94 protein-coding genes and 1 pseudogene are annotated in these 109,501 nt (G+C 45.0%); 31 read left to right on the top strand and 64 right to left on the bottom strand.

Features of this window, described 5'->3' with window-relative positions; all coding sequences use genetic code 11:
• From ACFS7Z_RS20660 to ACFS7Z_RS20495, 34 genes and pseudogenes are all read right to left on the bottom strand, one after another.
• The coding region (locus ACFS7Z_RS20660; RefSeq protein WP_377488845.1) for an Ig-like domain-containing protein at positions 1 to 3,336 on the bottom strand (3,336 nt) is incomplete at its 3' end.
• Between the two features lie 670 nt (positions 3,337 to 4,006).
• Positions 4,007 to 4,720 carry a porin family protein gene (locus ACFS7Z_RS20655; protein ID WP_377488842.1) on the bottom strand — a complete coding sequence of 238 codons (714 nt, stop codon included), beginning with the start codon at positions 4,718 to 4,720 and terminating at the stop codon, positions 4,007 to 4,009.
• A gap of 49 nt (positions 4,721 to 4,769) precedes the next feature.
• Complete coding sequence (locus ACFS7Z_RS20650) at positions 4,770 to 6,095, bottom strand: WcaI family glycosyltransferase (RefSeq protein ID WP_377488839.1); 1,326 nt, start codon at positions 6,093 to 6,095, stop codon at positions 4,770 to 4,772.
• A 472-nt stretch (positions 6,096 to 6,567) separates the two neighbouring features.
• Positions 6,568 to 6,891, bottom strand: a complete 324-nt coding sequence (locus ACFS7Z_RS20645) for an IS1 family transposase (RefSeq protein WP_377488836.1) — start codon at positions 6,889 to 6,891, stop codon at positions 6,568 to 6,570.
• Between the two features lie 26 nt (positions 6,892 to 6,917).
• Positions 6,918 to 7,052 carry an IS1 family transposase gene (locus ACFS7Z_RS20640; RefSeq protein ID WP_377488833.1) on the bottom strand — a complete coding sequence of 45 codons (135 nt, stop codon included), beginning with the start codon at positions 7,050 to 7,052 and terminating at the stop codon, positions 6,918 to 6,920.
• 75 nt (positions 7,053 to 7,127) lie between these two features.
• Positions 7,128 to 7,328, bottom strand: coding sequence for an IS1/IS1595 family N-terminal zinc-binding domain-containing protein (locus ACFS7Z_RS20635; RefSeq protein ID WP_377488830.1), 201 nt, complete (start codon positions 7,326 to 7,328; stop codon positions 7,128 to 7,130).
• A 220-nt stretch (positions 7,329 to 7,548) separates the two neighbouring features.
• Entirely contained in the window at positions 7,549 to 8,445 is an 897-nt protein-coding gene (locus tag ACFS7Z_RS20630) for a glycosyltransferase family 2 protein (protein ID WP_377488826.1), read from the bottom strand.
• Between the two features lie 163 nt (positions 8,446 to 8,608).
• A pseudogene (locus ACFS7Z_RS20625) lies at positions 8,609 to 8,935 on the bottom strand (glycosyltransferase 61 family protein); the annotation flags it as partial.
• Positions 8,936 to 9,015: 80 nt separating this feature from the next.
• Entirely contained in the window at positions 9,016 to 9,279 is a 264-nt protein-coding gene (locus ACFS7Z_RS20620; protein ID WP_377488823.1) for a hypothetical protein, read from the bottom strand.
• Positions 9,280 to 9,583: 304 nt separating this feature from the next.
• Positions 9,584 to 10,177, bottom strand: a complete 594-nt coding sequence (locus ACFS7Z_RS20615; RefSeq protein WP_377488820.1) for a WcaF family extracellular polysaccharide biosynthesis acetyltransferase — start codon at positions 10,175 to 10,177, stop codon at positions 9,584 to 9,586.
• A 34-nt stretch (positions 10,178 to 10,211) separates the two neighbouring features.
• Positions 10,212 to 11,519, bottom strand: a complete 1,308-nt coding sequence (locus ACFS7Z_RS20610) for a glycosyltransferase (RefSeq protein ID WP_377488818.1) — start codon at positions 11,517 to 11,519, stop codon at positions 10,212 to 10,214.
• 450 nt (positions 11,520 to 11,969) lie between these two features.
• A complete protein-coding gene (locus tag ACFS7Z_RS20605; RefSeq protein ID WP_377488816.1) occupies positions 11,970 to 12,857 on the bottom strand; it encodes a class I SAM-dependent methyltransferase in 888 nt (295 codons plus the stop codon).
• Between the two features lie 537 nt (positions 12,858 to 13,394).
• Positions 13,395 to 14,057, bottom strand: coding sequence for an acyltransferase (locus tag ACFS7Z_RS20600; RefSeq protein ID WP_377488814.1), 663 nt, complete (start codon positions 14,055 to 14,057; stop codon positions 13,395 to 13,397).
• Positions 14,047 to 15,213 carry a glycosyltransferase family 4 protein gene (locus ACFS7Z_RS20595; RefSeq protein ID WP_377488812.1) on the bottom strand — a complete coding sequence of 389 codons (1,167 nt, stop codon included), beginning with the start codon at positions 15,211 to 15,213 and terminating at the stop codon, positions 14,047 to 14,049. Before ACFS7Z_RS20595 ends, ACFS7Z_RS20600 begins: the two co-directional genes overlap by 11 nt.
• A gap of 133 nt (positions 15,214 to 15,346) precedes the next feature.
• Positions 15,347 to 16,231: a glycosyltransferase family 8 protein gene (locus ACFS7Z_RS20590; RefSeq protein WP_377488809.1), complete on the bottom strand. Its 885-nt coding sequence runs from the start codon at positions 16,229 to 16,231 to the stop codon at positions 15,347 to 15,349.
• A gap of 25 nt (positions 16,232 to 16,256) precedes the next feature.
• Positions 16,257 to 17,621, bottom strand: a complete 1,365-nt coding sequence (locus ACFS7Z_RS20585) for a hypothetical protein (RefSeq protein WP_377488806.1) — start codon at positions 17,619 to 17,621, stop codon at positions 16,257 to 16,259.
• Positions 17,622 to 17,702: 81 nt separating this feature from the next.
• Complete coding sequence (locus ACFS7Z_RS20580; protein ID WP_377488803.1) at positions 17,703 to 18,947, bottom strand: glycosyltransferase; 1,245 nt, start codon at positions 18,945 to 18,947, stop codon at positions 17,703 to 17,705.
• 27 nt (positions 18,948 to 18,974) lie between these two features.
• On the bottom strand, positions 18,975 to 19,475 hold the full coding sequence (locus ACFS7Z_RS27445) for an acyltransferase (protein WP_449301467.1): 501 nt from the start codon (positions 19,473 to 19,475) through the stop codon (positions 18,975 to 18,977).
• 94 nt (positions 19,476 to 19,569) lie between these two features.
• Positions 19,570 to 20,706, bottom strand: a complete 1,137-nt coding sequence (locus ACFS7Z_RS20570; RefSeq protein WP_377488800.1) for a hypothetical protein — start codon at positions 20,704 to 20,706, stop codon at positions 19,570 to 19,572.
• A 93-nt stretch (positions 20,707 to 20,799) separates the two neighbouring features.
• Positions 20,800 to 21,816, bottom strand: a complete 1,017-nt coding sequence (locus ACFS7Z_RS20565; RefSeq protein ID WP_377488797.1) for a glycosyltransferase family 2 protein — start codon at positions 21,814 to 21,816, stop codon at positions 20,800 to 20,802.
• A 189-nt stretch (positions 21,817 to 22,005) separates the two neighbouring features.
• The gene (locus ACFS7Z_RS20560) at positions 22,006 to 23,325 is read right to left on the bottom strand and encodes a polysaccharide biosynthesis protein (RefSeq protein ID WP_377488794.1); all 1,320 of its coding nucleotides are present in this window, start codon (positions 23,323 to 23,325) and stop codon (positions 22,006 to 22,008) included.
• Between the two features lie 59 nt (positions 23,326 to 23,384).
• Entirely contained in the window at positions 23,385 to 25,730 is a 2,346-nt protein-coding gene (locus ACFS7Z_RS20555) for a GumC family protein (protein WP_377488791.1), read from the bottom strand.
• 12 nt (positions 25,731 to 25,742) lie between these two features.
• Positions 25,743 to 26,519, bottom strand: coding sequence for a polysaccharide biosynthesis/export family protein (locus tag ACFS7Z_RS20550; RefSeq protein ID WP_377488788.1), 777 nt, complete (start codon positions 26,517 to 26,519; stop codon positions 25,743 to 25,745).
• 520 nt (positions 26,520 to 27,039) lie between these two features.
• Positions 27,040 to 28,206: a DegT/DnrJ/EryC1/StrS family aminotransferase gene (locus tag ACFS7Z_RS20545; protein ID WP_377488785.1), complete on the bottom strand. Its 1,167-nt coding sequence runs from the start codon at positions 28,204 to 28,206 to the stop codon at positions 27,040 to 27,042.
• Positions 28,185 to 29,219, bottom strand: a complete 1,035-nt coding sequence (locus tag ACFS7Z_RS20540; RefSeq protein ID WP_377488782.1) for a GDP-mannose 4,6-dehydratase — start codon at positions 29,217 to 29,219, stop codon at positions 28,185 to 28,187. Before ACFS7Z_RS20540 ends, ACFS7Z_RS20545 begins: the two co-directional genes overlap by 22 nt.
• Entirely contained in the window at positions 29,212 to 29,574 is a 363-nt protein-coding gene (locus ACFS7Z_RS20535; RefSeq protein WP_377488779.1) for a hypothetical protein, read from the bottom strand. Before ACFS7Z_RS20535 ends, ACFS7Z_RS20540 begins: the two co-directional genes overlap by 8 nt.
• 67 nt (positions 29,575 to 29,641) lie before the next feature.
• Entirely contained in the window at positions 29,642 to 30,280 is a 639-nt protein-coding gene (locus ACFS7Z_RS20530; protein ID WP_377488776.1) for a class I SAM-dependent methyltransferase, read from the bottom strand.
• Positions 30,281 to 30,367: 87 nt separating this feature from the next.
• Positions 30,368 to 31,342, bottom strand: a complete 975-nt coding sequence (locus ACFS7Z_RS20525; RefSeq protein ID WP_377488773.1) for a glycosyltransferase — start codon at positions 31,340 to 31,342, stop codon at positions 30,368 to 30,370.
• A gap of 11 nt (positions 31,343 to 31,353) precedes the next feature.
• Positions 31,354 to 31,998: an acetyltransferase gene (locus ACFS7Z_RS20520; protein WP_377488770.1), complete on the bottom strand. Its 645-nt coding sequence runs from the start codon at positions 31,996 to 31,998 to the stop codon at positions 31,354 to 31,356.
• Positions 31,991 to 33,115: a DegT/DnrJ/EryC1/StrS family aminotransferase gene (locus ACFS7Z_RS20515; protein WP_377488767.1), complete on the bottom strand. Its 1,125-nt coding sequence runs from the start codon at positions 33,113 to 33,115 to the stop codon at positions 31,991 to 31,993. The genes ACFS7Z_RS20520 and ACFS7Z_RS20515 overlap by 8 nt, the downstream gene beginning before the upstream one ends.
• Before the next feature lies 1 nt (position 33,116).
• Positions 33,117 to 33,620, bottom strand: coding sequence for an acyltransferase (locus tag ACFS7Z_RS20510; RefSeq protein ID WP_377488764.1), 504 nt, complete (start codon positions 33,618 to 33,620; stop codon positions 33,117 to 33,119).
• 3 nt (positions 33,621 to 33,623) lie between these two features.
• Positions 33,624 to 34,676 (bottom strand): Gfo/Idh/MocA family protein, encoded by a 1,053-nt coding sequence (locus ACFS7Z_RS20505; protein ID WP_377488761.1) that lies wholly within the window; start codon positions 34,674 to 34,676, stop codon positions 33,624 to 33,626.
• 70 nt (positions 34,677 to 34,746) lie between these two features.
• On the bottom strand, positions 34,747 to 36,423 hold the full coding sequence (locus ACFS7Z_RS20500) for a hypothetical protein (RefSeq protein WP_377488758.1): 1,677 nt from the start codon (positions 36,421 to 36,423) through the stop codon (positions 34,747 to 34,749).
• Between the two features lie 19 nt (positions 36,424 to 36,442).
• Positions 36,443 to 38,080 (bottom strand): hypothetical protein, encoded by a 1,638-nt coding sequence (locus ACFS7Z_RS20495; protein WP_377488755.1) that lies wholly within the window; start codon positions 38,078 to 38,080, stop codon positions 36,443 to 36,445.
• Between the two features lie 605 nt (positions 38,081 to 38,685).
• Between ACFS7Z_RS20495 and ACFS7Z_RS20490 the strand changes: the two genes are divergently transcribed.
• Complete coding sequence (locus tag ACFS7Z_RS20490) at positions 38,686 to 40,077, top strand: undecaprenyl-phosphate glucose phosphotransferase (RefSeq protein WP_377488752.1); 1,392 nt, start codon at positions 38,686 to 38,688, stop codon at positions 40,075 to 40,077.
• A gap of 629 nt (positions 40,078 to 40,706) precedes the next feature.
• Positions 40,707 to 40,916: a hypothetical protein gene (locus tag ACFS7Z_RS20485; protein WP_377488749.1), complete on the top strand. Its 210-nt coding sequence runs from the start codon at positions 40,707 to 40,709 to the stop codon at positions 40,914 to 40,916.
• A gap of 320 nt (positions 40,917 to 41,236) precedes the next feature.
• Here ACFS7Z_RS20485 and ACFS7Z_RS20480 read toward each other — a convergent pair whose 3' ends face one another.
• The 4 genes from ACFS7Z_RS20480 to ACFS7Z_RS20465 all read right to left on the bottom strand — a co-directional run bounded on the left by ACFS7Z_RS20480 (position 41,237) and on the right by ACFS7Z_RS20465 (position 44,069).
• Positions 41,237 to 41,479 (bottom strand): hypothetical protein, encoded by a 243-nt coding sequence (locus ACFS7Z_RS20480; RefSeq protein WP_377488746.1) that lies wholly within the window; start codon positions 41,477 to 41,479, stop codon positions 41,237 to 41,239.
• Between the two features lie 184 nt (positions 41,480 to 41,663).
• Entirely contained in the window at positions 41,664 to 42,077 is a 414-nt protein-coding gene (locus tag ACFS7Z_RS20475) for a VOC family protein (protein ID WP_377488742.1), read from the bottom strand.
• Position 42,078: 1 nt separating this feature from the next.
• Entirely contained in the window at positions 42,079 to 43,008 is a 930-nt protein-coding gene (locus ACFS7Z_RS20470) for a 2-hydroxyacid dehydrogenase (RefSeq protein ID WP_377488739.1), read from the bottom strand.
• A 164-nt stretch (positions 43,009 to 43,172) separates the two neighbouring features.
• On the bottom strand, positions 43,173 to 44,069 hold the full coding sequence (locus tag ACFS7Z_RS20465) for a glycerophosphodiester phosphodiesterase (protein ID WP_377488736.1): 897 nt from the start codon (positions 44,067 to 44,069) through the stop codon (positions 43,173 to 43,175).
• 274 nt (positions 44,070 to 44,343) lie between these two features.
• Here ACFS7Z_RS20465 and ACFS7Z_RS20460 point away from each other — a divergent pair, with 274 nt between their 5' ends.
• The 18 genes from ACFS7Z_RS20460 (at position 44,344) to ACFS7Z_RS20375 (ending at position 63,524) form a co-directional block, all read left to right on the top strand.
• Positions 44,344 to 44,610 carry a hypothetical protein gene (locus tag ACFS7Z_RS20460; RefSeq protein WP_377488733.1) on the top strand — a complete coding sequence of 89 codons (267 nt, stop codon included), beginning with the start codon at positions 44,344 to 44,346 and terminating at the stop codon, positions 44,608 to 44,610.
• Positions 44,611 to 45,403: 793 nt separating this feature from the next.
• Positions 45,404 to 45,835: a CBS domain-containing protein gene (locus ACFS7Z_RS20455; RefSeq protein ID WP_377488730.1), complete on the top strand. Its 432-nt coding sequence runs from the start codon at positions 45,404 to 45,406 to the stop codon at positions 45,833 to 45,835.
• 74 nt (positions 45,836 to 45,909) lie between these two features.
• The gene (locus tag ACFS7Z_RS20450) at positions 45,910 to 46,341 is read left to right on the top strand and encodes an NADH-quinone oxidoreductase subunit A (RefSeq protein ID WP_377488727.1); all 432 of its coding nucleotides are present in this window, start codon (positions 45,910 to 45,912) and stop codon (positions 46,339 to 46,341) included.
• Positions 46,342 to 46,592: 251 nt separating this feature from the next.
• Positions 46,593 to 47,231 (top strand): NADH-quinone oxidoreductase subunit B, encoded by a 639-nt coding sequence (locus ACFS7Z_RS20445; protein ID WP_377488724.1) that lies wholly within the window; start codon positions 46,593 to 46,595, stop codon positions 47,229 to 47,231.
• Positions 47,232 to 47,283: 52 nt separating this feature from the next.
• Positions 47,284 to 47,571 carry a DUF4242 domain-containing protein gene (locus tag ACFS7Z_RS20440; RefSeq protein ID WP_377488721.1) on the top strand — a complete coding sequence of 96 codons (288 nt, stop codon included), beginning with the start codon at positions 47,284 to 47,286 and terminating at the stop codon, positions 47,569 to 47,571.
• A gap of 146 nt (positions 47,572 to 47,717) precedes the next feature.
• Positions 47,718 to 49,466: an NADH-quinone oxidoreductase subunit C/D gene (gene nuoC / locus ACFS7Z_RS20435; protein ID WP_377488718.1), complete on the top strand. Its 1,749-nt coding sequence runs from the start codon at positions 47,718 to 47,720 to the stop codon at positions 49,464 to 49,466.
• A gap of 140 nt (positions 49,467 to 49,606) precedes the next feature.
• Entirely contained in the window at positions 49,607 to 50,380 is a 774-nt protein-coding gene (locus ACFS7Z_RS20430; RefSeq protein WP_377488715.1) for a hypothetical protein, read from the top strand.
• Between the two features lie 100 nt (positions 50,381 to 50,480).
• Positions 50,481 to 50,945 (top strand): NADH-quinone oxidoreductase subunit NuoE, encoded by a 465-nt coding sequence (gene nuoE / locus ACFS7Z_RS20425; protein ID WP_377488712.1) that lies wholly within the window; start codon positions 50,481 to 50,483, stop codon positions 50,943 to 50,945.
• Between the two features lie 15 nt (positions 50,946 to 50,960).
• Positions 50,961 to 52,256, top strand: coding sequence for an NADH-quinone oxidoreductase subunit NuoF (gene nuoF / locus ACFS7Z_RS20420; RefSeq protein ID WP_377488709.1), 1,296 nt, complete (start codon positions 50,961 to 50,963; stop codon positions 52,254 to 52,256).
• Positions 52,238 to 54,967 (top strand): NADH-quinone oxidoreductase subunit NuoG, encoded by a 2,730-nt coding sequence (nuoG, locus tag ACFS7Z_RS20415; protein WP_377488706.1) that lies wholly within the window; start codon positions 52,238 to 52,240, stop codon positions 54,965 to 54,967. The genes nuoF and nuoG overlap by 19 nt, the downstream gene beginning before the upstream one ends.
• Positions 54,937 to 55,899: an NADH-quinone oxidoreductase subunit NuoH gene (gene nuoH, locus ACFS7Z_RS20410; RefSeq protein ID WP_377488703.1), complete on the top strand. Its 963-nt coding sequence runs from the start codon at positions 54,937 to 54,939 to the stop codon at positions 55,897 to 55,899. The genes nuoG and nuoH overlap by 31 nt, the downstream gene beginning before the upstream one ends.
• A 409-nt stretch (positions 55,900 to 56,308) precedes the next feature.
• Positions 56,309 to 56,824: an NADH-quinone oxidoreductase subunit NuoI gene (gene nuoI, locus ACFS7Z_RS20405; protein ID WP_377488700.1), complete on the top strand. Its 516-nt coding sequence runs from the start codon at positions 56,309 to 56,311 to the stop codon at positions 56,822 to 56,824.
• A gap of 4 nt (positions 56,825 to 56,828) precedes the next feature.
• Positions 56,829 to 57,365 (top strand): NADH-quinone oxidoreductase subunit J, encoded by a 537-nt coding sequence (nuoJ, locus tag ACFS7Z_RS20400; protein WP_377488697.1) that lies wholly within the window; start codon positions 56,829 to 56,831, stop codon positions 57,363 to 57,365.
• Complete coding sequence (nuoK, locus tag ACFS7Z_RS20395) at positions 57,362 to 57,670, top strand: NADH-quinone oxidoreductase subunit NuoK (RefSeq protein WP_377488694.1); 309 nt, start codon at positions 57,362 to 57,364, stop codon at positions 57,668 to 57,670. The genes nuoJ and nuoK overlap by 4 nt, the downstream gene beginning before the upstream one ends.
• A gap of 5 nt (positions 57,671 to 57,675) precedes the next feature.
• Entirely contained in the window at positions 57,676 to 59,562 is a 1,887-nt protein-coding gene (gene nuoL / locus ACFS7Z_RS20390) for an NADH-quinone oxidoreductase subunit L (RefSeq protein WP_377488691.1), read from the top strand.
• Positions 59,559 to 61,136 (top strand): NADH-quinone oxidoreductase subunit M, encoded by a 1,578-nt coding sequence (gene nuoM / locus ACFS7Z_RS20385; RefSeq protein ID WP_377488688.1) that lies wholly within the window; start codon positions 59,559 to 59,561, stop codon positions 61,134 to 61,136. The genes nuoL and nuoM overlap by 4 nt, the downstream gene beginning before the upstream one ends.
• Before the next feature lie 193 nt (positions 61,137 to 61,329).
• Positions 61,330 to 62,790: an NADH-quinone oxidoreductase subunit N gene (locus tag ACFS7Z_RS20380; protein WP_377488685.1), complete on the top strand. Its 1,461-nt coding sequence runs from the start codon at positions 61,330 to 61,332 to the stop codon at positions 62,788 to 62,790.
• A gap of 107 nt (positions 62,791 to 62,897) precedes the next feature.
• The gene (locus ACFS7Z_RS20375; RefSeq protein ID WP_377488682.1) at positions 62,898 to 63,524 is read left to right on the top strand and encodes a hypothetical protein; all 627 of its coding nucleotides are present in this window, start codon (positions 62,898 to 62,900) and stop codon (positions 63,522 to 63,524) included.
• 74 nt (positions 63,525 to 63,598) lie between these two features.
• Here ACFS7Z_RS20375 and ACFS7Z_RS20370 read toward each other — a convergent pair whose 3' ends face one another.
• The 3 genes from ACFS7Z_RS20370 to ACFS7Z_RS20360 form a co-directional block, all read right to left on the bottom strand.
• Positions 63,599 to 64,840: a cysteine desulfurase-like protein gene (locus ACFS7Z_RS20370; RefSeq protein ID WP_377488679.1), complete on the bottom strand. Its 1,242-nt coding sequence runs from the start codon at positions 64,838 to 64,840 to the stop codon at positions 63,599 to 63,601.
• 172 nt (positions 64,841 to 65,012) lie between these two features.
• Positions 65,013 to 68,285, bottom strand: coding sequence for a S41 family peptidase (locus ACFS7Z_RS20365; RefSeq protein ID WP_377488676.1), 3,273 nt, complete (start codon positions 68,283 to 68,285; stop codon positions 65,013 to 65,015).
• Between the two features lie 288 nt (positions 68,286 to 68,573).
• Complete coding sequence (locus ACFS7Z_RS20360; protein WP_377488673.1) at positions 68,574 to 69,920, bottom strand: M20/M25/M40 family metallo-hydrolase; 1,347 nt, start codon at positions 69,918 to 69,920, stop codon at positions 68,574 to 68,576.
• A gap of 332 nt (positions 69,921 to 70,252) precedes the next feature.
• Here ACFS7Z_RS20360 and ACFS7Z_RS20355 point away from each other — a divergent pair, with 332 nt between their 5' ends.
• Together ACFS7Z_RS20355 and ACFS7Z_RS20350 are read left to right on the top strand one after the other, a co-directional pair.
• Complete coding sequence (locus tag ACFS7Z_RS20355) at positions 70,253 to 71,371, top strand: M20/M25/M40 family metallo-hydrolase (RefSeq protein WP_377488670.1); 1,119 nt, start codon at positions 70,253 to 70,255, stop codon at positions 71,369 to 71,371.
• 48 nt (positions 71,372 to 71,419) lie between these two features.
• Complete coding sequence (locus ACFS7Z_RS20350; RefSeq protein ID WP_377488667.1) at positions 71,420 to 71,554, top strand: hypothetical protein; 135 nt, start codon at positions 71,420 to 71,422, stop codon at positions 71,552 to 71,554.
• Positions 71,555 to 71,647: 93 nt separating this feature from the next.
• Here the strand turns inward: ACFS7Z_RS20350 and ACFS7Z_RS20345 are convergent, their stop codons facing one another.
• The 3 genes from ACFS7Z_RS20345 to ACFS7Z_RS20335 all read right to left on the bottom strand — a co-directional run bounded on the left by ACFS7Z_RS20345 (position 71,648) and on the right by ACFS7Z_RS20335 (position 73,513).
• Positions 71,648 to 72,130 carry an OsmC family protein gene (locus tag ACFS7Z_RS20345; protein WP_377488664.1) on the bottom strand — a complete coding sequence of 161 codons (483 nt, stop codon included), beginning with the start codon at positions 72,128 to 72,130 and terminating at the stop codon, positions 71,648 to 71,650.
• Between the two features lie 71 nt (positions 72,131 to 72,201).
• Complete coding sequence (locus ACFS7Z_RS20340; RefSeq protein ID WP_377488660.1) at positions 72,202 to 73,251, bottom strand: acyloxyacyl hydrolase; 1,050 nt, start codon at positions 73,249 to 73,251, stop codon at positions 72,202 to 72,204.
• Positions 73,223 to 73,513: a hypothetical protein gene (locus ACFS7Z_RS20335; protein ID WP_377488657.1), complete on the bottom strand. Its 291-nt coding sequence runs from the start codon at positions 73,511 to 73,513 to the stop codon at positions 73,223 to 73,225. The genes ACFS7Z_RS20340 and ACFS7Z_RS20335 overlap by 29 nt, the downstream gene beginning before the upstream one ends.
• A gap of 169 nt (positions 73,514 to 73,682) precedes the next feature.
• Here ACFS7Z_RS20335 and ACFS7Z_RS20330 point away from each other — a divergent pair, with 169 nt between their 5' ends.
• A complete protein-coding gene (locus ACFS7Z_RS20330) occupies positions 73,683 to 74,708 on the top strand; it encodes an LLM class flavin-dependent oxidoreductase (protein WP_377488654.1) in 1,026 nt (341 codons plus the stop codon).
• A 138-nt stretch (positions 74,709 to 74,846) separates the two neighbouring features.
• Positions 74,847 to 75,845 (top strand): universal stress protein, encoded by a 999-nt coding sequence (locus ACFS7Z_RS20325; protein ID WP_377488651.1) that lies wholly within the window; start codon positions 74,847 to 74,849, stop codon positions 75,843 to 75,845.
• A 253-nt stretch (positions 75,846 to 76,098) separates the two neighbouring features.
• Here the strand turns inward: ACFS7Z_RS20325 and ACFS7Z_RS20320 are convergent, their stop codons facing one another.
• The 4 genes from ACFS7Z_RS20320 to ACFS7Z_RS20305 form a co-directional block, all read right to left on the bottom strand.
• Positions 76,099 to 78,318 carry a xanthine dehydrogenase family protein molybdopterin-binding subunit gene (locus tag ACFS7Z_RS20320; RefSeq protein WP_377488648.1) on the bottom strand — a complete coding sequence of 740 codons (2,220 nt, stop codon included), beginning with the start codon at positions 78,316 to 78,318 and terminating at the stop codon, positions 76,099 to 76,101.
• On the bottom strand, positions 78,315 to 79,310 hold the full coding sequence (locus ACFS7Z_RS20315; protein ID WP_377488645.1) for an FAD binding domain-containing protein: 996 nt from the start codon (positions 79,308 to 79,310) through the stop codon (positions 78,315 to 78,317). The genes ACFS7Z_RS20320 and ACFS7Z_RS20315 overlap by 4 nt, the downstream gene beginning before the upstream one ends.
• Complete coding sequence (locus tag ACFS7Z_RS20310) at positions 79,307 to 79,834, bottom strand: (2Fe-2S)-binding protein (RefSeq protein WP_377488642.1); 528 nt, start codon at positions 79,832 to 79,834, stop codon at positions 79,307 to 79,309. Before ACFS7Z_RS20310 ends, ACFS7Z_RS20315 begins: the two co-directional genes overlap by 4 nt.
• A gap of 591 nt (positions 79,835 to 80,425) precedes the next feature.
• Positions 80,426 to 80,689: a hypothetical protein gene (locus ACFS7Z_RS20305; RefSeq protein ID WP_377488639.1), complete on the bottom strand. Its 264-nt coding sequence runs from the start codon at positions 80,687 to 80,689 to the stop codon at positions 80,426 to 80,428.
• A 251-nt stretch (positions 80,690 to 80,940) separates the two neighbouring features.
• Here ACFS7Z_RS20305 and ACFS7Z_RS20300 point away from each other — a divergent pair, with 251 nt between their 5' ends.
• A complete protein-coding gene (locus tag ACFS7Z_RS20300; RefSeq protein ID WP_377488636.1) occupies positions 80,941 to 81,558 on the top strand; it encodes an HAD family hydrolase in 618 nt (205 codons plus the stop codon).
• 126 nt (positions 81,559 to 81,684) lie between these two features.
• On the opposite strand, the gene ACFS7Z_RS20295 is transcribed toward ACFS7Z_RS20300, so the two are convergent.
• The 7 genes from ACFS7Z_RS20295 to pxpB form a co-directional block, all read right to left on the bottom strand.
• Positions 81,685 to 82,518, bottom strand: coding sequence for a histidine phosphatase family protein (locus tag ACFS7Z_RS20295; protein ID WP_377488633.1), 834 nt, complete (start codon positions 82,516 to 82,518; stop codon positions 81,685 to 81,687).
• Between the two features lie 246 nt (positions 82,519 to 82,764).
• Positions 82,765 to 83,901: a glycoside hydrolase family 26 protein gene (locus ACFS7Z_RS20290; RefSeq protein ID WP_377488630.1), complete on the bottom strand. Its 1,137-nt coding sequence runs from the start codon at positions 83,899 to 83,901 to the stop codon at positions 82,765 to 82,767.
• A gap of 487 nt (positions 83,902 to 84,388) precedes the next feature.
• Positions 84,389 to 85,507 carry a glycoside hydrolase family 43 protein gene (locus ACFS7Z_RS20285; protein ID WP_377488627.1) on the bottom strand — a complete coding sequence of 373 codons (1,119 nt, stop codon included), beginning with the start codon at positions 85,505 to 85,507 and terminating at the stop codon, positions 84,389 to 84,391.
• Between the two features lie 172 nt (positions 85,508 to 85,679).
• Entirely contained in the window at positions 85,680 to 86,867 is a 1,188-nt protein-coding gene (locus tag ACFS7Z_RS20280; RefSeq protein ID WP_377488624.1) for an NRAMP family divalent metal transporter, read from the bottom strand.
• Complete coding sequence (locus ACFS7Z_RS20275; RefSeq protein WP_377488621.1) at positions 86,864 to 87,643, bottom strand: LamB/YcsF family protein; 780 nt, start codon at positions 87,641 to 87,643, stop codon at positions 86,864 to 86,866. Before ACFS7Z_RS20275 ends, ACFS7Z_RS20280 begins: the two co-directional genes overlap by 4 nt.
• Positions 87,640 to 88,641, bottom strand: a complete 1,002-nt coding sequence (locus ACFS7Z_RS20270; RefSeq protein ID WP_377488618.1) for a 5-oxoprolinase subunit C family protein — start codon at positions 88,639 to 88,641, stop codon at positions 87,640 to 87,642. The genes ACFS7Z_RS20275 and ACFS7Z_RS20270 overlap by 4 nt, the downstream gene beginning before the upstream one ends.
• Positions 88,631 to 89,380 carry a 5-oxoprolinase subunit PxpB gene (gene pxpB, locus ACFS7Z_RS20265; protein ID WP_377488615.1) on the bottom strand — a complete coding sequence of 250 codons (750 nt, stop codon included), beginning with the start codon at positions 89,378 to 89,380 and terminating at the stop codon, positions 88,631 to 88,633. Before pxpB ends, ACFS7Z_RS20270 begins: the two co-directional genes overlap by 11 nt.
• A 182-nt stretch (positions 89,381 to 89,562) precedes the next feature.
• On the opposite strand from pxpB, the gene ACFS7Z_RS20260 reads away from it, so the two are divergent.
• Positions 89,563 to 92,226 carry a M1 family metallopeptidase gene (locus ACFS7Z_RS20260; RefSeq protein ID WP_377488612.1) on the top strand — a complete coding sequence of 888 codons (2,664 nt, stop codon included), beginning with the start codon at positions 89,563 to 89,565 and terminating at the stop codon, positions 92,224 to 92,226.
• Positions 92,227 to 92,491: 265 nt separating this feature from the next.
• Here the strand turns inward: ACFS7Z_RS20260 and ACFS7Z_RS20255 are convergent, their stop codons facing one another.
• The gene (locus tag ACFS7Z_RS20255) at positions 92,492 to 93,013 is read right to left on the bottom strand and encodes a DinB family protein (RefSeq protein WP_377488609.1); all 522 of its coding nucleotides are present in this window, start codon (positions 93,011 to 93,013) and stop codon (positions 92,492 to 92,494) included.
• Positions 93,014 to 93,194: 181 nt separating this feature from the next.
• On the opposite strand from ACFS7Z_RS20255, the gene ACFS7Z_RS20250 reads away from it, so the two are divergent.
• Together ACFS7Z_RS20250 and ACFS7Z_RS20245 are read left to right on the top strand one after the other, a co-directional pair.
• Positions 93,195 to 93,647, top strand: coding sequence for a dual specificity protein phosphatase family protein (locus ACFS7Z_RS20250; protein WP_377488606.1), 453 nt, complete (start codon positions 93,195 to 93,197; stop codon positions 93,645 to 93,647).
• A 236-nt stretch (positions 93,648 to 93,883) separates the two neighbouring features.
• Positions 93,884 to 94,630: a metallophosphoesterase gene (locus ACFS7Z_RS20245; RefSeq protein WP_377488603.1), complete on the top strand. Its 747-nt coding sequence runs from the start codon at positions 93,884 to 93,886 to the stop codon at positions 94,628 to 94,630.
• A gap of 20 nt (positions 94,631 to 94,650) precedes the next feature.
• Here the strand turns inward: ACFS7Z_RS20245 and ACFS7Z_RS20240 are convergent, their stop codons facing one another.
• The 4 genes from ACFS7Z_RS20240 to ACFS7Z_RS20225 form a co-directional block, all read right to left on the bottom strand.
• The gene (locus ACFS7Z_RS20240) at positions 94,651 to 95,496 is read right to left on the bottom strand and encodes an aminotransferase class IV (RefSeq protein ID WP_377488600.1); all 846 of its coding nucleotides are present in this window, start codon (positions 95,494 to 95,496) and stop codon (positions 94,651 to 94,653) included.
• Positions 95,480 to 96,616, bottom strand: a complete 1,137-nt coding sequence (locus ACFS7Z_RS20235) for a DmpA family aminopeptidase (RefSeq protein WP_377488598.1) — start codon at positions 96,614 to 96,616, stop codon at positions 95,480 to 95,482. The genes ACFS7Z_RS20240 and ACFS7Z_RS20235 overlap by 17 nt, the downstream gene beginning before the upstream one ends.
• A gap of 259 nt (positions 96,617 to 96,875) precedes the next feature.
• Positions 96,876 to 97,766, bottom strand: a complete 891-nt coding sequence (locus ACFS7Z_RS20230; protein ID WP_377488595.1) for a carbohydrate kinase family protein — start codon at positions 97,764 to 97,766, stop codon at positions 96,876 to 96,878.
• 226 nt (positions 97,767 to 97,992) lie between these two features.
• On the bottom strand, positions 97,993 to 99,321 hold the full coding sequence (locus ACFS7Z_RS20225) for a sugar porter family MFS transporter (RefSeq protein WP_377488592.1): 1,329 nt from the start codon (positions 99,319 to 99,321) through the stop codon (positions 97,993 to 97,995).
• 556 nt (positions 99,322 to 99,877) lie between these two features.
• On the opposite strand from ACFS7Z_RS20225, the gene ACFS7Z_RS20220 reads away from it, so the two are divergent.
• Complete coding sequence (locus ACFS7Z_RS20220) at positions 99,878 to 102,379, top strand: penicillin-binding protein 1A (protein ID WP_377488589.1); 2,502 nt, start codon at positions 99,878 to 99,880, stop codon at positions 102,377 to 102,379.
• 257 nt (positions 102,380 to 102,636) lie between these two features.
• Positions 102,637 to 103,533 (top strand): NAD(P)-dependent oxidoreductase, encoded by an 897-nt coding sequence (locus ACFS7Z_RS20215; RefSeq protein WP_377488848.1) that lies wholly within the window; start codon positions 102,637 to 102,639, stop codon positions 103,531 to 103,533.
• A 174-nt stretch (positions 103,534 to 103,707) separates the two neighbouring features.
• Here ACFS7Z_RS20215 and ACFS7Z_RS20210 read toward each other — a convergent pair whose 3' ends face one another.
• On the bottom strand, positions 103,708 to 104,646 hold the full coding sequence (locus ACFS7Z_RS20210) for an NADP-dependent oxidoreductase (protein WP_377488586.1): 939 nt from the start codon (positions 104,644 to 104,646) through the stop codon (positions 103,708 to 103,710).
• A gap of 236 nt (positions 104,647 to 104,882) precedes the next feature.
• Positions 104,883 to 106,061: a hypothetical protein gene (locus ACFS7Z_RS20205; RefSeq protein ID WP_377488583.1), complete on the bottom strand. Its 1,179-nt coding sequence runs from the start codon at positions 106,059 to 106,061 to the stop codon at positions 104,883 to 104,885.
• A gap of 582 nt (positions 106,062 to 106,643) precedes the next feature.
• Here ACFS7Z_RS20205 and ACFS7Z_RS20200 point away from each other — a divergent pair.
• Positions 106,644 to 108,482, top strand: coding sequence for a PAS domain-containing sensor histidine kinase (locus ACFS7Z_RS20200; protein WP_377488580.1), 1,839 nt, complete (start codon positions 106,644 to 106,646; stop codon positions 108,480 to 108,482).
• A 189-nt stretch (positions 108,483 to 108,671) separates the two neighbouring features.
• Here the strand turns inward: ACFS7Z_RS20200 and ACFS7Z_RS20195 are convergent, their stop codons facing one another.
• Both ACFS7Z_RS20195 and ACFS7Z_RS20190 read right to left on the bottom strand, forming a co-directional pair.
• Entirely contained in the window at positions 108,672 to 108,974 is a 303-nt protein-coding gene (locus tag ACFS7Z_RS20195; protein ID WP_377488577.1) for a hypothetical protein, read from the bottom strand.
• Positions 108,975 to 109,105: 131 nt separating this feature from the next.
• A partial coding sequence (locus ACFS7Z_RS20190; protein ID WP_377488574.1) for a transposase occupies positions 109,106 to 109,501 on the bottom strand: 396 nt, incomplete at its 5' end.

The following is a 109,501-nucleotide window of genomic DNA, read 5'->3' as shown; positions in this document are numbered from 1 at the left end:
AGCCGAGGTGGTGACGGCGTTGCCGTTGTCAGTGGCCCTGGCCGTCAGCGAGTAGGTGCCTGCCGCCACGCCGCTCCAGCTGTAGCTGTAGGGGCTCGTCAGGTCCTCCCCCAGCTTGGTGGTGCCGCTGAAGAACTCCACCTTGCTCACTGTGCCGTCCGTATCAGAGGCAGTGGCGGCGATGTCGATGGTGGCCGGCGCCGTGTAGGTGGCGTTGTTGGCCGGGGAGGTGATGGCCACGGAGGGCGCCTGATTGGCGGCTGCGGAAACAGTGACAGTCACGGCAGCCGAGGTGGTGACGGCATTGCCGTTGTCAGTGGCCCTGGCCGTCAGCGAGTAGGTGCCTGCCGCCACGCCGCTCCAGCTGTAGCTGTAGGGGCTCGTCAGGTCCTCCCCCAGCTTGGTGGTGCCGCTGAAGAACTCCACCTTGCTCACTGTGCCGTCCGTATCAGAGGCAGTGGCGGCGATGCTGATAGTGGCCGGCGCCGTGTAGGTGGCGTTGTTGGCCGGGGAGGTAATGGCCACCGACGGAGATTGGTTTGAAGTAGTGCTGGTGTTGAACACCACGTCCACCCAGTAGTTGCTTGCCTGGTAGGAACTGGTCGGGAAGGCAGGGGTGCCGGTGTAGCGGTAGACCCCGTTGCTGCCGTCCTCCCCGTTGGCCAGGCCCTTCAGCGGCCCGTTGGTGATGGCGGTCGCCAGGCCTGAGTTGGTGGCGGAGTAATAGCCGGCGCTGCTGTGGTAGGAGACGACGTAGGTGGTGTTGGCCGAGATGGCGACAGGAGAAGAAAAGAGCACCTGCTGCCAGCCGGAGGCCGTCTCGTTGGTGAAGGTGGCCTGCGCCAGCAGGGTGCCCGTGCTGCTGTGGAGCTGCCCGATGTGGGTGCCTGAATTACCGCTCTGCTTGTAGAAGCGCACGCCTGTGATATAACCGCTTTCAGTAGAGCGAAACTTCATCCCCAATTGTATACCCTGATTATCATAATACAAGTTCCCTCCAGGTGCGTCGCCAGGCTTAAAAACCGTGCAAGGGCAAACTGCAGTAACCTTCACAGTTCGAGCTGCAGAGGTTGCTACTGCTCCCTGATTATCCGTAGCTCTGGCTGTAAGCGAGTATGTGCCTGCAGCCACATTACTCCAACCGTAACTCCAGCCATCTCCACCGTTAGAATCTACCCCAAGCAAAATATTGCCTTGGTAGAACTCAACTTTAGCAATGGTACCGTCTCCGTCTGATGCGGAAGCGGTGATGGTAATAGAAGCAGGTGCTTCATATACTGCGTTGTCGGCAGGCGCAGTAATACTCACCACCGGTTCCTGGTTTGGTTCTGCATTGACATCATAGGTAGCTACATAACTACCTGTTGAGCACGGGAAGAAAGCGTATTCTATGCCTTTTATGATTTCAGTTGTGAAGTTGACTGTCGCTCCGTTTAATTTTATACTTAACAGACGCCCGGTTGTCCCAGTTATAGGCAGCATTCCCTGCAGGCTTCGTGCACCACTTGCCACACTCACTGAAAAATTTAATGCACTACCATCCCAAATCATATTACTGAAATAGGAACCATTGCGGCCATCTAACCAGGTAAGAAGTTGCTTTGAAGAAATAACAGGCACATTGCGTGACTTTGCAGAGGAGATGATGGCATCAGACCCGCTGGAAAAATCAGCATCCGTATGCATGTTAGCACAGAACACACCATAATACCCTTCGGCACCTAACGCTTTATTAAGCAACTGATCTATTGTGTAAGGAAAGGTTTGATCAGACTCATCCGTCATTTGAGTAGTTAATTGATAGCAATCAATCAAAACTCCGTTAAGATCAGTGAAGCGCATCGGAATCCCTGATCCAGTGAACATACCGGGTCTGTCCTGAACCCATGGACTTGGCCAGTAATAGTAATTCGCATCCAGCCTGATTCCTTTGGGAGCCTCTAATTGTGGCTGGGTGTTCCAGTCACTCCAGGCAATACAATGCGTGCGGTTAGTCGTAGGGGCTGCAACACTTGGGTAGCGGGAACTGAAAGCAGCTAATTGATCGGTAAGATCTCTTTCTAGGGAAGTTGCGGTATAGTTTGCGCAATTTGTAGAAAGATGAAGCGCAACCTCAAAACCCTTTTGCTCAAAATCTTTTGCTTCGGCATCTGTGATAGGTGTGTTTGGATAAATATAAGAGGTGCCTCGTATTGCCCTCCAATCAGCCACCGCTTCAGCACTATTGTCTGAACTAAGCTGCATGTATTGATTAAACCTTGCTTTTGTTCCACCATTACCATGATCATCGCCCGTCATAACCACAGCGGCTTTAAGACCTCTGGGTAAATACCAAAAACGCGGCACCGGTTTACGCGACTGCATGGTAATGATATTTGCCAGAAGGCGTTGCTGCTCATCGGCCTGAGGAATCATCACTTTGTTCAGGTCTACCCAATCCGGGTAAAACTGATCATTGGAGCGTATAGGGCCGGGCTGGCCATCTCTTTCCTGACCTGACCAGGCTGGGTTACCCTGCCGTGTATAGACTATCGATCGGGCTAAATCATAAGTGAAAGCAACGGCTGTTCCGCCTTTATCTCCTACGGCCCGCATGGTAACGGCTGGGTAAGTTGTAGCTGTATTAGCCGCTGAATAAAGAGTGGCCAGCCTGGTCGCACCGTTCAATGTATAATAATCAGCCGTGCCCTGGTACTGGATTGTTTGGTTAACTATTCCCTTTCCTGGTCCTGATGTTGTGTTAACAAGTATGTATTTGTTGGCCAGTGTGCCACCGGCAGAAACCAGGCCTAGCAGTTGAGCCAGTTTCACATCCGGTTTTAAAGCAATTAATGTACCTCCTGCATTGGTCCAGCTGCTGAGCATGGTTACGTGCGCATCAGTTAAAGGAATGTTCCCTACAATTACCACATCATAGCTGCTCAGCATCTCAGCGGAAACAGCAGAAATATCGGATGTAGCGTATTGATTTAAGCCCTCCGCCAGTAATATCTCAGCTGGATACAAGCTAAAAGGATTAGAAGCCGCATGAATTACTAATATTGGCCCGCCAAAGCCTGCTAAAGTGGCTTTATAGGAAAAGGCGGCAACTGTTGCTTCTGACTGCTCTTTCTTCTCAGCCGTTGTTAATTTATTATCTTTTATTTCTAACAGCGCTCCAGGAATATTTTTGTTAATTGCAGCCCTGCTCCCTGTATAAGGTTCATCAAGTACGATGTTAGAAAGACCTGCTGCATTGGCAATTTTCAGTTCTGTGATAATCCCTAAAATTTTTGCAGGTGTATGGTGAAAAGTTAAAAACTGTGCGGAAGCAACGAAGATGGTTGAGAAAACCATTATAGGTAAAAATAGTTGCTTCCATAATATAGTAAGTATAGTTTTTGAATTCATGATCATAGGGTTAAGGATCAGTAGACTTAATAAAATTGTTATGATTAAACATCACTTTTTAGAATCACCAATTTTCTGAAGGAGCTTATAACCTGGGCAGCCGGATTGCTAATGCGTCACTATAAATCCTTTCCTATAAAATTGCCTCCCGCTTTATTAAGATTATCTACAACTAACAGTATGTGGAGTTATGGTATAAATTCTAAAACAACTTCTCTTTAAATTAATCTGAATCTTAAGGTAAGAACAGTTAACCTATGGCAATAATAATATTGGTTATTAGAATGATGTACAGAGTAGCTTATCAGTATTATACGAATATAAATTTTTGTTATATAAGTGCTATTATCTTTTATGATGAATGACTGTTGAAAGCTGGCAAAGGACCTACTAAAGCATGCAAAATAAAAAATCCACTTGCTGAATGTAGTGGAGAATATGATGTAGTAAAGCATATAAAACACCTCCGCTACTCTTTATAAATTAATAATATATGTTTTAAAATTATTAATATAGAATGTTGAAAGCTTAGTAAGAACTAAAACTTATTAGCAGGTACTTTCAAACAATAACGTTTGTTAATGCAGGTCAAAGCAGCATCATAAACCTGCTTGAGCTATTTGAATGGCATAATGATAAAAGAAAGCTGTACTATTTCCAGCTTAAATTCTTTAGTTGATTCGCGAATTCTTATCCCTATATGATTTATTCCGTTGATATATCTCGCTTCGAGACAAAAAGTTTCTGACACTTTGTAGGCAACACCTGCTACCGCACCAAAACCTCGTACTTCTGTTTCATGAACAATGTTTATAGACTTATCAGCATCGTTTTTTGTTACCTGTAAAAGCAAATCAAACTGGCAACCTGCCTGCAAAGCGAATTTATCTAATACTTTATACTTCAGCAGCACTGGGAGTGACAAATAGCTAAACCTGTAACTGACGCCATCGTTAACGAGTTCACCTCCCAAAGAGGAAAATAAATACTCTTGCTGAAGATGCAGGTTCTTATAGATCGGCACTTCTAATAACAAGCCACCTGCATATCCGTACTTCCAGACTGTCTCAATTGGCACAGCTGGCTTTGGGAATCCCTTGTTGAAGTTGGTGTTAGACAAACCTATAACAGATTTGAACCCAAACCTGGCTTTGCGGTTATTGGCTGATGCAGGCGGGGCATCTTTGGTAAGTATAACATGTTGGCCTGTTATAGCTAAAGAATCAAGCACAACATGTACACCCAGTGTTATGATATCGATATTTTTACCCTCCGTTACAGGGAGATATAAACTAGTAAGTAGCAGAACAATTAGTGCATGGCGGCGCATATTAAAAATTTTTAGTGAAGTTCAGGTAGACTTTCTTTATTACATCCGATTAGCCACCACTTGTTGCCATGTGAGGCTTGTGCCGTTTAGTCTGCTCTCCTTTTGTGTTTGTACAGTTCTTAAGCACCTGTTTATTATAAGTCCCCATAATCTTATCAATAGATAAATGCTCTTCCGCATAAGCACGCGCATTTTCCCTTATCGAATCGTGGTTCTCTGAAATAGCTTTCCAGATACCTGAGTTAAGAGCCTGCTGGTTTTCAGGTTCTATTAACAGTCCTATATTATGCTGACTCACACTAGTGTGTAAACCTGTTCCTTTATGTGCAGTTATCAAAGCCAGCCCTCCTACTCCCAGCACAGTGGTAAGTTTAGAAGGCATCACAAGATCCCCTGCATTTGATTTTTGTATAATCAAATGAACATCGGCAAGGTTCAGGAATAGGTTAAAGCTTTCAGATGGCTGCAGGGGGAAAAAAAAGACGTTCTTCAATGCCATTTTTGCTGACAGCAGGCTTAACTTTTCTTTATATGGGCCTGAACCACATATGATAAATTTCAATTCAATATGCTTTTCAAACGACTTGGCTGCATGCAAGATCGCTTCTAGGCCCTGCTTTTCTCCTATAGCACCCGAGTACAAAATAATTTTATCTAATGGTTTAAACCCGTAACTTTCTTTTAAAGTACTCTTATTTTTTATCGGGAAATAAAGCCTACAGTCTGTCCAGTTGGCGCACAGGAAAATATCCTTTTTTGCCTTCATTTTTATATTACGGACCATACCCTCAGAAATGCTACTGATGGCGTCTGACTTATCTAAAATATACTTTTCTAGTCTAAATAATAATTTAAGGACTGACTGAGATGTAATCATTTTCAAATCTCTGGCGGCTTCAATCTGCATGTCCTGAATGTGGTAAAGCAACACAGCCTTACGGCACATTTTATAAAACACGCCTAACAAGCCAAACTGAAAGCATGGCACAACAGTGATCACATAATCAAATTTCTTGTTAAAAAGTAACTGGCATATTTTGAAGAAAGCTGAAATAAGAAAAGACAAGTCTAATGCTATACGTTTAAGTCCTGTAGGGACTGCAGGCACATAAATCGGACATCTATTTACTTTTACTTTAGTGCCTCCCACTCTTTGGTACTCTGTGCAGTACCAGAACTTTTTTGTAATATACTTGCCATCAACCTTCCATTGTGGATAATACGGGTAAGCCGTGACTACCTCACATTCATAACCGTGCTGTGCTAACCAAGCAATCATCTCCCCGCTGTACTTCCCGATACCAGTAGGCTCTGGATAATAGTTATACCCAATCAGAAGTATTCTTTTTTCCATAAATACCCATTGTTCTTTCAAAACGTTAATGTAATAGCAAACAGGCTTGCTGGCTAAAAATAGTTGATTTCTACAGATGTTGTTTTATAAATTTCTTACAAATAAATATAAATTAAATTTAGCAAATAAAATGACACTTTTATACTAACTACTATTTTAATATATAAATAGTATAAATTTTTAGTGAAAGAGCCATATAAAGGGACAAACGAAATGGATAGTATAGTGAAGACAATTGGGTAATACACAATAGTAATCAACTGAGCCAACTGGTGCATATCGTTAGGGAAACTGAAGTTCCTGAGAAACTAGGGGAATGAACTTTGATAGGCCTAGAGGAAAGTAGCAATTTACCAACTCTCCAGCTGCTTTGATCAATTCGATAAGAAAAATTTATTGCCTAAAGGAGATCTGTAACTCATTTGTAAGGGTTTATTTATGTTTATAAGTTACAAGCAAAGAACACTGAAAGATGTAAAAGGCGTTATAATTTTTAAAACAACAGAGAAGGGTGGAGAGCGTTACTGTACTTAAAGTAAGGATGGTGTTTTTGCCAATTTATCAATGTTATAGTTGTACAAGAAGTATTGTATGTCAATAGGTTATTATTCCAGGACCTGGAGAAATAAGGGGTATTTCTCACCAGTCTTGCACGGCGTTGGCGCAGAGGGTTGTTGAGCCGCTCCATCTTTGTCGTCTCATTTTTGCCCTCTGCCTGGTGCTGCCCTTTTGCAAAGACGGCCCCATAAGCCTCTAGTCCATCAGTAAAAACCAGCGCTTTCTCCCGTAGTTTGAGTGGGATGCTCAGCCACAACACTTTAGCTCCTTGTGTGTTTCACTCACCTAGATTAGACCCACCACCAGCCCTGCCTCTCGCTCCACGGCTAGCCACAGCCATATAGGACAGTCTTTGGCTCCTATAAAGCTCCATTTTTCGTCTGTCTCCACACACAGCAGTTCTATCTCTGTCCCTGCCAACTTACCTTGCGGCAGTTGCTCATCATCCTGCTACCAAAGCGCCTTCACACGCGGAACCAGCCAGCCCATATTCACTTATAGGTTACGGGCCATGGCATGCAAGGAAACACGCTCCAACAGCAACGACTTTAACAATTCATTACCACCATAAAGCTTCTCAGGCGCTCGCTCTACTGCCTGCCTGCAGCAGTAACGGCATTTATAGTTCTGCTTTCCGTAGTAGCTTTTACCGTTTTTAACTATCTTGAGGCTATGGCAGTGAGAACAGGTGGTCATATAAAATAAAGGTTTGGCGATCTCTATTTTATAACTCCTGCTTCTCATTGCTTATTTCTCAAAAAGCACATCCTTACTTCTAGTACACTACCTGTAGAGCAGATTAACAGCCTTCGGATGAAATGGCAACATCTTTCCAAAGCAGTATTGAAATAATAAAAATATTAGGTCTAGCTATTTATGGTATTTGTCAATTCATCAATAACTTCATTCAAATTGGCTATTCACATTTTTTGTATACACCTAATAATTTATCATCACAATGCCTGCCTTGTTTCCACCTTTCAATGTTCAATGAAGGTTCTTCTTCATACATAGATTTCCTAATCTCCCTCATCTTAACCTGAGTCATAAATTCAACTATAGCTATATTAATACAATAGATAAGGCCAGGTACTCCTTCTAAAAAACCAAAGTTATAAAAGTAAGCATGACAGAACCGCAAAACTGGCCAACCTGGAATCCTACTCAACCAAGCCTTAAGTGCTGGATTGCGAACACTACCGTGACCGGCGAAAATGATTTTAAAAGGTGGTTTATGTAAGCGTACTTTAGCTTCTAAGGTAGAGTATCTATTATGGCGATCATACCATTCGCTCCACCCTTTTGACATACTATAATGGAGATATGGTACTTTGATATATTCAATTCGCCCCTCAACTTTATCCTCTTTCTGACCATGGCCAACGTCTTTGAATCTTGCCATTCCAACTCGCATCAGGCGGAATTGCCACTTAGGAAAAGTATCGCAGTGCTTTAGCCATTTTCCTTCATACATCATCTTCCAGCAACAGTAAAAACCTGCGACTTGATCATCGGCTTTATCAATTGCACTCAAAATTGCTTCACGAAAATTTGCTGTTGCAACCTCATCTGCATCTAGAAATAAAACCCAATTATGCTTTATTTCTAGATTATCTAAAGCAAAGTTTCTTTGCTGCCCAAAGCTTGTAAATGTATTGAACGATATTTTAGCTCCAAACTTCTGAGCTAGCTCTATTGTCCTATCCATGCTTCCAGAATCAAGTACATGAACATCATCAGACCACAATACTGAGTTCAAGCACCTCAATATATCATTCTCTTCGTTTTTTGTTAAAACAATTACAGAAACCATAATTTACGCTGAAATAAGGTAAACAATACTTTATACAACATACTATACATCAAACTACTCATTACTTAAATATCCCCACTTATGGCATCAGAAAAAATAAAGCACGGTGCTTTCACAAAATTTCAATTTTATATTCTACATTATTTAAAACTTTCCTTGTTATTTATGATGTTCGATTCAGTCCAAGAATGGAGTTTCGTTTTATAAGAATTAATCTACCTTTCATAAGGACAAGATTCTGTAAATTTGCAGGGTGACGCTCCTCAACCTTTTTCACTGGAGGTAAACATATAGGTTCAAGTTGCAAATCACAGGTCTTAGCGATCTCTAAGTAATATTCAGGAGGTTTATGACTACTCCTAAGTTCAACAATAAGCATGCTTTCTTCACAAAACAATATGTTTGCAAGTGCTGCACCATGTAATGCAACAACAATTTTGGCACCTGCTAAGGCTTTTATCTGTTCTACTAACGAAATTTGTTCGGGATAAAGAAATTGAAAAGCCTAACTCTTGTAGCATTACAATAAGACTCTCTTCTCCTATCAGACTCCTCGTGCGTTGCTTTTTCTTACCAGGTATACTCATTATGCTTTAATACAAACTTAGATACTCCCTTGAAATCCTGGTGATCTATTTTGCTACAGATGATTCCTACTTCTTCATCAACTACAGGATGTTCTTGTACTTCCATGTCTAACTGGCTCAACTGTTCCTCATCAATCCATTCGTATTCACCAACTCCTACTTGAAATAACGCTATCTTCCGTAGCGGGGAACCATCCTTCAGTTGTTTCCCTAAAATATAAACTTTATAGCTTAACCAATATCCCACTTTATTATCATCCTGCTCTAGTGCTTTTTTGGAAGCTCATTTTTGGACGCATCTGTTAAGTACTCATCAGCATTCAAGAAGAGAATCCATTTTGTTTTGGGGTTTGAGTTCTCAGGAACCAGTTTCGTTTTTTGGAAATTTTCCATTCCAAATAAATTCTACAACCGCAGCTCCAAATTCTCTTACCAGTTCTCTCGTATGGTCTGTACTACCTGAATCTATCACAACAACATAGTGCTATAGTTAAATCAGGTACCAAAGACACTTGAAGTTAAAAATTAAGGTCTGCGAGAACATTCATCTCCTAACAAACAGTGCTGCTTTCATCCAGAGGAACAGCACTACTTCTTCCACTTCCTGACAATATTCTTTCTTTTATGGGCTTACATGGATGACCTGCACATACCATCCATGCCGGCATGTCCTGCGTTACAACTGCACGCGCACCAATAACACACCCTTCCCCAATTGTGATACCCGGATGTATAAAAGTCTCTGCTGCAATCCAAGCGTTATCACCTATAGTAATAGGCATTGTTACAAGAGGGAAACCGGACTTTGTATAATCATGTGTGCCAGCGCATAGATGTGCTCCTTGCGAGACAACAGCCTGCATGCCAATAGTGATTGCTCCCATTGAGTAAAGTATCGCACCATTTGCAACACCACACTCATCTTTTAACACCAGGTTCCAAGGCGCCCAAATATTTACTTTAGGGTATACGTGAACGCCATGGCCAACCTTTGCTCCGAACAAGCGAAGCAGAAACGCCCTCCACTCATGTAAAGGTTTTGGGCTAAACCGAAACAGTAGCACGTAAACCAAACCCCATATAACCCTTCCTACTCTATTACGCAGAGAAAATGAAGCACCTGTATGAGTATTTTGATTGTACATAATGCCATTTTGTATAATATAATCTCTTCAAGAACTAAGCAGCAATAGCTTTAACCAAGCGCCTGGCAAACTGATTAATGGAGAAAAAGCTTTCGTAAGCTCTCCTTGCCCCTTGACCTAATATGATTTTCTCATCTGATGATAAATCTAACCATGTCTTTAGTAGCTTATATACTTCCTCCGGTGTATCATCTACTACTAAAGCACCGCCTGATTTCATTATTTCCCTCCAGATGTTTACTTGCTTCGTTATAAGTACAGGCTTCTTACAGGCTAATGCTTCAACCACAGCAATACCAAAATTCTCCTGATGGCTGGGCAGCACAAAAGCTTCACATCCATAGAAGGCACCCCATTTTGCATCTCCCGAAAGCATACCGGTAAAAATAACAGCACTTTGTAATACTTTACTTGATGCTACTAGTTCACGTACCTCCTGCCCAAAAGCCGTTTCTTCTCCCGGACCTGCTATTACCAGTTTAGGGAAAGAAGTAATAGCTTGCTGATTCGGTGTAATTGAATTTCCTCCGGCATCTAAAAATACAGGCTGAACCTCCGGAAGTGCACCCACCACATTTTTATATGCCTTTAGCAACAGGTCAAGTCCTTTTTTACGATGGATTCTGCTAAGAAAAAGAAAGTAAGGCTGACCTTCTAGGGTTGGGCACTCCTCCTGGAAAGCCCTCTTCATTTGAAGGGTATATGGTGGGGGCGCTGTAATTCCTAAGCCAACGCTGATTTCTTGCTTGGGCTTATAGGGCTTGAACGTCTCACGCGCAAGGTGCAATTCTTCCTGGCAGGTAAAAAGTAAACCATCTGCCTCATTAACCACCTTCGATTCTATCAATGCCCAGTAAAAAACATTGCGCAAAGCTTTTAGCTTTCTTTCTGGCGCCCGCTGAAAGTAAGGGTCCAGCATACCGTGCGGCATAATATATACCTTCGGAACCCTACCCCCTCCTGCAATCTTTTTATTTTTTAACTGCTGCACCGCCCTGGAAACAGCATAGCTATGGTAGAGCCAAAGTCCATGTATAATGATACAGTCATACCGGAATACATTAATTGAGAACCAGGATAGAAGTGTTTTGCTGTAGCACCAGGAAGTCTTGCCTGGACCAAAGCAGTATAGCTTGAACAAATCTTTTCCTATAAAAGGTGCTTTAGGGGAATCGAGGCAAACAATTTCGTTAGTAACGCCTAGACTTTCTAACTCTGGCACTATATTCCTTATCACCTGACAAGGACCACCAGTCAAAGGATCCAAGCTTCCGATTACATGTAACAACTTCATTTGATAGTATTCACGTTCCTGTTCAGCAGCATTATTGGAGTGCCACACTTCCTTCTAATCAATTTACTATCCAGATTTAAATGAAAAACCTCGCTAAGGCATTATATAATTATTCCTATATAAACAAAGAATCTTCTCTTGTTCTATCGCAACATATCATTTCTGAGACAGATACTGCTGATTACTTAAACTTGATACAATATACACTTCAAAATAGCATAAACAAATTTAGTACATATTATTATTATTTAATTTATAGAAAATAACTATAAATGCTTTATAAGTAGAGGAAAACAGGTGCTAGTCAATAAAATTTAAGACTGTTTACTCCATAAAAATATATTACTTAGTTTTAACTAATATAAAAGTGCCTGCTTCTATTCTACACCTTATCAGTAAGGTTTAAAATATAGGCAGGCACCAACCTTATGTCAAGACTCAGTTAACAAGCTCTTTCCACAAGACTTTTACCATAGTGGCAGCATTTTACCTTTTACTTCAGGCAGCTTGCTTGTTTTTCCTTTTCTTTGCTACACACATCAGTGTAAGAGCACTATGGTCTGCATTAGGGTTTCTTCCTGAAAGGATGTTACCTAGTCTGTACTTAAATTCTGCCTTGCCTTTTTTACCCTGCAACACCTCAGCGCCTAGATGATGATTATGAGGATAAACGTTTACCTCAAACCCAAGAGGAGCCAACGTTTTCATGAAGAAATCTTTTGTTACACCGTGTCCAGGCTTATGGTGAATTTCACATGCTAAGCCCCAAGACTGTTGGCTGTCTGTTTTATGAAAGCCGTGGCCTGTTAATTTATAAACATATAGTCTGGCATTCCAGAGTAACTTTGCAAAGCCTTTGTAATTCCAGGCGCTAAGCTGTGGATCGTGATCAGTTATAATTGTTCCACCTGGTTTTACCAGTCGGGCTGCTTCTTTCAATAGTGCCTCCATATCTTCGCAGTGATGAAGGGCAGCATTCAGCACTACAACATCAGCAAATTCTGAAATAAAAGGAAGTTTTGTTGCATCAGCCAAAAGAGGAACATAGCCTTGCTTTCCTGCTAACAATAAGGAGCCAGGAGCTACATCTACACCTATAATAAGCTTTGGCTTTCCCTGAAGAGTAGCATATACGTTTCCGGGACCACAACCTATGTCTACAACAACCTTATCATTCCAGTCTCCCACAGCAGCAGACCACCTGCATCTGAAAGCATCACTTCTGTGGCAGTAAGTTAGGTATTCTTCTGCCCATTCGGGATGATTAAAGTAATAAATGTTTGCCCTCAATCCTTCAGATTGATCTTCGATAGGACACTCCAAGTAATTATCAGTTTCTACTACTGGTGCATCTGGCAGCAGATAAGATGAAATTTTAGCTTTCATATAAAAATAAACTGGTTGGTGTCGAAGAACTAGAGTGAAGAAGGTATGAGTATAGCAGGTGCGTTAAATTAAATGTATAAATTATTTACATAAAACATAAAATAATAATAATATTTATTGTAAAAATTAATATTTTAAATGTAAAATGGGTATATAGATGGGTAAAGCATTATGTTTTCTTATTGGGATTACTTAACTTATTTAGCAGAATAAACCATAAAACTCATTAATGCTTAAACTACACGATATAATTAGTGATGTATGAAATCTGTGAAGTTTTGTGAGTTCGCTCTATTTAAGCTTTACTTGTAAAAAAATGTATAAGAGGAAGAGGTTCTTTTCAAGCTGTTTCGCACGAACAAGGTCAAAACATTACATTAGCCAACATGATCATCCTCATTGTTATATCGCCAGTGCGCATGCAGTTTCATAATGAGCATTTAATAAAATCCAACAGTGCAATCCTTAAAATTAAATAAAGTCATAAAGGTATTATTCTACACCCCCATTGATGCAAAATGTCTGGTTTCATTTTTTCTAGTAAACAAAACCGCTTTTCCTTGTAAAATACTTAGATTCTCTATTAATCTCTTTTACTGCTTTTGCCGGAACTCCACCGTAAAGCGTCCATTCATCTAAGAACTTTTTATTTAATAAAGACTTTGCCCCAAGAACAGAGCGTGGAGGTAAAACAGCCCCACCTAAAACAACAACATTGGTACCAACAAAGGTATATTCACCAATTACGATGGGTAAGCTATCTTGAATATTTTCAGAAACATTTATAGAATGAGTAAGGAATTGAGAATTATATCCTGCAACGGTTGCGAATTGGCCTATACTGATTTCGTTAGTGCAATCTAAATGATGATTTTTAGTGATGGATGCCGAATGGCCTAATTTCAGGGCAGCACAACGGTCATTCTGGTGCTGAAAATGTGGCGATTTTCCAGATGTTGGAAAGCCCGTAATCCAATTTCCGCGACCAATTGTTGCAGTTTTATCCATCTCAATCAAATCTAAATGAATAGCAACAGTGAAATGATCAATTTTTGCTCCAGCTGCCATTATAAGCTTTTTGGGGAAAACCCAAGCGAAACCTATATGAGCACTCGGATGTATTTTGTAATTATACCATCGCTCTAAAACGCGTCTCCTTAAGTTCCAAGGAAGGAAAAAAGTTAAAATTTTAAGCAACATGTAAATCAGACTTGTAACTACCTAATCCATATAACTCAAGGTAAGATTCTATCATTTGCTTCGTTTGAAAACGTAGTGCATTTTCCAAACCCAGTTTAATGAGTTTAGACCGGATATCCTCATTCTGCAAAGTATTGAATGCCTGTGCAAAATCCTGAGGTCTGCTTGGGTCTACATGCAATGCAGCACCTCCGCTTACCTCAGGCATTGGTTCAATATTACTGGCAATTACAGGTGCTCCACATGCTTGTGCCTCTATCAAAGGCCATCCAAAACCTTCTGAAAATGAGGGGAATATAAATGCTTCACAACCATTATACAGAGCTACCAAAGTGGAATGGCTGGGGCTCACAACAAAATAAACGCGTTCCTGTAATGAAAGTGAGTAAACATGTGAAACTAAGTCCTTATCAGGAGCTTCCCCAGCAAAACAGATATTACCATTCCAACCACTGCCAAGGCAATCAACCATATCAAGAAGGAGCTTTCGGTTTTTCCGAGGCAATCCTGATCCCACATGTAGAACAAATGGTTCTTTCGGATTAATACCAGCTTTATGAAGTAAGGAGTTTCTCTCCTGTTCCTCCATAATTCTGAATTCGGCATTGAATGCATTGTGAATGACCCGCCAAGTATTTAGGTGGGTCTTATCAACTTGAGCTAGATTTTGCAACTGATGGAGTGTCTGTTCAGAAACAGCGGCAAGCCTATTAGCTTTCAACAAATATTTCAAGATCCATTTTTGAAGGATTTTACCAAATAATGACGCTTTACAATGAGTGTCCTTGTCTCCCAAAGCACCCCTGATTGCCAGTACGTCGTGACATGTGATTCCCGTATTAAAATTAGGAAGAAACTGAAGATAAGGGGCATTAGAGTGATCACAAATATGGAAAAGAACTGCTTTATTATCTAAGCCTAAGCGTCTAACCCGCCACCATAAAATTATTGGATACAACAACCATTTATCAATGTATCCTATCCATTTACCAACACCAGATGTTGTAGATTTAGCCATTGCACCAAAACATTCCACAGGTCGCCAGAATTCTAATTCTAGCCCTGTCTTACGAAGACCCATAACAAGCATATCAGCAAAACGGTCCATGCTTTCTTGCCGGTCAAGTTGATAATTTCCGATTAAGATAATTTTCATTTTCTTTTATAAAGCCCTACCTCATAAAGTACACAGTTGCCAGTCTTTACTGCTTGTTCATTTTTAGCTGAGAATAAAGATTTATATTTCTTGAATATATTGTCGCGTATATTAATTTTTTAATGATTCCCAGCTAAATATTAAATTTATTCAGTATGCACCGCGTGTACGAGCGGCGCAAATTCCATAATCTCTTTAAATTACTGATTTTGACCGGAGTAAAATAATTAAGCCACTCCTGATCAGTATACTTCATCCATGTTTGATACCCGTTGTGAATGAGGCGCCCCAAAGGATCCCATGGTTTAGGAGATCCAACAAAATGGAAGATCATATTATCAGAGACATTTGGTTTAGGCCTGTGAGAAGGCCATTCGCAATTAAACGATCTCGGAAGCTTTGCAAAGTGGCCGGCACAATAAATATTTAAAAGCGACTGGTCGTGAGAGGGGAGATTCATTGCAAATTTCTTTGCAATGTTAAAGCATTCTTCCTTTACACTTCTTAAGCGCCAATCTTTTAAATTAATCAATAGTACACCCGAATTGAAGTACTCCAAATCTGGAGACAAACCCACCTTACCGGTGTAGAATCTGTTACCTAATGTGTATTTGAAAAAGCCACTGCTGACGGCCGCCAAAGGCTGCCCCTGAAAATCAAATACAACCAGTTCTTTTAATACGTCTAACTCAACTACAAGATCAGAATCCAGATACAATACTTGATCTTCGTCAATGAAATCTGCCAACAATAACCGTCCATAGGCAGTCCAATCACCATGAAGAGAGTTTAAAGAACCAAAAACAGTACTAGGACTAAAATCAATAAACCTATAACTACCCTTATAATCTTCCTTTAGAAGAAGTTTCTTAATTTGCATTTTATCTTCATTTGACAGCCCTTCACATAAAAACCAGAGTACTAGCTTTTCTGGCTGAGAACAGTTACGGAGAAGAGAAAGAACAGTAGTTCCTAATCCTATCATACCAAAATGATTAATACAGAATGCTATGTTCATACAAAAATTTTTATAACAATCATGATTAGGATGAAGATGCATCTGGTTCAGGCACTCGAAGAGAAGCAATAATGAGTCCGGCAATGAGTACAGAAAAGCCTAATGATGTTGGCTGCGCCCATTGTGCCTGGGGGATAGTTAAAAGCCCTAAGCTTAGCAACATCCAAGGTAAAATATTACCTTGATTTAAATTAGAGTAACTTGCATGTGTTAGTTTGGCACTCAAGCATAAGCGTAAAGCTATCACAGAAAGCCCTAACAAAGGGCCTAGTTCTCCAACTGTTCTTGCCCATTCTTCTTCAGCAATGAGAAACTCTTTTTTTCCGGCCAATAACATACTTCCAACATTGGTTCCCATTCCTAAACCGTATCCAAAGAAAGGTATGTCGGAGGAATTAGTTAGGGCTCCAATCAATCCTCCTAAATAGCGATCTAATAATACACCATCCAATCCTCCCTCCTGTGTATTTGCAGAATCAAAGCGCGCAAAAAAAGCCTCTGTTGCTGTTTGGAAAAAACTTGTCTGGCTTAAAATAGCTAATGCAATAAAGCCAGCTAAACAAGAAAGAACCATTCGTCCGAAAAATTGAGTATCCTTTGAAGCAGCTACAATTGAAAATACCAATGAAATAATAACTTGAAAGAAAAGAGTACGACTAATAGATAAAGGAATGGCGGCTAAGAGTGCCACTGTAGCAACAATAAGTACTAACCGGTTAATGTTTTTCAATTGAAACCAAAAATAAAATACGAAGCAGGCAACCAACCCATAAAAAAGCGTAGTGCCATTGGTAAAAGAGAAAGTAGCCGGAGGACGGAAATACCCCATTGCTCCTCCAAAACCGGCTCCGGACATATCTCCTCCAACGCCCCTGTTCACCCATGCTGACTGTGGACTGTAGAACTGCAATGCAATCAGTATTGTCATTGGAACAGCTAACCAAAGGGTGATCTTCCCTAACTTAAGCACATCATCGCGGTTAAAAATACGGCCAATCACGAAAATAAAGGGAAAGTGGATAATAAAAATGCGTAATCCATATAGCGCAACATAAAGATTACCATGCCCAAAAAAGACAGCAGTAAATACTCCGAAGAGCCCTACTGTGATCATGCCTGACATAAATATATTACTAGGAAGCAATCCCCTTTGCCACACAGATAATACCAACCATAGTGCTAGTGGATCCCGAACTATTAACAAAGGTGTTGCTAACCCAGGAAAAAACCATTTTCGTAATGCCCCCTCGAATAGCAGCAGAAAGAAGTATAACCAAACTCCTTTTTTCAGCAAAAGCAATTCACTATCAGAAGACGCCTCTCCTATTCTATATACTTGCTTTCCCATACCTGTATAATGTACAGGCTTCAAAGCCTCTTTTTCCTTCAAAGTAGGTGTCATGATAGTATTCGCATTGAGAACAAGCCTAAACTGCTACTTTTAAAACTGCTCTTATTTTTACTGTTCTAATTAAGCAACATGATTTAATACTGCCGCTGTTAATTCTCTTTTATATCCTTCCCAAGTTCTGTTACTTGCTGTTCTCAATGCCTCTTGTCCGGCTTCAGCGATCATCTCCGGGCGCTGAAGTACCTCTTCTACTACAGCCTGTAGCGAAACAGTTGATCCGGCCTCTACTATCCACCCATTGTGTCCATGACTGATTAGTTCAGGACCAGCAGATCTATCTGAGGCAATGACCGGAGTACCTTGAGACATGGCCTCAGCGATTACAAGCCCAAACCCATCGAACAATGAGGGGAATACTAAAATGTCATTTTCTCGCATGAGTTTCAGTATTCCTTCATGATGTAAGGAAGGAATCCATCTGCACGTAGTTAATGCTTTATCTAAAGCACCACAGTTATTATTAGGTTTATGCCCAACTACAGTAAGTTCAACATGGCTTCCTAAAGCTTTTGCTACAGCGAAAAGATCAGCGATTCCTTTCTGCTGCGTTAGCTTCCCTACAAATAGGAGTCGTAAAGGACGTGAACCAGACAACGCTTCATATACTTTTGGACCAGCAGTTGGAGGAAAACCATATGGAACAACTTCTACTGGTGCAGTTCTAAATGGGCATTCCTCAAGCGTTTTTGCCGTAAAACGGCTAGCAACAAAGATGCGATCAGCCAAGATCAACTCTTCGTCTTTTCGTTTTAGCTTTGCGTCAGAGTCTTTGAATCCTGACATTGTTGGTATCCACTCTGGCCAGCGTTCATACTCCTTCTCCAATAGACGCCTTGCAGCCCTCCAGTGACCTGTTGGCAAGTCATACAGGCACTGCAATCCAAATTTCTTTGCTGCACGAAAAGTTGCGACAGCGCCATCTTCATACGCATAGACCACACTCGCTCCCCGATAACACGAACTTTGCAGGCTGCTTGCTACGCGCCGGTCCAGATCCTGATAGATTGCATCTATACAGAATCGCCCTCTCTCATGCTCAGTAAGGTTTGTTAAACCCACTCTTGATGCAGCAAGTCTGCTTATCTCATACCAGGGCCACGTATGAGTAACTGGTCTTAGAGCCGGATCAAAACGGCGTCTACGTATCTCAGAAAAAGGGCTTATTCCTCCCAGACGATCCAGTAAACTGCCGGGGAAAGATGCGATTGCAGTATGAAATGCATCTAATAGTTTTGCATCCATGAACCCAGATGCTGCGGAGCGGACATTAGCATTGCCTGTAGGATGAGAGAAAATTAACTTCATTAGATTCCGCAATAAATATTTTGACGTTTATCCTAAAAGCCAAGCCCTGTTTGCTGCCAAAAACTCACAGGGGTTATAATTCAACTCGCTGCAGCGCATTTTCGAAATCGGCTTTGCTGGATTACCAACAACAACGGTTCTAGGTGCAACAGACTTACTAACTACTGCTCGGGCACCAACAACTGCACCATACCCTATACAAACTCCTGGAAGTATCATAGCACCTGTTCCAATCCAGGCATAATCTTCTATTATGACCGTTTTCTTCACAAGATTCCAATTTGGATCATGTAGGTCATGAGAAGCGGTTAGAATTTCTACACCATCATTGATGCAAACCCTTTCACCAATTTCAATCTGATCATGAAGGGCCATATATACCTGCCCAAGGAAAGATAAGGGACCTACCTTGAGCAATTCTTTACGCCCTTCTACGGCAACTTCCCCTATTTCTGCGGTTTCGTGTATAGTAGCACCTGCTTTCACTAATTGCATCCGGCGACTATTTCGCCCTAAAAGTTCAGGCATTGAAAAAAAACGTTTGCCCCAGGCTCGGAAAAAATTAACCGATCTTATAGGGAACCTTGCCCGTCGTTCCCATAGATAATGTAAACTTGCCATATCAAAAGGTACCTAAAATGGAGTCAACAAACTGGCGAGAGACGTTCGCAACGGTATTGGAAGAATCTATAATCTGTCTCTTTTGTAGACATGCCTTCAAATTACCCGGAATGTACTCCATTACACCACTAGGCGGCTCAACAAGAAGGTGTACTGGTGGCTTCCAAAATTTGGATACGCATAAAACAGGTAAATTATGACTAAGCATTGCCGCCACTGCTCCACTTTTTTCTGCCAAAGCTGCAGGAGTCGTTACGATCCCCAGAGATGCTCTACTCATAATCAAAGAAATTTGCTCCGAACTTTGCTCCCCTAATATGTTTATAACCAAGCCTGCATCTTTCCATACATGAGCCCAATATTCCTGCTCAGTTCCACAGCGACCCACAATAGTCAAGGATGATAGCACCATACCCTCCCTGACAAGTTCTGAAACCTCATTTGCAAAAAACTCTACTGGAGCGCCTGGATGAATTGTTCCAAAGAGAACCCAAGTATTCGGTTTTTCTTTTTTTAACATACCTATCAATTGTTCAGGAAGTGCGTCTGTAGGTGGTATATTGGTAAATAAAGGAAGAAGGCTTGCGTCTATTCTACAATTCATTAATTGTTTCTGGTACAGTTGGGAGTGCGTATGGATAATGCTTGGTTTCAAATGAGTTACCAAAGAACATATGATAACTCGTTGAAGCTTTCCCCATAATATTTCCTTTGTTGATGCCCTGACATTCATACCAACCCACAACTCGTGAAACATCACATGCCAACGCTTTCCTTTACCTAGCCAAACCAATTTTCTACTCAATCCGAATGGCAAACCTTTTGAATGATATGAGAAAGGAACATACTGAAGGCTCAGCCATTCCGGATCGAAATCATCAATCCATGTTTTAGCTTTTTTGAAGCGCTCCTTCATGGTTAAAAATGAAGGCAAACGAAGTAAAGGTATTTCTAATAAGCCACATAATTGAACACTATTCAGCTCTTCTTTGATAAAAAAATCATTCAATGCTATGATACCAACTCTGCTACCTCGTCTTATTAATTCTCCTGCAAGCAGGCGAGTATAATCACCCACGCCATCGCAACCTGGTTGTAAAGAACCTGTTATAAAGACAATTTTTAGAACATGTTGCATTGATGTATCCTATTACTTTAGTTCAAGTAACTATTCTGTATCATCTCTTGAGGTTTATTCTATAGCAATCTTGAAAGTATTATAAACCAGAAATTACCTTTTAATAATCTTTATAATCCTCTTTATATCTTTTATTGATCTATTTATAAAATTAAAGTATAGTCTGATAATAAACCTATATATTATATTAGGTGGAACGATTGGGGTATTGGGTAAATCTTTGCTACCATTTTTTATTAAACTAACACGCATTTTTTCCCAATCATGTTCCCATATATCATCTTGATAAAATCGCCTCACCCCATAAGTTTTAAACATCTCAAGAGCTTCCACATCGTACCAATACAAGTCACTACCGCTGATCGTGTGCATATTTACTCCTCTCCTTTCCCAACCCGCAAACCATTTACTATCGGATATCTCATGCCTATCTCCTTCAGTTTTGAAATCATTCTTCGAATTATAGTCTCTTCTTCTTACACGCAGAGATTTACTACAGTTTATATTTTCTATCATACTGTACAACCTCATTTTAGAGAATTGAGCATCGAGTCTAGCTAAAGCATAATGCAGAAACTTAATTTCCTTTAGATAGAATTTTGCAGCATACGAAGGAGTTGGTATTCGGGTGCTATGAATAGGAGAGGGTTTATGTTCTGCTCCATCATCTACATAACCCAAAGGCCAGCCATTGCCATCATAGCGTATAACAGTATTAGTAGATTTATAAAAAGTAGGTTTTTCAAAGTACAAAACAGTACCCAAGGGAGCTTCGATCATCTTTTGCCAATCATCTGTCAGCATAGCATTAGCAGCTAGAATTTCATCAGCATCTATTGCTAAAAGGATATTTCCTAACCCATAAAGTCTTCTAGCAGTGCTAATTAATAGAAGTTGTCTTTCATTCTCATTGTAAACCCTCTTCTCGTTTTTTATAACTTTAACCTTGGAATACTTTTTATATATCTCTAGTGAGCCATCTGTTGATAACTGATCGGCAATAATGATATGATCAGCAAAAAAACTACAAACCTGCAGGAAACGCTCTAAAATCCATGCCTCATTTTTAACAGGTGTTAGTACTATAATTTTTTTATGACCTAGATCCATCACAATAAATTTATACGTTTAGAGATAAAGCTGTTTATTGCCGCTCTAAGTTGCATCTAATCTTAGAATTAGCTCCGTTGTTTTAGCACGATAAATACTATCTGCTTAAATATTAAATGTCATAAATGTGATTATTTTTCAGTATAAATAGAGCTATTGGGCTTTACCCTAAACTTCATTAATATAATTTCAAAACTTAATAAATCTCTGCAAATCATGTTTATCTATACCAATCAATTTGCAAACAGCATAAACCTCATTCATAATCAATTGCAGCACAGCTATAAAAATGTTCAGAAGTAAAATACCTTGCAAGCTTGAAACATCAAATAGGTATGCACTAAATATGATGCCTATAACACTAACAGGTACTAAAACGAATGGGGAAAGCACCCAGCCTCTACTTGAGCAAGTATGATATGTAACACCTGCTATAAAATTTGCGCAGGCACCTATCATAAATAAGAGCAGTTCTATCGACAGATTAGAATAATTTTCCCCTAATAACCACACTAACTCAGAGGAGAACAGCAACACAAACAAAACGAGGCTAATACTAAGAAGCAACAACACAAATTGGATTTGCAAAAATCGCTTTAGCAATATTTTAGATTCTGTGTTAAGCCTTGCAAATCTGGGCAAAATAAGGGTGTAAAACAGAACATAAAATATATTTATGACCATTGATAACCTACCTAGAGCCCCAATTTGAGCAACAGCTACAGTTGAACCAAAGATTGAAAGGAGCCAAATACTAATTTGACCAAAAAAGCAGTAATAAACAGAGTTGGGTAAAATACGTTTTACAATACTTAATATTTCATTCTTGATCACTGGATCAACTCTTAGGCTGAGGCTTGTATACTTAAAAGATAGTCTTTGCAGTTTTGAGTTAGCCCAAATTTGGGGTAAACCTGCAGCAAGTATGGCAACGCAGGCCCAAGGAAATACGAATAGACTTATACTTAACAGGCTAAGGCGACCAAAAGAAGTAACAATATGTATCTTTTGTAATGGTAATATTTCTTGCTTCAGTTTAGGAACAACCTCATATAAACTACTGTACAATATCGTTATTATAGCAGGTATAAGGGATGCTACTATCAATAAGGATGTGAAATAACTAGCCCCATTATGTTTTAGCAGGAATAATAAAACAGGGGTGGCTATAAGTAAGCTGCCAAAAGCAAGTTTTTTTCTTAAATCAAAGCCTACAGCTAAAACGCGCCCAAGTTCTTCGCGGTTATTATGTACTTTACCACCATAGGCCATTACCCCTGTTGACACTCCACCATCTGCTAAAACGGTTATTGTTCCTAGCATCGTATTAGCTATTGTGTATAGAGCATATTCATGTGTAGGAAGTAGGCGTATAACCAAGATTCCACATATAAAACTCACTGCCTGCACCACTACCTGCGCAGCACCAGTTAATGTTATTAACCTCCCCCATTTAACTGCTTTGGTGATACTTGGATTAGCATCTATCTGTTGCTTAAGCGTTTTCATATAACTTTGTGCTACAAGCTGCCTTTTTGGCATTGGTAAAAATTCCCATGGAATGTTTTTTAAACCTTCTCATTTGTCATATTCTTGTAATTACCATAGCTGTAACCGTAGCCATAACCGTAGTTGCTTCCATTGCCTTTCTTTGCATCGTTAAGCACAATCATCGGGTGACTTAATTCTTTATTCACATAGATATTCTCAATGATTGAAAGTTGTTTTTTGAAAGTATAATTAAATCGTACTAGGTATATAGTCGAGTCTACCAAAGAACTTAAGCAAAAAGCATCTGCGACTTGGCCAACAGGTGGCGTATCAATTATGATATGATCAAAGCTTTCTTTCAGTTCATTGATAAGATAAGCTAGCTTAGGAGACATCATTAATTCAGCAGGATCAGGAGGAATAGGGCCAGAGCGAATTACAAAAAGGTCTGAATTTACCTTCGATGGTTTTACTATATCATTTATAGTCACACCGTTTTCCGATACTAAATAATCTGCTATTCCTGGCCCATGTATTAGTCCTAGTTCCTTAGAAAGTTGAGGATTACGCAGATCTAATTCCATCAACACTACCTTTTTACCAGTTAAAGCCAAAGTAGCTCCTAAATTGAGACTAAAAAAAGTTTTGCCCTCACCACTCATACTTGATGTGATCAAGATAACTTTATTTTGCTTGTCAACAGCTGCAAACCGAAGTTTTGCACGGATAAGTCTGAACATCTCGACAAGTGGTGAACGATTACCCTTTGTTACCACAAGTGTTTCAGAAGAACTATTATGCATTAGCTCACCTAGAATGGGAGTAGCTGTTAATTGCTCAACATCACGCTGGTCTTGAACTTTAGTATTAAACAAATCCTTAAGGAAAATAGCAGTAAAAGGGACTACTAAGCCTAATAGAAATGACATAAAATAAATTGAATTCTTATTAGGACTAACTGGGTAATCGGTTGCTATAGCCGGATCAATCACTCGAGAGTTTGAAATATTTGCAGCCAAGGAAAGAGCAGATTCCTCACGCTTTTGAAGAAGGTAAAGATACAGATTTTGCTTTATAGACTGCTGTCTGTTAATTTCAAGCAATTCCCTCTCCATAGAAGGCACTTTACTAATCTTTGTTTGATATTGTCCTGAACTTGCCTTAAGATTATTGCTTGTAATGATCAAGCTGTTTTTTACATTATTAAGGTTATCCTTTATGTTAATCCTAAGATCTTCCAGTTGTTCATCAATGTTTTGAACTAAAGGATTATTTGGAAAAGCATTTTTCAGAATTCGTTCACGCTCTAGCTGCAATTCATTAAATTTTGCTATAAGTCCTGAAAGAGTAGGATCCTGGATGGCAAGGGTACTAGGTATCATTTTGTGCCGGTTTTCTTTGATACTTATATACTTTTCAATAGACTCAAGTATATCAGTTTGAATAGCCCAATCCGCTAATTTACTGTTGTATCCGCTTGCTTGCTCCAAGTATTGTGAAGCCTGTGTGCTCACATCCGTCAACTCGTTCTCGCGTTTATATCTCTCTACATCTTTTTCTACTTCAGTTAGTTCTGTTGTAATATATTTAAGACGTTCGTCTAAGAAATCTATAGTACTGGCTGCCTGAAGATTCTTATCTTCAATAGCTTCCTTATTGTATGTTTCTATTAACTTATTAATTATATGCTTTCCTTTATCAGGCAAGGGATCTACTAAACTTATTCTTAATACACTTGCATCTTCCCGCTTTGGAGTAATCTGCAGTTGTCGATTGTAATATTGTGCTACACTCTTTATATTCTGAAAGACAACAGTAATTTTCTGGCCTATGGGAAGTTCGGAAGACGAAACACCAGTTGCTGCAACAACAGTAAAACTTCCATAGGGTCTGATAATCTGTTGACCAAGTTTGCAAGGAACTTTAGTATCATTTTCTTCCACAAGATCATATCCGCTTCCAGACTTAAGAACAATAGCAACTGACATTCCAAAAGCAGTAGAATCAAAATTGCTTATGATGACTTTAATTGGTACATCTTTCCCATATACTTCAACATCATTTACATTACCCTCTACCAGATATCTTGTAGATAAATTCAACTCTCTTACTACCCGTTGCATTAAACGTAAAGAGTACATTACTTCAATTTCATTGTTGATGTTTTTGGTGGATTTCATCAAACCGAATTCTCCTACCCCTCCTACATCAGAATCATTATTATTGCTTTTCAATAATATTGTACTACTTATACTATATTGTGGTACTGTATAATACAAGCAGTATAAATAGGCTAATCCTAAGCCAAGTATACCTCCAGTTAAAAACAAATACCAATACCTTAAATATTTTCTCAATATTTCGTTTATATCCTTAGCATCAGGTTGTTCTTTTTTTAGTGGAAACAATTCTTTATTACTCATATCCTCCTAAAGTTAAAATACCTGAGACACTAAAATAGCTACTAATGACACCAAAGCAAGTCCTATGGATATACCATATTGTACATTGCTTCTTCCCTCACTTACCTGAACAGCCTTAACTTTATCTGGTTCTACATATATGATATCATTCTGCTTTAAGTAGAAGTAAGGAGAATTAAGCACCTCCTTGCTATTAAGATTAACCCTAGTGGTAATTCTTTTCCCTTCCTGCTCCCTTATTATCAAAACATTTTCTCTCTTTCCATAAGGAGTCATGTCACCTGCTAGTCCAAGTGCTTCTAATACGTTTATCTTTTCACTAGGAACATTGAAGGTCGAGGGCCTGGATACTTCTCCGATAACGGTTACTTTGAAATTTGTAAAATTAATAGTAACGATTGGATTACGAGCATATTTACTAAAAACAGTAGTTAGGGTATCTATTGCCTCTTCTTTTGTCAATCCAGCAAGACGCACTTTACCTAAAACTGGAAAAGTAACATAACCTTTCTTGTCAACTAGATAGGCTTCATTCTTTGTAGATGTTAGACCTCCATTTGAACTACTGGTTTGTATAACTCCTCTATTGAATAATATGTTTGACTCAGCACTTAAACTATTGATAGAGATATCAAGCAAATCATTAGTTTGAATTCTTGCTTCAATATCATTAGTTATATCTTCTATATTTGTTGTTTGTTCCTGTAGATCACTCAAATAAGTTAAATTTCTCTGTGAACATGAGAATGAAAGTAAAAGAATTATAATATAGAAGAGTTTAACTATCATAAGTATTCATTCTAAGTTTTACAAAAGATGCAGGAATGTTTTAAGATTTCTGAATAAGTTGTGCAGGTGCCTGAAACAGATGCCACCATTTAACAATTATATTATTTAATATAACTTTATAAATAAAGCTAAAAGCTATAACAAAAGCAAATCCATTAATACATTTTTGTATGAAAAATGTATTAATGGATTTGCTTATAAATTATTTAAAGCGTATGGAAGTTACACTACAATGAATATTATTGATAGCGCTATTATATCATGTGTTACAGAGCTTCATTAAAGTCCAGAAGTGACGCTTTATACCCATATCTAGTTGTTTATGCGCATTGTGTTTTACCTGTCTACTGGTGTTCCCTTCTTTGTAAGTGCTAGGGGCGGGTTAAAGCTATTGATTAATGAATAACAGAATCAATAGCAACATTTAATTGATAATGGTTCTTTCAAAAAACTTCAGGCGTATAATTTTTAATCAATCAGAAATGGCTTGTATATGTTTTAGTCTTGAAAGTAAGTTGTTCTAGTAAGTTAAAACTCTAGGAGCCATAAGAATATTAAAAAATGAATCAATCACATGGGTAACTTCATCCTCCTTCATGGGCACGTACAGTGGCAGTATAATAGAGTTGTCTTGCAAATCTTCTGAGACGGGCAAATTGATGTTTCCTTGAATATTTTTATAAGCTGTTTCCCTATGAGAAGTCATTACCCCTCTCCTACTGGCAATTCCTTTATCGAGCAATTCTTGCATAAGTGAGTTCCTGTCCAGAGGGCAGTCCCTTTTTAGATATATACTGTAGGACTGATAGTTACTGTAATACCCCTCTTTCTCTGAAGGTAAACGAATGAAATCTAAATCTTTGAATGCTTCGTTATAAGTTGCGGCAACTTTTCGCCGCTCCGATACTATCCAATCCAGCTTCTCCAGTTGTTTTATACCTACAGCAGCCTGTATGTCTGTCATACGGTAGTTATAGCCAACCTCTACATGATCCTCAAAAATGACTTTATTGGCTTCATGGCGCACCCGGTCATTCACAGACATGCCGTGCTGCCTTAAAAGCTTCAATCTTCTATAGTAATCTTCTCTGTTCGTGGTAATCATACCACCATCACCTGTTGAAATTACTTTCCTGGGATGGAAAGAAAAACACACTAGCTCTGAATTAGAACCAATCTTTTTCCCCTTATAAGCAGAGCCGGCAGCACATGCTGCATCTTCAATCAGCTTTAAATTGTACCTCTCGCTCAATTCTTTAAAAGCATCGATATCAGCAGGCATCCCTATCTGATGCACAATCAGAATGGCTTTGGTTTTATCCGTTATCTTCTTTTCAGCGTCAACAGGACTCAGGTTATAGGATTCTGGCTGTACCTCGGCAAAAACAGGCGTTGCACCAACGTACTTAATTGCATTTGCCGTAGCAATGTAGCTCATTGACGGACATATAACCTCATCCCCTGCTCCGACACCGGCAACTATCATGGAAAGGTGCAGAGCAGTAGTACAGTTAGAAACTGCTACAGCATACTTTACCCCTGTGTAGGCGGCAAACTTTTCCTCAAACTCCTGCACTTTTGGTCCCTGGGTGGTCCATCCAGTAAGGATGGTATCATAAGCAGCTTGTGCTTCTTCTTCTGTCAGGTAAGGTTTTGCGATAGGTATCATACGTTCTCTTTTATCCAATTAACTTCTTGAACTTCATTCAGCAGGTTACTTTCTTCTATTTTTTGTGAATAGTAGTTGATTGTTTCCTCCAATCCTTTATCAAAGCTATAGGAAGGTTTGAAACCAGTAAATTTTGTAAAATTATCAGCCTTTACCCACAGGCGGGGAACATCAGCGGGTCTATCAGGTTTGAAGGCTATTGTCAAATTGTTTTTACCCATTTTATGAAGCACTTTTTCCATTAGTTCCTTCATACTTATCTCTGTACCTGTACCAATATTAAACGTTTTTGCTACTATTTCTTCCTGTTCTGGTGTTCTAGCCATCTCCAAAAGTTTTACTAAAGCTGCCGCTGTATCTTTTACAAAAAAGAAATCTCTGGTTACACTGCCATCACCGAAAACAACAGGCTGCTTTTCATACAATATCCTCACTATACTTCTCGGTATGACTTCGCCCGCATCTCCCTCATAATGTGCACGTGGTCCATAATTATTGAAGATCCTAAGAACTGTAACTGGAAGCTGATAACACTCATGAAAGGCTTTGGTGTAGTGCTCACCTGCAAGTTTACTAGCACCATATACAGTAAGGGGATTGGTTGGAGAACTTTCAGTTATAGGAAAGTCCGTAGTACGTCCGTAAACCTCAGAGGTTGAAATATAGAAGAAATGCTGTACATTAGAACGTTTAGCGGCCTCCAAAATGTTTAGTGTTCCCTCGGCATTTACCTTATGGTTTTCAAAGGGACTGTGTAAGGAATGACGAACACCTAAGCACGCTAGGTGGAAGACATAGTCAACTTCCTGCATTGCCTCCTGACACACCTGCTTGTTTAAAATATCTCCTTCAATGAAGGTGAAGTGGTCTTGAGTAATAGCCTCTGCAAGATTGTCACGTGATCCATTGCTCAGGTTATCCAGAACTTTTACAGCATACCCTGCAGAAAGGAGATTATCAGTTAAATGAGAACCGATAAAACCTGCACCACCGGTAACAATTACTTTACATTTAGGGATTTTCTTATGCATGAGCTTGATTATTTAAACTAAGTATAACTATTCCACCAATAATCATAACAAAGCCTACAAATGAAACAAGAGAAAGCTTATCATGAAAAAGGTAATAGCCAACGCAGATGGTCAGTATAAAATTAAAACCTGTAGCAATAGGAATTATAAGAGAAAGACTATTCGTTGACAGCGCTTTAAATAAAACCAACCATGAAAGGACAATTAAAAGGGAAGCTATAACAAAATAAAAGTTAAAAGCAAATGAAATCCACTCATCAAGTGTGTCCAATTTTCTTTCATTAAGTTGCCATTTAATTAATGAAACACCTGAAACACTTAAGGTAGCATATATTATAGTATATAGAATCATCATAAGCATATATCAATGGAGTTTGTCTATCAGGGTTTTACAAGCAATTCTTTTAATAAAAATACTTTTATCAAAAGTTAGTACATCTTAAGATGCAGATAGTTTGGGGGATTCTAATCATATTGTGCTTTACTATAACTTCTACTTTTTTAAAAGCACTTCTACCAATCTCGCAATATTGCTCTGGATAACGTACGTGCTGCCCTCTATCCTTCGAACTCAAATATCTTGCTAATAGTGATTGCCCCTGACAATAAGTGTTGTCATAAGTATACATAACCCCACCTGGTCTCAAACAACTAGCGCCTACTTTAAACAAATTTTTACCTTCCTCATCATTTAAATGATGTAACAACCCCGTTGCTAGCACAATATCATATAATGAATTCTTAGTATTCGTCATTTCGTTAACCCTTTCGTTAATAAATGTTCCCCTACTACCGAATCGCTTTTTTGCATAGTCTATATAAGAAGCACTTAAATCGTAACCTACATAGGTTATATCCTTTGGTAAAAAATTCAAAATATATCCTTCTCCACAACCTATATCTAATATGCGGCAATTAGCATCAGGTTTAATAATGTCTTTAATATAGTTTTTGAAAGCTAAATCTATCCCTATCAGTCGTTGGAAGGTTTGATATACTATCGGATGAGACAGAACAGAACGGAAGCCGCTCTCTATTTGATCTTTTTCAACTTCAGCCATTTTCATAATTTTGATAATTTAACGAAATACTTTCACTACTTATAATCATAAGCAGGACAAAAGGGATATTTCAATTCTTCTTAAAAATTATTTTATATCCGTTAGTAATCTAGTATCAAGTATGGGCTGTAAAACTTCTTCCACTACTTCATCTATTACGAAAACCGGTCTTTTTCTACTAGCATCAAGAGTGCGCCAAAGGTATTCTGCAATGATGCCTAAAGATACGTTGGTAATACCAAATCCTACCATCAGGACAGATAGCAGTGCTGGCCACCCACTCTCTAAATCATCGAACATAACTTTGCGGAAGACAATATACCCTGTCCATATAATGCCAAGCAGGAAGAAAATAATACCGATAAAAGAAACTAAACGAATAGGGGCAAAGGAGAAAGCAACGAAAGAATCAATGAGCAGTTTTACTTTTTTAGACAGTGTCCATTTTGACTTCCCTCCAGTCCTAGCTAACTTGCTGTAAGTGATGCTTGACTGCTTAAAGCCAAGACTAAGAATTTGAATAAAAATAGATGAGTTGTTCTCAATATTATAATCCAGACATGCCTTTACTTTCTTGCTGAACATAACGACATCAAATCCCCTCCTAGGAAAATTGGGGACAGCATATTTGCGCATCAAGGCAGCATAGGCAGATGAAAATAACTTCTCGGTCTTAGCCGCGGCCGTTGAGTTTCTAAATGCCCAGGTGATATCTACCCCTTTTCTCTCCATCTCATCATACAGTTGGCTTACCAGTGTAAGTGGGTCCTGAAGATCAGCATACATAAAAGTGATATAGTCTCCCTTCGCCCTTAAAATACCTGCTCTTAATGCAGCATGTGAGCCAAAATTTCTGGAGAATCCAATTATCTTGTACGAGTAGGAATGATGAGGGGCCTTTTTAAGTTTAGCCATGGTGTCATCCGAGGATCCATCATTCACAAAGATTATTTCCGCTGAAAACCTCGTCTCATCTCGAAAGTATGAGTTTAACTCGTGCACCAGATGGTCAATGTTTTCTGACTCGTTGAAAACTGGAATGATTACAGATACCTTCGTCATATGTAAAAACTCTAAAGCACTACCTTATTTACTTGCGCATTTAAATTTCTGGCTGGGTTTCCGACCATTTTTGCATCATCTGGTACATTCGTAAGAATATTACTTCCCAAGCCTATCAGTGATGCGTCACCTATACTTATGCCGTTTATAATATTTGTGCCGCTTCCGATGTAGCAGTTGCTACCTATAATGGTGCCGCCTGCCACCGCCACGTTGCTCCCGATTAATGTATAGTCGCCCACCACACTTTCATGATGAATAACTGAATTTGGTAAAATACAGACATGATTACCAATTCGGGCATTACTGGTGAGTACCACCCCAGCCATTATGAGGCAATTGGTTCCGATTTTCACATTTCTACCAATTGAAGCATTAGGGTGAGTGGCTGTAATAAACCTGCTGCTAGCAATACCAAGTGAGCTAATTATTTCCTTCCTTTTCCGAAATGAAGTTGGGCTTCCGGGAACTGCCAGCACGTAAAACTCCTTGAAAGTGTGCAAGATTTCACGGGTATAAATCTCATAGTCTTCGGACTTCTTCAACGGGTTGTCATCCACAAAACCAACAAGATCATACGAGTCAAAGCTAATGCAATCAAGAGCCTCCAGGCCGTTCCCATTGAAAGGGAAAATAATCAGCTTCTTTTTAGCCATGTTCATAAGAGTTAAGCACGCTGATCACATAACTTACTTCCTCATCCGACAACTCAGCATACATGGGTAACGACAGACAGTGGCTGGCCAGGTACTCTGCGTTAGGGCAATCCCCTTCTCTATATTGTAAGTGGGCATAAGCTCTCTGCAGGTGGCACGGCACAGGGTAATGCAACCCTGGGTAAATATTGTTATGGTTCAAATACTTCAACAGTCCATCGCGGTCCTCTGTTGTCACCACAAAAAGGTGATATACAGATTCTGCCCATTCCGGTTGATGCTGCATCTGTAAATGCTTATTCTTGACCTCAGACTGATAGCGCTCTGCAATTTCTCTTCTGCGGCTGTTCCAGCCTGGCAGGTACTTCAACTTCACGTTCAAAGAGGCGGCTTCAAGTCCTCCCATCCGCATGTTATAACCAACCTCATCATGGTAGTAGCGAACCCTAGAGCCATGGTTTCTCAGGCTAAGCAGGTGCTTGTAATAAGCTTCATTACCCGTTGTAATTCCTCCAGCTTCCCCACAGGCTCCCAGGTTTTTACCCGGGTAAAAACTGAAACACGCCATCTCTCCAAAACCTCCAACCGGGGTTTCTTTGAATTTGGCACCTTGCGCCTGGGCTGCATCCTCGAGCAGGTACAGGTTAAATTTCCTGCAAATTGACTTTAAGGCCACCACATCAAAAGGCTGACCGTATAAGTGCACACCTATGATAGCTTTTGTCCGGGAAGTAATTTTCTCTTCAATTTTGGCTGCATCTATTTGCCAGGTGTCGGGGGTGCAGTCTACAAAAACGGGTATAGCACCTGTGTAAGTCACTCCCCAGGCCGTGGCTATAAATGTATTGGCCGGAACAATCACCTCATCCCCAGTTCCTATACCTAAAGCAAGCAAGGCCAGATGTAAAGCAGATGTTCCGTTGTTTACGCCTACTGCATATCCTGTGCCGCAGAAAGACGAAAAGTTTCTTTCAAACTCCTCCACGAAAGGACCACCAGAAAAAGCAGTCTCTTCATATACTCTCTCGAAAGCTTCAAAAACCTCCTTTTTAATTTGCTGATGCTGACCTTTCAGGTCAAGGCAGGGTATTTTTTCCCGCAGCGCTATCACTTCCATATCACACAACTATTTGGTCAGCGTATTTGATTAATCTGGCTGGATTACCAGCCACTACAGCGTTCTCAGGTACATCTTTAGTAACAACAGACCCAGCTCCAATAATGGCTCTTTTTCCAATGCGCACACCGCAAAGGATGGTGGCACTGGAACCTATAGAAGCACCTTCCTCCACATAGGTTTCAATGCAACTCCAGTCTGTTTCTGCCTGCAAAGAGCCGTCTTCATTAGTTGCCCTGGGGAATTTATCGTTTATGAAGGTGACATTGTGTCCCACAAATACGTTATCAGCGATGTGAACACCCTCACAGATAAAAGTATGGCTGGATATTTTGCAGTTTTTACCGATAGAGGCACCTTTCTGTATCTCCACAAATGTGCCGATCTTTGTGCCGTCGTCTATACTACACCCATAGGCATTTACGAAGTTGTAAATCTTCACCTCCTTGCCGAGCCTTACATTATGAAGACTTTGCTTACTATTATCTATTGTAACTGTTTCCATATATCAGATTAAAACTTCATGTCCATGATGAATAACTGGCACTGTAATATCCTGCAGCACAACTTCTCTACCACAGTGCTTGATTGATTTATTTGATGCCTCCAGAATCCGGACAACATCTAAACCGAGATGGCAGGAAGACTTAGGCTGCTTCTTTTCCTGTACAGACGAAATGAAGTCATTAGCCATACCTAAAAGCGCCTCAGTTGTGGCAAGTTTCGGAACGTGTATATCTCCTGTTCTATAATCAACTAATACCCGTTTTTTCTCCTCATCATTTGAATAACTGTAGCCTGTGTCATATACCTTGATTTTTTCTGTCGGCTCCAGGTCGTTGTATAGAATCATTTTTTGGTCCCCCCCAATCAACATCATCCTTACCTTCACAGGGCTTGTCCAGGAGCAATTAAAGTGAGCAATAAAGCCTGAAGCATAGTTTACTGTCAGGTAAGCGATATTCTCAATGTTGTTATTGGTGTGGGTAATGCCAGTTGCGTTTATACTATATGGGCGTTCATCCACTATATAATTAAGAATAGATATGTCATGAGGCGCAAGATCCCAAAGCACATTGATATCGGATTGAAAGAGGCCAAGGTTGATTCTGGTCGAATCCAGGTATTTGATGTTTCCCAGCTCCTGACCATCCACCAGTTGTCTCATTTTCTCAACGGCACCGGTATATAAGAACGTATGATCCACCATAAGCAGCACGCCCTTTTGCTCAGCCAGGTTTATAAGTAGCTCAGCTTCCTCCACAGATGAAGCCATAGGCTTTTCGATAAGTACGTGTTTCCCCTCCGCAAGTGCCTTCCTAGCCAGTGTGAAATGAGTGGAAACAGGTGTTGCAATTACCACAGCGTCAATCCCTGGGTCGTAAATGATCTCCCTTGCATCTTTTACTCCCCTGATAGAAGGAAATACTTTTTCCAGTTGCTGCAATCGTTCAGGTCGTGCATCTGCCACAGCTTTAACACAGCAATCATTTGCGGCGTAAAAATTCCTTACCAGATTGGGACCCCAGTACCCATAGCCAATTATTCCAACGTTTACCATAGCTTCTGTAGTTATAGGGATGAATAATTAAAGTTATATATTTATCGATATATATATTATCTTCTAACTTCTATAATTTCCTTCGTTCGTACAATTCGTATGTTCCTACACTCTCCCTTCCTAAAAGATATGTACCCAATATTCCTAAGGTTCTGTTTTTGAATAATGGGCTTTCTTTTTCAGTAAGAGTTTCTGCTTTATTGGTTTCTAAGGTATTGCAATAGTACAAACCTGAAGCTTCTAGAGTCTCCTTAAGTTCTCCATTTACTGATCCTTCAGAAAAAATTGCATAGTCCATAACAGATAAAAGTTCAAGTAGCTGTTTTTGAGGCTCGTATTCGTTACCACTTATAAAATTACCATCGCTGTCATGATCGAAATGCACGTAGGGTGTGTACATTTGCCAACCAAGTGAACGGCCAGCAAAATAGAATTCATATGTAAACCCCAGAAGAACTTTATAATTTCCTGCCCCAATGTGAGAATTTGATACCCTATATATTCTAATTTGATCACTTTCGTCAGGTTTATTGAGTCCTATGGCTGTTCTTACAAATAGAGAAAGGCTAACAGACCATGTAACAAGAATGATCAACACAGTGGTATTGTATTTTTTTATTAAGTTTTTTGAATTTTGTTTTTTTGATTGTATAAAAGAACAACTAATTAGAACAAGAAAATATGGCAACAGGTATAAAAGTCTTTGCTCGTAGATCTGAGAGGCAAATATTATTCCTGCTGCTAAAAGAGTGGCAATGAAAATTCGCTTATCGAAACGAAGGAAAAGCCCTACAAGAGCAAATATTAAAAATAAGGGACTAAAGGTTTTAATAAACGCTTTCAACATTTTCAACCATTGTTTGTATTCTAACAAAGCAAAAAAGCGTTCGAAAAAAGACATTGAAGAATTGACATTATTTGACAACATTGTTGTCATGTCACCGAATATTAGAAAAAAATGCTGTGCAATAGGTATTAGTAGTAACATACTTGTTATTAATCCACCTAAAGCAAAATACCCTCCCCTCAACCATATTACTTGCCTCTTAGTAATAAATTTGTCTTCAGTATTATCAAATTTAAAAAGCTCAATCACAATAAGAGGGTATAGAAATACACCAGAGGGCCATATTAGAGCAGAAATTGCCGCCAGTCCACCAGCAATAACTAAGCGGAATTTAGCCTGATTATTATTTTTAACTATATCAGTTCCATGCAGAATCCAACAGCAGCACAAGCAACAACCTAATACCCAGCTATCTACTCTACCTATACGCTGAGATAACAAAAATAACGGATCTAATAAAAATGCAAGGCTTAAGCCAAAGGCAGCGTACTTTGGTACTCTTCGAACGATAAGCCAACCTAACGCCATAGTAGAGGCAAATAGCCCTCCTAAAAGAGATGCTACTTTTGGCCCTAAGCTTGAATAACCACTCATCATGAAACTTGCCTCCGAGATAAGTGGCCCTAAGTACGACCACAATAATATAGGCTTCTCCTCTGCAACACGCCATGATATAGACCATGTGCTATTTGGATTGAGAGTTAGCCTTCCATAATCAATGATTTGAGCTTCATCCTTGTAGAAAAGAAGTAAACTATCAAGCGTCAGTAGTTGAACAACTAAAGCTAAAGTCAAAGCGAATCCCCACATCAACCAAACCATCTTCATAGAGGTATCAGCAGCGGGTGTAGAGGTCACCGCATTTATTGGAAATTGATGTGTTGTTAATTTGGTTTTCACAGCATGTACAAAGAATAGTTTATTCTAGTTTGCCAGCAGTAATAAAACTATAGTGCTTCTCCCGAACGTAGAGTTTATAAGGTCCATACGGTTTCTGGAAAATGGAATAAAGGTTACGCACTCTAATGTCATTCGTAGTGATGCCATCAAATGGCTCTGCGGGTTTGTTGTAAAGGTGGAAATTCCCTTTGTCTAACCAACCTTCCTCTATCAACGCCCTATTAGTTTCCTTCGTAAGTTGAGGCTGCAACATTATTACATAATCTACATGTGAAAGCACTTTTTTTAACATTTCAGGAGTCAGAGGATTACCGTAAGCTAAGTATGCCCTGTACATTTTCCAACCAAGAGATCTACCAGAATGATAGAACTCATAGGGAACATACACCTTATGATCACCAGGACCTACAAGTGATAAGGCAGCTTGGGAAACCAACTTTCTGTCCCGGTCTGCTTGAGAATCAAGTGCTAAATAAGTGCGTAACCCGAGGGAAAGCCCAATCGACCATAATAGAAGTAGCGTTAAGCTACTCATTCTAAGAATCCGAGATGTTTCACTGTCATGCTGATGTTGAAACAGGTTACTAATGCAAACAATAAAATAAGGAATCAGATATTGAACACGATTGATGTAAACTAGTGTAGAAACCATAAGAGCGAGAACTACTAGGCTAGAGAAAACATAACCAGATTGCCTACACCTGAAAACCACCATGAAAGCAAGTAGTACCACAAAGGGGCTAAATTTGAGCGCACGGACTATTCCTATACTGTTCTGTAGTATAGATGTCGGGTCCTCTGACGATCCTGAATGAGTATTTGCTTTTATACTTTGTAAGGCATTGCTAAATTGAGCGAAGAGTAATTGAGCAATAGGTAATAGAAGTAAAAGAGCTGTTATAATTGCTCCTGCTGTGAAGAGGAGCACGGGTCTGATTACCTCTTGTAATTTTCCTCCATCACTCCTGATTTTGTTTACCAGGTTAAAAAGTTCCACAGTAATGAGAGGAAATAAAAACACTGCGGAAGGCCATATAAATAAGGCTGTACATGCCAAAGATCCAGCTATAAGCAATCGAACAGTGTAGATGCGCGGATCTAACTCTCCTAATTGGTTACAGGTATCAACAAATATCCAGCAACAACTTAGGCATAACGCCATTGTCCAGCCGTCTAACCTACCAATAGTAAAGGCCTGCACTATTAATGGATCCAGTAAAAAGACCATGCCAAGCAGAAAGGCCGCTATTCGGTACGTTCCTTTTGCCAGCAGCCATCCAACTAAAGCCGTAGAGGCTACAAGTGCTCCAAAAAGTGATGACACTCTTGGCCCGTATTGTCCGCCATACTCATAAGTAAGCTCTTGCAAAACGGCACCCAAATAAGAAAACAAAATTACAGGCTGCTGTTGATCGACTAGCCAATTGATAGACCAATCTGTATCCGGGTTCAAAATAACCCTGCCAAGCTCCAGTGTTACAAACTCATCAGAATGCAGATAAGATCCTGTATCCATAGTGACGATGAAAGCAACAGAGACAACTAATAGCCCAAGCAGCCACATGCCCCAATACCACAACGATGAAACAGTAGCCTTTGACAAGGGTGCAAACATTACTCCAGGAGAGGACAAAAACATTCTGCTTACTGTCTTCATGTAACTAAGCGCTGGGTAAAAGAAGGTGTTGAAGTTAAATAGATACCTTAAAACACAATTAAATATTTCAATAAATCAAGTTTTATACTAGCTAATTTTTAAATGTCAATTTATTATTAGTATAAGTATAAAATTGTAAGGTAAATGCTTTTTCTAGTAATGTAGCTTCGGTAACCGGAGAAGAAGCTATGTCAATCTGAATAAACAATATAGACAACACAAGATCTAGTTCAATATCTGAATAAAGACTATATATTTTCCAAAAATTTATATAAATTATCTTAATATCTACTTCTTAAGATAAATATTAAAGTGCTTATGTTAAATAATTTGTACGAAAGCTCAATATTATAATATCGCTTCATAACACTTTTTCTTTCACCACTGTTTTTGATACGTTTGCTAATTTATAAAAAATAATCTAATCTTACTATTACAAAAGAAGTACATTATATGAGTTTGGCTGTCACTGATATCGAATTATTCTAAAACATCATTTTTTTATTCGAATTAGTCCAGATCAAAACCATATAGCAAACCCTAAACTGCAATGAAGGGAACTTCCTTAAGTTCTGTAGCTATTCCAGATACATATCCTAACAACTATGGCACATAAATATTCAACCTTGTTCAGGTGGGTGAATGTCGTAGTGGATTATATCCTCTTGAACGGAACCCTGTATGCCTCCTTCCTCATGGCAGATCATAATCTGGCTTGGATGGAAGTTTATGACTATAGACTGACAATTTTGCTCCTCAACTTCTGCTGGTTTTTCAGTTCAAGTGTCTTGAACATTTACAGCCATATATTAAAAAGAGACGCAGTTCCTACTATGGCTTTGAATATCACTGCTCTGTGTGTATTTATCTTTCTGGCTATTATCATAAAATTAATATTACCTAATATCTACCTGCCCCCTACCCCGTTTATCTATTACTTTGCGCTCTTTCCTGCGCTTGTACTTACCTGGAGATTCATGTTTCTATTACTCAGGAAGCACAAACGCAAATTCTGGCTGGGGTCCAATAGTATTGCCATAGTAGGGGCAGGATCTGTAGGCATAGATCTGTATAAATACATTATTTCTAACCCTGACCTTGACTATCATGTAGCAGGCCTTTTTGATGATAATCGTTCAAAGGTACCGCCCTACATGACTTACCTTGGTAGTGTAGAGGAATGCATCGAGTATGCGGCTGCTAACAGGGTAAGCGAAGTATACTGCGCGTTACCCTACAGTGAAAGTGATGCAATTGAGACGTTACTGCAGGAGGCTGATAAACACATGGTGCGCTTCAGATTAGTACCTGATGTAAAGGGCGCCATTCACCATAATTTTCTGGTGGAGATGTTTGGCTATGTACCGGTGCTGAAACCACGTCAAGAACCCCTAGAAAATAAAGCAAATGAAGTAATAAAAAGAATTTTTGATATTCTTTTTTCCTCTATGGTTATCATATTGATTTTGAGTTGGATGATACCTGTTTTAGCCCTGCTCATAAAACTTGATTCCAACGGTCCCGTCTTTTTTAAGCAATTGCGGTCCGGCAAGAACAACAAACCTTTCTACTGCCTCAAGTTCAGAAGCATGACTGTGAACAATGACTCTGATCTTGTACAGGCAAGTAAAACCGACCCTAGAGTAACCAGAATAGGAAGGCTTTTAAGAAAGACTAGTTTAGATGAATTCCCACAGTTCATAAACGTTTTTCTGGGCGATATGTCTGTCGTTGGTCCTCGGCCTCATATGTTAAAACACACACAAGATTATTCCCAGTTGATAAATAGTTACATGGTTAGGCATTTTTTAACTCCCGGAATTACAGGATGGGCACAGGTGAATGGGTTCAGAGGCGAAACAAAAGAAACCTCTTCTATGCTAAACCGGGTGCAGGCAGATCTTTGGTACCTGGAGAACTGGTCTATACTACTTGACCTAAAAATTATCTTCCTAACGATTTGGCAAGGGTTAAGGAATAACAATGATGTCTATTAAATACTGAAAAAACCAAAAACTGCTATGCATGCAATAGCCCGTCTCAGAATAAAAATTTCAAGTGACAGATTTATCCCACAGGCTCAACCGGAAAAGCAACAGAAAGCCAGTTTTGCGGTTTTTTCGAATGATAAATTAAATATATTAATGAAGACATTTTTTCTACTTCTCCAAGGGTAGAACAGGTCCAAGATTGTTCTTAAAATATCTACTCCCATAGTAGCTTATAATTCTAAAATTTAATTGAGCCTTTCCTTCTACTCCATTTATTTCTCATCAAGTACTTCAGGCAGCACTAGATTTACTTAGTGATACAATAAAAAAGCCTCTAAAATGAAATTATACCTGTTTGAGAGTTGATGGTAGAGCATACTTTCTGATCATATATATTTTTTAAAACTAGACAAATGACTACTCCCTCCTTTTCTTTTGGAGAAGCAGCTAACTAAAATAAATAATATTGCAGAAAATATAATTCAAGTAAGGGATTGAGGGTCAAAGGACATTTATAAATTGGAATATATATCTTTATTGCGCCGCAACTCGTAAATCATAAAAAATGTATAAGTAATTGCTTGAGGTTTTAATCGCAAAGCAATTAAATGAATGTAAGACTTAAACAAAAAAACATGAAAAAGCTATTTTTTGTAAGTGCCGTTGTTCTTGGATCTATTGGACTTTACTCCTGCGATGGTGGTGGAGCTACCTCTGAGGAGGGTACTGTAGTAGACAGAGATACTACAGTGTCTGAACTTGAAGTGGAAAGAACCACTATGGACATCGATACTTCCATGAACACAGAGACTGAAACAATTGAGTTAGAAAACGAAGAGCAATAAGAATAACCAAAATTTACAAACCAGGTTTACGCAAGTGAACCACAAAAATAAAGGTGGTAGGACAAACAAAGCTCAAGCAGCTTTACATGTCCTACCATTTTTTTAGTTAATAAGAAACCGAACCTGTCTCATTGGGTATTTAGGTGCTGGTTGAATATTTGTCTGAAGATTCTTCAGCGTGCACTCCTATACTTCTAAATGTGACCATACAAAAGAATAGCCTCCTGTTTGAAAACAGGAGGCTATTCTTTTGTATACTTTGGTTACTGATTGAAGCCTCAAGCAAGGGAATCAGTCAGTCAGGAACTAATTTCAGCCGACTATCTAACCCAGTTTCTGCGCTCGCTGAAATGATTGCAGCCAAATGTGGCACCGGTAATCATCTCAAACTGCTTTGGCTTCAAATCATGCGCAGGTCCTTCATGTACCAAAGGCAGTACATAAGCAGGGTCCATGGCATGCTGGCCGGTAAGTTCGTCGCATACTCCAAAGTCTTTGCTTTGAAGGTTTACTTTGTTTTGGTCTTGCTCCCAGTGGGTACAATGATTGCAGGTTGCTTCCATATATCAAAAATTTTAATTCTACATTAAGTTGTTTGGTAGTTATACTCCATACTAGCACTACCTTGTTTCAAAAACAAGTTGCTTTACAGTAATTTAGAATAATGCAAAATAAGTGAAAAGTAAATTCCTGATTAAGAGTCCCTTCTCAAAAGCATAAATTTAGGTTATGGAGGTAATTATAGTTTTAGGAAGCAAAAATCTCTTCGCTGTTTCTGAAGGCTTTGAACTCAATCGGGTTGCCGCTGAGATCCAGGATAAACATCGTCAACTGCTCTCCCTTTTGGCCTTCATACCGCGTTTGAGGCTTCACTATAAAATCTATCTCATGCTTTACAAGGCGTTCCTGTACTTCCTGAAACTGCCCATATTCCAGAATGCAGCCAAAATGAGGAATCGGCACGCTAACGCCATCCACCTTGCCGCAATAGTCCGGCTCGGGTAAGTTGGTGCTGATATGGGCTGAAAGCTGGTTTCCAAAAAAGTCAAAGTCAATCCAGGTTTCTGTGCTCCTGCCTTCCAGACAGCCCAGTATGTCTACATAAAACCTCCGTGTAGAAGCAATGTCTTTTACTTTGAAAGCATAATGAAATGCGCTCATGTCAATATCCTTTGGTTAGTGAAACAGCACCAATCAGGGGTTCGTTATTCCTGAGCCGGTCGTAGTTTTCCAGAATCTGGGAAACGGCAGTAGCCGGGTTGGTGATACTGGCAATATGAGGTGTTATGTTGATGTATGGATGCTCCCAGAAAGGATGATTTTGCGGCAGTGGCTCCTCCCTAAATACATCCAGGCTAGCACCCGACAGATGCCCCACATCAATAAAATCAATTAAATCACGCTCTACAAGATGCTCTCCCCTTGCCACATTGATGATAAAAGCTCCTTCGGGAAGTTTACGGAAAGTCTGTTTGTTCAGGATATTGATGGTCTCTTTTGTTAAGGGGAGCAGGCAGATCAGAATATTTGCTGTTCCCAGAAAGGCATCCAACTCTTCCTGTCCCACATATACATCAATGTGTTCAATTTCCTTTGTTGTCCTTGCCCAGCCACTTACTTTAAAGCCTAATATATTTAATTGTGTGGCAACATAACTACCCAAAACCCCTATACCCATTACGCCAATTGTTATGTCCGATGAGTTCAGATAAGGTTTTGGTTTCCAAAGGTGCTTGTGTTCTTGTCTTTTGTAAAAAGACAATCCACGCACATGGTTCATCACCAGCGCTACCGTAAACTCAGCCATGTCTCTGGCCAGATTCTGGTCAGTAACTCTTGTAATGATGGCTGCCTCGGGCAAATCAGGGTCTTTCAGAATATGATCTACGCCGGCACCCATAGAGGCTATACATTTAAGGTTAGGGTACTTCCTGAAAGCTCCAAGTGGGTGATTCCACGCCAACGCGAATTCAATTTCTTCTCTGTTCGTATCATCCGGATAAATTCTGAGATCCAGCGTTGGCCTTTTGGCTTTTAATGCGTTAACCCAGGGAATCAAGTCTTTTCCCCGAGTTATAATTGCAATCGACATATAAAATGGTAGTCTAAACTATTTCCAGGTTAAAATAAGATGAACGAAAATAAGTATAAGACAGATTTAAAACCGAGCTTCAGCGAAATAAAAGTCATTTTAAGACTAACGAAAAAAAGAGCATTAACGAAAAAAACTCACATTATGTAAGATGCTCCACTTATCTACCTGACAGCCTCATCAAATAAATCGGGGTAATCTGTTATGATACCGTCTACGCCCATTTTAACCAGTTCATCAATACGGGCTTTATCATTTACAGTCCAGGGTATGATTTTAAGTCCTTTTGCGTGGCATGCTGCTACTGTTTCTTTATCTACGAGCATGTGGTATGGGCTATATACGTCAGGAAGAAAACTCAGGCGTTGGAGGTTTTCCTTTAACCCTTTTGTGTTACTCACCAAGTACGCGGTGGGCATGGCTGGGTACTGCTTGTGAATTTCTTCCAGAATCCTGGGGTCAAAAGACTGTGTTATCACCCGGTTCTCTATTCCCTTCTCTCTTACCACCTGCATAACCAGTTTAACAAACTCCTGCGGCACCGGTTGAAACACCTCATCCAAATCCGGAGAAGACTTAAACTCAATATTATAGCGGGGGGCGGGTAGGCTTCTACCTGCCACATAGCTTTCTACAGAGTCAATCAGTTCAGACAGCAGAGGCTTGTAAGTTGCTACCTTTTTCTGCCCCGGAAAATCAGGGTGTGCCTTACTGCCAACATCAAACTTCCTGATATCGCTATAGTTCAGTTCATACAGGTTGTGGTTCTTTTCTTCTGATGCGGGTATGGTTTTGCCTTCAGGCGTAAGGGAAATAACTGCTGAAAAATAAGGCTCATGCGAAACCACCGGAAGTCTATCCTTGCTGATGACCACATCCAGTTCCAGGGTGGTTACGCCTAAATCAATAGCCTTTTTCATAGCCGGTATAGTATTCTCCGGCATCAGCCCCCTTGCGCCACGGTGCCCCTGCACGTCCAGTTTCTGCTTCTGCTGCTGCTGGGCATGACTAATAAAGGAGCAAAGCATAAAAGCCATAATAAAGAAATACCTGTTTAGCATTTTAGTTAAGGTTGATTGTAACAATTCGGCTATCAAAGTATTAGAGTAACAGTAACAACATTGCCTTGATATATCATACTATATCAAAATTTAGCGTATGGGCACAAATTGTTTCACTATTAAAACTGAACCTCCCCAGACATAACTTAACATCCTGTTTTACAATTTACTACATATTTATTTTCCACTACAGGAAATAATATTCAATTTAATATATCTTTTCCAGCTCTCTTTCGTAATCTCTTCAACGAAATTCATATAATTATATACGCTAATGTGTTATTATTATACTGTTAAGGAATACGCTACCATAAAAAAGCTTGACTTATCTGTTCACGATGAGGCAGCGGCAATAGCAAGCGCTACCATGCTCAGCAATAAGCGGGGTATTCCAATCAATAAGGTTTACTGTGGCAAAAGCGAAGGCAACATTAGCTGCTATGCTTCCCGTATTCTGCGGGAGGCTGTCAGACCCGCCGGCAAGAAAGTAAACGCGCCGTTTGACGCAGCCTTAGCAGGCGCTTTTGTTTCGGAGATATAAATAATATAGGTTCCTGCCACCCCTAACGTCGCTCATTTATTAGTAGCGGCACGCTCCACTATGCTCCCTACTTACTGCCAGACCGCATGACGATGCAGGCTCAGAAATAGCCCTCCTGTACCTCTGCAACATGAGAGCAGAGGTGACTCCTTTTTTCCTGCCGAACACGAAACATGTTACCTGCCCGAATACAATACTATTTTCTTTAAACACGCCCTGAATGTAGTTAAACCTCTTCCAAGTAGAAGCAAGACACCATTAATAAGTTAATTTAACAAAAGAAGGCACAATGAAGGATCAGAAACAGAATTTTTCTTTCAAATGATCACAGTCTACATTCTCCACAGCCTGGTTCCTTTCCTGTAGCCGCAACTGCTTCATCTTCTATGCATCCCACAGATAGTATGATTTTTACACCTTCCATTGCAGTTGCGGAGTCAATAAGTGTCGTTTTACTAAAACTAACTCATCTTTCATCGATGGTTAACAAAAATTTGTTCTTAGTTAAGAAAAAAGATAGACACATATGTTATTTTTTAAATATCAGATTAGATAAAGTCAACTCATAGCATCTATTCTTGTCTTCATGAATAACTATCTGTAAATCAGCAACCTAATTACAATTCCATACAACCCATTGATTCTTTATATTTTATCAAATTTTATAATTGCATGACTTTCAATTACTTCACCATAAATTATTTTTTCTTTTATGACCATTATTTTTTAAATAATCGTATATTGGTTTAAATTATTCAGATAGTCCATTTACTTAAATCAGAAGGAGGAAACTATGGGGACAGTCAGACACATTCTACAGCAAAAAGGTCATGATACGCTATCTGTAAGTCCTTCCTTTACTGTGTTCAGTGCCCTGGAACTGATGGTCGAAAAAAATGTGGGTGCCTTGTTAGTAATGGATAAGGGAAACTTTGTCGGCATATTCACAGAAAGAGACTATGCCCGTAAAGTTATACTTAAGGGTAAGGCTTCCAAAGAAACCCTTGTGAAAGAAATCATGAGCGAACATCCTCTTACTGTAACGCCCAACGATACAGTGGAAGACTGCATGAAACTCATGACAGAGAAGTTCATTCGCTATTTACCAGTCGTGGAAGAAAACAAACTTGTCGGCCTTATCTCTATAGGTGACATAGTAAAATATATAATCGAGGAGCAAAAGTATATCATAGACAACCTCGAACACTATATAGCCGGCTCATAACAAACGGCTGGTAACAGTTTTATTTATTGGTGTAAAGTGCATGTACTAATTTCCTGCAAGGAGGCGGGTAAGATGTGTATACCTCAACCGAAAACGCCACAGTATTGTGGCCTATGCTGGTCTATGGCGCTATTGTACTGAGCCTGGTAGGGGCTATCCTTGGCCTCTCCTACGTGCTTGGGCAACATCATAATGAACGAGCTACCGGTGAGCCCTATGAAGGAGGAATACTGAGTGCGGGTTCTGCCCGTATGCGCTTCTCTTCGCAGTTCTACCTCGTGGCCATGCTTTTTGTCATCTTCGACGTCGAAACAATATTCATATTATCCTGGGCCATTGCCTTCAGAGAACTAGGCTGGTACGGCTACATGGGTGTGTTGGTATTCATCGGTTTGCTGGCGATTGTGCTGGTGTATGAGTGGCGGAACGGGGCACTGGACTTCGGGCCTGATGGCAAAAAAATTCTTGCCGCCTATAAAAAGATGACGCATAAGCCTTCTTCTTAACACAGAATATACGGCAAAATATAGGATATAAGGCCATCACAAAATACGCTGTTCACCAGGGAAAGCCTTAGAATCTATTTGTAAGAAATATAAAGAGTAAGCTTTGAATACCTGTTCCGATGTTGATAGGTACATGGCTTCGGCTATGCACTCATAACTACGTCTTACAAGGTTAATAGCTTCTTTTTTCGAAGATAAAGCAGTATTTATTCGCTCTGGAAACAGTCAGAGCAACACCTAAAAAACGCAATATGAAATGGTGGCTTAGCAAACCCGAAGCACCTGCCTCTACAGTTAAGGGCACAGGTTCGTTTGAGGACAACATCCAGCAAAGCATTATGCTGACGACAGTGCAGGACCTGGTTGCCTGGGGCCGGAAGAACTCTATGTGGCCTTTCCACTTCGGGCTTTCCTGCTGCTTTGTAGAGATGGCCACCAGTATGACGCCTAAGTACGATGTAGCCCGCTTTGGAGCGGAAGTAATTCGCGGCACGCCCCGGGAGGCAGATGTCATGATTATAGCAGGTACCGTTTTCATCAAAATGGCACCCATTATCAAAAGACTTCACGAGCAGATGATGGAGCCAAAATGGGTAATTTCGATGGGTTCCTGTGCAAACTCGGGTGGCATGTACGACATCTATAGTGTGGTGCAGGGAGTGGATAAATTCCTGCCTGTGGATGTGTACGTACCCGGTTGCCCTCCCCGACCCGATGCCTTTATGGAGGGCCTGATGCTGCTCGCTGAATCGGTGGGGAAAGAAAAAAGACCGCTTAGCTGGACCATAGGCGAACAGGGCGTCATCAAACCTGACAAGGTAGACGTGAAAATTAGAAGAGAGGAAGCACGGGCTAACATGACTGAGTTCAGATCGCCGGATGAAGTATAAGAACTGTCATTCGTCTTGAAAAAGGGATTGTTAAATCATAAAATAAAATCAGATGCCAAAGTATGTTATTGAACGGGAAGTTCCAGGAGTTGGCAACATGTCAGCCGAACAGTTAAAAGGTATTTCACAGACATCCTGTGGCGTACTTACTAACCTGGGGCCACAAATACAGTGGGTACACAGCTATGTGACAGGCGATAAAATTTACTGCGTTTACAATGCTCCAAATGAAGAAATGGTACGGGAGCATGCCAGACAAGGAGGATTCCCTGCAAATTCAGTGAGTGAGGTAAAGGCAATTATAGACCCTGTGACAGCAGAAGAACCGGTGTTGAAATAAATTACTAAACCTCGCAGCGTGCGCAGCTCCTGCGAGTGTTTGCATCAGCATCTGCAAACAAAGAAGAAAGTCTATTTATCATAAATAATCAAATAGAAACAAGAGTAGCATGAGTTAGCGTATTTCGGACATTTTTACTTCCTACTATGGAAATGGAAAGCGGCATATTACAGCAATTGCATGAAAGGTTTGGAGCTTCTACTTTCAAACCACAAACAACGAAGGATGATATTCTCACCCTCTGGATGCCTCTTGATAAAATCAAAGAGGTGCTGGTTTTTCTGAAGACAGACATCCCGAAGCCGTACCGCCTGCTCTTTGACCTCACTGCCATAGATGAGCGCACCCGCAGGAAGGAAAACGGCCATACGCCCTACGCCTTCACCATGGTGTACCACCTTCTCTCCTTCGACCGCAACAGCTTTATCCGCTTAAAAGTAGGCTTAAAAGATGATTTCCCGCTGGTGCCAAGTATCAGCAGTCTTTGGGCCAACGCCAATTGGTATGAGCGGGAAGTGTATGATATGTTCGGCATCCGCTTTGAAGGGCACCCGCACCTGTACCGCATCCTGATGCCCCGCACCTGGGTGGGTCACCCTTTGCGTAAAGAACATCCTGCCCGCGCTACGGAAATGGGCCCTTTCCAACTCTACGATGACAAAATAGACTTGGAGCAGGCAGCCCTGCAGTTTAAGCCCGAAGAGTGGGGCCTGGAGCGGCAAAGCGACGACAGCGACTTTATGTTCCTCAACATCGGTCCGCAGCACCCGGGCACACATGGTGTGCTGCGCATTGTGCTGCAGTTGGATGGCGAAGATATTGTAGATGCCATCCCTGATATCGGATTCCACCACCGTGGTGCCGAGAAAATGGGCGAGCGCCAGACCTGGCACACGTACCTCCCCTACACCGACCGTGTAGACTACCTGGGCGGTGTGATGAACAACATGGCTTACCTGCAGTCGGTGGAAAAGCTGGCCGGCATTGAGGTACCGGAACGGGTAAAGTTCATCCGCATCATGATGTGCGAACTCTTCCGCATTGCCAGTCACCTGGTGTGGTACGGCACTTTTGCGCAGGACGTGGGGCAGCTTTCGCCTGTGTTTTATATGTTCTCCGACCGGGAAAAAATATTCGATATAGTAGAGGCAGTTTGTGGCGGCCGTATGCACCCTAACTGGTTCCGCATTGGCGGTGTGGCGCAGGACCTGCCCAACGGATGGGAAACGCTGGTGCAGAATTTCCTTAGCTACTTCCCCAAACGGCTGAAGGAATACGACAGCATGGTGCTCAAAAACAGCATCTTCAAGGCTCGCACCAAAGGCATTGGAATTTTTACTGTTGATGAGGCCATTGAATGGGGCGTAACTGGTCCGAATCTTCGCGCCTGCGGCTTCGACTGGGATTTCCGTAAAAAGCAGCCTTACTCCGGCTACGAGATGTTCGACTTTGAGGTGCCTACCGCCGCCAACGGCGACTGTTACGACCGTGCCCTGGTGCGTGTAGCCGAAATGCGTCAAAGCCTGCGCATCATAGAGCAGTGCATGAAGAACATGCCAGCAGGCCCTTACAAAGCCGATCATCCGCTGACGACTCCTCCTATTAAGAAGCACACGATGCATGACATCGAAACCCTCATCACACATTTTTTAGGAGTGAGTTGGGGACCAGTGATACCTCCTGGTGAAGCCATGAGCTGCATCGAAGCCACAAAGGGAGCGAACGGATACTATCTAACCAGCGACGGGAATACTTCACCCTACCGGGTGCGCATCCGGACTCCCTCTTTCCCGCACATGCAGATGCTCCCTTACATCACCAAAGGCTATACTGTTGCAGACCTGCTGTCAATACTTGGAGCCATGGATTATGTGCTGGCGGACATTGACAGGTAGAGAGTTAGAGAGTTAGAGAGTTAGAGAGTTAGAGAGTTAGAGAGTTAGAGAGTTAAGGTATACTGCTCCTGGTGTTTTCATCTCATGAAATTTCCAGGAGCGGCAAAAAAACCTTTTGGTTGTAGCGCTATCAAACCTATATGCCTATTAAAGTTGCCATACTACTGCTTCTTTTCAGCTTCCTCTCCCAAGAGGCCAGGCCACAGGAGAATATGGGTAAAGAGGTGCAGCAAGAGAGTGGCGAGTTTAATTTATCAATGACGCTGGGCATAGGACTGTTTGGGCCAAAAGAGGATATAGAGGACCAGATGAAAGCATCAGGATTTGGGGACACACGAGGACCTGGTTGGTTTTCTGATGAGGCCACACAGTATCCCAAGGCATACAATATACTGATAGCAAATATCGGGGCAACCTATTACTTTAAGAGAACAAGAGGGGTATCACTTGTGGTAGGACTAACCGACAATGTTCAGGTAGATGGATATGATGAAATAGGTATTGGAAACAGGCTACACCTGAAGAGCGAAATTTGGGTAGCCTCTTTAAATTATGTTTTCCGTTCCAGTGACAAAAAGCATCAGCTAAATATTGGCCCCGCACTTTTTTTACATCGGGTCAGGGATAATGCGGAACGCCCAACATCACAAAAGAATAACAATGTCAAACCTGGATTGTATGCAGGTTATACCCTTCATGTTATACACAAAGAAGATTGGTATCTGGCTCTCAACCTAAATGGCAGGTGGGCTACAGAATCCGCAATTGGTCCTTTCATCATTGTGCATGAGACGGGTATTTTGTTGCCAGAGCCTGAAGTGCAGCGATCAGAGTTCCAGCCTACTAAGGTTCAGCTTACAGGCTTAAGTTTAGGGCTTGCACTCGGTTTTAGAATGGGGAATGGTAGAAGCTAAAAAGTGATGAATGAAACGAATGATAGTAAAACAAGAGCTGCAAACTAAATCCAAGAAATGAATAGTCTTATGTCTAACGTCTTGATACTTGAGTCTTGATATGCTTACTACAGAGGAAATACAGAAAATCGAACATGAAATAAGCCTGGTGCCGACACGGAAAAACGCTTGCATCGAAGCGCTCAAAATCGTGCAGCACAACCGGGGCTGGATTTCGGATGAGAGCCTGAAGGATGTGGCGGAAGTAGTGGACATGTCGCCGGCAGAGCTCGACAGTGTGGCGACTTTCTATAACCTCATTTTCAGAAGGCCTGTCGGCAGGCACGTGATTTTGCTCTGCGACAGCATCAGCTGCTATGTCATGGGTTACGAAGGCATCCGTGACCACCTCTATCAAACTCTTAACATTAAATATGGCCAGACAACAGAAGACGGCCGCTTTACTTTGCTACCAAACTGCTGCCTTGGCACCTGCGACTGTGCCCCTGCCCTTATGATTGACAACGATTTGTACCGGAATTTAACGGTTGACCAACTGGACGAGATCTTAAAAAACTATACCTAAACCGAATGTGGGCCTATGGAGTTGCCCCTTACCCAACACATTGTACCTGGCCGAAAACCGCTCAACTTAAAAGACTATGAGAAGGTAGGCGGATACCAGTCTGTCCGGAAGATACTGAAGGCGATGACACCCGTGGAAGTACAGACGCAGGTGAAAGACTCGAACCTGAAGGGACGCGGTGGCGCCGGATTCAACACGGGCCTGAAGTGGAGCTTTGTGCCTATGGGACCGGAGGCGGCCACACCCAAATTCCTGGTGGCAAACGCCGACGAAATGGAGCCCGGTACTTTCAAAGACCGCCTCCTGCTGGAGGGCAATCCGCATCAGCTCATCGAAGGTATGATTGTGGCAGCTTATGCCATACAAGCAACCATCTCCTACGTCTTTCTCCGTTGGGCCTATAAACTGGCCGCACAGGAAATCACCCAAGCCATACACGAGGCATACGAGGCTGGTTATCTAGGAGAAAACATCCTCGGCTCCGGCTTTAACCTCGAGATGCACCTGCACACCGGCGTGGGGCGCTATATGTGCGGCGAGGAAACGGCCTTGCTCAACGCGCTGGAGGGCAAGCGAGCTAACCCCAGGGCAAAACCTCCCTTCCCACAAGTCAGCGGACTATACGGTAAGCCTACCATCGTCAATAATGTGGAAACTCTTTGCTGCCTGCCCCATATCATCAATAACGGAGTCGAGTGGTTCAAAAGTCTCAGCAAGAGTTCAGATACAGGCACAAAACTATACGGTGTGAGCGGTCGCGTAAAAACCCCTGGCTGCTGGGAACTCCCCATTGGCACCACCATTCGCGAAATACTGGAAGATTACGCCGGGGGTATGCAGGATGGTTACCTCTTTAAAGGTCTTTTACCGGGAGGAGCTTCCACTGACTTCCTGGTGGAAGAGCATCTCGACCTGCCCATGGACTACGGTTCTATTCAGGCCGCCGGCAGCCGCATGGGAACCGGCACTATGATTATCCTCGATGACCAGACCTGCCCGGTGGGCTTTGTGCACAACCTACAGCACTTCTTCGCACAGGAGTCCTGCGGCTTCTGCACCCCCTGCCGTGAAGGGCTGCCCTGGGTAGAGAAGATATTACTGGCCATCGACAGAGGCGAAGGCAAACCAGAACACTTGCTTACGCTTGATTTTCATACCAAATACCTTGGCCCCGGCAACACCTTCTGTGCACTGGCACCCGGCGCCATGGAACCCCTGCAGAGCGCTCTGAAATATTTCAGAGAGGATTTTGAGCGACACATTCACGAACACCACTGTCCCTGGAGCAAAGTATGGCAACCATCTATATAGATAACAAACCCTATGACGTAGCAGCAGGCAAAAACCTGCTGGAGGCCTGCCTCACCTTAGGTCTCGATGTACCTTACTTTTGCTACCATCCCGCTATGGGGTCGATAGGTGCCTGCCGACAGTGCGCCGTGAAAGTGTACCGCGACGAAAACGACACCAAAGGCAAGCTCTTCATGTCGTGCATGGAGCAGGTGCGTGATGGCATGCGGGTGTCTGTTGCCGATATGGAAGCGAAAGAGTTTCGTGCCCACGTTATTGGCTGGCTCATGACAAACCACCCCCACGACTGTGCTGTGTGCGACGAAGGCGGTGCCTGCCACCTACAGGACATGACCGTAATGACAGGCCATAACTACCGGCAGTATTCCTTCGAGAAACGCACCTACCGCAACCAGTACCTCGGTCCTTTTCTGAACCACGAAATGAACCGCTGCATACAGTGCTACCGCTGCGTACGCTACTACAAAGACTATGCAGGCGGAAAGGACCTTGATGTTTTTGCGGCGCACAATCACCTGTACTTTGGCCGCCACGAAGATGGCGTGCTGGAAAGCGAATTCAGTGGCAACCTGGCAGAAGTATGCCCAACAGGTGTATTCACAGATAAAACCCTCAAGCAGCATTATACCCGTAAATGGGACCTTACTTCTGCCCCATCCATTTGCCACCATTGCAGCCTCGGCTGTAACATTACGGCAGGAGAGCGTTATGGCACGCTGCGAAACATTACTAACCGCTATAACGGAGAAGTGAACGGCTACTTCCTCTGCGACCGTGGGCGCTTCGGCTATGAACACGTAAACAGCATCAGCCGCATTCGTAAGCCACTCGTGCGCAGCAAGCTGCCGGAAGCTAGTGACAAATACACAGCACTGCAAGCAGCTGCCTCTGCTTTGAAAGCAGGCCGGGCGATAGGTATTGGCTCTCCTCGGGCCTCTCTGGAGTCTAACTATGTCCTCAGAACACTGGTTGGCGAGGACAACTTCCATCATGGTGTATCTGACATGGACCACGACCTCGTGGACCTATCGCTCCGCATCTTACAGGAAGGAGCAGCACGCACACCATCTCTGAAGGAGGTAGAAAAAGCAGACGCGGTGTTCATACTCGGGGAAGACCTGACAAATACTGCCCCAATGCTGGCCCTGGCCGTGCGACAGGCTGTAAGGCAGGAGCCCCTCCTGGAGCAGGTATCTAAAGCTAACATTCCGGTATGGCAGGATGCTGCCGTGCGCGAATTGGTGCAGGCAGATAAGGGTCCGCTCTTTATTGCTGCTTCTAACGAGACAAAGCTGGACGAACTGGCAACCCAAACGTATTTTGCTTCTCCGGAGGCAATTGCCCGTCTGGGTTATGCCGTGGCTAACCACATATGCCTAGATTGTCCGTCAGTAGAAGGTTTGAAAGAAGCAGAACAGCAACTGGCCGGGCAGATAGCAGAGGCGCTGATGGCGGCAAAAAACCCTTTGATAATTTCAGGGACACACTGCGGAAACGAACGTGTACTAAGAGCTGCTTCCAACATTGCAAATGCGTTATGTGCGAGAGAAAAAGCAGCCGGCATTGTGCTTACCGTTCCAGAATGCAATAGCATGGGCCTGGCCATGTTAGGAGGCCATAGACTGGAGTCTGCGTTGGATGCTGTACTGAATGGTTATGCTGACACGGCTATTATCCTGGAAAATAACCTGTACCGACGTGCGGGTGAAACTACAGTGAATGACTTCTTCAAGGCGTGCAAGCAGGTAATTGTGCTGGACCACCTACATAATGCCACGACCGAAACGGCAGGTATCCTTTTACCCGCGGGACCATTTTCAGAATCGGATGGTACGCTTATCAATAATGAAGGGCGTGCACAGCGCTTCTACCAGGTTCATCCTTCAGCAGAGGATGTTCAGGAAAGCTGGCGTTGGCTTTCCGAGTTAGGCACCATCATGGCTAATGAGGAAATCAGCAACTGGCATGGCTACGACGATATAGTACGTGCAATTGTGATAGAGCTGCCCGCATTCCGTGGTATAGAGGCCGTAGCCCCAACTTCAGAATTCCGTATTGCAGGCCAGAAAATCGCCCGTGCTTCGCATCGCATCAGCGGCCGTACTTCCATGCTAGCTGATAGCAATGTGAGCGAGCCGAAGCCAGCCGAAGACCCTGACTCTCCGCTCTCCTATACTATGGAGGGATACCGGGGCCAACCACCTTCGTCCCTGATTCCATTCTTCTGGTCGCCGGGCTGGAATTCGAACCAGGCTACCAACAAATACCAGCAGGAAGTAGGCGGTCACCTGAAAGGAGGCGATCCGGGAGTGCGGCTGATAAAACCAGCCAACACGGGGGTATTCTCGATGGCTGTTCCACAGGACTTTTTACCACTGGAGGACCACCTGTTTATACTACCCCTGTATCATACGTTTGGCTCTGAAGAACTCAGCATGTACTCCCCTCCTATTATGGAGCGGGCGCCTGAGCCTTATGTCGCGCTGAATGCCGCTGATGCCATCCGCCTGAAGCTGGAAGACGGACAGCCGCTACACTTCACGATAGCAGGACAGACCTACAACTTGCCCGTGAAAACAAGTACGCACATACCGAGTGGTACCGCTGGATTACCCGTAGGCTTACCTTCAGTACCCTTTGCAGAATTACCTGCATGGGCCATCTTAAACCGTAATTTAAAATGGAAGAAGCAACCCCAAACTACTTTCTGATTATAGGCGGCGTGTTGTTCGTGATGCTCAATGTAGCAGCCGGACTCATTTGGGTGGAGCGCCGTATGCTGGCCCTCTGGCAGGACCGTTACGGCCCGAACCGTGCAGGTCCGCTCGGGCTCTTTATCGTGCTGGCCGACTCGCTTAAGCTGTTCTTTAAAGAAGACTGGATTCCTCCATTTGCAGACAAGCCCGTGTATGTGATTGCCCCTGCTGTGGTGGTGGTAACAGTACTGCTCAGCTTTGTCGTGGTGCCCTTTGCACCCGGCATTGTGGTGGCTGACCTCAATATCGGGCTACTGTTTTTCCTGGCCATGTCTTCCATGGGTGCCTATAGTATTATTCTGGGCGGCTGGGCCTCCAACAATAAATACGCACTTCTGGGAGCCATGCGTGGTGCAGCTCAGATGATCTCTTATGAGGTTTTCATGGGACTGGCCCTAATGGGTGTCGTGCTGCTGAGTGGCTCCTTTCGGCTATCTGATATCGTCCTGGCACAGGCGGGCATGTGGTATATCATCCCACAGTTTCTAGGCTTCATCATCTTTTTTATAGCAGGCATAGCCGAAACGCACCGCCTGCCATTCGATATACCGGAGGCAGAAAGTGAAATTGTAGCAGGCTTCCACTCTGAGTATTCAGGCATGAAGTTCGGCATGTTCTTCATCGGGGAGTATATGGGCATCACGCTCATCTCCTGCATGCTCGTCACTTTATACTTTGGCGGTTGGCTGGGCCCGGACTTTTTGCCGCCCATCGTGTGGTTCATCCTGAAAACAGCTTTCTTCCTCATGATCTTCGTGCTGCTGCGTGCCTCGCTGCCCCGCCCCCGCTATGACCAGTTGATGGAATTCGGATGGAAGATTTTACTGCCGCTGACGCTGGTCAATTTACTGGTGACAGCTGCTGTGGTGCTGTGGCAGGAAGGGTAAGACATTACTGCTCCTGATTATTAGGAGTATCAACTGTGGAAATTAAGAAACGCAAACAGTATCATCGAGAGCTATAGATGGAAGCGAGAAAAACCCAACCACCCCTACCCCTCCTTGTCCAAGGAGGGGAGTTGGAACTGCAATTTGAAGATTTCATCAATATAGTTGACGAGTAACAAGACCAAGAGCTAAACCCTTAAGAGCGCGAGCTATAAAAAAGGACAGGCGAAGCCGGAAAAGCAGCCCCCCCGCCTTGGACAAGGAGGGGTCAGGGGTGGTTTGAACCGGAACTGATAAAAGCTTCATTTTGAACGGAGAGGAAGATAATATTCACTCAGATTTCTCCCGATGGTCTAAATGACAATATGTAATTGAGAAAGTAGATAATATATAAAGGAAAGGAGCAGACATGTTTAGTATTTTGCGCAGTATGTGGCTTACATTTCTGCATGCGTTTCACAAGCGTGACACCGTACTGTACCCGGAGGAAAAGCCCTATCTCCCACCAAGGTGGAAAGGCCGGATTGTCTTAACACGTGATCCGGACGGAGGAGAACGTTGTGTGGCCTGTAACCTCTGCGCCGCCGCCTGCCCGGTAGATTGCATCTCCCTGCAGGCCACCGAAGACCAGACCGGCCGACGCTACCCAGACTTTTTCCGCATCAATTTCTCCCGCTGCATTTTCTGCGGCTTCTGCGAGGAGGCCTGCCCTACCTATGCCATCCAGCTGATACCAGACTTTGAAATGGGTGAATATAACCGCCAGAACCTGGTGTATGAGAAAAAGGATTTGCTCATCAACAGCGAAGGCAAGTATCCCGGCTACAACTATTACAAGGTGGCAGGTATGGCCATCGGAGGAAAAGACAAAGGCGAGGCGGAGAACGAAACGCCTCCTGTAGATATCAAAAGTTTAATGCCCTGACGCCATGGAACTGACTTTTTACATAGCCGCAGCTGTCGCCGTACTGGCTACCCTGATGGTAATTACACGCTATAACATGATCCACGCGCTGCTCTACCTCGTGGTTTCCTTCCTGGCAATTGCCATTGTGTTTTTCACGCTGGGAGCGCCTTTTATGGCAGCCCTGGAGGTCATTGTATATGCAGGCGCCATTGTGGTGCTTATCATCTTCGTCATCATGATGCTCAACCTCACTTACGAAGATGTGCAGAAGGAAAAGGAATGGCTGAAGCCCTCTGTTTGGGTAGGACCTGCTATTCTATCGCTGGTGCTGCTGGCCGAGCTTACTTACATTATGGTGGCCGCTGATGCACCACCTGCCGCGGCTGTAGTTGCCGTGGATGCCCGGCTTGTAGGAATGGCATTGTTTGGACCCTATGTACTGGCGGTGCAGCTATGCGGGATTCTGCTGATGGCCGGAATCGTAGGCGCTTATCATTTGGGCAGACAGAAGAAAAAAGTGGTTCACAGATTTTTACAGGAAAGGAGCGCCGCCGCATGAACGCTGTATCTATGGAAGCCGGCCTGTTGCTGGCAGGTATACTTTTCTTACTGGGGATGATCAGCGTCATGATACGGCGCAACATCATCTTTATGCTCATCTCGGTTGAGATTATGCTCAATGCTGCCGGACTGGCATTTATCGTGGCAGGCTCCCGCTGGGTGCAGCCCGACGGGCAGATAATGTTCATCTTCATCCTTACCATGGCCGCAGCCGAGGTATCCGTGGGCCTGGCCCTGATCCTGCAGATTTACCACCAGCTAAAGACCCTGAACAGCGACGCAGCAAACTTTATGAGAGGATAAACGCTATGGAAGATTTACTTTGGTTAATACCCGCTTTACCCTTTGCCGGTGCCCTGCTGCTGGTGCTGTTCGGCAATAGAATTTCACGTGGTCTGGTAACAGCTATCGGGGCAGGCAGTGTCGGTGTATCAGCAGCTATCACGCTGCTGCTGGGCTTCCAGTTTCTCTCTACCCAACGGGCCTTTTACCACCAGGAGGTATGGAACTGGTTTAGTGTAGCAGGGTTTAATCCTTCCATCGCCTTCCACCTCGATGCGCTCTCCATGGTATTCATCTTCGTGATCACCTTTGTTGGTTTCCTCATCCACATCTACTCTACCGAGTACATGGCGGAGGATGCTGACTACTCCCGCTTTTTTGCCTGCATGAATCTTTTTGTGGGCTCTATGCTGGTGCTCGTGATGGCGGACAACCTGCTGCTCTTATACCTGGGCTGGGAAGGGGTAGGTTTGTGTAGTTACCTGCTCATCGGCTTCTGGTATAAAGAACCCGCTAACGGCTACGCTGCCCGAAAAGCTTTCATCATCACGCGGGTCGGCGATACGGCCATGGCCATTGGGTTGTTCATGCTCTTCCAAGCTTTCGGCACCTTGCACATCCAGACCATTTCCACGGGGGCTGTTCAACTATGGGATACAGGTGCACAGATGGCGGTAATAATCGCTTTTCTGCTGTTAGGTGGGGCTGTGGGTAAATCAGGCCAGTTGCCGCTGCAAACGTGGCTGCCAGATGCCATGGCGGGTCCAACTCCTGTGAGCGCCCTGATACACGCCGCGACCATGGTAACGGCCGGTGTCTACCTGATTGCGCGCATGCACGTCATCTTTGAACTGGCGCCTGTCGCCATGATAGCAGTGGCTGCTATTGGTGCAGTTACGCTGCTGATTGCTGGTTTTGCCGCCCTTACGCAGTATGACCTGAAACGGGTGCTCGCCTACTCCACCATCAGCCAGATTGGGTATATGTTTTTGGCGCTGGGTGTAGGTGCCTGGTCGGCGGGGGTTTTTCACTTTATGATTCACGCTTTCTTCAAAGCATTGCTCTTCCTGTGTGCAGGGGCTATTATACTTGCGCTGCACCACGAGCAAGACATGCGCAAAATGGGTGGCCTGCGCGAAAGAATGCCTGTCGTGTTCTGGACCTTCCTGATTGGAGCTGCTTCGCTGGCCGCTTTCCCTTTGGTTTCGGCAGGCTTTTATTCCAAGGACCAGATTCTGTGGCTGCAACTGGCGGGTGAGAACGGCAGCATCTGGCTTTATGCGGCAGGTTTGCTGGGAGCCTTCATCACGTCTATTTATACCTTCCGGATGGTCTTCATCACCTTCTATGGCGAAGCCAAAACGCATGTGGGGCACCAGCCTACTATGGCAATAAAGGTACCGCTGATCATACTGGCAGTACTCTCGTTGGTTGGGGGCTTTATTGAGCTGCCGCACAACTTCGGGCACGTGGTGCTGTTCTCCGATTTTCTTTCGCCCATACTTCCTGCGGTAAGCGTAGTGCCTGGCTTTGACCAGTATGAATGGATGCTGCAGTTGCTGGCGGCTGTTGTATCCCTGAGCGGCATCTACATTGCCTACCTCCTCTACCTGAGCAAACCGGAACTCCTCGCTTCTATCCACCGCTCCAACACCGCGATGGCTGTACATCGCTTCTGGCACTCCGGCTGGGGCTTTGATAAACTGTATGACACGTTGCTGGTGCGGCCTTATGTATTTCTGGCCAACGTGAACAAACGTGATGTGATAGATGGCTTCTACACCGGTCTTGCCCGCGTAGCCGAAGGATTCCATATGATGCTATCGGATTCACAGAGCGGGGTGCTGCGCAACTATGTAGCCGGGATTGTAGTCGGCGCTATTATGATTCTTACCATAAGCATATTCCTATGATCTTAGTCTGGCTTATCGTGATATTAATGGCTGGTGGACTGCTGGCATGGATTGCACAACGGTGGCACCGTGCCTCTCCCCGCTGGATAGCACTGGGCTCTGTATTGGTTTCTTTCGGCATCACCCTCTACCTGTGGCTGGCTACGCCTGCCGCCACCTTAGGTGCTTCGCCGTGGCTCCTGCAGTATGAGCTGCCCTGGATTCCGCAATGGGGAGTTTCCTTCAGCCTGGCGCTCGACGGGCTGAGCCTGCTCATGCTTCTGCTCACCTTTTTCCTTGGCCTGGTCGCCATCCTGATTTCGTGGAGAGAGATTAAAAACAAGGTCGGCTTCTTTCATTTTAACCTGCTGTGGGTGCTGGCGGGCATCACCGGCGTTTTCCTCACCATGGACCTGTTCCTGTTCTACTTCTTCTGGGAGGTAATGTTGATACCGATGTATTTCCTGATTGGTATCTGGGGACACGAGAACCGCAACTATGCAGCGTACAAATTCTTCATCTTCACCCAGGCCAGTGGGCTGCTCATGCTGCTGGCTATACTAGGTATATACTTCATACATGGCAGCCAGACCGGCACCTATACCTTTAACTACTTTGCACTGCTGAACACAACGCTTGCCCCTGAGGCAGCACTCCTGCTGATGTTTGGCTTCCTAGCTGCCTTCCTCGTGAAGCTGCCCGTGGTGCCGTTCCACTCCTGGCTCCCTGATGCGCACTCCGAAGCCCCCACTGCAGGCAGTGTGATTCTGGCCGGTCTGCTATTGAAAACAGGCGCTTACGGCTTGCTGCGCTTTGTGCTGCCCTTATTTCCTACAGCCGCGGTGGAATTCGCTCCCTGGGCCATGCTGCTGGGTGTTATCGGCATCATTTACGGTGCCATACTGGCCTTCTCGCAAACAGACCTGAAGCGGCTGGTGGCCTATACCAGCGTCAGCCATATGGGTTTTGTTATCCTTGGCGTTTTTGCCTTCAATGAATTGGCGCTACAGGGGGTGGTCATGCAGATGATTACCCACGGCCTCAGCACCGGAGCACTTTTTATTCTGGCAGGCTTCCTGTACGAGCGTCTGCACACCCGCGACATACGGTTGATGGGTGGCTTCTGGTCTAAAGCACCGAAGATGGGGGTAGTAGCACTGGTTTTTGTAATGGCCTCCTTAGGCCTACCAGGGCTGGGCAACTTTATCGCGGAGTTTCTAACATTGGTTGGGTCGTGGCAGGCAAACAACCTGCTCACTATTTTTGCGACCATTGGTTTAGTAATGGCCACTGCTTACTCGCTCCGGATCATGCAGAAAGTGTTTTATGAACCGGCCACGGTGGAGCAGCATGAACTGCCTGACCTTACTTCCCGTGAGATGCTGATTGCGGCCCCTATGATTGCAGGTATCCTCTGGCTCGGCCTATACCCCCAGCCTGTGCTTGACCTGGCGCAGCCATCTGTGCAGGAGCAACTGCAGGCCTACACGGAGCCCATGACAGACCCTAAAGTCGCGGTAGCAGATGTGCCATTAATTATAGAGATAGCAGACAGTTTAAATTCGAAAGTTGCTGTAAAGGCTTTTGAAAAATAATGCAGTAAAGTTCCCCTTTGAAGGGAGTAAGGGGGATGACAAGCAGGCTGAGGCTTGACGGCTTCTGCTATAATTTAGATGAAGTAATAGATTTTACAAAACTTTGCTTTCTGCAGGTGTAATCATCCCCCTACCCCCTTCAAAGGGGGACGTTCAAAAGTGTAATTGAAAAATAAACCCAAAGCCATTCCATATGAGCGTAAATGACTTTATTCACCTGATGCCACTGCTCATCCTGACAGTTGGTTCCCTGGTAAGTATGCTGGTGATTTCGGCGTGGCGCAACCATAAAATTGTTTACGTGATCACAGCCGTGTCTTTTGTGGCAGCCTTTCTCTCTCTTTTTGAGCAAAGCATGGCAGGGCCTTACATCATAGAGCCGCTCTTTATAATGGATGGTTTCTCGATGTTCTATATTGGTCTGATGCTCCTCACGGCACTGCTCATCAGCATGCTCTCGTACGCTTATTTCGAGCAGCGCGAAGAGCGGAAAGAGGAATACTATATCCTCCTGATTCTCTCTACATTGGGTGCCTGCGTTATGGTTATCAGCACACACTTTGCCTCTTTTTTCCTGGGCTTGGAAATACTCAGCGTTGCCTTGTATTCCCTTATTGCGTACCTCCGCACCCGGGAGCGCTCTGATGAGGCAGGTATCAAATACCTTATCCTGGCCGCCTTCTCCTCTGCCTTTCTGCTGTTCGGTATGGCATTGGTGTATGCCGCCACCGGCACTATGACTTTTGCCGGAATAGCTACGGCCATTGCTGCTTTTGAAAAGCTGCCGCTGCTGCTTATTACGGGTTTTGGTATGATGATCATTGGTATTGGCTTTAAGCTGAGTGTGGTGCCGTTCCATATGTGGACGCCTGATGTGTATGAAGGGGCTCCGGCGCCTGTTACGGCTTTTATCGCCACAGTTTCCAAAGGAGGCGTGCTGGGCCTGCTGATTCGGTTCTTCATGGAAGTGGACGGTTACCGCTACCCTACCCTCATCCTTATTTTCACCATCATTGCCATTGCCTCTATGTTTGCCGGCAACCTGCTGGCCCTGATGCAACAGAACGTAAAGCGCATCCTCGCCTACTCCTCTATCTCCCACCTGGGCTACTTGCTCGTTGCTTTTCTGGCCGGAAACCAAATGGGAGTGGAGGCCGTCACCTTTTACCTAGTCGCCTACTTCATCACGACTGTAGGTGCATTTGGCGTCATCGCGATGCTGTCGGATAAGGAGCGAGATGCCGAACGCATGGAAGACTATAAAGGACTGCTCTGGCGGCGTCCTTGGACGGCGGCTATTTTCACGGCCATGCTGCTCTCGCTGGCAGGCATACCGCTCACCGCTGGCTTTGTAGGCAAGTTTTACATCATCGCAACAGGCGTAAACACGCAACTCTGGCTTCCGGTGGTAATTTTGGTTCTCAACAGCGTGATTGGCCTGTATTACTACATCAAAATCATAGCAGTGATGTTTCAACAGCCGGAGGCAGAAATGGAGCCAAGAAGGCAGTTACGTCCTTCCATTTACATGGCCAGTGTGGGCACCTTAACTGTGCTAGCGTTGCTGTTGGTGGGTATTGGTATTTACCCGACGGCGCTTATCAACCTCATCACCACGCTGCTGAATACCTTTTCTACCTTAACACTTCGTTGAGATAAGACCACCTAGGGACTGCTAATACTTCAGATAAAAATATACCGAGCGTGATAAATATCCTGAGCTTCATCTCGTACAGTATGTTTATCACGAACTGAAAACACATGAAGTTAACAGAATCAGAGGGGGAATTCGAAGATCTATGCCAACAATATACCACCTGGATACATGCCTATGTCTCGGATCGTTTCGAAACTCCATTGTACCACATCTGGCTTACCGACTCAACCGATGAAAATGACAGAACGGATAAGTTTATACTTTCGAAGGACAATAAAATAATAACATCAACTTCGCCTATAGGGCTGCTGCATGCTGTAAAAGACCTTGAGATACCTTTCCCTGATGACACCAAAACGAAAGAGTGGTTGATCAGGACTTTTCTGTCGGATCCTGCTCCTTCTGTAGTCTATGATATGAAGTTTTTAGAAGCGGCTATTCTGAAGAAGGAAATGACTCATGATTTCATAAAAGAAGCCATAAATTTCATTAATCTTTTTGGTGACCTCGGCCATCAGTTAGAGGATGAAGATCTACTGGATTTAACCTGGGACAATGCAGCAAGGGATCTGTGGGACTTCTATTACGACAACATATTCTGGCCTCGCTGGGGGCATGAAGATACGTTTGATGAAAGTAAAGTTCCGAAGTTTGAGCCGGATTACGAGGAACTAAAGGAGAATTTTGATGTGCTGATAAAGGAGTTTGAGAGTAGATTTGACATCAGATAGATGCCAGAAGTAATCTCCCCAAATTCATAGCCACCTATAGGAGAAATGAGTTTGGGGAGAAAATAAGGTGACACCTACTTTTTATGTGCAGATATATACTGCTGTAACCCTTCTTTAAAAAGCCCGATTTCTTCAGCAGTATTGTAAGGCGCCAACCCAATACGAATCCAGCCACCCCTGTGGTACACCCCCAGTTTCTCTGCCATTGTGGAAGCGTAAAAGTCTCCGTCAGCGATACACATGTTATAGTTCTGGGCAAACCAGGCTGTCGCTTCCCTTGAGTTGACACCGGCAATGGTAAAGGCGAAAGTCGGGGTTTTCCTTGTGCCAGCAGGTGCACGGAAGAGCTGAATTTCAGGTATCTCTTTTAGGAAACTCTCTATCGACTCACTCAGTTCATCTTCATAAGCGGCAATCTGCTGCATACCTGAAAGCAGCTGCTCTCTTCTTGTGCCGCCTACGCCCAAGCTCTGAATAAATTCGATCGCTCCAATTAAACCGGCTATGGCTTCATGGTTTTGAGTCCCGGTTTCCAGTTTGTATGGAATTTCATGCGGGGCCGGCTTCAGTTTGTATACTGGCAGCCGCTCGAAAAGCGAAGCCGATATAACTGCCATGCCAATATGAGGACCGAAGAATTTATAGGCTGAACAAAGTAAAATATCTACTCCTGATTTCTTGAAGTCAATGGGCAGATGCGGAACGGCATGTACGGCATCCACTACAAACAATGCTCCTACAGCCTTCGCTTTGGACTGTATATTCTCTATATCCGTGACAGTGCCCGTCACGTTCGATGACATACCAACTGCTACAAGTTTTGTTTTGGGTGTTATCACCTCATCCAGCATATCCAGGTCAAGGGAAAACGTTTCAGGGTTCAGTTGGATAAACTTCACTACGGCACCTTTGTCTTTTGCAAGCGTCACCCACGGGTCCACGTTGGCTCTGTGGTCTAGCTCCGTCACCACAATCTCATCTCCCTCCTCTATAGAAGCTGCGAGGCTTCTGGCGATGGCAAAAGCGAGCGACGTCATATTCTGCCCGAAGGCTACTTCTGAGGGTTCGCAGTTTAAAAAGTCAGCTACGGCGCTTCTTGCCTCTGCAATGGTGTCGTCTGTTCTGATGCTTGTCGGGAAGGTGCCGTGCAGGTTCGCCATGCCTTTCGAGATATACACAAACATAGCATCAGCGGCGGTACCGGCCATTTGTGTCCCTCCGGGGCCGTCAAAGAAAATGAGTGGCTTTCTGTTTACGTCTTCTCTTAATGCCGGAAACGCTGCGCGTACCTGTTGTATCGGAAATGGTTTGTTCATGTATCTAAGCTTTTTTTCAGGTGAGAGAATCTTGACTTGTACGACATCTTAAATAAAGAACAGCTGATTATGTATAAAGATAATTCAGCTGTTCCTTCACATATACTCCTGACTATTTGGCAGGAAGTCATTAACTTGTAAATAGTGTTTCCTGCTAAAGTTACAATTTTCTTTACTTCTTCTTCGGCAACTCCTGCAGCAGCACTTCCACCGCTTTCTCCAGCTGCTGGTCACGTCCCTGTGCTACAAGGGCCGGGTCATTGGCTACAAGATAGTCTGGCTCCAGCTGCGTGTTTTCCAGGAACTTTCCTGCATTGGTACGGTAACCTACCTGCGGAATACCGAATACGACTGTCGGGTCAATGAGTGTTTCCCACCACACAAAAGTACCGGTTCCGGCCACTGGCATACCCACGGTTTTACCAATACCAAGTTCTGTGTAGAGCATCGGAAAAATATGTGCGTCCGAATAATTACTCTCATTCATCACTACTACTGAAGGTCGGTTCCACTTATTGCGGGGTTCGTCGCTCAGGTACTGTCCGCGCGGGATGAATTCAGCATATTGCTTACTGTTCAGAAAGCTAACCAGGTCATCATGCAGATTGCCTCCGCCGTTAGAGCGGGTGTCTACTACCAGGGCTTCTTTCGTAATGCTTTTGCCCAGCACCTCCTCATACACCACACGATAACTTGCATCGTTCATGCCCCGGATGTGAACATAGCCGATGCGCCCGCCGGAAAGGCGGGATACTTCTCTGCGACGGCTCTCGACCCAACGCTGATACAGCAGTTCGTTCAGTTCACTGTCAGATACAGGCTTCACCGTTTCCTCCCAACGTTTCTTGTTCTTCTCATCGTAGAGCGACACCAGCATAAACTTACCGGCTTTACGGTTCAGGAGCTGATCATAGTTGGTATTGTCTTCAATTGCCTGTCCGTCGATTTTTTCAACAACCACACCTGGCTTCACTTTCGAACTCGCACGGTCAAATGGGCTCATGTTAATGACTTCCTTCACCTTTAAACCTGGGCCAGTATAGGCATCGTCATAGAACAAGCCAAGGGAGGCAGTTTCATCTGAATTTGACTGGTTGTGCCTGTAGCGGCCACCGGTGTGGGATGCGTTCAACTCGCCCAGCAGTTCGCTTAGCAGTTCGGCGAAATCATAGTTATTGGCGATGTATGGCAGAAACTGTCGGTAATTATCAGTATAGAATTTCCAGTCTACGCCGTGTAGGTCTTCTACATAGAATTTCTTTTCCAGTTGGCGCACTACGTGGTCAAACATATACTCCCGCTCTGCGGCTGCCTGCAGATTCATCTCGCCATTCACTTTTACAGTTTCCTGCTTGCCACTCTCAGCATCTACCTTCATGATTTTACCCGCTGCCAATATGAACAGCGATTTTCCATCTTCAGACATTTCCATGGCACCACCGCGCGCACCTAATTTTGCCAGCAGTTTTGTTTCATTGTCACGCAGGTTTGTCACCCACAAATCATACCCCTTCTCAAAACTGCTCAGGTAATACAGCTTATCGCCCTTCTTTGATACCAATGCATCCGACAAATCAGAAGAATGCACGGTAAGCCGGAGTTTGCGGTAAGGCAGGTTTTCGAGTTCAAACATTACCTCTGCAGGGGCAGCCTCTTTTGATGTTTTTGATTTCCTCCTGCTGGCTTTCTTCTCCACTTTTTCCTTTTCCGCTTTGGCTTTTGCTTCGGCTTCACGTTTCTCAAGGTCTTCCAGTAAAGTAAAATCTTCTTTGCTTAGTTTGAAGCGGTCAAAGGCATCCTGCGTGGTGAAGAGCGCATACACATCATTTTGGCCGGAGTTGTTGCCATTGCCTTTCAGGCCATCACGGTTAGTAAAGTAAGTGATCATTTTACCTTCCATCATCCACTTTGGCTGCGAGTCGCTGTAGCCACTCTGGGAAAGGTTCATCAACTCACCCTTGCCGCTGGCAGGCACCAGTCCCACCTCCCTTATCCACTGCTTTGGCTGGTTAAACTGCACCAGAAACCATTTGCTATCTGGAGACCACTCATAGTATTGGTCACCATCTGAATAAGAATAATTTTTATCACTCGTCAGGATTGTGCGCACCTGCTTTGAAGCCTTGTTAACTACCTTCAGCACCACACGCTCCTCCAGATATGCCACTTCTTTGCCATCAGGAGAATAGGCAGGCTGAAATTCATCTGCTTCTGTTGCAAGAACGGGTTCTTCACTCAGCAGTGTGGAGGCGTAAAAATAAGGCTCTTCGTTGCGCTGAATGCTTGTTTCGTAAATATTCCAGCTGCCATTGCGTTCTCCGGCATACAGAATCTTGCGACCATTCGGGCTAAAGCTTACGGAGCGCTCCTGCTCCGGCGTATTTGTGATGCGCTTTGTGATTCCGCCTTCTACAGACGAAACAAACACCTCACCGCGGTTCACAAACACTACTTCCTTACCGTTCGGTGACACATCCATTTCGGTGATATTATCCGAAACAGTCATGATTTTATTATGGTTAGAACGGATGTCTGAGTAAAGCTCTATGGCTACTTTTTGAGGCTGTGCACCCGGCTGTAGCGTATAGATGTCACCGTTAAAAGTAAAAGAAAGTACTCCTTTGTCAGACCCGCTGAGGTTACGCACCGGGTGCTTCGTAAAGTTAGTGATGGCTACGCTTTCCTTTGGATTCTGCAGGCTCATCCTGCGTACGTTAAAGGTTTGGTCAGGCTGCTCACTCAGGTAGTATACTTCTTCTCCGTTGGGGCTGAACAAGGGCTGGCGATCTTCCCCGGTATTATTTGTCAGTTTGGTGTGCTGCTTTGTCTTGGCGTTGTACACCCAGATATCACGCGCTACGGAAGAGGTCTGGTGCTTACGCCATGCGTTCTCATACCCTTTGCGGTCCTGGTACACCAGCAGGCTACCTGTAGCATTGTACTGCGCGGCCTCAGCAGGTGTGGTGAGCACCATCTGGTTGCGGCCGCCAGTTATTGGTACACTGTATAGTTCAGGAAAGGTACCGTTGGGAAACATGGCATTGGAAGCTGCGTCTAAACGGGCAGAAGTAAACAACACATTCCTGCCGTCTGCGGTGAACCCGGAAGGAAGATCGCTGCTGGAATGGAAGGTTAACCGGGTGGCCTCACCACCAGTAACCGGCATGACAAAAACATCGAAGTTGCCGTACCTGTCAGAGGCAAAGGCTATATGCTTGCCGTCTTTAGACCATACAGGCATGTGCTCATATCCTTCATGCATGGTAAGTGGCGCTGCAACTCCACCAGCAGCAGGTACGCGATACAGGTCGCCTTTATAGCTGAAAACAATCGTTTGACCATCAGGTGAAATGGCCGGTGTGGTTAGCCACTTAGGGGTCTCGGCCTGCACCCCCAGGCTACACGCGCAGCAGAAAGCTATTAAAGCTAAAAACTTCTTTTTCATAAAAGAGAATAAGTTGGTAAGGTAAGTTAGGAAAGGGAAATTTAACTCTTCTATAACTAGAACCAAAGTCAATAGACCTCACATCGTAGCAGGTGGTGGTAGTGCCTGGTAAAAACATTTAGGTAAACTACCTTATGCTCCTAATGCCTTTGTCATATAAACAACCCGCTTGACCTGTCAAAATTGCCAATTCTGATTTAGACAGGAGATACTCTATGAGAAAGAATTACATTTCTTAAACACCACTACAAGAACGTAATAATCATATATCCTTTAGTATAAAATCTCCTACTTCGCTATTCCTGCCTCCGAGAGCAGCAGGAGCAGGGTGCGCTGTATGGCCAGGTGTCCTTTATCGTTCACCCACCACTCGTCTAAAGAATGCGCGCCGCCGCCTATGCCTCCTACCCCAACCGTAACCGCTGGTATTCCTTTTGCTATGGGCGTATTTGCATTAGTAGAACCTACAATCAGGCTTGGATCCGCATTAAAATGCTTCGTTGCGGCCATGGTTCTCTGCACCAGGGCTGTGCCCGGGTCTAATGTCCCGGATGGCCGATCGCCAACTAAATCAACCGCCACCTCTAGTGCCGGGCCACGCCGTTTTGTTTGGTTTTCTTCCTGCAGCGCCCTCTGAACAGCGGATTTTAAAATCTTGTCGATGCCTTTCAGCCGCTCCGGGCTTTCTGAACGCATATCTACCTCCATCCAGGACTCAAAAGGAATAGAGTTGACAGAAGTGCCTCCTCCCACAATACCCACATTATAAGTGGTCTTGGTTCCTTCTTTTGTAAACGCATCGGCCTCGGTAGTAAAATAATAAATGGCCTTGCCCAAAGCATGATGCGGGTTGGCTGTTCCGAATGCGCCCCAGGAATGTCCTCCAGGTCCTTTAAAAGTGACTCTGTACCGTAGAGAACCGAGGCCCACGTGGGTTATTCGCTCCAGGCTGCCACCATCTACTGCGATGTAGGAGTCTATCTTCGGCCCGTTCTCCCGGAACAGGTGCTTCACTCCTCTTAAGTCACCTAAGCCCTCCTCGCCTACTGTACCTATAAACAGAATATCCGCCTCTGTTTCGATGTTATTTTTCTCCAGTGCCCTCAGCACTGTCAGCACCACAGCCAGGCCACGAGTATCATCCATTATGCCAGGGGCAAAGAGTGTATCTCCGCGTTGCTTCACACTTACATCCGTGCCTTCCGGAAATACCGTATCCAGGTGCGCCTCCAGTACAACAACTTTCTTACCGGAGCGCCCTTTGCGCCTGGCAATTACATTCCCTACTTCATCTACCCAAACAGAATCAGCTCCCGCTGCCTGTAGCATGGCGGCATACTGCTTCCCTCTCTCCTGCTCTTTAAAGGGCGGAGCAGGGATCTCGGTCAGCATTACATGGTCTTTAATAGTTTGCGGCTCTAACTCTTCAATCGTTTTAAGGGCCTTCTGAACAGCCGGCTTTTTAGCAATGGACTTTACTTCGCTAACGTACCGCTTTTCAACAGAAACTGTCTTGCCAGCGGCTTTTCCTGCAGATGATTGTGCATGCAGCGCAGTAGAAGGCAACAAGAGAAACGACACAGGCAGAAGTCCGAAGAGCACCGGTTTTAATGTCCGGGTAAAGTTTATATTCATCAAGTGAGTAATTTGTAAAGGTGAAAGACTTCAAGCAGGCCACTATAATCAGGCTTTACCATGGTAACAAGTCCAAAAGGTGGTGATAATTTTATGTAAGAACAAATGCTCCTTTCTTACCTGTTATCAAAACTACTAAAACAGCGGCTGCTCTGCCACCTATGACATAACTATCCAGTACAGTTACACTTATAGTTTCTATGAAAACCTGATTTAGTTATTTCAGCTTGAAAGGTATATATTCACCATGGTGTTTATTACGTCAATACCAATATGCCAAAATACAAGCCGTATAGGAACCTTTGCTGAGCCCGAATTTATTCCACCCTTCCATGAACCTGAAAACCCACACATTTTTTCTGCTTGTTTTTCTCTGCTTTACAAGCCTTGCTGCTTTTGCCCAGAAGCTCACGAAGGAGGAGAAAAAAGTCCTGCAGAACGTAGAGAAGAACCACCCGGAAGCTGTCCGTTTTCTGGAGCAGACTGTTAACATCAACAGCGGCACCCTCAACCCAAAAGGAGTGCAGGAAGCAGGAGCTGTATACAAAAAACTGCTGGAAGAAATGGGTTTTAAGACCACTTGGGTAGATATGCCTGCCGGAATGAAGCGTGGAGGACACCTGATAGGAGAGCTAAAAGGGAAGAAAGGAAAAAAGCTCCTGCTTATTGGGCACATTGACACGGTGTTCGAGCCCGAAAGTCCGTTCCAGACGTGGCAGGTAAAGGATAGCATTGCCACCGGCCCAGGCACCAACGACATGAAGGGAGGCAATATGGTGATGCTTTACGCCCTGAAGGCACTTCAGGAAGCAGGCCAACTGAAAGACCGGCAGGTCATTGTGATCCTGCATGGTGACGAGGAGAATCCGGGTGCTCCGCTCGAAACCAGCCGAAAAGACATTGTGGAAGCTGCAAAGAGAAGCGATGTTGCTCTTGGGTTTGAGACTGGAACCGGTTTCAATTACGCCACCGTTGCCCGCCGGGGCAGCAGCAGTTGGACCCTAAAGGTGAGCGGGAAGCAGGCCCACTCCTCCGGTGTTTTCTCAGAAAGAACCGGTGCCGGAGCCATCTATGAAGCCTCCCGAATTTTGAACCGCTTTTACGATGAACTGCAGGAAGAGTACCTGACCTTTAACCCGGGCCTTATGTTGGGAGGTACAGAGGTGAGCTTGGATGAATCGGGAACACAAGGCACTGCATCTGGTAAAACCAATCTGGTGGCTAATACTGCGATAGTGAAAGGTGATCTTCGTTTTCTGACGGAGGAACAGAAGAACCGTGCCCGGGAGAAAATGAAGGCTATCGTTGCGGAAAGTTTACCGCAGACCAATGCCGAAATAACATTTGAAGATGGATACCCTGCCAAGCCGCCTACAGAAGGAAACCTGGCGCTGCTGCAGGTGCTGAGCCAGGTGAGTCAAAGCTTAGGACAAGGAGAAGTAAAGCCTTAAGACCCTGGCAAAAGAGGCGCGGGAGACATTTCTTTTGTAGCGCAGTATGTGGATGGGCTTGACGGGCTGGGCGCTTTAGGCGGCAATGCGCACAACCTGGAAGAGTACCTTCACCTGAATTCTTTAGACGACATCACAAAACGGACTGCACTCCTGATTTACCGCCTGACCAGAAGCAAATGACATGGTAGTTGGTAAGCAGTTGCTGCACATAAACTTGGTGGCACAGCTGAAAACCTGAATTACTAAAGCTGCTGCTCATCCTGCGGCACCGAATCAGCTTCGAGCTACTGTCCTACACGAAGAATTATGATTAACCGGAAAATTGACAGAGTTGGCTATAAAACAAAGTTTGCTTGCTCTCTTATGTAGCTCATTAGCTTTTTCCACCATCGAAGCCGCTGTCACTTTTACTTCCGGATGCAGCGTTACGGCTGTAAAATGCCCGCCGCCATCAGATGTTTCTACTATTGTTCCTGTTGCCTTGTCTTCATAAGCTACAACTATAACACCTGCTTCGGCACACAGGTGAAGATACCAGAGCATATGGCAGGAGGATAAAGATGCAAGCAACAATTCTTCTGGATTGTGTTTGGTTTTATCTCCTCTGAAGGCAAGGTCTGAGGAGCACAAAATGTCAGCTTTGTTGTCAACAGATATTGTATGGCTACGCTCATAGCACTTGTAGTTCAAGGTACCTTCGCCCTTATCACCAGTCCACTTTACCGTTACCTCATAAGCATGCTGTCGGTTCTTCATCTTCCTTTAATGTATTATTCTTTATCTACTATACACGTTAATAAGCCTTGCGGAAAACATGTAAGTTTTTGTTACAAATGCAGCCCAATTCCCCACTCCACCACGTTGGCTGTGCGGGAGTGCACCATGAGCATGGCACTGGCAGAAAGATTCTTCGTAACGCAGTATTGCAGACCGTAGCGCTGATAATAGGTAGGAAACAGGGTATAGGGGCGGTAAACATAGCGCCCTAATTGTGTTATAAAGGAAAGCTTTCCCAGGTGCAGTTCATGACCGACAGTGATTCCGGCCATTCTGGGATCCAGTTCTTCATCCGGTGGCGTCTGGGAAATATTGATGAACTCATTGTGCAAAGCAGAATCGTGAAAGGCATCGGCCCCTACTAAAACACTGCTGGCTTTGGTCATCCGTTTGCTGGCATAAGCAGTGACATTGTATACAGGGTGCTTCTCGTCTATTCGGAGCACTTCCTTTACACCAGCAGCGAACCTTAAGTTAAAGCGCCAGCTTCTGTTAACAGGTGCAGCAGAATCTGAAGCAACGTGATGCTGCACTTGCTTTGCCTGATACCTGAGCCCCACGCCCAGCAGCGGGAAGTTCATGCCATTGTTTGGCTTGTTCAGGCCACCATTAGAGAAGTGGCGGAAAGCAAGGTTCAAATTCAGAAACGTGTGTGTGCTCAACGGAAACTCGTAGCGTAGAGTGCCACGGAAAGAGAAAGTGATGGGACTGCCAATTGCTTTGTTCATCTCATTCGTGATGGGGGTATAGTATCGGGAGGAGTAGACAAGGCCAGTACCGACGTTAAAACGCAGGCTGCTTTTAGGCCCCTCAATAATAACATTATCCAGGTAGGTGGTCAGCGAAACAGCTTCTCCTAACTCATCAGGAACACCGTAATTGTAATAAGACAACGCAAAGCCAATTTGGGGGTATTTAAATACCCGTTCCCACTCCCGCCTTCCAAACGTGTGCCTGTTGGCATACAATTCTGTTCCGAAAGGGTGTGTGAAATTTAGCGCTGGAAGCCCGCTTCTGTAGCGGAACAGGGTTCCGTAATAGCCGTTAACGCCAAAAGACCATGGTTCTTTGTTATGTGAATGCGCTTTCTGCGCGAGCAACTCCGGAATAAAACAAACAAAAATCAAAAAGCAGACAAGAAAACTCCGGTAAAACTGACTCATAGCAACGCTCAAACATACTTTTAAATCCAGGGCTATAGTTTGCCCGGCTTTTCACCCACTTTCCTGGAATCGACAATTTAGTAACTACGCCCTGCCCTTGCGTAGGTTTTACAAAAGCAGGTCCAGTAAAGGCTTTAGGCAAGTTAGGGATTCTTGTTCGATGTGCAGGAATCCTTTTAGTAAAAGAAGCTAATTCCATACTTTCTTTCAAAGCCGGATGCCAAATCTATTTTCCCGCACCGGCTCATTTTACCAGCCAGTTCATGCGGTTATGCAGCTACGCTCCCGGGTCTGCTATTTTTAATTGATGCCACACTGTATCCTCCTCCCCTATCGGCTCCGTTAGATTAAGAAACAGAATCATAATAATGGAAAATAAAGCAGATAAGAAAAAACTAACCGATATTCCTCTTTCTATACTGGATCTGGTGCCCATTTTATCCGGCAAAACCGCATCAGACTCCTTCAAGACCACCGTTGATCTGGCGCAGCATGCAGAGCGCTGGGGATATAAACGGTATTGGATGGCGGAGCATCACAACATGCCGGGCATAGCCAGCTCGGCCACTTCCATATTAATTGGCCACGTAGCAGGCAATACTTCCACCATTCGGGTGGGCTCCGGTGGGGTGATGCTGCCGAACCATGCTCCGCTTGTGGTGGCCGAACAGTTTGGCACACTAGAGTCGCTGTATCCTGGCCGTATTGACTTAGGAATTGGTCGGGCACCCGGTACTGATCAGTTAACATCTATGGCTTTGCGGCGGGACCTGCACGGTTCTGTGGAAGACTTCCCGAACAACGTGCAGGAAATCAGGAACTACTTTGCTATTGACCCGACAGTACGCGTTCGGGCAGTGCCAGGCGAAGGCCTGGAAGTGCCGGTGTGGCTGCTGGGGTCCAGCACGTATGGCGCACAGTTAGCCGGAATACTTGGGCTGCCCTATGCCTTTGCGAGTCATTTTGCCCCGGCAAGCCTGCACGCTGCCCTAAAAGTGTACCGCACCAGCTTTCAGGCGTCAGACGTACTGCAGGAGCCTTATGCCATGGCCTGTGTGAATGTAGTGGCCGCCGATACAGACGAGGAAGCAAACCACCTCGCCAACACGCTCTATACTTCTTTCCTGAACGTGATAAGAGGTACAGCAAGGCAAATGCAGCCGCCAGTAGACAGCATGGACGGCTTATGGGACGCGTCTGAAAAATACAATGTGCTGCAGATGCTCCGCTATTCCTTTATCGGCTCACCAAAATCGATAAAAGAAGAAATGCAGGCATTTCTGGATGAGACACAGGTAGATGAAATCATGGTTGCTTCGCACATTTTTGATCACACAGCAAGACTTCATTCCTATGAAATACTTTCTGGAATACAGAAAGAGAAAGCAGTCTGACAGGATTTTCTGCCTCAGACTTCAGTTCAGGCAAAAGCCGAAAGAAAGCTGACTATCATCATATAGCCCACTGATTGTTATCAGTGTTATCCCAGGTAGAATTACCTATTATTACATGATTACATACAGACAAGAATAATGATGAAAGCAACTAACATGAAGACTATTCTGGTTCCGACTGATTTTTCGAAGGAAGCTGACAATGCATTTCTGTATGCTGTAGATATGGCCAGGAAATTGAAAGCTGACATCCTGTTATTTCACGCTTTCCATCACCCCATTTTCTCACCATTTCCCTATAATGAAGATGAAAAAAAGCTGGAGTTGAGAGAGGAAAAACTAGAGCAGCTGCAAACCCACATTTGCAAGCTACTACGTAGCCTTTTCAGAGACTATTCTGTGAATTATAATGCCACAGGTACACCTTCATCATCCTTACCCAATGGTTTTTATACGATCATATTAAAAGGAAAAGACGCTGAAGCAGATGCTGTATATATAACCTGTGTCTGCACTTTTGGCTTAACAACCGAAGAAATTCTGAAAGCCTGTAATGTTTACAATGCCAATCTGGTGGTGATGGGTATGCGGGGCGCAGGAGCAATAAGCCAGGCCTTAATAGGCAGTACCACTACAGCTATCATACTTAATAGCGAGGTGCCTGTACTGTCTATACCCGCTCACAGGAAATTCGAAGGCCTTAAATCTATTGTTGCGGCTGTAAATTTGGCGAATCTGCCTGACCTACAATTGCTCGCCCCCCTCCGGACTATCGTGAAAGCGTTTGAGAGTAAACTTCACGTGCTCCACCTGCATAAGGAAGAGGTACTACAGGAGGAGCAGGACCTTGCTCCCAATACTTTGGAGAAATTACATGAACACCTATCGGATATAGACTTGAATGTACAATTCAAGCGGGCAGATGAGATAAGTCAGGGAATTCAGGATTATGTGCAGGAACAGCAGGCAGATTTACTTGTCCTGATTCCAGGAGAGAACACCTTCCTCAACAGGTTACTAAGCAAAACAACTACGATGCAAGTGGCCGCCAAAGCGTATGTACCTCTGCTGACTTTACCGACCACAGCACCCGAAGCAAAGCCTACACAAGAAAGAGCAGACAAAAACCAGATATAAGCAGCTATAACAAGTCATTTAACCAAGTCACAGGAAATGGATAGTGTGGCAAATAAATTCTTCAACTGCCGCTGTTTTAAGTTCTCACCAACAGCTTGCTGTTCAGAAGACACAGCCAGGGCTAATTGCTTACTTCTTATTTTAAAGAGGCTAGCTTAAAACACTAAAAGCCGCTCAAACAGCTATTTGAGCGGCTTTTATTATCTGCTTGTCCCGTCTTGAAAAAGAAAAGCTTGTGCAATCCAGTCTTGCATCAAAGCAACTTGTCCAAGGTTATCGGCAGTTCCCGTACGCGCTTGCCGGTGGCGTGGAAAACCGCATTCGCGATAGCCGGGGCCACACTCACGATGCCTATCTCGCCAAGGCCTTTCGCCCCTAGGGGGTTTACGATGGAGTCGTGTTCTTCCACAAAAATCACCTCTACATCGTGCACATCGGCATTCACCGGAATGTGATACTTGTCGAGGTCGTGGTTCATGAAACGGCCGAGGTTGTTATCCATCACAGTGTCTTCTTCCAGGGCCACACCTATACCCCATACCACACCTCCCAGTATCTGGCTTCTGGCTGTTTTAGGATTGATGATACGTCCGCCTGCAATCGCACTCACCACCCGGGTTACTTTCACAGTCCCTAAGTCTTCATCCACTTTCACTTCTACAAAGGTGGCGGAGTGGGCGTACCGGGCGTAGTCACTCTGGCCATCTGCTGGCTTGCTCGATACCTCTTCCTCTATTGCTTTGCCTTGGTTTTGGTTTAGGGCAGCCGCAATGGAGACAGCTTTAAAGGGGTCATTTTTCAAGCGAATCTGCCCATCTTCAAATGTAATATCTACAAATTTTGCATGAGTCAGAGGAGAATCTGCTACCTGTTGCGCTAATTCGAATAACTTCTCCCGTACCTTATTGCAAACAGATTTCACGGCCGTACCGACCGTCGACACTGTCTTGGAGCCGCCCTCCAGCGGTGCATCCGGTAAAGAGGAATCACCGAGTTTGAAGATTACATCCTCCAGTGGCAGGCCTAGTGTTTCCGCGGCAATCTGGGTCATTACGGTATAGGTTCCTGTCCCGATATCAGCGGTGGCACTGCTTACCGTTAGTTTTCCATCAGGCTCCAGAACAGCTTTGGCACTCGCCTCGGCCTGGTTCGCTTCCCAGGCTCCGTGCGCCATTCCCCACCCAATCAGGTTATGCCCTTCGCGCATAGAACGTGGTTCAGGGTTTCGCTTCTCCCAGCCAAACTTCTCTGCTCCCTGCCTGTAGCACTCCCGCAATTCCTTGCTAGAAAAAGGCTTGTCCTCGTTCTGGTCTTTCTCGGAATAATTTTTCAGGCGGAATTCAATGGGGTCCATTCCAAGCTTGAAGGCAAGTTCGTCCATGGCACATTCCAGCGCAAAGATACCTGTGGTACCACCTGGTGCGCGCATGTCGAGGGGCGTATACACATCAAGCCCCACCAATTTGTGAGTGAGCTTTGCATTCTTAACATTGTAAAGCACCCCCGGCCATATCACCACGTCTTCGCTGTAATCCTCAAACCGTGAGGTCTCTGCAAAAACATCCTGCTTCAAAGCTTCCAGCTTGCCATCTTTCGAAGCGCCTAAAGAGAAACGCTGCGCGGTTTTAGGACGGTGGCCAAAGGAAAACATCTGCTGCCTGGTGAGGGTTATCCTGACAGAACGCTTCAGCTCCCGTGCCGCCAGCACAGCCAGAAACAACTGGTACTGCGGCCGCAGGCCGGAGCCAAACGCGCCACCAACAAAAGGTGAAATAACGTGTACCTCTTCCGGCTGCATACTAAAGGCATGGATGATGTACTGGTGGGTGTTCATGACGCCCTGAATCTTATCATAGACAGTCAGCTTACTGTCTTCTTCCCAAACCACTGTGGAGGCATGCATCTCCATGGGGTTATGGTGTTGGCTGGAATGGGTATACGCTCCTTCCAGCTTTACAGCAGCGTTAGCTAAGGCTTCATCTGGCTTCCCCCATGGCTCCGGCGGTTCGCCAGAGTTATACTCCTCCGGCACGTATGCCCTTTCGATATTTGCCTCAAAGTCTGTGTCATGCGGCGCGGCTTCATATTCTACCTGCACAAGCGATGCTGCATATCTTGCCAACTCAAAGGTTTCAGCAACGGCGAGGGCGATGGGCTGCATACTGAACTTCACTTCATTGTCGTAAAGCGGGCGGAAAGGTGAACCGGGAGGCGCATCCATGTCTTTATAATTTTTATCAAACCAGACATAGCCCGGGCGATTCTCGTGTGTAAAGACCTCCAGCACACCATTTAGTTCTAGGGCTTTACTGGTGTCTATTTTCTTTATTTTTCCTTTGGCGATAGCACTGTTCACGACAACGCCATAGGCAAGATTCGGCACATTAAACTCCCCGGCATACTTTGCTTCTCCCGTTACTTTTAGGCGGCCGTCTACGCGGTTCGTTGGTTTTCCTATCTGGTCTGTTTTCATAATTTTCCCTCCATATCTCTGGCTTGCTCCAGCGCACGCACAATAGCGCGCTTCGCCAGCTCAATTTTAAATGTGTTGTCGCCGTATCCTTTTGCACCCATTACATATGCCACTGCTACTTTCTGGAAATTTTCTCTCGTAGCAGGCTGGTCCTTCAGGAGTGCTTCAGCTTCTGGTAAGCGCCAGGGTTTGTGCGCCACACCTCCGAGCGCAACCCGCGCTTCTTTCACAGTATCGCCTTCTAAACGGAGGGCAGCGGCAACTGAGACAAGGGCAAAGGCATAAGAGGCCCGGTCGCGGAGTTTCAGGTAGGTGTAATGGTCGGCAAAGCCTTTAGCAGGCAAGTCAATGGCGGTGATGATTTCGTCCGGCTTCAGGTTTGTTTCGATGTGCGGCGTATCACCGGGCAGCCTGTGGAACTCAGAAAGTGGTATAACCCGTTCGCCGCTTTTTCCCGTAACGTGCACCTTTGCTTCCAGCGCGGCAAGGGCCACTGCCATATCTGAAGGGTGTGTGGCGATGCAAAATTCACTGGTGCCTAAAATAGCCAGGTCACGGTTATATCCCTCTATTGCCGAACAGCCTGTTCCGGGTTCGCGCTTGTTGCAGGGTGTATCGGTGTCGTAGAAATAGTAGCAGCGGGTACGTTGCAGCAGGTTACCGCCATCCGTGGCCATGTTACGGAGCTGTGCCGTGGCTCCCGCTAGTATGGCATGAGACAAGAGCGGATACCGCCTCTCCACCTGTTCATGATAGGCGGTGTCGGCGTTGGTGACAAGTGCCCCAAGGCGCAGGCCACCTTCTTCTGTCTCTTCAATGGTATTTAAGGCGAGGCGCGTAATATCCACTAAATGGCTCGGGCGCTCTATCTGTATCTTCATCAAATCGAGCAGGTTGGTGCCGCCGGCAATGAACTTCGCCTCTTTGTCGGCGGCCACTTCGTTTACAGCGTCTGTTATGTCACTTGCTCGGGTATAAGTAAAGCTTTTCATTTAGCTTGGCTCCTTTCCAGTGCTTCCTGCACTACTTTTACAATGTTGGTATAGGCACCACAACGGCAGACATTGCCACTCATCAGGTCCCGAATGTCGTCTAAGGTTTTGGCTTTGCCCTCGTTAATCAACCCCACAGTAGAGCATATCTGGCCCGGTGTGCAGTAACCGCATTGGAAGGCGTCGTGATCGATGAAGGCCTGCTGCACCGGATGAAGCTCTCCGTCTTTTGCCAGGCCCTCGATGGTAGTAACTTCAGAGCCATCTTTCATCACTGCCAAAGTCAGGCAGGAGTTGATACGCCTCCCATCTACCAGCACGGTGCAGGCACCGCATTGTCCGTGGTCGCAGCCTTTCTTTGTTCCGGTCAGGTTCAGGTGGTCGCGCAGCAAATCGAGCAGGGAGGTCCAGGGCTCCACTTCCAGCTGCTGCTCTTTTCCATTGATGTGTAGTGTAACCGACTCCCTAGGAGGTATGGTGAGCGGTTCTGATTCTGTGTTTTCTAAGCGTGATTTGTTTTTCATAAGCTGATGAATGTGTTGATGTACAAAATGGAGTGGTGAGGCAAACACCTGCTGGTTTTATGTTGAAAGGAAAAAAATTACCATAAGCATTGATGTTGCTGCGCCCTAGCAGGATGGTGTTATATGATACGCCGGCGCGCACCAGGTAACCTGAGGTACAGGAATCAAGCTAGTTTATGTACGCCTCCACCTTCCGGAGGTTCATTTGAACAAAAGGTGTGGAAGAATTGATTTTTGCAGGATAAGTGGAGTGCCACCTCACATGCCAGAGAGACAATGGGGAAGTCCAGCAATGCTTCGGAAAAGTTGGATGGGGAAAGCTACGCCAAGATGTGGAGCCTGTATTTTTGGAAAGTAAAGGAAACAGGATTTAACGAAAGACGCTGCCTCACATAAAGTAAAGCAGCGTCTTTCATTTCTCCTGCATCAGCCTGAGGCATTACAGTTATTATCTAAAATCCTTGAAGAGTGACAGCGACATTTGCGGGAAACTAGGAAAGGGGAAAATCAATTTTGGTCATATTGATGGCCCTGTACTTTCTTCAAAGTTGTGACAGAAACGGCCACACCTCTTAGCAGCTGCAACACCTTTTATATGTCAGAGTTCATGAAGTCCTCTACATCAATGTCCTCAATATAAGGGTCTAATACCGCAACAGCGTTAGCAGACTTTTTAAAAGTGCTGATAACCTGTGCCTCCTTCCCTGCCCAAAGCTCCACAAAAAGACCATTTAGTGAGTAGAGCGTGACTTCCCAGCCGTTGTAGTTGCGTTGGGCAAGAATAGTCCCATCTTTCGCTAAAGATTCTGTTTGGCTCCTGAAAGGAAGCCTTTCAAACATAGAATATTCTAACATACTAAATCATTATAGTCAGCAATAAATAAGGGCTTGAGCGCTGAATTAGTTTCATTTCAATGAGCCTGTTATAAAAGAGAAAGCGGGCTTATAAGCTGGTGCTGAGTTTCTCTAACCTTTCTATCTTCTTATTCTGCTACCCCTGTTGCTCCTCAACGAAATTCTGTACAGAAGAACGTAAAAAAACGAACAAAAAATTAAAAAAAGCGTGATAGGTATAGCCCAGGAAACAATCAGGCTGAAAAGACGACATGGCAAGTAGCGAAGGAGAAATAAAAGTTGCGGTTTTTGATCTGAATGGCACTTTTTACAAGAAGAGTTCTAAGGATGAGTTTTACAAATTCATCGTCACCAAAAGCCCTAAGCGGATAGGCTATTATTTCCAGATGCTGTACTACAAAGCACTCAAGGAAATGCACCAGATTAGGAAGACGGAGTTCAAAGAGAATTTTTTCAACTACCTGGACGATATTTTGCCAGACCAGGTGGAGGCTTACGCAAAAGAGTTCTGGGAGGAAGAGTATCCTGCCAATTTCAACGAAGAACTTAAAAGCCGTTTTGATAAACTTAAAGAAGAGGGCACACACATTTACTGTGCTACCGGGGGGCTGGAGCTATACGTAAAACCCCTGTTTGACATGTACACTATCAATGGGTTTGCTGGCACAAGAGTACACTATGAAAAAGGCACCTATAAGGTAATAGGCAGAGCATGCAAGGACGAGGAAAAGCTGGACAGGATCAAAGCCCATTTTGATGGAAAACCTTACAGAATAGTAGAAGCATACTCCGACAGCAAGGAAGCAATACTGGATAAAGCCGAAAAGGCTTTCCTGATCAAAGATGACAAAATCATTCCGTATAGGTAGACAGCAATCTCGGGAGCTTGACAAACTCATTATAAGCTGTAGTTTTATATAAACAGAACAGACGCTACTCTATCATCTGGTAGAGCGGCGGTCTGTTCTGTTTATACGCTTAACTGAGAATTGAGCTTAGTCGGCACTTGAGCCTGACGCATCCTGCTCTATGGTTTTATCCTCAATTTTAACTAAGATAGTAGTAGCCAGGTAGCCGTTTCCTCCATCCCTCACAACACGCCAGCCCATGTCCTCCAGGTTCTGCTTCACATAACGGTTCAGGAAGCCATGTGCTACGAGTACTACTTTAGAATTATCCTCACTTGCCTCGGCTAGCTTACTGGCTGCCTTGCGGGCGCGCTCACGGGCATCTGCAAAGCTCTCTATACCGTCACGGTCTATACCCAGTATCCATTTGATGCGTGCCAGGGCCGTCCACTTTTTTATAGGCAGGCGAAACTTTGGACTAAACTTTCCAACAGTTGTTTCAAATTCCCTGAAGTCGGGGGAATATTCCATATCGTTTTCGGTGCCGAAGAGGTATTGTGCTGTCGTTCGTGCCCGGTTGATGGGGCTGGAGAAAACAGCTACTTCATCAACATCCCCTACATTGAAAAATGGCTCATCAGGCACTACAATCCCTACAGAATCATAGTTAACAAGGAACTGCTTCGCTTCGCCATAAGAAAACTTTCCTGTTTTTGTTAAATCTGGCTCCCCATGCCGAATAAGAGCAATCTGGCGCAGCTTTCCATAGTTAGGCATCACTTCATCCTCAGGCTCAATAAAGCGGGTGCTTTTAGCTACAGGCTTTCCATTCGCCGTCACATAATCAGCCTCCGAATTGATTTCAGCATATTTACCAACAATGCTCTGGATAATTTGCTGCTTCGGATATTGAACTTGCGCAGCTGCCGGTAACACAGCCAGCAAGGTGCAGATAAGGGATGTTATAAGAAGTCTTGCCATGTCTCCATAACTTTGTTTTAAGGCCTATGGTTCCTTAAATATGCTGCTCTTCTGATTTTAAAAGAATGCCGTTCACCACTTAAAATTAAATATTTACATCCATAAATCCTGCATATACCCTTAAATAATGTTTCTAGCTTTCAGTTGTGAAGGTGAATTGAAAATATTTGCTGACAGTAATACATAAGGCTCTTTCAGGAGGCTGTGCCACCCAGGATAAAAAATATAAGTTGTCGTGGCTAAAGGTTAAAAGATGCCCAAGAACTTCTTCCTTTTGTAGATGTTGTTCAGGTCTTTTTCAAACAGCACGTAAGGATCGTTGTAGAACTTCATGAAGTTGTGTACGCTGATGTGCCCTGGGAAAGGAGCATAATAATGTGTGGGACTGCGTGTATCATTACGCCACACCAGTACATATGCCAGGCGCATGTCGTCCCGCTTCATGGTTCTTAGCAAGGTGTTCGTCCACCAGGTTGTATCTGGAACAGACTCCAAACCTGTTTCAGTAAAGGCCGCCAGTTTTCCCGCTTTCCTGGCATAGTCCGATACAATTTTAAGCTTTGCAGCAGCTGTATCTATGGCATAGCGGTCGCGCCCCATGTCCCCGTAGTTGTCCATGCCCACCATGTCTACCCACTCGTCTCCCGGGTACCGCTCCAGGAACTCTGCCTCATTTTTGAACTTATTGTCAGGCGAAAAAGCGTAAATGAAGTTATGTACATTCAAGCTGTCTCTCAGGTATGAAACCGTGAAGCGCCACAGGGAAATAAACTCTTCGCGGCTGGTATGGCCTTTTCCCCACCAGAACCAGTCACCGTCAAACTCATGGAAAGGCCTGAAAATTACAGGAGCCAGCTTACCATCTGCTCCCTTTACACTGTGCGCCCATTCGCCAATGCCATTCAGAATTTCCTTGTACTGTTCGTGCGCTTCACCACCGGGTATAATGTATTTTACCGCAGGCAGCGAAACAGAGTCTACCCAGTTAAAGCCACCTCCGGATACAGGATTGGAGAAATGCCAGGCAACAGTTGTTACCCCACCGCGGTTATAGGTGTCCACTACATTCTTTCTTACCTCCTCTTTTGCGCGCTGAACGGCCTCCGGAGAACGACCGGAGAAACCACTAAAATCAACCCCAATAACGGCTGGATGAGAACCAGTGACAGACTTCACATCAGAGCGGTCTTCGTCGCCACGCCAGCCGTGGCCGTACTCGGTAGCGTGCTGGTGGCCAAAAAGCGTATAGTCCTCAGATAACTTTCTGAGGTTGTGGAAGAGTGCTTTTGTTTCTTTTGTAGCCGATGCATCGATAGGCTTCGTGCCGACACAGCCTGTTAGTAGCAGGAAAAAAAGGATTGGGAGCAGGAAGAGGTATTTCATGAACAGTTCTCTTGATACTTTCTGTAACTAAGAGCAAGATAACGTAGCTCACCGGGTATTGCAATATAGATAGCTGATAATAGAGGCAGCAAAGCTGTTACCCTGCTTCAATGAAGAGTCTTTACGATGAAAGCTGGTTTTTGTATGGTATAATGATGATGCTTGTGATGTAGTTTTGGTAGTCAAGGTCTCAGTAATTGCCAAGCTTAAAGACTTACCGAAACTGTTAGTGCCAACTTAGAGATAACGTTTCTTCCGCATGAATAAATCATACTTACCTTCTTTGCTGAAGGGTATAGCTGCTTAGCTATTCTTGTCTAAGCTGCGTAGGCGTAGTTCATCCAGCGACTCATAGACAGCCTTATTCATCATTTGCTACGTGCGCTCCACTCCCGCGTGGGCGCGTCTTCCAAAAGCATCCAAAACAAAAGCCGCTTAAACAGAAAGTTCAAGCGGCTTTTCGATAATTTATATGCAAGTCAGCTTCTTATTTAGAAGCAGTCGGATTATACGCAGTAATGGTTTCAATAGAGCCATCAGGTCTGTGCTTCAGCTCCGTTACCTTAATGTTTCTCAGGTGCGTTTTACCTGACAACTGCGTGTCATGGTAGAACAGGTACCACTTGCCATCCTTCTCCACAATAGAATGGTGGTTTGTCCAGCCCTGCACCGGGTTCAACAGAACACCTTTGTAGGTAAAAGGACCATAAGGGCTGTCTCCTACAGCAAAGGCAATATTATGCGTATCACCGGTAGAATAAGAAAAGTAGTATTTGCCGTTATACTTGTGCACCCAGGCTGCCTCAAAAAAGCGTCTTTCATTATCACCTGCTAACAGCGGTTTGCCATTCTCATCCAGGATCTGCACATCCCTTACCTCCTCTGCAAAGCCTGTCATGTCCGGGCTCAGGCGTGCAACTTTAGGCATGAGAGCAGGCTGGTCATCAGCAGGGTACTCATCGTTCGGGTTATACTGGCCGGTGCTCCAGCGCTGCAGTTGCCCACCCCAGATGCCGCCGAAATACATATAGGCATTTCCGTCGTTATCCATGTAAACAGCCGGGTCGATGCTGTAGCTTTTGGCAATTGGCTCAGGCTGTGGCTTGAAAGGACCAGTTGGGGAAGTACTTGTTGCTACTCCAATCCGGAAGACATCATTTTTGTCTTTTACAGGGAAGTAAAAATAGTAGGTGCCATCTTTGAAGGCTGCATCAGGTGCCCACATCTGTCTTCCAGCCCATGGCACATCCTTAATATCCAGGGCTACGCCATGATCGGTGATTTTCCCGCCTACACTGTCCATGGAATACACATGATAATCCCGCATATCGAAATGAGACCCATCATCTTTCTCCGGCACACCGGCATCTATATCATGCGAAGGGTAAATGTAGATTCTGCCGTCGAACACGTGGGCTGAGGGGTCGGCTGTATACATGTCCGTTACCAATGGCTCTGTTAAATACTCAGAGTCAGTTTGTGCAGCAGCTTCCTCCTCTGCCACAGTGTCTTCATTTTCTACAGATGTGTTCTGGCAACCACTGGCCAAAACTGAGGTCGTTAATAAAATAAAGAGTGATTTTTTGATGTACGATTTTCTATCCATTTTACAACATTGATTGACAATAGGCAGGGCAGCGAAAAATTTGCTAGAACTATACTAGTATAAGCTTTTTGCCGGACTGTAACCAAACATACAAGTTTATGAAATCGGTTGCAAATAAAATTTATAGAAAGAATGCACCTGAACGTTATGCTGCTGTCTACATGGGAGCCTTCTAAAACAGCTCCGGCAACTGCTTGACAAGGGTGTACCCGCCCATCCAGGCCATTACTATCACGACCAGTACACCAAAAATTGTGAGCCAGAGCGGATGCTTGTAATTGCCGACTGCTTTACGATTATAGGCCGCTATCAGCATAGTGCCAAGGGTTACTGGTAAAATTAAGCCATTTAAAGCACCAGCTAATATCAAAAGCTTAACAGGACGCCCTATGAAAACAAAAATGCAGGTAGAAACGGCTATGAAGGCAATAATCATCCAGTTCTCGTTCGCCTGGATACTTTTATGAAATGACTTGATGAAGGAAACGGATGTATAGGCAGATCCGATCACAGACGTGATAGCAGCTGATAGCATGACGATCCCAAACAGCTTATACCCCAACTTACCTGCTGCCAGCTGAAAAACGGAGGCAGGCGGGTTTGCAGGGTCCAGCACCAGGCCCTTGCTGATGACACCCAGCGCAGCCAGAAACAGGAAAATACGGATAACAGACGCCACCGTGATACCAGACACCGCACTGGTGGTTACCTCTGGCAATGCTTTCTCTCCTTTTATACCTGCATCCAGTAACCGGTGACCACCTGCAAAGGTGATATAACCGCCCACTGTACCGCCAACCAGCGTGATTATGGCTATGACATCGATTTCATCAGGAAGAAAGGTTTTAATGGCAGCTTCCGCAACTGGAGGAGCAGAAGTCATTGCTACAAAAATGATAAGCAGGATCATAAGCAGGCCCATGACCTGTGCAAAGCGGTCCATTACTTTGCCTGCTTCCCGCACCAGAAACACCCCTATAGCTACTGCTGCTGCTATAACAGCCCCTACTTCTTTGGAGATGCCAAACAGTACGTTTAGACCTAATCCAGCGCCCCCTACGTTTCCTATATTGAAGGCCAGCCCTCCCAACACAATCAGCACGGCAATAAAATGCCCTAAGCCAGGCAGTACAGTATTAGCGATGTCCTGCGCACGCTTCTCCGAGACTGCAATAATGCGCCACACGTTCAGCTGCACTCCAATGTCGATGATGATAGAAACCAAAATCACAAAGCCAAAACTGGCGGCGAGTGTTTGCGTGAAGACAGTGGTTTGGGTCAGAAAGCCAGGCCCCACCGCAGAGGTGGCCATCAGGAAAGCAGCGCCTAAAAGTACACTCCAGTTTTTCTTTGGCCTCATTTACCTGCCCCACCTTTAGCCTGCAAAAGCACACCCTCACTCGTAAGCACCTCCTGTATATGGCGCGCAAACGACAAGGCATGCGGCCCATCGCCGTGTATACAAATAGTATCGGCCTGAATAGGAATTTCCTCTCCCTGCTGCGTCTTCACTTTTCCTTCCTTCACCATCCCTAATACCTGCAGAATAGCTTCAGCCGGGTCCGTAATAAGGGCACCCGGCAACTTCCTTGATGTTAAGGTGCCATCCTGCTGGTACGTACGGTCTGCAAACACCTCGCTGGCAGTTGCCAGTCCCAGCCGTTCTCCTGCTTTAATGAGTTCACTTCCGGCAAGGCCGTACAGCACTGCCTCCGGCTGTACTGTATAAACGGCTTCCACAATGGCTTCCGCCAGCGCTTTATTTACCGCAGCCATGTTATACAATGCGCCATGGGGCTTTACATGATGCAGTTTTTCTCCTTCCGCGTGCATAAAAGCAGATAAGGCTCCAATCTGGTAAACCACCATGTCATAGGCTTCCTGAGGTGAAACAGCCATTTCCCGTCGCCCAAAGCCAACCAGGTCTGGTAAGCCCGGGTGGGCGCCGATGGCGACACCACTTTCTAAACACAGCTTTACTGTTTGCCGCATCACCGAAGGGTCGCCGGCATGAAAACCACAGGCTATGTTAGCAGATGTAATGAACTGTAAGATTGCCGCATCATCTCCTAGATGGTAACGGCCATAGCTTTCGCCCAAGTCACAGTTCAGGTCCACCGTCAACTGTTCTTTCATGTGTTCGTTTTAAATTGTAGTGCCCCTTTTATTTTTTCCAGGTTTTTCTCCTGCCTGATGTAAAGCGCCTGTGCGTCCTCCAGGGTTACTTCTTTAAAACGAAGTTTATTGCGCGGCGAAAGCTGGGCCAATTTAGAAAAATCGGCCGTAATCACCTGTGCAATGCGCGGGTAGCCTCCGGTAGTCTGGTGGTCGGCCATCAGCACAATGGGGTTACCCTCTGCGGGTACCTGCACTGTACCAAACGTAACAGCGCTGGAGATGAGCTCTGCACGCTCATTTAAAGACAAACGGGTGCCCAGCAGCCGGTAGCCCATCCGGTCTGACTGTGCCGTTACCTGGTAGGCCATACGCCAGAAATCCTGCTGGCTTTGTGGAGAGAATAGCCCATATTCCGGGCCTTTCAGCACACGAATTGGCTGCGGCTCTTCATAGTTAAAGTACAGCGACGAATCAACAGACCAGCTTGTTTGTGCTCTCTGGTTTTTATCTGACGATAAGTTATGTAGAAACGGTTCCATCTTTTTAGGCAAGTCCCTGCAGGGCAATGTATCCCCGACTTGCAAAGCTTTTCCGTGTAAACCGCCAAGCCCTGCCTGCAGGTAAGTAGAGGCACTTCCCATGAGCTTCGGTAGATCAAAGCCTCCTGCCACAGCTATATAAGCGCGGCAACCGCTTTTGGGTGACCCGAACTCCAGCAAGCTTCCTGCTTCCACACACAATGGGCGCCATACCTTTACGGGTTCCCCATCTATCATTGGAGATAAATCAGCCCCTGTGATCGCAATGAGTTGGCGATCTTCAAAAAGGATCTTTGGTCCCATCAGCGTCACCTCTATTCCTGCTTCCGTATCTTCGTTTCCCACCAACAAATTAGCGGCTCGCAGGGCAAAGGTATCCATAGCACCGCTCACTATAATGCCATCTTTTTGGTAGCCGTGCCTGCCCAGATCCTGAATAGTGGTTAAGAGTCCGGAGCTGATAATTTTAAGATTCATGTTGCTGCTCCTTTCGCTCTTTATACTCTTCCTCTGTAATGGCAACAAACCGTACGCTATCGCCTGCCTGTAATAAACTCGGGGAAATGTTTCGCGGATTGAACAGGGAGACAGGAGTGCGGCCAATCAGTTGCCACCCGCCAGGGGTTTGTATTGGGTAAATACCAGTTTGCTCGCCTGCTATACCCACTGATCCCGCTGCTATATGCTGTCTTGGTGAATCTCGTCGTGGCGCAGCAATGCGCTTGTTCATACCGCCCAGGTAAGGGAAGCCAGGAGCAAAGCCTACCATGTACACCAGGTACTCCTGCTGAGTATGCAGGGTAACTACTTCTTCCGGGCTTAATTCGTTTATACGCGCCACAAACTCCAGGTCAGGACCGTACTCTCCGCCGTACAACACCGGTATCTCGACTATACGCGGCCCTGCGTTTTCTTCCGCATCGGCTACAAAGGGCAGCATGCGCTGTAAAAAGCCAGTTACTTTCGTGTATGGGTTCAGGTGCCCTTTCTCGCTTATCACCCAGGGGTTATAGTAAACAGTAACAGTAGTATAGGCAGGAACAAACTCCAACAGGCCCGGAAAAGGGTGCTGTTGCAGGTAAGCGCAGAAAGCCTTCACCTTTTTATGCGTCTGTTCACTGACTTCAACACCAAATTGCACCACCACTGCTGCATCCCCTAAAGGGTATAGCTGCACTGCCGGAATTTCACTTTGCTCTTTCTCCAGTACACTCATTCCTTAAATTGTCAGTTATAAATCAGATGCCAGAGCAGCTGAACAAGGTTTTCACATTGCCGCTGCTGCTCCCTCTCTTCTCCAAAACAACGGCATCCGGGCATCTTAGTTTTGTCTTTTGCCCGATTTGGCCTACGCTCCTATAGCTAAAAGTAAACATAACTTTGTATTTTTGGCATAGTATGAAAAACAACTACATCAAAAGCTTAAGTGCAGGCCTGCTGCTGTTTACGTGCGCAGCCTCCATTTCCTGCAGCGAAAACATAAGCACAGTGGCTGATTCTCTACCTGTAGAAACAGGCGTTTCAGAAGAGCTTGCCAGTTACCGGAAGAAGGTTATCAGCGGCCTTGCTTATGATATTCGCCTGTACATTCCGGAAGAAAAGGAACAGCCGGTACTGGCTTCTGAAGTCATTTCTTTCAAGCTGAAAGAGAACAGTGCTCCTCTCCAGATTGATTTCAAGGAGAAGTCAGACCACCTGCAGCAGGTAAAGGTAAATGGAACGACAATTGAAATCGACCACAGGAACGAGCACCTGGTTATTCCGACACAATATTTGAAGGTGGGGCAAAACCAGGTGGAGATACAGTTTACAGCCGGCGACCTTTCGCTGAACCGGAACGAGGAGTTTCTGTATACCCTGCTGGTACCTGACAGAGCGCGAACCGTTTTCCCAGTCTTCGATCAACCAAACCTAAAGGCCGCTTTCAAGCTGTCGCTTACGGTTCCGAAGGATTGGAAAGCCCTTGCCAACGGGCCGCTATTAGACTCTCTGGTGGTGGATGAAAAGAAGACTTACCGTTTTGCCTCATCCGACACCATCAGCACCTACTTGTTCTCTTTTGCTGCTGGTAAATTCAAGCATGTTTCGCGGGAGGCAAACGGGCGGGTGATGCACTTTTACCACCGCGAAACAGACAAAAGCAAGCTGGAGCAGAGTATGGATCCGATCTTCCAGATTCATGCCGATGCTCTAGCTTTTATGGAGGACTATACGCAGATCCCCTACCCTTTCCAGAAGTTCGATTTTATCGCCATCCCGGATTTCCAGTATGGCGGTATGGAGCATGTGGGGGCTATTGATTATAAAGCAGCTTCTCTTTTCCTGGATGAAGGGGCGACGCAGGCGCAGAAGATTTCCCGCTCTAACCTGATAGCACACGAAACCGCACACATGTGGTTTGGCGACCTGGTGACGATGCAGTGGTTCAACGATGTGTGGATGAAAGAAGTCTTTGCCAATTTTATGGCAGACAAGATCACGCAGGTAGCGCTGGAAAACTCCAACTACGACCTGAAGTTTCTGATAGACCATTTCCCGGCAGCATACAGTGTAGACCGCACCGCTGGTGCCAATCCTATCCGGCAGCCTTTGAGCAACCTGCAGGATGCCGGCTCTCTTTACGGTAACATCATCTACCACAAAGCACCTGTGGTGATGCGGCAGTTGGAACGGCTGATGGGAGAAGAAGCTTTTAAGAAAGGCTTGCAGGAGTACCTGAAAACCTACGCCAACAACAACGCCACCTGGCCGCAGCTTATCGAGATTCTGGATGCCCGCACGCCCGAAGACCTGCAGGCCTGGAACCAGGTGTGGGTAAATGAGCCGGGCAGGCCGGTATTCAGTTACGAACTGGAAACAGAAAACGGCAGGATAAAGCAACTGCTGCTGGAACAGAAAGGCGAAGATGGCTCCGACCGCCTGTGGCCACAGTTCTTCGAGATAATGCTGGTCTACCCGAATGGCCAGAAGGAGCTCACGGTAAACATGAATGAGGCGGTGGAAGAAATAAAAGCCGCCGCAGGGGAGCAAGCGCCGGATTTCATCCTTTTCAACACCACCGGCCAAGGCTATGGGGTATTTCCGGTAGATGAGCGGATGCTGCCCTCGCTGTACTCGCTGAAAGAACCGGTAGTGAGGGCATCCGCCTACATCAACCTGTACGAGAACATGCTGAACAGCCGCTCAATAGAGCCAGGTGAGTTATTGAACCTGTACCGGGAAGGGCTGGATAAAGAGACTGAAGAACTGAACCTTAGGTTACTCACAAGCCAGTCAGAAGATATCTACTGGAAGTTCCTGACGCCCGAAGAGCGTAAGAAAATGGCTCCTTCGTTGGAGCAGGAACTGTGGAGCGCGATGTTGCAGCAGAAGACAGCCAATTCAAAGAAGCTGCTGTTCAAGACTTATCAAAGCGTTGCCCTGACCAAAGAAGCGCAGGACAGGCTTTACCAGGTATGGGAAAAGCAGGAGGCACCTGCCGGCGTAAAGCTGACGGAGGACGACTATACCTCTCTTGCACTGGCTCTGGCGCTCCGGGACTATGAAAGTGGGGAAGGCATTCTGGAAAGGCAACTGGCCCGCATTGAGAACCCGGACCGGAAAAAACGCCTGCAGTTCATGATGCCAGCGCTTTCGGCTGAGGTGCAGGAAAGAAATGCTTTCTTTGCCTCCCTGAAGGCAGAGGAGAACAGGGAGAAAGAATCATGGGTGAACGCTGCCCTGGCGTACCTCCACCACCCGCTACGAGCTGAAACATCTGAGAAATACCTGAAGGAGAGCCTGGACCTGCTGGAGGAAATCCAGCTGACAGGAGACATTTTCTTCCCATACTCCTGGCTGCAGGCTACTTTTGGCTCCTATCAAACTCCAGCGGCGGCCAGCACAGTGCGTACTTTCCTGGAGGCTCACCCGGACTACAATCCTAAGCTAAGGGCTAAGATTTTGCAGGCAGCCGACGATCTCTTCCGGGCAGAGAAGCTAGTGAAAACCTCGAAAGGATTTCAATCAGGCAAGGGTATATCGTTTAAAATCTTTTTACCTACACTTCTGAGAATGAAATGACCTCCGCAGAGCAGAGGCGTTTCATTCTCCCTTTATCTGGCGCAAGTTTTCAAACTTGTGTCTAAAAAAGATGTCGGGTTTATAACCCGACTGGGCCAGAGGCTTAACAATAGTAGACACGAGCGAGGACGCTCGCGCCATAAACAGAGCACTACAGCCGTCTAAATTAAAGGGCCCTCCTTGATGAGTTGGAGATGGGTATGCAGCAGCCGGTGCCAGTTGAATTACTAGCATAGTAGCTTAAACATGCATGAAAGCCTCTTGGTTAGGCAACAGTTACACGCACGACGCGGGCCGTAACTGATAACTGCCCTACATGGCGCATGGTATGCTCAGCGGCATGCACCAGAAGCCCCAGCACATTCGAAGGAATTTGCGCCCTGCCTACACCTCGAGGCTCCAGCAGTTCCTGCTCCTCTGTGTGGCGTAACTGTTCCAGCGCCTTATCCACTTGGTTGCAGAACTTCTGCACCAGGTCCTGTGCCCTGCATTGCGCCTCAGGGCACTTCCCTTCCGTAGCAAGTGCCTCTAACTGCTCCTGCGTAAGTGACTGTCCGCGAGCGTAGGTGAGCAAACGGCCAAGAACACCTTGTAGATGCTGGAGATGAAAACCCACAGAAGCCACACCTGCAGGCCTTTCCCATAGCAGCCTATCAGGAAAGTTCTGCATCAGCGCTTTCACTTCTTCCCTTGCCTGCAGCAGAGCATGGGCTACAGGCTGCAAGAGTGGCGGCATATCCGGTAATGGTCCGCGGAGCCATACTTCCCGCCCATTTTCTTTCATCATAAATATTTGGTATACAGATTGTTATGCTATATAAAACTTATATCAGGTGTAAGCAAAGCTGAAACAAACCGATAGCATCAGTTGTTAAACAAAGTAACTGATTTTGTACGGATGAAAGATTAAAAAGTATTGTTCTACTGCTGCGCCTACTATTAACTTGTTGATTTAACGTATCAAAGATATGGATCCTGTTCGGCCGTGGTTGTTTGTTGGTAAGTTTCGGGACACCCTGAATTACAGATGCTTAAAAGCCAACAACATAGAAGCCATGCTGCAATTTGCAGAACTGGTGGAGTATACGGATATTCCCGCTCTACATCTAGCCGTGGAAGATGGCAGTCCACTTTCTTCTGCAGACTTACAGCATGGCATCAGTTTCGTGTTACAGCAGCACCAGCAGGACAAAAAGGTGCTTATTGCCTGTGGGGCGGGCATCAGCCGCTCTGTTATTTTTGCTATTGCCGCCCTGAGGGAAACAGAGGATACTGCCCTCCTCACTGCCTACCAGGAAATTGTACATGCCCATATAGCAGCACTACCCCATCCCGTACTCTGGAAGTCTCTGTGCGCGCACTACCAGGAGGAAATTCCTTATATACAGGTGCTGAGGCACTATAACAGCGTCGTAAGCTAAATCCCGGGGCATTGTACTCCCTCTGCAATTACTGCAATTTGTTCTCTCAGAGCAACATAACTATCCGGCACTGCCTCCTCTTTCTTTTTCGTTCCTCTCTTACAACCGTCTGCTTCTTTGTTGCCCGGGCTAAACAAGCAAAGTTGTGCCATAACATCGCTCCTTCAAATCCGTTAAACCTTTCTGTTTCTGTTCCTAAAGAAGGAAAGCAGAAAGTTTTATAACACGCTTACACGATGCGAAGATTTGTGATGTCTGACAGCCATGGTGGCTACAAAGCCATGATGCAGTGTATAGAAAGAAGTGGCTATGATAATGATACCGATCAGCTGCTCTTTCTGGGGGATGTAGTGGATGGCTGGTCCAACACCATGGAAAGCATCGACCTCCTGCTCAGCATAAATAACCTGGTATACATACTGGGCAACCACGACCAGTGGGCGCTAGAATACTATATCGGTAAAATGAAAAAGGACGAAGAAACAAAGGAACTGTGGCTGCTACAAGGCGGGGCAGCTACCGTCAGATCCTATGGTTCAGGTAAGCCGATGCCTCAAGAGCACCTTGCGTTTTTAGAGGAAGCCAGGTACTACTATGTTACGGAAGACAATATCCTATTGGTGCACGCTGGTTTCGACACTAACTTACCCATAGAGAAATCTACCTCATACAACCTGATGTGGAGCAGAAGCTTCGTAACACGTTGCTATAACAGGTATAAAGAAAAGAGACCTGTTACAATAGAGCCTTACAAGGAGGTGTTTATTGGCCACACCCCTACCATTGCGCTCGATGCCACACAAACTACTCCCCTGCAGATGGGTAACGTAATTCTAACGGATACAGGCGCTGCCTTTACAGGCTGCCTGTCCATAATGGACATAGACAGCAAAGAAGTGTGGCAGTCTGATAAAGTAATGCGCCTGTACCCTTACGAGGAAGGCAGAAACGGCATCAGTTGGAACTCCAGGAGAGGAGGTTGAGTTGCAACCACAGGCAAAAACTATTTCCGGCTTTCCTCCTCCAGCTTAATTAAGTCCTGCAGTAGCGCCAGCGTAACTGCACCGGGTTTACCATTCCCAATCACCACATCGTCTACCTGCACAACAGGCAGAATGCGTTTGGTGGTACTGGTGAGAAAGGCTTCCCTGGCTTGCCTGATATCGTCCAACGTAACGGTACCTTCCACCGCTTTGTATTTTTTACCAGCTATTTCCAGCACATGCTTCCGCGTGATACCATGCAGTATGCCTTCGACTGGAGTGACCACAGTACCATCCCGCTTCACTATAAAAAAGTTACAGCGTGGAAGCTCCGTTACCACCCCTCCAGTATGGTACAGCACGTCATCAGCGCCATTTTCTTTGATTTTGTTAACGAGCCGGATGCCCATGGTATAATTGATGGTTTTGACTTCTGGAATTTCCCGGATATAGGAATGGGTGATTACCTTCAGGCCCCGCTCCAGCATTGCTTGGCCTGGCAAAGAAAGCGGCTGCTGTATAAGAAGCAGGCTGGGCTCTCCTATATCGTAACCGCTGTCAGAATACCCTCCGGTGAGTATTATTTTCATGCCTGCCATAGGCATCTCATTCAACTCCACTAACCGAAAGATAGTAGCTTTGAGTACCTCATCAGAAAGGGGCACAGGCAGGTGCATGAGCCGGGCAGAAGTGTAAAAACGGGCCAGGTAATCCTCCATAAACAACGGCTGCCCGTCTATAATCTTAAGGAAATCAAATATACCGTAGCCCCTCTGTATGGAAAGGTCACTGACATGAAGGTACGCCTGGTCTAGTGGCACAATCTCTCCCCGAACGTAGGCGTGTAGTTTATTTTCTGATGACACGGTATTGCTTTAAAATCTTAGTTACCTTATCGAGTGGCAATGCCTCTACTACATGCTGCTCTTTCCCTTCACTGGTTTCTGCTTTAAACAGCGAGTTGATGATGGCTTCTTCTGTTGCCTCGATCACAGCCATAAACAACGGCGACATCTCGTCGTCGCGCAGCAACGTGACCGTTTGGATTCTCTCCTGAGAGGTATACGGGACACGCAGCTCCGGATGAGAAGAGAAAGCCACCACATAATCCCCGCTTCCGTTGGAGGCGATGCCGCCGGTTTTAGCCATTCCCATGATGGCGCGCTTTGCCATCCGCTCCAGGTTCCGCGCAACTACGGGCGCATCTGTCGCCACAATTATCATACAGGAGCCGTCGGCGCTGTCTTTTATATGCTGGCTGCCATAGTACTGTTTCAATTCTACGCCTACCGGAGCGCCATTAACCTGCAATACGCCACCAAAGTTTGTCTGCACCAGCACTCCCACCGTATAGCCGCCCATCGTTTCCGGAAGTTTCCGCGAAGAAGTACCGATACCGCCTTTAAAGCCGAAAGCAACAGTACCTGTCCCCGCGCCCACATTGCCTTCTGCCACTGGTCCGCTTTTAGCCTCCTGGATAGCTTTTACCACGTGCGCCTCGCTTACATGCCTGCCGCGGATGTCGTTCAGGTAGCCATCGTTCGTTTCGCCCACAACCGCATTCACCGACTGTACGTTTTCGTTTCCGGGCTGCTGCAGCGTATACCCTACCACTGCATTCAAGGCTGTGCCCACGCTTAAGGTGTTGGTCAGGATAACAGGCGTTTCAATATTTCCAAGCTCCTGTACCTGGGTGGCACCTGCCAGTTTGCCAAACCCGTTCCCTACATACACAGCAGCAGGCACCTTGTCCTGAAATACATTCCCGGAATGGGGCAAAACAGCGGTGACACCTGTCCTGATGTTGTCCTCTTCCTGCAGTGTTACATGACCAACCTGCACCCCGGCCACATCTGTAATTGCATTGAGTTCTCCGGTTGGAAGTACGCCTATTTTCACGCCATACTCCCTCGCCCGCTTCCGCTGCTGGCTCCATGCCTGCGACGTAATACTAACCATCAGAAGTAACAGAAAGAGTATTTTCATTTTTCCTTTATGTCTTGCAAGTTAACAAATCAGCAAATGTAAACACCGCTCTTGCAGGGCCGTTTCATTCTGATTTAGCCAGCTGTGCTGCCTTACCAGCGCGTGAGCGTCCTCGCCCGTGTTTGCTATTTTTTGGCCGCTGCCCAAGCCGGGTTGCTAACCCAACTTCATGATGTGACACAAGTTCGAAAACCTGCGCCAGTACAAGGTGAATGAAACAGCCCTGCCTTCAAAGGGGGGACTTACCCCATAACGGCAGCTATCCGACGTTCCGCTTTATCAGCTGTTCAACCGCTTCAGATGCTATTTCGGGAGTAGCACCTTTATGCGTTGCTACCAGGGCTCCCATGGCACAAGCCTGCTGCAGTGCCTCCGGGTATGTTTTCCCTCTAGTAATGTGACCGAGGAATGTCGCCAGGAAAGCATCTCCGCTGCCAATTGTGTCCTCTACTTCTACGGCATAACCCGCCTGCTCAAAATAGCCATCTGCACTCAGAACGGCAGCACCGTTTTCTCCTCGTGTTACAATGATGACTTGTAAAGCGTATAGGCTTATCAGAATCTCCATAGCCGATTTCTCGTCTGAAAACCCATGGTGCCAGCCGGCAATTTCCATCAGTTCATGGTGGTTCATCTTCACGATAGTTGCCTGCTCCAGCAGAGGCTCCAGCACCTCGCGGGAGTAATACGGCGGGCGCAGGTTTACATCGAACACTTTTGCTTTTGCAACATTCAGTAATGCCATCAAGGTATGGTGCGATGTTTCGCTTCGTGCCGCCAGGCTGCCATATATAAAGTAATCACTTTCAACTACTACCTTCCTGAGTTCCTCTTGCAGTTGAATAAAGTCCCAGGCTGCGGGCTGTACTATATCATAGGTTACTTCGCTGCGGTTGCTCACATTAGCTATCACCAAACCTGTCGGCTGCTTCTCATCTACCTGCACATAGCTGGTCCTTACTCCTTTTCCCTCCAGGTAATGCAGCAGGGCAGTACCTGTTTCATCATGGCCTACACGGCTGATAACAACTGGTGTAAAGCCCTGGTACTGCAGGTGAATCGCTACGTTCATCGGTGCTCCGCCCGGGAGTTTACCAGAAGGCAGAATGTCCCAGAGCATCTCTCCAAAGCAGACAATTTTCGTGTTCATGTGTTATGTTATTTATAGCACTGTTCTGCTGCTGTTCAGAATTAATTTACAGGGTCCAATCATCCCTACCCTTCACGCTCTCAATTAAGCTACTCCAGGGAGGAAAGGCTGCTTCTCTAACTAGTCCAGGGTTGGTTACAGCTATGTTGAATCGTACAGGCAAGCTTTTTCATCATAGCTATTTTTGAGAAACATATACACTTATCTCAGTGGCAAACTGGCTCTTTCATGTGTGTACAACTTCTCTCTCAATCTCCTCCAGTGATGTTTCCTTTGTTTCGGGCATCATACGCCACACAAAAATCAGCTGCAGCACCATCATGATACAGAAGATGAGGAAGGTAAGCCCACCTCCCAGCGTTTCGGCTACATACGGGAAAATAAAAGCAATAACGGCGGCCAGAATCCAATGCGTGAAGCTGCCCAGCGCTTGTCCGTATGCCCGCACCTGGTTTGGGAAGATTTCAGATATAAACACCCAAATAACTGCTCCCTGTGAGAAGGCGAAGAAGGCGATGTAAACAAAGAGATAGATGGGCACCGTGTATCCTTCAAAACTTTGGTTGAAGAAAGCGAGCGAGACCAGGCCTAAGGTAATAATCAGGCCAAAGGAGCCAATCAGCATAAGCGTTCGGCGCCCAAACCGGTCGATGAAGTTGAGTGCCAGCAGTGTGAACAGGAAGTTTACGAGCCCCACTCCCGCCGAGGACAGGAGCGCAGATTCTGTGCCTAAACCCGTCATTTCAAAGATGCGCGGGGCATAATAGATGATGGCGTTGATACCGGATAACTGGTTGAAAAAGGCCAGCAATACGGCCAGGGTAATCGGACGGCTGTAGCGCTTTGAAAAAAAGGCATCTGCCGGTTTCCGGGTATCCACCTCTGCTGAAACTAGAATTTCGCGCACGGTCTGTTCTGCATCTGCTCCTGGGTTTGCTGCCTGCAGGGTGGCTTTTGCTTCCTCCACTCTACCCCTGCGCAGGATAAGCCAGCGCGGGCTTTCCGGCACAACAAACAGTCCCAGCAGGAACCCGATGGCCGGGAAGGCTTCCACCCCCAGCATCCAGCGCCAGTCGTTGGGTCCGGTTCCGCCAATGAGGTAGTTAGAAAGGAAGGCTATGAGAATACCGAATACAATGTTAAACTGGAACAACGCTACCAGCCTGCCCCGCGATTTGGCAGGTGATATTTCTGAGATATACATGGGAGCCGCCACGGAAGAGGCTCCAACACCTAAGCCTCCCAGAAAACGAAAGAACAGGAAAGCGTACCAGCCCGTGGCCAGAGCCGAGCCAACGGCAGAAACAAAATAGAAAATGGCAATCCAGATAAGCGTTTTCTTGCGTCCAATTTTATCAGAAGGGATACCACCCAGGAGGGCACCTATCACCGTTCCGAAAAGCGCGATAGAAACAGTCAGCCCGTGCTCAAAAACATTCAGGCTCCAGTAGCTCTGTATAGAACGTTCAGCCCCAGAAATCACAGCAGTATCAAAGCCAAAGAGGAATCCTCCCAGTGCTACGACAATCGACCACAAAAAAACTTTCTTATTCATTACAGTCCTTTAAATCTGAACAACCTGTCTCTTACTTCCCCGGCTTTGTCACCAAGAGCTTACCATTTTGATGTATTATGCAACAATATATCAAAACGAAGATAAAGAGCTTGCTAAATTTTTGTTTTTGATGATGAAATCGGCCTTATTTTATCTTTAGCCGGAGTTATGCTCAAGGTATAGACCAGACTTTGCAAACAAGTATAGCAGATTAAACTCAGAATATGTTTTCTTTGCAGCCCCAAGAAGCAGGGCGGTTGGCGAAAAGGGTTTACTTTGATTGTAATTCTAGTACCAGATAGCTTTATAAATTTCTGGAACAGGTTATAATACTACCTTAGCCTTCTTCAGGCTTATGAGTGTATATACTTAGAGTAGCAGGCACGGATTTCAGCACTAATCTGGCGCAATTCTTGACTGTTGTCGTGCAAAAGAACTGTACCACTACAGTATGCGGAATGCGAAAACCAGTTTGCAACCAATTTCCTGTAAGAGGGTAAAGGAGTTTTTTATCTTTAGCATTTAAAACTGCTAAAAGAGGTATCAGAATTAAAACATGAGGCGTTTGCTGAAAAAGTTAATTAAGCTAGTAGTATACGGATTAATTTTACCGGTTACCCTGTTCCTGAAGGGCCAGCTGCACCAGTTTTACCTGAGCCAGAAACCAAAGTTTACCCGCCCCTATTGGGAAAGAAAACGGCAGAGGCTGCGTGAATTTAACCTGAAAGAGGCGAAGTTCTCAGACTTCAATTTCCTTTTTAGGGCAGCCTACAAAACCGGTCTTTACCTACTTTTGTTTGCCTGTATCTTTTACCTGACTGTTTTTGCAGGAGCCTATGGCCACGTACCCTCCAAACGGGAGTTGAGGTCGAAGCAAAATAACACAGCCTCTGAAGTATATTCCGCCGACGGTGTGCTGCTGGGGCGCTACTATATACAAGACCGGACAAACGTAAAGTTCGAGGACATATCACCTGCAGCCATTGATGCCCTCATCGCCACCGAGGACGTCCGTTTCTATGAGCATAGCGGAGTGGATATAAGAAGCTCTTTCCGGGTGCTGATTAAGTCTTTGCTGTTGCAGGAGGAAAGTGGCGGTGGCAGCACCCTGAGCCAGCAGCTGGCAAAAAACATGTACCCCCGCCAGGACTACTGGCTCTGGGATATGCCGGTGAACAAAATGCGCGAAATCATCATTGCCCGGAAACTGGAAGGCATCTACTCCAAACAGGAACTCCTGGAGCTTTACCTGAACACCGTACCAATGGGCGGGAACCTGTTTGGTATTGAGCGGGCATCGAGGCGTTTCTTCAACACCTCAGCCGATTCTCTTAAAACGGAGGAAGCAGCCGTACTCGTTGGCATGCTGAAAGCAAACACCACCTACAGCCCCCGACTGTACCCGGAGCGGTCGAAGCAGCGGCGCAACGTGGTCCTGAACCAGATGGCCAAGTATAATTACCTATCACCTGCCCAGGCTGACTCCCTGAAGCAGTTACCACTCACATTAAACTACCGCTACACCACCCATAACGATGGGTTGGCGCCTTACTTCCGGGAGCAACTGCGCCTGGAGCTGGACAAGTGGGCTTCCTCGCGGAAAAAGAAAAACGGCGACCCGTATAACCTTTACACTGATGGGCTAAAAATATATACCACTATTGACGCGGGTATGCAGAAGCATGCCGAGCGTGCCGTGGCACGCAGAATGTCTTTGCTGCAAAAGAAATTTGATGCCCACTGGAAAGGAAGGGCACCCTGGGGCAATGACGCCACAGTAGTACAAAATGCGATGTTGCGCTCTGACCGTTACAAGAAACTCAAAAGTGCTGGATTATCTGATGCAGAGATAAAAGAGAAGTTCCGGCAACCGGTCACGATGACGGTTTATAGCTGGAATGGCAGCAAAAAAGAGGAAATGAGCCCTATGGATTCTCTTGCCTATTACGAGCGCTTTCTGAACACCGGGCTGCTTTCTATGGAACCGGGCACTGGTTTTATCCGGGCCTGGGTGGGCGGTATTAACCACGATGTGTTTAAGTATGACCACGTGCGCGCGCAGCGGCAGGTAGGCTCTACCTTTAAGCCCATTTTATATGCTGCAGCCCTGGAAAAAGGCATACCTCCCTGCACGTATTTCCCTAACGAGCTCCAGACGTATCCGGAGTATGACGATTGGTCACCACAGAACGCTACGGGCCAGTATGGAGGTGAGTATACCATGCGGGGTGCCCTAGCGCATTCCGTGAATACCATTTCAGCCCAGTTGATTATGCGTACGGGTGTAGACCGGACAGTGGATATGGCGCACCAGTTTGGGATACAGAGTAAACTACCTGAAGTTCCCTCCATTGCGCTTGGAACTGCTGACATATCGCTGATGGAGATGGTTAGCGCCTATGCCTCTTTTGCAAGCAGGGGGAAACAGGTAAACCCGGTGTACATTCAAAAGATTACCGACCGCAACGGCAACGTGCTGCGGGAGCACAGGGGCAACGAGGAGACAAAAAGGGCTCTGTCCCCTACTAATGCCGCTATCATGCTTCACCTGATGGAAGGCGTGGTGGAGGAAGGCAGTGCCCGCCGCCTGCGCTCAGAATTTGGTCTGAGAATGGATATTGCCGGTAAAACCGGCACATCACAGGAGCATGCCGACGGCTGGTTTATTGGCATTACGCCGAAACTTGTCACGGGTGTATGGGTAGGCGCTGAAAGCCCAAAGGTGCGCTTCAGAACGCTGGCACTGGGACAGGGTTCCAACACAGCACTGCCAATCTGGGGTGATTTTATGAAGCGCATTGCGCTGGACCCTGCTTATCCGGGCTTTATGAAAAGCCAGTTCGAACCACTTCCGCCAAGGCTACAGGAACGCCTGTCATGTGAATCTTTCAGGGCAGAACCACCGCCACAAAACTTCTTTGACCGCGTTCTGGACAATGTTGCTGATAAGGCTGTGAAGACGTATGAGGAATGGAAAGAACAGTTAAAGAAACGTAGAGAAGAGCGGAAGAAAGAGAAGGAAGATAAAAAGGACCGCAAGAAGAAAGACAGAGACTAGGCTTGATTCCGAACTGAAAACACTTTCAATAAGCTTGTTAAATCTTTCTAATATTCTTATAGTCTTGGCGTAAGCTGTAGCTTTTACTTTGAGTGCAAATCTATGTTCATTTGAGAAAAGTAAAGTTTAAGCAGTACAAGCACCCGCATGCCTTGCTATGTAGTTATGATGGAGGCTTAATATAACCTTGGCCTTACCAATGGCCTCCCCCCTAATGTTTGCGTAACTCCTACTATTGTTAGTTTTTTCACAAGTAAATATCTTCAATTTCGATAGAGCAAATGAAAGTAGGATTTATAGGATTAGGAATAATGGGTAGTCGTATGGCAGCCAACCTCCTGCGTGCCGGTCATGAACTGGTGGTTTACAACCGCACACAGCAAAAGGCAGATTCACTGGTAGAGCAGGGAGCCGCACGGGCAGAATCGCCGGAAGCGGTGGCAAACCAGTGCCGTCTGGTAATTACGATGCTTTCTACGCCGGAAGCCGTAGAGGAAGTAGCCTTAGGCTCTGAGGGTTTTCTGCGCGCCTTGCCGGGCAATTCGCTTTGGGTAGACAGCAGCACCGTAAACCCTTCTTTTAGCGAAAAGATGGCGAAGCATGCAAAGAAGATGGGACAGCGCTTTTTAGATGCCCCTGTTTCCGGCTCTCTCGTTCCCGCTGAAAAAGGTGATTTAATATTTCTGGTAGGTGGTGAGGCTTCAGACCTGGAGCAGGTACAGGAACTGCTGGATGTAATGGGCAAAGCAACTGTGCATGTAGGTGCGCACTGCCAGGGTGCCAGTATGAAAATGGTCATTAACATGCTGCTGGCACAAGCCATGGTTGCTTTCACAGAGTCGCTGCGCCTGGGTGCTGCCCTCGGTATATCAGAGGAAACGCTTTGCCAGACACTCCTGAATACACCTGCCGCCGCCCCGTTCCTTAAAGTTAAACAGCAAAAGCTGCTGAACCGGGAGTTCTCCCCCGAGTTTCCGCTGGAGTGGATGCACAAGGATTTGCACCTAGCCAGTATCACGGCCTACGAGCAAAACATTGCCCTGCCTTCTCTTCAAATAACAAAAGAAATGTATGCCCTTGCTAAACAAGAGGGGTTTGGAGAAGAAGACATGTCTGCCGTTTACCGGGTGCTTCGCCCGGATGAAAGCAAGTAGTAGATTTTAGAAGCTGGATATCAGACATTAGAAAGCGTTTTATCAGCATCTGTATCATACAAATGGCGGTAACAGAACTGTACCAGTACGCTTATAAAGTAAAATGAGTACGAGCCTTTCAGACTCGTACTCGTTTTCTAAAGTCTAACATCTAATGTCAAGTATCCAGCACTCCTAAGGCACGATTACAATTTTACCTGTCGTATGCAGGGTCTGGATTTGCTGCATCGCTTCGGCAGTCTCCTCCAGGCTGTAGGTATTGCTGACATGTACTTTCAGCTTTCCGGATTCTGCCAATTCCCGCAGGTGTTCCAGTTGGTGCGCATTGGGTTCCACAAATACATATTGAAAGTTAATGCCCTTATCCAGGCTCTCGCCCTGGTTGACGATGGAGACCACTGCACCTTGCTTTTTCAGCGCAGACAGACTTTGTTCTAGTGTTTCACCACTTGTACAATCAAAAATCAGGTCCACTCCATCCGGGAAAATTGCCTTCACGACATCACCTATATGGTTGTTTTTATAGTCTATGGTTTGGTCTGCTCCCAAATTCTTCATATAGGCGTGGTTCTTCTCACTGGCTACACCTATCACCGTTGCACCTTTTACCTTTGCCAGTTGAATAGCAAAACTGCCTACTCCACCAGACGCACCCAGAATAAGCACCGTCTGGTTTTCCTGCAAGTTTCCGGCATTGTAAAGCGACTGATAGGCCGTAAGCCCCACAAGCGGTATACCAGCGGCTTCTTCAAAAGATAAGTTTTGTGGTTTCCGTGCAAAATAGGTTTCCGGTATAACGATGTATTCTGCAAAAGTGCCATTTTGTACAACAGGCCGGCGGGCATAAGCATATACCTCATCCCCCACATTGAACCTCCTGGCACTAAAGCCCCTGTCCTCTACTACACCGGCCACATCCCAACCCGGTATAATCGGAAACTCGTAAGGCAGGTAATCTTTTAGATAACCTTCTCTTACTGCCGTATCTACTGGGTTTACACCGGCAGCTTTGATTTTTACTAATATTTCCCCTTCTTTAAGTTGAGGCACATCAACAGTTGTAATTTTAATCTTTTCCTTCCCTCCAAACGCTTCATATGTTGCAGCTTTCATTTGTTTTTTCATCGGTATTTAAGACTTTCATTCTGTTAAACAATTCTATATCTATACTTAACCTACGCAGGAAACAAGCGAGGGGCTGCTAACAGAGCAAATGAGAGGGCACACAGCTGGTACAATGGCAAAAAACAAAGCAGCCAGTCACAACAGTGCATCGTCATGACAGGCTGCTTAAATGATGAATTCTTTTGAAGGCTTGGTTCAAGGAACAGGGCGTTTAAGAGGGGGCTTTATTCTATCACACCCAACTCACGCAACTCGTTTTCGATGCGCCTGTTCCAGCTAGCCTGTGCAGCCTGATCAAGTCCATGGCGGGTTTCACCGTCGTACTGTTCCTGCAGGCGGTTCATTTCCCTGAAAGACTCGATGTACTCGTACTGAATAATGCTGTTATAATCTTCCAGCGTCAGGCGGCCTGGATGCAGTTTCTTTTTAAACCGTTCCGCCACCAGCTTCACAATATCAAAATGCTTCTGCTCGTGGTTCAGGCCATACGCATTTTTAGCATCTGCCTTGGCCCAGGAAGACTCCTTCAGGACATACACTTTCATAACCAGGTTGAGGTGAATCACCCCGTCAATTACCTCAGGCTGTCCCTCATAAGCAAAGCTGGGGAAAACCGAAGCAGCAAATTTGCTGGGTTTTGTCGGGCTTCCCTTAAAGTCGTTCCAGTTCAGAGGCCTGTCCTTTGTATAGAAAACAGAATCGTCCTCCAGGTTAATAACATGATCTGTAAAGGTAACTTTCAGCCCTTTTGCCAGTTTCTCATTACGGTTCGCCTCCCGGTCCATCCAGGTGTTCAGGTATTGCAAGGCATCAGCCAGGGTGCGCCGTAAGGTCGGTTCAATTACTCCGTGCTGGCTGGCAGGCCGGTCATAGCGTGCTCCTCCCTGGTATTCGATCAAGGGAACTGTTACACCATCGCGCTCATACTCAAACGACATAGCCACCTTTACCTGACCGTCCACCCGCCCAGTCTTTGTACCGGGCTTTTCCTGTAGTTGGTACTCTTTCAGGCGGATAATAACAGGCCGGAGTTTGGAATTCGCAGGAGCGTTGTTTTGCATGAACTGACGTACAGCACTCAGTCCTCCTCCCTGTAAATCAACGGGCATAGCCTTCACAGGCTGTTCTGCCGCACTCCGCTGTAGCGGAAGCAGGTAAGCTACTGCGTTGCGGTCCTTACGTTCATCAATTACATTGGCTATAAAAAACTCTTTTGGTTTGAAGGGCAATGGCTCTGAAACAAAAGCAATAGGTGCTATATCATCTGCAGGCTTTCCTGCTGACCACAGCGCAACTACCACCAGGGCAGCAGAAACCCATAAACTCATTTTCTGCAGGACTATAACAGAACTTAAAGGCATTTTACCTGCTGTGCGGATACCGGTTATGCGCTTATCTTTCATAGCGTTAAAAACATTCTGGTTAAATGGCTTCCATCTTTTGCCTGTGCTTGTTTCTATTCTATCAAGGTACAGACGGCGTTGTGGAAGCATAAGTAACGAACATTAGTCCCTGTCTTTCAGTTCGACGAAAGCTTACCAGAATAGGTTAAAAAATAGTAAAGAGAGTACAAAGGCTTTATACCCGAAACCTCAACTTACAGTCCAGGCTCTCTCATAGCACCAGTGGATAGTGTTTTTCTGCTCTTTTCTTGCATGATTAGAAACTGTGGACAGTCATGCTTGAAAAATAAAAGGATATTTTTTCATAATAAGAAGCAGAATTTTTACCTATTTAACGGCTTATAATCCACTTATCTGAAAAAAATAACCGTTTACCCAGAAAATATATACATTTACTTAAATATTTTATTATTAATATATATAAATTTGTACAACCTTTGCTATATTTATTATGTATCATAAATTATACTAATACTTCTAAAGCAGCAAGACATCACAGCAAGCATGTATAGATGAGGTTGCTCTATATAAATTCTTGTTATAAATAAGCTCTCATATGAAAAGGTATTTAAAAGGAACCCGATGACCTACGAAACAAAAAACTCTGGTTTCTTTCACGCGCTTGTTAAACACAGTGCTTCACTTCTTATAGTAACCGATACGGCAGGCATCTATAAGTATGTAAGCAATACCACAGAGAAGCTGACGGGCTATCGTTCAGAAGAACTTTTGGGCAAGGCCCTGATGGAGCACATCCATAATGATGACTTGCGGGCTATGATGGATGTCTTTCTGCAGCTAGATGCCATGGATGAAGTGGAGGCTCCGCTCTTCCGGTTCAGGAAGAAGGACGGCAGTTGGCGATGGATGGAAGCCACCATCATCAATGGCACAGAAGACGGACATATAAACGGCTACGTGATCAATGCTAAGGACGTGACTCAGAAGCAGGAGGAGTTGCTTAGCTTGGAGAAAGGCAGAGTGTTCTATAACTCTGTTTACCAAAGCCATCCTGATGCGGTGTTCACCTTAACACCCGAAGGATCCTTTGAAAATATCAACCCTAATTTCAGCAGGATGCTCTCCTATAACAATCCTGAAGTTGTGGGGGAGCACATTTCAAAATTCCTTGCGCCTTCCTTCACCTACGAGTCTTTGATAGCCATGAACAAAGCTAAAAACTTTGAGTCGAGCTCGCTGGAGGGAAAGGTGATAGACAAGCACGGCAGGGTAAAAACACTTTACTTTACATTTGTCCCGATTTACACAAACCGAAAGGTAGTTGGCATTTTAGGTGTCGCCAAGGATGTTTCCGCAGAGAAAAGTGCGCAGCGGGAACTGGAGAAACTCTCATTGATTGCGGGCAAGGCAATGAGTAGTGTGGTGATTACGGACGCCCACGGAAGGATTGAATGGGTTAACAGCGAATTCACGAGGGTTACCGGCTACAACATACACGAGGCTGTCGGGAAGAAGTATGGGGAATTACTCCAGGGCCCGGAGACAGCTCCTGGCACCGTACAGGAAATAAACAGGCTGTATCAAAACCAGGAGAGCTTATCGGTGGAGGTACTCAACTACCGGAAGAGCGGCGAGAAGTTCTGGTCTTACACTGATTTCACGCCCATTGTTAATGACGAAGGCCAGGTATCCCAATACTTTGCCGTTCAGTTTGACATTACAGAACGCAAAGAAGCTGAAGACAAAATGCGGCTGCTCTCAGATGACCTGACAAGGCAAAACCGGGAGTTGCTGCAGTTCAACTATATCGTGTCGCACAACCTCCGTTCGCCTGTCGCCAACATAGTAGGCCTGGTGTCTCTGTTAGAGAAGCTTGACAAAGAAAGTGAAAACTACCAGAAGGTAGTAGACAGAATACTGCAGACTTCCCTTGGCCTTGATACGGTAATGAAAGACCTTGATGAAATCCTGTCGGTGCATGACCGTGAAGGAGGTGAAAGCCAGGAAGTAGTATGCCTGAAGCCGGTGTGTGACGAGGTAACGGGCAGCCTGCAAGACAAAATGGAAGCGCTGGGAGCCACTGCACAGGTAGAAATACCCGCTGATGTCTGTATTAAAGCGAACAGGGCCTATGTCTACAGCATCTTTCATAACCTGATTTCTAACTCACTAAAGTACAGTAGTCTGGAAAGAGCACCTGCTGTTACTGTCACCTATGCCAGAGAGGAGAGCCAGCACGTCATCAGGCTACAAGACAACGGGGTAGGAATAGACCTGAAGCGGCATGGGGACCGCTTGTTTAAACTCTATGGAAAGCTAGAGAAGAGAACAGAAGGCCGGGGCCTGGGGCTGTACATGGTAAAGGCACAGGTGGAGTCGCTGGGAGGAAGCATTGAGGTGGAAAGCACACCTGGTGTAGGCACTACCTTCTTCATCCGTTTTAACATCGAACAAAAATAAAGAATAAGAAAGCCTCTGATTAAAACCTCTACTATTATTATCTCTTCCTGATTTTATTTAACACCATTGTTTCAAAGGTAGGTAACGTCTCACGCTCCCAGAGCAGGAGCCGCCTATCCTGAACCAAGTGGATAAAAGTGTGCGTGCCGAAGTCAGAGTGGCAGCCTTTGCCTCTTTTTAAAAGGAATTTTAGCCCTGCGGCAGTTGATTAAAACCAAACATCAGGAAATGGGAATCGGCTATAAATTTAACTTGCGGCAAGCAGGTAAGAATGAGCAGGGCAAGTATGCCTGTTCTGTTTGTGGTACTGAACTGTTTGCCCCCGACAAGAAATTCGAGTCCTGTCCCCGCTACCAAACCGGACCGATTAGCAGAAACGCTAATCGGTCTTTTGTTTTTACCTCCAGAAGGCATTGATAATGATCTCATTAGGTCAAAAACTGAATTAACCTTTTCGGTTCGATAATCATTGTTTTTCTTGTCATAAGCCACACCCTCGGGAAACACTAATTTTTTTCAGCTTTTGCTTTGAGTGATAGTCCCCTAAAACCCACGTGGCTGTTGCACAACTCAGCCTTTAGCATGACTTCCTTACAGCCTTCATTCGGAGTAAACCTGTAATGTTACTCTCTTGGTTGTGGGCAAGCTACAGGAGTAGGCCAATAGCTGAAGATAGGAGCATGTGGCTGCTCCCTTTCCATTGCTATTGCCATGCTGACAGACTTCTTCGACATGTTCCTCATGTACTTTCTTATGTTGAAGGCAACGGCAGCCATGAGCATGACCTTATGAGCACCCGATTTCCCCAGCACATTGATGTTGCGCAGGCCATAGTGGTGTACCAGGCTCCCGAAGACAGGCTCCAACGTACTCTGGCGAAGCTTTTTCATGTGCTTGCCCCGCCTGCTGTGCTGGCGGGCATACGCTCTCAGGTACTGCTCGTCGTAAGCTGTGCGGGTAATCTTCCTGCACCGGGCCTTGGGTGCACACGAGGGTTTGGCCGCGCACTGCCTGCAATC

The sequence above is a fragment of the Pontibacter toksunensis genome (assembly GCF_042686245.1).
GTDB classification, from domain to species: domain Bacteria; phylum Bacteroidota; class Bacteroidia; order Cytophagales; family Hymenobacteraceae; genus Pontibacter; species Pontibacter toksunensis.
This window is presented reverse-complemented; position numbering and strand designations above follow the sequence as displayed.

Excerpts from the sequence above, each read along its gene's own strand:
- ACFS7Z_RS20655 (WP_377488842.1), bottom strand. The coding sequence starts at position 4,720 with ATGCGCCGCCATGCACTAATTGTTCTGCTACTTACTAGTTTATATCTC.
- ACFS7Z_RS20635 (WP_377488830.1), bottom strand. The coding sequence starts at position 7,328 with ATGACCACCTGTTCTCACTGCCATAGCCTCAAGATAGTTAAAAACGGT.
- ACFS7Z_RS20630 (WP_377488826.1), bottom strand. The coding sequence starts at position 8,445 with ATGGTTTCTGTAATTGTTTTAACAAAAAACGAAGAGAATGATATATTG.
- ACFS7Z_RS20615 (WP_377488820.1), bottom strand. The coding sequence starts at position 10,177 with ATGTACAATCAAAATACTCATACAGGTGCTTCATTTTCTCTGCGTAAT.
- ACFS7Z_RS20605 (WP_377488816.1), bottom strand. The coding sequence starts at position 12,857 with ATGAAAGCTAAAATTTCATCTTATCTGCTGCCAGATGCACCAGTAGTA.
- ACFS7Z_RS20600 (WP_377488814.1), bottom strand. The coding sequence starts at position 14,057 with ATGTTGCTTAAAATTTTAACTTTTTTCCTTCCTTGGAACTTAAGGAGA.
- ACFS7Z_RS20595 (WP_377488812.1), bottom strand. The coding sequence starts at position 15,213 with ATGAAAATTATCTTAATCGGAAATTATCAACTTGACCGGCAAGAAAGC.
- ACFS7Z_RS20590 (WP_377488809.1), bottom strand. The coding sequence starts at position 16,231 with ATGAACATAGCATTCTGTATTAATCATTTTGGTATGATAGGATTAGGA.
- ACFS7Z_RS20580 (WP_377488803.1), bottom strand. The coding sequence starts at position 18,947 with ATGAAGTTAATTTTCTCTCATCCTACAGGCAATGCTAATGTCCGCTCC.
- ACFS7Z_RS27445 (WP_449301467.1), bottom strand. The coding sequence starts at position 19,475 with ATGCCTGAACTTTTAGGGCGAAATAGTCGCCGGATGCAATTAGTGAAA.
- ACFS7Z_RS20570 (WP_377488800.1), bottom strand. The coding sequence starts at position 20,706 with ATGCAACATGTTCTAAAAATTGTCTTTATAACAGGTTCTTTACAACCA.
- ACFS7Z_RS20565 (WP_377488797.1), bottom strand. The coding sequence starts at position 21,816 with ATGGATCTAGGTCATAAAAAAATTATAGTACTAACACCTGTTAAAAAT.
- ACFS7Z_RS20560 (WP_377488794.1), bottom strand. The coding sequence starts at position 23,325 with ATGAAAACGCTTAAGCAACAGATAGATGCTAATCCAAGTATCACCAAA.
- ACFS7Z_RS20555 (WP_377488791.1), bottom strand. The coding sequence starts at position 25,730 with ATGAGTAATAAAGAATTGTTTCCACTAAAAAAAGAACAACCTGATGCT.
- ACFS7Z_RS20550 (WP_377488788.1), bottom strand. The coding sequence starts at position 26,519 with ATGATAGTTAAACTCTTCTATATTATAATTCTTTTACTTTCATTCTCA.
- ACFS7Z_RS20540 (WP_377488782.1), bottom strand. The coding sequence starts at position 29,219 with ATGCATAAGAAAATCCCTAAATGTAAAGTAATTGTTACCGGTGGTGCA.
- ACFS7Z_RS20535 (WP_377488779.1), bottom strand. The coding sequence starts at position 29,574 with ATGATGATTCTATATACTATAATATATGCTACCTTAAGTGTTTCAGGT.
- ACFS7Z_RS20530 (WP_377488776.1), bottom strand. The coding sequence starts at position 30,280 with ATGGCTGAAGTTGAAAAAGATCAAATAGAGAGCGGCTTCCGTTCTGTT.
- ACFS7Z_RS20525 (WP_377488773.1), bottom strand. The coding sequence starts at position 31,342 with ATGACGAAGGTATCTGTAATCATTCCAGTTTTCAACGAGTCAGAAAAC.
- ACFS7Z_RS20520 (WP_377488770.1), bottom strand. The coding sequence starts at position 31,998 with ATGGCTAAAAAGAAGCTGATTATTTTCCCTTTCAATGGGAACGGCCTG.
- ACFS7Z_RS20515 (WP_377488767.1), bottom strand. The coding sequence starts at position 33,115 with ATGGAAGTGATAGCGCTGCGGGAAAAAATACCCTGCCTTGACCTGAAA.
- ACFS7Z_RS20510 (WP_377488764.1), bottom strand. The coding sequence starts at position 33,620 with ATGGAAACAGTTACAATAGATAATAGTAAGCAAAGTCTTCATAATGTA.
- ACFS7Z_RS20505 (WP_377488761.1), bottom strand. The coding sequence starts at position 34,676 with ATGGTAAACGTTGGAATAATTGGCTATGGGTACTGGGGTCCCAATCTG.
- ACFS7Z_RS20495 (WP_377488755.1), bottom strand. The coding sequence starts at position 38,080 with ATGAAGACAGTAAGCAGAATGTTTTTGTCCTCTCCTGGAGTAATGTTT.
- ACFS7Z_RS20490 (WP_377488752.1), top strand. The coding sequence starts at position 38,686 with ATGGCACATAAATATTCAACCTTGTTCAGGTGGGTGAATGTCGTAGTG.
- ACFS7Z_RS20485 (WP_377488749.1), top strand. The coding sequence starts at position 40,707 with ATGAAAAAGCTATTTTTTGTAAGTGCCGTTGTTCTTGGATCTATTGGA.
- ACFS7Z_RS20480 (WP_377488746.1), bottom strand. The coding sequence starts at position 41,479 with ATGGAAGCAACCTGCAATCATTGTACCCACTGGGAGCAAGACCAAAAC.
- ACFS7Z_RS20475 (WP_377488742.1), bottom strand. The coding sequence starts at position 42,077 with ATGAGCGCATTTCATTATGCTTTCAAAGTAAAAGACATTGCTTCTACA.
- ACFS7Z_RS20470 (WP_377488739.1), bottom strand. The coding sequence starts at position 43,008 with ATGTCGATTGCAATTATAACTCGGGGAAAAGACTTGATTCCCTGGGTT.
- ACFS7Z_RS20465 (WP_377488736.1), bottom strand. The coding sequence starts at position 44,069 with ATGCTAAACAGGTATTTCTTTATTATGGCTTTTATGCTTTGCTCCTTT.
- ACFS7Z_RS20460 (WP_377488733.1), top strand. The coding sequence starts at position 44,344 with ATGTGTTATTATTATACTGTTAAGGAATACGCTACCATAAAAAAGCTT.
- ACFS7Z_RS20455 (WP_377488730.1), top strand. The coding sequence starts at position 45,404 with ATGGGGACAGTCAGACACATTCTACAGCAAAAAGGTCATGATACGCTA.
- ACFS7Z_RS20445 (WP_377488724.1), top strand. The coding sequence starts at position 46,593 with ATGAAATGGTGGCTTAGCAAACCCGAAGCACCTGCCTCTACAGTTAAG.
- ACFS7Z_RS20440 (WP_377488721.1), top strand. The coding sequence starts at position 47,284 with ATGCCAAAGTATGTTATTGAACGGGAAGTTCCAGGAGTTGGCAACATG.
- nuoC (WP_377488718.1), top strand. The coding sequence starts at position 47,718 with ATGGAAATGGAAAGCGGCATATTACAGCAATTGCATGAAAGGTTTGGA.
- ACFS7Z_RS20430 (WP_377488715.1), top strand. The coding sequence starts at position 49,607 with ATGCCTATTAAAGTTGCCATACTACTGCTTCTTTTCAGCTTCCTCTCC.
- nuoE (WP_377488712.1), top strand. The coding sequence starts at position 50,481 with ATGCTTACTACAGAGGAAATACAGAAAATCGAACATGAAATAAGCCTG.
- nuoF (WP_377488709.1), top strand. The coding sequence starts at position 50,961 with ATGGAGTTGCCCCTTACCCAACACATTGTACCTGGCCGAAAACCGCTC.
- nuoG (WP_377488706.1), top strand. The coding sequence starts at position 52,238 with ATGGCAACCATCTATATAGATAACAAACCCTATGACGTAGCAGCAGGC.
- nuoH (WP_377488703.1), top strand. The coding sequence starts at position 54,937 with ATGGAAGAAGCAACCCCAAACTACTTTCTGATTATAGGCGGCGTGTTG.
- nuoI (WP_377488700.1), top strand. The coding sequence starts at position 56,309 with ATGTTTAGTATTTTGCGCAGTATGTGGCTTACATTTCTGCATGCGTTT.
- nuoJ (WP_377488697.1), top strand. The coding sequence starts at position 56,829 with ATGGAACTGACTTTTTACATAGCCGCAGCTGTCGCCGTACTGGCTACC.
- nuoK (WP_377488694.1), top strand. The coding sequence starts at position 57,362 with ATGAACGCTGTATCTATGGAAGCCGGCCTGTTGCTGGCAGGTATACTT.
- nuoL (WP_377488691.1), top strand. The coding sequence starts at position 57,676 with ATGGAAGATTTACTTTGGTTAATACCCGCTTTACCCTTTGCCGGTGCC.
- nuoM (WP_377488688.1), top strand. The coding sequence starts at position 59,559 with ATGATCTTAGTCTGGCTTATCGTGATATTAATGGCTGGTGGACTGCTG.
- ACFS7Z_RS20380 (WP_377488685.1), top strand. The coding sequence starts at position 61,330 with ATGAGCGTAAATGACTTTATTCACCTGATGCCACTGCTCATCCTGACA.
- ACFS7Z_RS20375 (WP_377488682.1), top strand. The coding sequence starts at position 62,898 with ATGAAGTTAACAGAATCAGAGGGGGAATTCGAAGATCTATGCCAACAA.
- ACFS7Z_RS20370 (WP_377488679.1), bottom strand. The coding sequence starts at position 64,840 with ATGAACAAACCATTTCCGATACAACAGGTACGCGCAGCGTTTCCGGCA.
- ACFS7Z_RS20365 (WP_377488676.1), bottom strand. The coding sequence starts at position 68,285 with ATGAAAAAGAAGTTTTTAGCTTTAATAGCTTTCTGCTGCGCGTGTAGC.
- ACFS7Z_RS20360 (WP_377488673.1), bottom strand. The coding sequence starts at position 69,920 with ATGAATATAAACTTTACCCGGACATTAAAACCGGTGCTCTTCGGACTT.
- ACFS7Z_RS20355 (WP_377488670.1), top strand. The coding sequence starts at position 70,253 with ATGAACCTGAAAACCCACACATTTTTTCTGCTTGTTTTTCTCTGCTTT.
- ACFS7Z_RS20345 (WP_377488664.1), bottom strand. The coding sequence starts at position 72,130 with ATGAAGAACCGACAGCATGCTTATGAGGTAACGGTAAAGTGGACTGGT.
- ACFS7Z_RS20335 (WP_377488657.1), bottom strand. The coding sequence starts at position 73,513 with ATGGAATTAGCTTCTTTTACTAAAAGGATTCCTGCACATCGAACAAGA.
- ACFS7Z_RS20330 (WP_377488654.1), top strand. The coding sequence starts at position 73,683 with ATGGAAAATAAAGCAGATAAGAAAAAACTAACCGATATTCCTCTTTCT.
- ACFS7Z_RS20325 (WP_377488651.1), top strand. The coding sequence starts at position 74,847 with ATGATGAAAGCAACTAACATGAAGACTATTCTGGTTCCGACTGATTTT.
- ACFS7Z_RS20320 (WP_377488648.1), bottom strand. The coding sequence starts at position 78,318 with ATGAAAACAGACCAGATAGGAAAACCAACGAACCGCGTAGACGGCCGC.
- ACFS7Z_RS20315 (WP_377488645.1), bottom strand. The coding sequence starts at position 79,310 with ATGAAAAGCTTTACTTATACCCGAGCAAGTGACATAACAGACGCTGTA.
- ACFS7Z_RS20310 (WP_377488642.1), bottom strand. The coding sequence starts at position 79,834 with ATGAAAAACAAATCACGCTTAGAAAACACAGAATCAGAACCGCTCACC.
- ACFS7Z_RS20305 (WP_377488639.1), bottom strand. The coding sequence starts at position 80,689 with ATGTTAGAATATTCTATGTTTGAAAGGCTTCCTTTCAGGAGCCAAACA.
- ACFS7Z_RS20300 (WP_377488636.1), top strand. The coding sequence starts at position 80,941 with ATGGCAAGTAGCGAAGGAGAAATAAAAGTTGCGGTTTTTGATCTGAAT.
- ACFS7Z_RS20295 (WP_377488633.1), bottom strand. The coding sequence starts at position 82,518 with ATGGCAAGACTTCTTATAACATCCCTTATCTGCACCTTGCTGGCTGTG.
- ACFS7Z_RS20290 (WP_377488630.1), bottom strand. The coding sequence starts at position 83,901 with ATGAAATACCTCTTCCTGCTCCCAATCCTTTTTTTCCTGCTACTAACA.
- ACFS7Z_RS20285 (WP_377488627.1), bottom strand. The coding sequence starts at position 85,507 with ATGGATAGAAAATCGTACATCAAAAAATCACTCTTTATTTTATTAACG.
- ACFS7Z_RS20280 (WP_377488624.1), bottom strand. The coding sequence starts at position 86,867 with ATGAGGCCAAAGAAAAACTGGAGTGTACTTTTAGGCGCTGCTTTCCTG.
- ACFS7Z_RS20275 (WP_377488621.1), bottom strand. The coding sequence starts at position 87,643 with ATGAAAGAACAGTTGACGGTGGACCTGAACTGTGACTTGGGCGAAAGC.
- ACFS7Z_RS20270 (WP_377488618.1), bottom strand. The coding sequence starts at position 88,641 with ATGAATCTTAAAATTATCAGCTCCGGACTCTTAACCACTATTCAGGAT.
- pxpB (WP_377488615.1), bottom strand. The coding sequence starts at position 89,380 with ATGAGTGTACTGGAGAAAGAGCAAAGTGAAATTCCGGCAGTGCAGCTA.
- ACFS7Z_RS20260 (WP_377488612.1), top strand. The coding sequence starts at position 89,563 with ATGAAAAACAACTACATCAAAAGCTTAAGTGCAGGCCTGCTGCTGTTT.
- ACFS7Z_RS20255 (WP_377488609.1), bottom strand. The coding sequence starts at position 93,013 with ATGATGAAAGAAAATGGGCGGGAAGTATGGCTCCGCGGACCATTACCG.
- ACFS7Z_RS20250 (WP_377488606.1), top strand. The coding sequence starts at position 93,195 with ATGGATCCTGTTCGGCCGTGGTTGTTTGTTGGTAAGTTTCGGGACACC.
- ACFS7Z_RS20245 (WP_377488603.1), top strand. The coding sequence starts at position 93,884 with ATGCGAAGATTTGTGATGTCTGACAGCCATGGTGGCTACAAAGCCATG.
- ACFS7Z_RS20235 (WP_377488598.1), bottom strand. The coding sequence starts at position 96,616 with ATGAAAATACTCTTTCTGTTACTTCTGATGGTTAGTATTACGTCGCAG.
- ACFS7Z_RS20230 (WP_377488595.1), bottom strand. The coding sequence starts at position 97,766 with ATGAACACGAAAATTGTCTGCTTTGGAGAGATGCTCTGGGACATTCTG.
- ACFS7Z_RS20225 (WP_377488592.1), bottom strand. The coding sequence starts at position 99,321 with ATGAATAAGAAAGTTTTTTTGTGGTCGATTGTCGTAGCACTGGGAGGA.
- ACFS7Z_RS20220 (WP_377488589.1), top strand. The coding sequence starts at position 99,878 with ATGAGGCGTTTGCTGAAAAAGTTAATTAAGCTAGTAGTATACGGATTA.
- ACFS7Z_RS20210 (WP_377488586.1), bottom strand. The coding sequence starts at position 104,646 with ATGAAAGCTGCAACATATGAAGCGTTTGGAGGGAAGGAAAAGATTAAA.
- ACFS7Z_RS20205 (WP_377488583.1), bottom strand. The coding sequence starts at position 106,061 with ATGAAAGATAAGCGCATAACCGGTATCCGCACAGCAGGTAAAATGCCT.
- ACFS7Z_RS20200 (WP_377488580.1), top strand. The coding sequence starts at position 106,644 with ATGACCTACGAAACAAAAAACTCTGGTTTCTTTCACGCGCTTGTTAAA.